The organism is Anabaena sp. UHCC 0399 (assembly GCF_034931465.1).
GTDB lineage: Bacteria > Cyanobacteriota > Cyanobacteriia > Cyanobacteriales > Nostocaceae > Trichormus > Trichormus minutissimus.
The window spans coordinates 1-103,913 of record NZ_JAYGGZ010000010.1 but is presented as its reverse complement, the minus strand read 5'-3'; the positions used below and the strand labels follow the sequence as shown (position 1 = coordinate 103,913).

Annotated in this window: 82 protein-coding genes; 38 read left to right on the top strand and 44 right to left on the bottom strand. The window is 40.2% G+C overall.

The window, feature by feature from the left end; genetic code table 11:
* The 4 genes from VB693_RS07940 to VB693_RS07925 form a co-directional block, all read right to left on the bottom strand.
* The coding region (locus VB693_RS07940; protein WP_323265785.1) for a hypothetical protein at positions 1-207 on the bottom strand (207 nt) is incomplete at its 3' end.
* A gap of 20 nt (positions 208-227) precedes the next feature.
* Complete coding sequence (locus VB693_RS07935; RefSeq protein ID WP_323265784.1) at positions 228-2,873, bottom strand: CHAT domain-containing protein; 2,646 nt, start codon at positions 2,871-2,873, stop codon at positions 228-230.
* Positions 2,874-2,939: 66 nt separating this feature from the next.
* Positions 2,940-5,936, bottom strand: a complete 2,997-nt coding sequence (locus tag VB693_RS07930; RefSeq protein WP_323265783.1) for a filamentous hemagglutinin N-terminal domain-containing protein — start codon at positions 5,934-5,936, stop codon at positions 2,940-2,942.
* 63 nt (positions 5,937-5,999) lie between these two features.
* Positions 6,000-6,605, bottom strand: coding sequence for a PEP-CTERM sorting domain-containing protein (locus VB693_RS07925; protein WP_323265782.1), 606 nt, complete (start codon positions 6,603-6,605; stop codon positions 6,000-6,002).
* Between the two features lie 533 nt (positions 6,606-7,138).
* Between VB693_RS07925 and VB693_RS07920 the strand changes: the two genes are divergently transcribed.
* Together VB693_RS07920 and VB693_RS07915 are read left to right on the top strand one after the other, a co-directional pair.
* The gene (locus tag VB693_RS07920) at positions 7,139-9,571 is read left to right on the top strand and encodes a hypothetical protein (RefSeq protein ID WP_323265781.1); all 2,433 of its coding nucleotides are present in this window, start codon (positions 7,139-7,141) and stop codon (positions 9,569-9,571) included.
* On the top strand, positions 9,568-10,560 hold the full coding sequence (locus VB693_RS07915; protein WP_323265780.1) for a nucleoside hydrolase: 993 nt from the start codon (positions 9,568-9,570) through the stop codon (positions 10,558-10,560). The genes VB693_RS07920 and VB693_RS07915 overlap by 4 nt, the downstream gene beginning before the upstream one ends.
* Positions 10,561-10,728: 168 nt before the next feature.
* Here VB693_RS07915 and VB693_RS07910 read toward each other — a convergent pair whose 3' ends face one another.
* Together VB693_RS07910 and VB693_RS07905 are read right to left on the bottom strand one after the other, a co-directional pair.
* Complete coding sequence (locus VB693_RS07910; RefSeq protein WP_323265779.1) at positions 10,729-14,469, bottom strand: HEAT repeat domain-containing protein; 3,741 nt, start codon at positions 14,467-14,469, stop codon at positions 10,729-10,731.
* A gap of 185 nt (positions 14,470-14,654) precedes the next feature.
* Positions 14,655-14,948, bottom strand: a complete 294-nt coding sequence (locus VB693_RS07905; RefSeq protein WP_323265778.1) for a TIGR03792 family protein — start codon at positions 14,946-14,948, stop codon at positions 14,655-14,657.
* Positions 14,949-15,084: 136 nt separating this feature from the next.
* Here VB693_RS07905 and VB693_RS07900 point away from each other — a divergent pair, with 136 nt between their 5' ends.
* The 3 genes from VB693_RS07900 to VB693_RS07890 all read left to right on the top strand — a co-directional run bounded on the left by VB693_RS07900 (position 15,085) and on the right by VB693_RS07890 (position 16,901).
* Entirely contained in the window at positions 15,085-15,408 is a 324-nt protein-coding gene (locus VB693_RS07900) for a phasin family protein (RefSeq protein WP_190707293.1), read from the top strand.
* Between the two features lie 78 nt (positions 15,409-15,486).
* Positions 15,487-16,011, top strand: coding sequence for an FKBP-type peptidyl-prolyl cis-trans isomerase (locus tag VB693_RS07895; protein WP_323265777.1), 525 nt, complete (start codon positions 15,487-15,489; stop codon positions 16,009-16,011).
* Between the two features lie 164 nt (positions 16,012-16,175).
* Positions 16,176-16,901, top strand: a complete 726-nt coding sequence (locus VB693_RS07890) for a class I SAM-dependent methyltransferase (protein WP_323265776.1) — start codon at positions 16,176-16,178, stop codon at positions 16,899-16,901.
* A gap of 165 nt (positions 16,902-17,066) precedes the next feature.
* On the opposite strand, the gene VB693_RS07885 is transcribed toward VB693_RS07890, so the two are convergent.
* Positions 17,067-17,789: an SDR family oxidoreductase gene (locus VB693_RS07885; protein WP_323265775.1), complete on the bottom strand. Its 723-nt coding sequence runs from the start codon at positions 17,787-17,789 to the stop codon at positions 17,067-17,069.
* 51 nt (positions 17,790-17,840) lie between these two features.
* Complete coding sequence (locus VB693_RS07880) at positions 17,841-18,596, bottom strand: glucose 1-dehydrogenase (protein ID WP_323265774.1); 756 nt, start codon at positions 18,594-18,596, stop codon at positions 17,841-17,843.
* Between the two features lie 90 nt (positions 18,597-18,686).
* Between VB693_RS07880 and VB693_RS07875 the strand changes: the two genes are divergently transcribed.
* Positions 18,687-19,076 carry a helix-turn-helix domain-containing protein gene (locus VB693_RS07875; RefSeq protein WP_323265773.1) on the top strand — a complete coding sequence of 130 codons (390 nt, stop codon included), beginning with the start codon at positions 18,687-18,689 and terminating at the stop codon, positions 19,074-19,076.
* Positions 19,077-19,093: 17 nt separating this feature from the next.
* On the opposite strand, the gene VB693_RS07870 is transcribed toward VB693_RS07875, so the two are convergent.
* Positions 19,094-19,309, bottom strand: coding sequence for a hypothetical protein (locus tag VB693_RS07870; protein ID WP_323265772.1), 216 nt, complete (start codon positions 19,307-19,309; stop codon positions 19,094-19,096).
* A 244-nt stretch (positions 19,310-19,553) separates the two neighbouring features.
* On the opposite strand from VB693_RS07870, the gene VB693_RS07865 reads away from it, so the two are divergent.
* Complete coding sequence (locus tag VB693_RS07865) at positions 19,554-19,787, top strand: hypothetical protein (RefSeq protein ID WP_323265771.1); 234 nt, start codon at positions 19,554-19,556, stop codon at positions 19,785-19,787.
* A gap of 13 nt (positions 19,788-19,800) precedes the next feature.
* Here the strand turns inward: VB693_RS07865 and pbpC are convergent, their stop codons facing one another.
* Complete coding sequence (pbpC, locus tag VB693_RS07860) at positions 19,801-22,098, bottom strand: penicillin-binding protein 1C (protein ID WP_323265770.1); 2,298 nt, start codon at positions 22,096-22,098, stop codon at positions 19,801-19,803.
* A gap of 246 nt (positions 22,099-22,344) precedes the next feature.
* Here pbpC and VB693_RS07855 point away from each other — a divergent pair, with 246 nt between their 5' ends.
* Complete coding sequence (locus VB693_RS07855) at positions 22,345-28,071, top strand: alpha-2-macroglobulin (RefSeq protein ID WP_323265769.1); 5,727 nt, start codon at positions 22,345-22,347, stop codon at positions 28,069-28,071.
* Between the two features lie 32 nt (positions 28,072-28,103).
* Here VB693_RS07855 and VB693_RS07850 read toward each other — a convergent pair whose 3' ends face one another.
* From VB693_RS07850 to gloB, 3 genes are all read right to left on the bottom strand, one after another.
* Positions 28,104-30,746: a replicative DNA helicase gene (locus VB693_RS07850; protein ID WP_323265768.1), complete on the bottom strand. Its 2,643-nt coding sequence runs from the start codon at positions 30,744-30,746 to the stop codon at positions 28,104-28,106.
* Positions 30,747-30,848: 102 nt separating this feature from the next.
* The gene (gene rplI / locus VB693_RS07845; RefSeq protein WP_190704698.1) at positions 30,849-31,307 is read right to left on the bottom strand and encodes a 50S ribosomal protein L9; all 459 of its coding nucleotides are present in this window, start codon (positions 31,305-31,307) and stop codon (positions 30,849-30,851) included.
* Positions 31,308-31,495: 188 nt separating this feature from the next.
* Positions 31,496-32,269, bottom strand: coding sequence for a hydroxyacylglutathione hydrolase (gene gloB / locus VB693_RS07840; protein ID WP_323265767.1), 774 nt, complete (start codon positions 32,267-32,269; stop codon positions 31,496-31,498).
* A 368-nt stretch (positions 32,270-32,637) separates the two neighbouring features.
* On the opposite strand from gloB, the gene VB693_RS07835 reads away from it, so the two are divergent.
* From VB693_RS07835 to VB693_RS07780, 12 genes are all read left to right on the top strand, one after another.
* Entirely contained in the window at positions 32,638-32,868 is a 231-nt protein-coding gene (locus VB693_RS07835; protein ID WP_190704703.1) for a hypothetical protein, read from the top strand.
* A 193-nt stretch (positions 32,869-33,061) separates the two neighbouring features.
* Positions 33,062-34,093, top strand: a complete 1,032-nt coding sequence (locus tag VB693_RS07830) for a glycosyltransferase family 2 protein (protein ID WP_323265766.1) — start codon at positions 33,062-33,064, stop codon at positions 34,091-34,093.
* Between the two features lie 52 nt (positions 34,094-34,145).
* Positions 34,146-35,201, top strand: coding sequence for a glycosyltransferase (locus VB693_RS07825; protein WP_323265765.1), 1,056 nt, complete (start codon positions 34,146-34,148; stop codon positions 35,199-35,201).
* Positions 35,202-35,223: 22 nt separating this feature from the next.
* The gene (locus tag VB693_RS07820; RefSeq protein ID WP_323265764.1) at positions 35,224-36,054 is read left to right on the top strand and encodes a polysaccharide pyruvyl transferase family protein; all 831 of its coding nucleotides are present in this window, start codon (positions 35,224-35,226) and stop codon (positions 36,052-36,054) included.
* A gap of 13 nt (positions 36,055-36,067) precedes the next feature.
* Positions 36,068-36,931, top strand: a complete 864-nt coding sequence (locus tag VB693_RS07815) for a glycosyltransferase (RefSeq protein ID WP_323265763.1) — start codon at positions 36,068-36,070, stop codon at positions 36,929-36,931.
* 5 nt (positions 36,932-36,936) lie between these two features.
* The gene (locus VB693_RS07810; protein WP_323265762.1) at positions 36,937-38,088 is read left to right on the top strand and encodes a glycosyltransferase family 4 protein; all 1,152 of its coding nucleotides are present in this window, start codon (positions 36,937-36,939) and stop codon (positions 38,086-38,088) included.
* Positions 38,089-38,267: 179 nt separating this feature from the next.
* On the top strand, positions 38,268-40,538 hold the full coding sequence (locus VB693_RS07805) for an ABC transporter ATP-binding protein (RefSeq protein WP_323265761.1): 2,271 nt from the start codon (positions 38,268-38,270) through the stop codon (positions 40,536-40,538).
* 14 nt (positions 40,539-40,552) lie between these two features.
* Positions 40,553-41,755: a glycosyltransferase gene (locus VB693_RS07800; RefSeq protein ID WP_323265760.1), complete on the top strand. Its 1,203-nt coding sequence runs from the start codon at positions 40,553-40,555 to the stop codon at positions 41,753-41,755.
* Positions 41,756-41,787: 32 nt separating this feature from the next.
* The gene (locus VB693_RS07795) at positions 41,788-42,747 is read left to right on the top strand and encodes a glycosyltransferase family 10 domain-containing protein (protein ID WP_323265759.1); all 960 of its coding nucleotides are present in this window, start codon (positions 41,788-41,790) and stop codon (positions 42,745-42,747) included.
* Between the two features lie 15 nt (positions 42,748-42,762).
* Positions 42,763-43,758, top strand: a complete 996-nt coding sequence (locus VB693_RS07790; RefSeq protein WP_323265758.1) for an Npun_R2821/Npun_R2822 family protein — start codon at positions 42,763-42,765, stop codon at positions 43,756-43,758.
* 10 nt (positions 43,759-43,768) lie between these two features.
* Positions 43,769-44,695 carry an Npun_R2821/Npun_R2822 family protein gene (locus VB693_RS07785; RefSeq protein WP_323265757.1) on the top strand — a complete coding sequence of 309 codons (927 nt, stop codon included), beginning with the start codon at positions 43,769-43,771 and terminating at the stop codon, positions 44,693-44,695.
* Between the two features lie 290 nt (positions 44,696-44,985).
* A complete protein-coding gene (locus tag VB693_RS07780) occupies positions 44,986-45,756 on the top strand; it encodes a hypothetical protein (protein ID WP_323265756.1) in 771 nt (256 codons plus the stop codon).
* Positions 45,757-45,893: 137 nt separating this feature from the next.
* Here the strand turns inward: VB693_RS07780 and VB693_RS07775 are convergent, their stop codons facing one another.
* Together VB693_RS07775 and VB693_RS07770 are read right to left on the bottom strand one after the other, a co-directional pair.
* On the bottom strand, positions 45,894-46,271 hold the full coding sequence (locus VB693_RS07775; protein WP_190704743.1) for a hypothetical protein: 378 nt from the start codon (positions 46,269-46,271) through the stop codon (positions 45,894-45,896).
* Positions 46,272-46,334: 63 nt separating this feature from the next.
* Complete coding sequence (locus tag VB693_RS07770; protein WP_323265755.1) at positions 46,335-48,059, bottom strand: AarF/ABC1/UbiB kinase family protein; 1,725 nt, start codon at positions 48,057-48,059, stop codon at positions 46,335-46,337.
* A gap of 299 nt (positions 48,060-48,358) precedes the next feature.
* Between VB693_RS07770 and VB693_RS07765 the strand changes: the two genes are divergently transcribed.
* Positions 48,359-49,444 (top strand): hypothetical protein, encoded by a 1,086-nt coding sequence (locus VB693_RS07765; protein WP_323265754.1) that lies wholly within the window; start codon positions 48,359-48,361, stop codon positions 49,442-49,444.
* 225 nt (positions 49,445-49,669) lie between these two features.
* Here VB693_RS07765 and obgE read toward each other — a convergent pair whose 3' ends face one another.
* From obgE to trxA, 9 genes are all read right to left on the bottom strand, one after another.
* Entirely contained in the window at positions 49,670-50,698 is a 1,029-nt protein-coding gene (gene obgE / locus VB693_RS07760; protein ID WP_323265753.1) for a GTPase ObgE, read from the bottom strand.
* Positions 50,699-50,904: 206 nt separating this feature from the next.
* Positions 50,905-51,579 (bottom strand): Mo-dependent nitrogenase C-terminal domain-containing protein, encoded by a 675-nt coding sequence (locus VB693_RS07755; RefSeq protein WP_323265752.1) that lies wholly within the window; start codon positions 51,577-51,579, stop codon positions 50,905-50,907.
* Positions 51,580-51,908: 329 nt separating this feature from the next.
* Positions 51,909-52,436 (bottom strand): orange carotenoid protein N-terminal domain-containing protein, encoded by a 528-nt coding sequence (locus tag VB693_RS07750; RefSeq protein WP_323265751.1) that lies wholly within the window; start codon positions 52,434-52,436, stop codon positions 51,909-51,911.
* A gap of 414 nt (positions 52,437-52,850) precedes the next feature.
* The gene (locus VB693_RS07745; RefSeq protein WP_323265750.1) at positions 52,851-53,342 is read right to left on the bottom strand and encodes an orange carotenoid protein N-terminal domain-containing protein; all 492 of its coding nucleotides are present in this window, start codon (positions 53,340-53,342) and stop codon (positions 52,851-52,853) included.
* 245 nt (positions 53,343-53,587) lie between these two features.
* The gene (locus VB693_RS07740; protein WP_323265749.1) at positions 53,588-54,226 is read right to left on the bottom strand and encodes a hypothetical protein; all 639 of its coding nucleotides are present in this window, start codon (positions 54,224-54,226) and stop codon (positions 53,588-53,590) included.
* Between the two features lie 22 nt (positions 54,227-54,248).
* Entirely contained in the window at positions 54,249-55,925 is a 1,677-nt protein-coding gene (locus VB693_RS07735; RefSeq protein WP_323265748.1) for a hypothetical protein, read from the bottom strand.
* Positions 55,926-56,088: 163 nt separating this feature from the next.
* On the bottom strand, positions 56,089-56,796 hold the full coding sequence (locus VB693_RS07730) for a glutathione binding-like protein (RefSeq protein WP_323265747.1): 708 nt from the start codon (positions 56,794-56,796) through the stop codon (positions 56,089-56,091).
* A gap of 148 nt (positions 56,797-56,944) precedes the next feature.
* Positions 56,945-57,610 (bottom strand): nitroreductase family protein, encoded by a 666-nt coding sequence (locus tag VB693_RS07725; protein WP_323265746.1) that lies wholly within the window; start codon positions 57,608-57,610, stop codon positions 56,945-56,947.
* 217 nt (positions 57,611-57,827) lie between these two features.
* Entirely contained in the window at positions 57,828-58,160 is a 333-nt protein-coding gene (gene trxA, locus VB693_RS07720; protein ID WP_323265745.1) for a thioredoxin, read from the bottom strand.
* 81 nt (positions 58,161-58,241) lie between these two features.
* Between trxA and VB693_RS07715 the strand changes: the two genes are divergently transcribed.
* Positions 58,242-58,559 (top strand): ArsR/SmtB family transcription factor, encoded by a 318-nt coding sequence (locus VB693_RS07715; protein WP_190704776.1) that lies wholly within the window; start codon positions 58,242-58,244, stop codon positions 58,557-58,559.
* Between the two features lie 61 nt (positions 58,560-58,620).
* Here the strand turns inward: VB693_RS07715 and VB693_RS07710 are convergent, their stop codons facing one another.
* The gene (locus VB693_RS07710; RefSeq protein WP_323265744.1) at positions 58,621-59,160 is read right to left on the bottom strand and encodes a hypothetical protein; all 540 of its coding nucleotides are present in this window, start codon (positions 59,158-59,160) and stop codon (positions 58,621-58,623) included.
* Between the two features lie 202 nt (positions 59,161-59,362).
* Positions 59,363-60,712, bottom strand: a complete 1,350-nt coding sequence (locus VB693_RS07705) for an OB-fold nucleic acid binding domain-containing protein (protein ID WP_323265743.1) — start codon at positions 60,710-60,712, stop codon at positions 59,363-59,365.
* 242 nt (positions 60,713-60,954) lie between these two features.
* Between VB693_RS07705 and gatA the strand changes: the two genes are divergently transcribed.
* From gatA to VB693_RS07690, 3 genes are all read left to right on the top strand, one after another.
* Positions 60,955-62,412: an Asp-tRNA(Asn)/Glu-tRNA(Gln) amidotransferase subunit GatA gene (gene gatA / locus VB693_RS07700; RefSeq protein ID WP_323265742.1), complete on the top strand. Its 1,458-nt coding sequence runs from the start codon at positions 60,955-60,957 to the stop codon at positions 62,410-62,412.
* Between the two features lie 609 nt (positions 62,413-63,021).
* On the top strand, positions 63,022-63,255 hold the full coding sequence (locus VB693_RS07695; protein WP_323265741.1) for an EF-hand domain-containing protein: 234 nt from the start codon (positions 63,022-63,024) through the stop codon (positions 63,253-63,255).
* A gap of 224 nt (positions 63,256-63,479) precedes the next feature.
* Positions 63,480-64,106 carry a type I restriction endonuclease subunit R gene (locus VB693_RS07690; protein WP_323265740.1) on the top strand — a complete coding sequence of 209 codons (627 nt, stop codon included), beginning with the start codon at positions 63,480-63,482 and terminating at the stop codon, positions 64,104-64,106.
* Positions 64,107-64,312: 206 nt separating this feature from the next.
* Here the strand turns inward: VB693_RS07690 and VB693_RS07685 are convergent, their stop codons facing one another.
* On the bottom strand, positions 64,313-65,170 hold the full coding sequence (locus tag VB693_RS07685; RefSeq protein ID WP_323265739.1) for a RodZ family helix-turn-helix domain-containing protein: 858 nt from the start codon (positions 65,168-65,170) through the stop codon (positions 64,313-64,315).
* Between the two features lie 200 nt (positions 65,171-65,370).
* Here VB693_RS07685 and VB693_RS07680 point away from each other — a divergent pair, with 200 nt between their 5' ends.
* The 3 genes from VB693_RS07680 (at position 65,371) to VB693_RS07670 (ending at position 68,342) form a co-directional block, all read left to right on the top strand.
* Entirely contained in the window at positions 65,371-66,270 is a 900-nt protein-coding gene (locus VB693_RS07680; protein WP_323265738.1) for an alpha/beta hydrolase, read from the top strand.
* Between the two features lie 187 nt (positions 66,271-66,457).
* The gene (locus VB693_RS07675) at positions 66,458-67,492 is read left to right on the top strand and encodes a helix-turn-helix domain-containing protein (RefSeq protein ID WP_323265737.1); all 1,035 of its coding nucleotides are present in this window, start codon (positions 66,458-66,460) and stop codon (positions 67,490-67,492) included.
* A gap of 115 nt (positions 67,493-67,607) precedes the next feature.
* Positions 67,608-68,342: a phosphoadenylyl-sulfate reductase gene (locus tag VB693_RS07670; protein WP_323265736.1), complete on the top strand. Its 735-nt coding sequence runs from the start codon at positions 67,608-67,610 to the stop codon at positions 68,340-68,342.
* 122 nt (positions 68,343-68,464) lie between these two features.
* On the opposite strand, the gene VB693_RS07665 is transcribed toward VB693_RS07670, so the two are convergent.
* From VB693_RS07665 to VB693_RS07640, 6 genes are all read right to left on the bottom strand, one after another.
* Positions 68,465-68,716 carry a hypothetical protein gene (locus VB693_RS07665; RefSeq protein ID WP_323265735.1) on the bottom strand — a complete coding sequence of 84 codons (252 nt, stop codon included), beginning with the start codon at positions 68,714-68,716 and terminating at the stop codon, positions 68,465-68,467.
* A gap of 20 nt (positions 68,717-68,736) precedes the next feature.
* A complete protein-coding gene (locus VB693_RS07660) occupies positions 68,737-68,964 on the bottom strand; it encodes a DNA-binding protein (RefSeq protein WP_323265734.1) in 228 nt (75 codons plus the stop codon).
* A 19-nt stretch (positions 68,965-68,983) separates the two neighbouring features.
* The gene (locus VB693_RS07655; RefSeq protein WP_323265733.1) at positions 68,984-69,523 is read right to left on the bottom strand and encodes a DOMON-like domain-containing protein; all 540 of its coding nucleotides are present in this window, start codon (positions 69,521-69,523) and stop codon (positions 68,984-68,986) included.
* Complete coding sequence (locus VB693_RS07650; RefSeq protein WP_323265732.1) at positions 69,520-70,638, bottom strand: aminoglycoside phosphotransferase family protein; 1,119 nt, start codon at positions 70,636-70,638, stop codon at positions 69,520-69,522. The genes VB693_RS07655 and VB693_RS07650 overlap by 4 nt, the downstream gene beginning before the upstream one ends.
* Positions 70,639-70,838: 200 nt before the next feature.
* Positions 70,839-72,596: an ATP-binding protein gene (locus tag VB693_RS07645; protein ID WP_323265731.1), complete on the bottom strand. Its 1,758-nt coding sequence runs from the start codon at positions 72,594-72,596 to the stop codon at positions 70,839-70,841.
* Between the two features lie 179 nt (positions 72,597-72,775).
* Entirely contained in the window at positions 72,776-73,012 is a 237-nt protein-coding gene (locus tag VB693_RS07640; RefSeq protein ID WP_190704826.1) for a hypothetical protein, read from the bottom strand.
* 510 nt (positions 73,013-73,522) lie between these two features.
* On the opposite strand from VB693_RS07640, the gene lepA reads away from it, so the two are divergent.
* The 3 genes from lepA (at position 73,523) to VB693_RS07625 (ending at position 77,971) form a co-directional block, all read left to right on the top strand.
* Entirely contained in the window at positions 73,523-75,334 is a 1,812-nt protein-coding gene (lepA, locus tag VB693_RS07635) for a translation elongation factor 4 (RefSeq protein ID WP_323265730.1), read from the top strand.
* A gap of 301 nt (positions 75,335-75,635) precedes the next feature.
* Positions 75,636-76,823, top strand: coding sequence for a glycosyltransferase family 4 protein (locus VB693_RS07630; protein WP_323265729.1), 1,188 nt, complete (start codon positions 75,636-75,638; stop codon positions 76,821-76,823).
* Positions 76,824-76,966: 143 nt separating this feature from the next.
* Positions 76,967-77,971, top strand: coding sequence for a cyanophycinase (locus VB693_RS07625; protein ID WP_323265728.1), 1,005 nt, complete (start codon positions 76,967-76,969; stop codon positions 77,969-77,971).
* A 317-nt stretch (positions 77,972-78,288) separates the two neighbouring features.
* Here the strand turns inward: VB693_RS07625 and VB693_RS07620 are convergent, their stop codons facing one another.
* From VB693_RS07620 to VB693_RS07585, 8 genes are all read right to left on the bottom strand, one after another.
* Positions 78,289-80,394 carry a DUF4157 domain-containing protein gene (locus tag VB693_RS07620; protein ID WP_323265727.1) on the bottom strand — a complete coding sequence of 702 codons (2,106 nt, stop codon included), beginning with the start codon at positions 80,392-80,394 and terminating at the stop codon, positions 78,289-78,291.
* Between the two features lie 95 nt (positions 80,395-80,489).
* Positions 80,490-82,490, bottom strand: a complete 2,001-nt coding sequence (locus tag VB693_RS07615; protein WP_323265726.1) for an ATP-binding protein — start codon at positions 82,488-82,490, stop codon at positions 80,490-80,492.
* Position 82,491: 1 nt separating this feature from the next.
* Positions 82,492-83,658, bottom strand: a complete 1,167-nt coding sequence (locus VB693_RS07610) for an IscS subfamily cysteine desulfurase (protein WP_323265725.1) — start codon at positions 83,656-83,658, stop codon at positions 82,492-82,494.
* Positions 83,659-83,790: 132 nt separating this feature from the next.
* Complete coding sequence (gene bcp, locus VB693_RS07605) at positions 83,791-84,270, bottom strand: thioredoxin-dependent thiol peroxidase (RefSeq protein WP_323265724.1); 480 nt, start codon at positions 84,268-84,270, stop codon at positions 83,791-83,793.
* A 163-nt stretch (positions 84,271-84,433) separates the two neighbouring features.
* Positions 84,434-86,404 (bottom strand): right-handed parallel beta-helix repeat-containing protein, encoded by a 1,971-nt coding sequence (locus tag VB693_RS07600; RefSeq protein ID WP_323265723.1) that lies wholly within the window; start codon positions 86,402-86,404, stop codon positions 84,434-84,436.
* Positions 86,405-86,577: 173 nt separating this feature from the next.
* Entirely contained in the window at positions 86,578-88,971 is a 2,394-nt protein-coding gene (locus tag VB693_RS07595; RefSeq protein ID WP_323265831.1) for a TIM-barrel domain-containing protein, read from the bottom strand.
* Positions 88,972-89,018: 47 nt separating this feature from the next.
* Positions 89,019-89,852 carry a hypothetical protein gene (locus VB693_RS07590; protein ID WP_416233374.1) on the bottom strand — a complete coding sequence of 278 codons (834 nt, stop codon included), beginning with the start codon at positions 89,850-89,852 and terminating at the stop codon, positions 89,019-89,021.
* 245 nt (positions 89,853-90,097) lie between these two features.
* Positions 90,098-91,384 carry a DUF389 domain-containing protein gene (locus VB693_RS07585; protein WP_323265722.1) on the bottom strand — a complete coding sequence of 429 codons (1,287 nt, stop codon included), beginning with the start codon at positions 91,382-91,384 and terminating at the stop codon, positions 90,098-90,100.
* A gap of 271 nt (positions 91,385-91,655) precedes the next feature.
* On the opposite strand from VB693_RS07585, the gene VB693_RS07580 reads away from it, so the two are divergent.
* Positions 91,656-92,687 carry an AI-2E family transporter gene (locus VB693_RS07580; RefSeq protein WP_323265721.1) on the top strand — a complete coding sequence of 344 codons (1,032 nt, stop codon included), beginning with the start codon at positions 91,656-91,658 and terminating at the stop codon, positions 92,685-92,687.
* A 91-nt stretch (positions 92,688-92,778) separates the two neighbouring features.
* Here the strand turns inward: VB693_RS07580 and VB693_RS07575 are convergent, their stop codons facing one another.
* On the bottom strand, positions 92,779-93,444 hold the full coding sequence (locus tag VB693_RS07575) for a general stress protein (RefSeq protein ID WP_323265720.1): 666 nt from the start codon (positions 93,442-93,444) through the stop codon (positions 92,779-92,781).
* Between the two features lie 582 nt (positions 93,445-94,026).
* Between VB693_RS07575 and VB693_RS07570 the strand changes: the two genes are divergently transcribed.
* The 6 genes from VB693_RS07570 (at position 94,027) to VB693_RS07545 (ending at position 101,181) form a co-directional block, all read left to right on the top strand.
* Positions 94,027-94,860 (top strand): FAD-binding domain-containing protein, encoded by an 834-nt coding sequence (locus tag VB693_RS07570; protein ID WP_323265719.1) that lies wholly within the window; start codon positions 94,027-94,029, stop codon positions 94,858-94,860.
* A gap of 49 nt (positions 94,861-94,909) precedes the next feature.
* Entirely contained in the window at positions 94,910-95,323 is a 414-nt protein-coding gene (locus VB693_RS07565; RefSeq protein WP_323265718.1) for a hypothetical protein, read from the top strand.
* A 143-nt stretch (positions 95,324-95,466) separates the two neighbouring features.
* On the top strand, positions 95,467-97,167 hold the full coding sequence (locus VB693_RS07560; RefSeq protein WP_323265717.1) for a hypothetical protein: 1,701 nt from the start codon (positions 95,467-95,469) through the stop codon (positions 97,165-97,167).
* Positions 97,168-97,381: 214 nt separating this feature from the next.
* Positions 97,382-98,776 carry a TldD/PmbA family protein gene (locus tag VB693_RS07555; protein WP_323265716.1) on the top strand — a complete coding sequence of 465 codons (1,395 nt, stop codon included), beginning with the start codon at positions 97,382-97,384 and terminating at the stop codon, positions 98,774-98,776.
* Between the two features lie 183 nt (positions 98,777-98,959).
* Complete coding sequence (locus VB693_RS07550) at positions 98,960-99,784, top strand: M90 family metallopeptidase (protein WP_323265715.1); 825 nt, start codon at positions 98,960-98,962, stop codon at positions 99,782-99,784.
* A gap of 137 nt (positions 99,785-99,921) precedes the next feature.
* Positions 99,922-101,181 carry a cation:proton antiporter gene (locus VB693_RS07545; RefSeq protein WP_323265714.1) on the top strand — a complete coding sequence of 420 codons (1,260 nt, stop codon included), beginning with the start codon at positions 99,922-99,924 and terminating at the stop codon, positions 101,179-101,181.
* A 4-nt stretch (positions 101,182-101,185) separates the two neighbouring features.
* Here the strand turns inward: VB693_RS07545 and VB693_RS07540 are convergent, their stop codons facing one another.
* Positions 101,186-102,784: an Hsp70 family protein gene (locus tag VB693_RS07540; protein ID WP_323265713.1), complete on the bottom strand. Its 1,599-nt coding sequence runs from the start codon at positions 102,782-102,784 to the stop codon at positions 101,186-101,188.
* A 58-nt stretch (positions 102,785-102,842) separates the two neighbouring features.
* On the bottom strand, positions 102,843-103,790 hold the full coding sequence (uvsE, locus tag VB693_RS07535) for a UV DNA damage repair endonuclease UvsE (RefSeq protein ID WP_323265829.1): 948 nt from the start codon (positions 103,788-103,790) through the stop codon (positions 102,843-102,845).
* Between the last annotated feature and the right edge of the window lie 123 nt (positions 103,791-103,913).

Here is a 103,913-nt window from a genome sequence, read left to right as displayed (position 1 = left end):
AAATTGAACTTGGCCGCGAACACCACCACCGACGCTGGTTTTCGGGGCTGGATCTTTGGGGGGTTTAAATTCCAAACTAATGAGAACTTGATTGCTAACAGTAGAATGCTCTTGAGGGAGCAGGCTGGCTAATGTCGTCTTACTTGTTAAAAGTAGTATGTTGCTAACAGTAATAAAGCAAAATATTTGAGCATTAAATTTCATCATTTTCGCATTTTTTGTGAGGTTTACAACCAATTACCGACAAGAACGAAAGAAGACCAAAAATAGGGATGTTTGTATAAAGGATTAGCCATGATTTTTATTTGTGCCTGTTGCAATGCCTCTGCTTTGTTGAGTTTTGGGTTACTCAATTCGGCATAAAATTCTTTCATCAAGGAAGAAGTAGATTCGTCACTGACTGACCACAAACTAGCTATAGTGCTTTTAGCACCAGAACGCAAGGCAAATCCAGCTAAACCTAAAGTTGCACGATTATCACCTACGGCTGTTTGACAAGCACTCATCACCAATAATTCAATCGGTTCTAAATTTTTTTGTCTTCTATTTTTAAATAAATTGTCAAAATCTTGAATGGAAATGCGATCGCCCCAGGTCAACAAGAAGGTTTCTTCTGGGTTAGAACTAAATTGACCGTGAGTAGCTAGGTGAACTATGGGGAAAGATTTATTGGCGATCGCTGCTTTTAAGGTATCGCGGGTAAAATTATTATCTAGCAATACTTGAGAATTAGCTTCTGTTGTGACTTGTTTAATTTCTCCTGTCACTCCTGGTAAGGGATTGAAGCCTTGGCGCGCTTCCGTTAGTCCAGCAGCTAACACGCTCAATTTTTGGCGTTGTAGTCCTTGAGGAAATAGTTTTAAACCAGGACTGAGGGCGACACTATAATTTTCAATTAAATACTTTTTACCATCATACAGAACACCCATTGGTAAGTTTCGCAGCAAACTATCTGGCACAAAAACTAAAGTTTTGATATTACTTTTGGTGAGTGTCGCTTGGGCAGGTGCAACCAGCCAGTTATATACTTCTTGAGAGACTCGCAAACGCTCGTCATTGGGATAACCAGGGGACAGGGAAGAGTAAAGTTGTTTTAAGGTCGTTTCAACTTGCTGCTTTGACAGTAGGGTGCTGTAATGGCGTAGAGGTTGATTAGGAACTGAAAGAATGACTTCGAGGCGATCGCTTAAAATAATTGGATAAAGAACAGCTGCGTGCAAGTCAATTTTCTCTAAAACTACAGGATTGTTATTATCTAAACAAGCATCGCGAAAAAAGTTATCTAGTTCAGCTATTTGCAAAGCTTCCATCACTTGCAGAGCTTGTTTCAGGTTGCTTTGATTATCTTTTTGCAACAACAGACTGACGTAATCTCGATAGATTGGTTCAATAGTTTCTTTAAAATTAAACTGGACATCTCGATTAATCGCCACTAAATCACTACGCAGAGATTGCAAGTTATTAAAAGCAATATCATAAGCAGCGATCGCACTATTATTATCTCCTTGTTGTTGAGCAACTATACCTAACTGTCCCGCCGCACGCGCCACTAAATCAGTAGCATTAATTTCTTGAGCTATTGTTAGTGCTTGTTGTGTCAACATCGCTGCATCTGCCAACTGGTCGTTTTTTTGGTAAAGTTTACCTAGTTGGTTAATAGAATAAGCTTCGGCTCTTGGATCTTTGATGTCTTTGGCTTGTTGAATAGCTGTTGCTAACAATTGAGCAATTTTGATGGTGTTGGTGTCTGAAACTGCTTTTTTGCTTTTCCCAGATGCTTCTAAATTTATCAAACTTTCTGTGAAATTAATCTTGGCGTAAATAGCAGGACGACTCGGAGGAAGTTGAGCAAGATTAGTTTCGATTTCTGGTATTAGTGTTTGTGCTAATTCCCAGTTTTGGAGTTTAACTAATAAGCTCAATTGATTTAATTGTGCTTCTAATTTAATCTGTGGTTCTGGAGATAATTTAATGGCTTCTTGGTAGTATGTCCAAGCAATATCATCTTCTTGTAAGTCTTGGGCTACGTTACCAATACTAAATAAAACTGCACTTATATCAGTTAGTGAGTTGAATTGCTTACTAATTTCCCAACTTTTATCTAGTATTATTTTGGATTGCTTTAAATCACCAACAGTTTGCATAGCAATCCCTAAACTTCTCAATCCTTGAGCTTTCAAGAGATTATCAGGTTGATTTTGCAATTCTTTCACCAATTCTTCTAACAAGGTTTTGGCGCGGTAATATTGTCCCGATGCTTGCAAACCTTGTGCTTGATTAATTTGGCTGATGAGTTTACCTGTTTTATCACCCGTGCGCTCATAGGTTTTTGCTGCTTGCTTCCAAGTATCTATAGCTGTGTCAGTTTGTCCTTGTAGTATTTGGAGCATTCCTTGGGTATTTAATGCTTGTGCTAATAGTAAAGTGCTTTTAGCATCGAGATTTTTTAAGCTTTTGCTGATGTTTATACTTTCAGCGATCGCAGTTTGCGCTTGGGGAATTTTTCCTAAATCTTTATATGCTAAAGCTAAATAATTTAAAACTTGAGCTTGATTAATCAATTCTCTTTTTGATTGATAAATTTTCAGGACATTTTCCCAAATTCTGGAAGATTCTGTGTATTGTCCAGCTTGATAGTATTTTTTTCCTTGTTGTAATAAATCTGAAGGATTTGATAGTTGTTGATTTTCCTTATTTGCATCGGATATTATAGATTGATTCGCAACAGCAGGAATATTATTAATAGTTAATAACAGACTTAATGTAAAGCAAATATAAAAAAGACCAATAGTATTAATTTTGATTTTAAGAAATGACGAAAATTCTTTCTTGTTTAAATATTTATAGCTCTTTCGCCTAGATATTTTTTTCATATTTATATTTAAAAAAAATAATTTATCTGGATATTTTATATATAAAATTTATTAATTTATCAAAGTTTATAAATCTCTACAATTAGGATGTTTTGACGATGAACTCTCTTGAGGTAAAGATGCTACTAATTCTACTTGTCCTTGGGCATTAATTATCCAATTTGTGGCTGCAATAATTTGTTGTCTTGTGGGAGGAATTGCAGAAGAAGTATTTGCTTGATTGCTACTTTGTATAGTTGTAAAATCTCGTGTGTCTGACAAAAGAGCTTGACTACGAATAGTTGCAGTGGGGTCTGTTGGTAACCCTCCCCTACCTGTGATGGTAAAAGAATTACCCCCTGTGGATGTACAACTAGCAGTAACGATTTGATTGTCGCGATCGCTCTGTGGGTTTGATAATTTGATCAAAGCTGAACTCGGAGCAGCGTCTTGTTCATCAATTAATCCAAGACTAGAAACTTCTGGTAGTGGACTAGAAACTTCTGGTAGTGGACTAGAAACTTCTGGTAGTGGACTAGGAACTTCCGGTAGTGGACTAGGCACTTCCGGTAGTGGACTAGGCACTTCTGGTGATGGATTAGGACTTCCTAATTTAATGTTGCTGGTAGTAATATTACTGAATGGGGTAGGTGTATCAGAAAACTCGATTCCTTGAATATCTCTGGCGTTAATATCAATATTGCCACCACTACCAAAAAAAGCATTAGCTGAAATATCACTGTTTTCTTCAGGAACAGCGAAGAGTAAATCTGTTTTGATAGTGATGTTAGCACCGTTTCCACCTGTAGTTTCATTCCCTGCGATCGCCGAAATCCGACTTCTACGGCGTAATGATAACAAATCTGCTATCTGTAAGTTAATATTAGCCCCTTCCGTACTGGCTGTTTTTGTAGAAATTACAGCTTGATTGTCGAGGGTTAATTTATTTGCTTGAATATCTATACCACCACCAATACCACTTCCTTGGCTATCGGTGGAAATAGCAGCACCATCGCTAATCTCAACAAGTTTAGCATTGACGAAGATATTACTACCATTACCAATAGAACTTAAAGTTGTCTTAGAAAATACACCTGTATTCGCACCATATAAAAGAACTTTGTCTTCAGCTTCGATTAATATATTGCCAGCATTTCCTAACCCTTCTATTTGAGAAAATACCTGACTACCATTAGTAGCGGTCAAGGATATAGTATTAATCTCTATATTGCCTGCTTTCCCTGCATCTGCACCTATGCTCTGGCTGCCTATTTTGGATTCATTTAACAAAATTTCATCCGCATTAATCATGACTTCACCAGCATTACCACCATTGCTGATGGTAGATAATTCAGCTTGGTTCGCTTCTAAAGAATTAGCGGTAATGATCAGCTTCCCACCTGTTCCTGTTGCGCCTTGATAAAGATGACTTTTTACATCATTACTCAAGAAAATAAATGGTGCATTTAGGATCACATCACCGCCTTTTCCTGCACCATAAGAAGCACTTTCAATAAATGATTCTCTACGTGGAGCTTGTTCTTGAATAATGGCAGATTGACTCTTAAAAGTAATGTTACCTCCCACTGTCCCAGCAGAAATAATTCGTGATGATGGCGGCATAACTATATCATCATGAGCTAAAAGTGTGATATCTCCACCAGGTTTGGAAAATGCCAATGTAGAAGCATCAATGCCAAAACTCGACATAGATTGAGGGGTAATAATTTTCCCTCGTGAATCAATTACAATATCACCACCTTTGTCACCACTACCAAATATATTAAGTGCCGATTTAACTGTGATATTGCCCGGTAAGGAAGAATTTGGTTGATACTGATTGGTTAGAAAGACCAGTCCGCCTGAGTTGATAATTTGATTGATCGTAATATCTGCACTTGTTGGTCGACCCTCTGTGCTAGGAATAGGTGAAAAAACATTCGTATTTCCTTGAATTCCCGTTGGGTTAAAATTGGTAGTCCCAGCCCTAATATCAACAGTAGGTTGATCGCTGCCATCAATGGAAATTTGTGTTACTCCATCAGAGAGAGTTACTGTTTGCTTAATAAAATTAGTTGTATCTGGACTGTTAATATTAATATTATTAATAGTGACGCTGCCACCTGCAAAAATATGGATGGATGCTCCTGTATAATTATTAAAACTCACATCTCCACTTGAACGAATAATAGGGTCATCAAAGCTCCTTAAATCTCCTCTTTGAGAGTTCATTTGTTCGATGCTAAAATTACCGCCACTAAAAAACTGAGCGTCCCCATCAATCGGATTAGCGGAACGGAATACCATATCTTTTCCAGAAAAGAAGCCACTGGAAGGATGATTTAATGCAGAGATGTCTATTTTATTGCCTTGAGCTAATAGTTTTTGTTCAGCCGAGGCTATGAAAGGGTTATTGAGGCTGTCCCGAACTTTTAGAGTATCGGTAGCTTGCAAAACTAAATTACCACCTGCTCTCAATTGCCCTTGTAAGTCAAGTCTTGTACCAATTAAAGTCAAGTTTTGTCCAACTGATAAGTTACCAGTATTAGAGATCGCACCTTGGGGCGGTAACCAACTCTCTAACCCCGGCTGAAGATTAACCCTTAATAAAGGGGGTGCTTTGGGATCTTGAGTAGTAAATTGATCACCGTTCTGAAACAGAAGAGAGTTGCTGGTGCTAGCAAAAAAAGAACCAGAGATATCCAAACGCGCATTTTTGCCGAAAATTATCCCGTTAGGATTAATCAAGTAGAGGTTGGCATTTCCCAATACTCCCAGTGTACCGAAGATATTAGAAGCGTTGTTTCCTGTAACTCGACTCAGGATATTTTCGACTCCAGCCGGATTAGAAAAATAAATCCGTTGCTGATTACCAACGTTCAAATCTTGAAAACTATGGAATAGGTTACTACCTCGAATCGCTCCCCCATCTATGCGATCAATCTGACCTTTGGGACTTTGGACATTAGGTGTAAAAACAGAGTGTTCGACTCCTAAACTGTCGTCAGGAACTACCTCAGCTACAGCAGTCGTTGACGAACCAAGAATATAGGCGATCGCAACACTCCTTGTTAAAATTTTCATCAGCATGGTAGCCCTATCATCTCCTCTGTTTCAGCAATACCTGCATTTTTGTTCCACTTGAGGTCAATAATCTTGAACTTTGATTAATTTACGCTTGAGTAGATATAGGCATCCCAACCCACTTATAGCTAAAATTCCTATCACTGGACTAGGTTCAGGAACACTTGCGGAAACAACAGACGTTACTAAATTGACATTAATATAAGTATTTGTATCGTATGACAGTCCTTGCAAATTAACACTAATGGTATCAGCCGTAAAACTGATGCGAGAGTCATTAGCATCTAGCCCGACCATATTAGTCTCTAATATAAATCCCGTTAAAATACTACTATCATGAAAGTCTAAACTAGAAAGTCTAAATCCGTTAAATAGGCTAGGGAAAAATCCAGAGTCCTTGGAAAAATTAACGATAAACCCTTCTGTTTCTGGGTTGACCGCAAAAATAACATCAGAAGTACCATCAGTTTGATTAATCAGATCGGCAAGTCCGGGCTGAACCAACCTGGTAGTAGATGCCAATACTGTGCTTGAATCAGGGATTAAGTAATCATACTTAATTGTATCACCAATCAATGAACTTGCTGTGGCTATTTCAACTTTCATTCCCACAGCTATGGTGACACCCGCAGATATCACTATGGTCAGTAATTTATTAATTAAGCCCATTTTTTGCCTAAATTAAAGATTTTTATCTCAAATCTGATTATCCTCTAGTTTAGTTAAAAAAAGCACTATTAATAGAAATTTTACAGGATTCTACTTACTTCTTCATAAAAATTTTAATTTTGTTGCTTTGGTGTTGTGATAGATGTGCCTGAAAACACTGTTTGAACCTAAAATTGCTCCCTTCTTTTAAGACTTGTCATTAACAACATTTTTCACGCTAGTAAGTGATAAAATCTTTGTCTCAGCAAACAACATCTTCACTACAAGTTAAGTTACAATATTTAATTTTATTTGTATCAAATTTAGCAGTACGATTAATTTGGTTTCAAACTTTGGAAAAACTACACATTTAGGGTGTTGATTTGATTTGCTATTGTGACAAATATTCTTCTATCAAGAATAAAATAATTGCAAAAAATATACAGCAGATGATGATAGTTTTGTCAACAACATCAACAAAATAATACAAAGGCACTTACAGAAATATTACAGCTAAACGCTGCAACCAAATCTTTGAAAATTTTATCAGAATTATGAATTTAAATTCCAGTAAATATGTTGAAGAGATTCAATTGCTCCAGGTTGATCGATACCTGCCAGAAAAAGTCAGAACTTACATCGAAGAAAATTACTATGCCAAAGTTAATCAGCAAGCAGAGTTAGATTATGCTGCTAGAAATGAAGATTTTATAGCCAATCCCCTTCAGCACGTTGCACTTTATTCTGATCATGGTGTCGTTCATGTCAGAGATGTTGCTCGCAATATCTTAGTTGTGCTGGAAGCCATTCATGGAGTTCTCATTCCCCAAAGAGAGCCTCTGTGGTTTGATTTTATGAAAGGTTATGGAATCATAATTGTCTATAACCATGATATGGGAATGCTTGATTTTTCGGCATTTGGTCGGGCGATGCACCCAGAATTTGTCACCCAAGAAGTATTCAGCCCAGCTTTTGATCAGGTAATCGATACGATTTGGACTGAAAATTGTGGCAATGTGTCTTGGCGTTTAATTAATTTAGCTGATCAAGGAGCATTGACAGAAGATCCTAAACTTGTGTTACGTGAAATGGTATCAATGGGGGTTGCCCACAGTAAAAGCAAAGTTCCTATTGAGGTATTGAATAATCCGCAACAGCTCAGACAGGTAATGAGACAAATTGCTACGGTTAATTTGCATCACCTTTATCACCAACAACAAGTAACTAAAGCCGAAAATAAATTAGCTCAGGCTAAAAACTCTCTACAAGAACATCTGAAAATCGAGAAATTAGAAATAGCTTTACTGCAAGTTAAATCGACTCAGGCAGAATTTCTCAAACAGGGAACTAGCCCCCGTAACGAACGCATCGATCAATATTACAGTGATTTTGAAAAACAGGCATTTTCCTGGCTGGTTTGCGATCATCCAGAAACACAAGCTTTAATTGTTGATGTGAGTGACACTATCCGTGCTTTGCGAGCCGCCGATGCTTTGCGACAGAGAGGTACAGTTTACAAAACATCAGGAGGTTATCAGATTTTTGTTGACCAAAATACAGCTAAGGCAATTTATGCTTTGCAAAAAGGAAGCGGGGAATTATTTTTATTAGAAGCAGCAAATCCTCTCAATGCTGGAGAAGCAAACATTGCTAGTAGTGAATTAACTGCTAACGGCGATTTAAGAATATCTTTCAATCGAGGTTCTTTTTCTAACCAAGATGCTGCACAACGGGCTGCTTACAATTTAGCTGTTGTAATTGACGACATTCAACGCGATATTATCGACACCTTTAGCCGACCAGCTAACGCCAATGATGTGATTAAGAAGAGTGAAAACATTGAAATTTTATTAGAAAATACTGACGACAACCTAGATTTTGCTGAAGCTGTGCAAACAGAATTAGGGAAAATCGCTTCAGAGATAGGATTGAAGAGCAGAGTTGTCCCCTCACTCAAAAATATTGACCCGGAGGAACGCGATCGCTATTTGATTGCTAAAGAACTAGATTGGTCGCTGGAACAGAAACAAAAAATCCTGCTGAGAGTTTCTCAATCTGGTCATAAAATCCAAAATATTGATCCGCTCAAGGCTTTTACTGATGTGTACTTATCCGTCCTTAAAGAAGGTGAAACATTAATCAAAGCGGGATCGCCTCCCGGTTTTGTTTATATTCCTATGGGTATAGGGCTAGTAAGTAACCCATTAGGTGGGTATCAACCCCAAGGTGTAAAACCTTGGATTCCGTTAGGTAATATTCGCGTTATTCGGGGAGATCAACAGGAAGCAACCATTACAGCCGAACAGCAACTTGAACTCCTGATCATTCCTAAAGAGATTTACCTCAAATATTGGCACAATACCTACAATGCCGAAGAATTTTCGCAGCAAATCTTGCGTATTTACGCCGAAGATAATTTACAAGAGTTAGAGCAGATTTTTAATATTCTCCGCCAAGTTGCCCTAATTGACAAAACTTTGGATGATACCGAAGTTGACTTCATTCAACAACTACTGGAATCTTACCGAATTAACTACTCCACTGAAGAAGTTCGAGAAAAGTTGTTAACTGGTGAAGATAGCGACTTTGTTAGTTTACGGCAAAGCGTACTAGATTATCTCTCATTAGATCCGCCCTATTTTCAAGTAGGGAGACTACGAGATTTGTTAAATCTGTTAGTAAAAGTTGACGAGGAGATTTCAGCAGAAGAATCGCTGATTCTGTCAGAGTTAAATAATTTACTGGACAGTTATTTAGCAGATGAAACGATCCCAAAACAGTTCAAAGTCTTGATTATTCCTACTACTTCTGAGCAAAACCAGGGAATTAGAACAATATTTCCCACCGCCCCAAAAGTTGAAAATCCTTGGGGAAAAGCCTATCTATGCGGTTCTTTCTACTCGAAGGAATACGCCAATATGATTTTGCAAAGATATCGCAATTTAAATTTCTACGCCATTCTGGAAGAAGACGAATATTCAGTATGACAAACTCCCAAAATCAGCCTATTCCAGTGATTATCGATACAGATGGTGGTGTTGATGATGCCTTGGCTCTGATTATGGCATTGAATTCACCACAATTAGACCTGAAAGCAATTACAGTTTTAGCTGGTAATATTCATGTAGATCAAGCAGCTAACAATGTATTGCGGGTACTAAGTATTGTTGAACCCAAAACTTTACCAATTGTTGCTAAAGGTTGTGAAAAACCTCTGATTAAACCGCCCTTGAATGCTGCGGGTATTCATGGTGCAGATGGGCTGGGCGAACTAGATCAATTTAAAGCAGCAGATGGTACAGCCCGCTATCCGCAACTAAACATTGAACCATCTACAGAGAATGCTATTGATGTCATTCTCAAGGTAGCCCAAGAGTACGGCGGTAGTCTGAATATTGTTGCTTTAGGCCCCCTAACAAATCTCGCAACGGCAATTCAAAAAGATGCCGCAACCATGAAACAAATAGGTCGAATTATCATCATGGGTGGGGCTATCACCGTACCTGGAAATATTACGGCCGCGGCTGAATTTAACTTTTTTGTAGATCCTCATGCTGCTCAAATCGTGATGGAGTCAGGAATTCCCTTAACATTGGTGGGTTTAGATGTGGCAATGAAAGCTCCTCTTCCCCGCCAAGTTGTGGAAGATAATTTACAGCGTCGTCCTGCAAAAGTTACCCAGTTTATAGCCGATTGTACTGGAATTTATATGGCTTTCTATCGTGATCATGAAGGCTTTCATGGTTGTTATTTACACGATCCTTTAGCAATGGCAGTTGCTATTGATCCGAGTCTAGTTACGACTGAATCATTCTATATGATGGTTGAAACTGAAGGACGATTTACCACTGGTTTGTCACTAGCAGATCGGCGCGATCGCCGAGATGATAAAACTAATCCACCTAATGTAGAAGCCTGTTTAGATGTTGATACTGAAAGGTTTTTAAAGCTGTTTGATCAACTTATCTCGCCCTGACTACTTAATGTATTTATGGCACTATTGTTGACCAGGACTTACGCAAAAAGTCTCTCAAACCCTTATTTCTCTGTGTTCTCTGCGTCTCTGTGGTGTGCGCTACGCGTTAGCGGAGCTTTCGCTTTAGCGATACGTTATTCCGTAATTTGTGCGTAAGTCCTATTGACCTTACTTTGTTTTCTCATTCAACAAAGCCAATTCTACGAGTTTTTTATGAATAAACTCTCGCACTTGTTCGTCTTGGTCATGTTCTGCTCTGTCGCGTAATAGTGGTAGCGTCTGGGGATGATGAGGATAATGTTCAATAATTATTTCTAGTGCTACTTGTCGGGGGTTATGTTGAAAATTGTACTCACGGGTAAAGGGATCATTAATGGCACAGTGGTAGAAAACCTCAAATATCTCAGGGTGATCTGCAAAACCTTTAGCTAATTCTTGCAATGCGACTTGACGTACATCTGCATATTTGTCTGATGTAGCGCGTTTCGTCAGGATGGAAAGGGTTTCAGGATCATTAGGGAAACCTGCGGCTAATTCTTGTAATGCAGCTTGGCGCACATCTGCATATTTCTCAGATTTAGCACATTTTTTGAGGATGGGGAGAGTATCAGGGTGATTATGAAAACTCCTGGCTAATTCCTGGACGGCTGTCCGTCGTACAGATTCATTATCGTCGGCAATGGCGCGTTGTTTGAGGATACTCAGAGTATCGAGGTCATATTTAAAGCCTCTGGCTAATTCTTGCACGGCAGCGCGACGCACATCTGAATAAGTATCAATAACGACACGTTGTTTGAGGATAAAGAGGGTATCAGGGTCATCTTTGAACACCCTAGCGAGTTCTTGCACGGCGGCGCGGCGCACATATTTATCTTCACTAGTAGTAGCGTGGTGTTTTAGCCAGGGGAGGGTATGGGGGTCATCTTTGAACACCCTGGCTAACTCTTGCACGGCGGTTTGGCGAACATCTGAATATTTGTCTGCGATCGCACTTTGTTTCAAAATACAGAGAGTATCACGCTCATCTTTGAATACCCTGGCTAATTCTTGTACTGCGGCTTGGCGCACATATTCATTCTCGTCAGAGGTGACAGCTTGTTTGAGGATGCTTAAGGTCTCAGGGTCATCTCTAAAACCTCTGGCTAATTCCTGCACGACCGCTTGGCGCACAGTCCAATCTTCATTAGTAGCAGCACATTGTTTCAACCAGGGGAGAACATTAGGGTAATCTTTGAATCCCCTAGCTAACTCTTGGATTGCTACCTGGCGCACAGTTCCATATTGATCCACATTGGCACGTTTTTTCAACCAAAATAAGGTGTTGGGATTATCTTTAAAACCTCTAGCTAATTCCTGGACTGCTACTTGTCTTACATATTCACTATTATCTGCGATCGCGCGTTTTTGGAGAATAGGGAGGGTATCAGGGTCATCTTTGAAACCCCTGACTAATTCTTGCACTGCGGCTTGTCGTACAGTCCAATCACTATCATTTGTGGCGTGTTGTTGCAGCCAAAGGAGAGTATCGGGGTCATCTTTAAACCCTCTTGCTAACTCTTGTAAGGCTGCACGACGGACATAATCTTTATTATCATCGGTAGCTAGTTGTTTGAGCCAGAAGAGAGTATCGGGGTCATCTTTCCAAGTTGTGGCTACACACACAACTGCTTTGGTGCGAATTTCTTGAACTAGTTTCGTTTCTTCTTCGTCTAAATAAGGTTTGTAGTAATAGTTAAGATCGTATTTGGTTAAGGCTTTGATTTTCTCTAGTAATTTAGTAGATACTGACGCTACTAATAAGCGATTTCTGACTTCTGCTAGACATTTAGCTGCTAAAAATAAGTTAATAAATTTTTCTTTTTCACCATCTTGAGCTATTAAATAATCGAGGATTTCGCAAACGAATCTCGATTCAATCATGGCGATAATTAAGCGTAACACTTCATGCCAAGTTTCATCTTGCCAGTGTTTACCAAATACTTCACAATTGAGTCCTTTAATAGAGATAACTTGTATCTCTTTAAACTGCCAGACAAATTCCCAAGCGCAGAAATACTCTAAAAAAGTTCGATGCACAAAAGCATAGTAATCTGCACCTAAAAAACATAACATAAAGTTGCGAGTCCGTAGTTGGTTAATCATCACTCTGGCAACTTTTGTTGGTTGTTCAAATTCGATATTCTTGAGATAGCGAATTAAAATTTTTTCTAAATCATTGGCACTAATTAAATTGCCTACTAAACCCTTAGCACTGGTTTGCATATGATAGGCAACTTGCCGCAACATTGCTTGTTTATCTTTATAATCAATGGTTTTAGGATCTAGACGATAATCTTCTACTAAAGCACGTTCTACATCCCATTGATGTAGTAGTACCCGTGATGCTTGCTCATACAATGTTGCCCTATCTCTGGGTAATTCTTGGTTACGGTTGAGAATTGCCATCATTGTTAGCAAGAGGGGATTTCCAGCTAGTTCAGTAATAGCTTTTGATGTATCAATGGCTCTTTGTAATCGTTCTCTTTTTCGGTGTCTATCTCCCTGATCTTGAAAATTTAATTCATGCCAACGGTTGATAAAATCTTGGATTTGCTCTGGCTCTAAATCTTGAATCATGAAATGCCGAAATTCCGCATCTCTTAATCTTTGGGGTTTATAGCCAATCACGCGAGAAGTTACAATCACCCTGACATCAGGATATTGATTGGTAAAGCGATGAATATCTGTAATTACATCCTCTCGCTTGGCAATATCAAATACTTCATCTAAACCATCAAACATTACTAAAGCATTGCCAGCTTTGAGTTGTTCGTGGAGTTTATTTTGATTGAGATGATGCACTATACCACTACATTTATGAAAAAATTCTAAGAAATTATGGCATTCATGATTTTCTCGTCTGCGGATATAAGTGCGTAACTCAATTAATAATGGAATTGCTGAAGAGACGACATTATTTAGTGGTGTTTCTGCCCAGTTTAAAGCTAAAAATTGTAATAAGGTTGATTTGCCAGAGCCAGGATCGCCTAAGATAACTATATAGTTATAGTTTAGAGTATCATTAATAATATCTAAGACTGAATTTGTTGACTGTTCAAAATAAATTTTTTTGTAGTATTCTAATGCTTCTGGGGTAATTTCTTCATCTAATTGTTTACTTTCTCTTAGTCGTTTGAGGTGTTCTTTGGGGAGTTCATGCACCTGTGCTAATACTTGATGAACTTCCCGCACTTGTTGAGGGATAAACATCCGCCATAACTTTAATTCGTTGTAGGCGTAACCAGTAGTATCTAAACTATCTAGTTTTAAATTACCATATCTCTCGCGCAGTCCTTCTTGGTATTTTTTTAAGTCGAAATCTGGGGTAATACCATTAATTTCTAGCACGGTATTATTTAATGATTCTAGATGCAGAGAATCTAAAATAGGGCGTAATTCATCTGACTCACGAATAATTGCTTTAACTTTTTTCACATAGCGTTTAGCCAATCTTTCCCAATCGAATTGCTGGGGTAGATTGGGTAATTTCATTTCATGCCAGGTATTGGTTAGGACTTTGGCATTTATAAGTTGGCAATTTGGTTGAAAAGGTTCACCGAGAATTAGCTTAATTGATTTATGATTAATGAATTTTTTTAAAGCATAATTATATTGTTGCAGTTCCGTTTCTTCTAGGTCTGCATCTTCTAATTCTTGCTGCATTAATTGCAAAAATTCTTTCAAAGCTTTGCCAGCAGCAATGTCAATATCTTCTGGCTTGAGTTGCTGTAAAATGTTACCAGGAATACCTTTTAATAAGTCTTTCGCCCAGTCTTTAGCAGCGTCTTTCGCTAAGTCTTCAAAAATTGACTTAAAAGCAAACCCGACAGCTTGAGTTATGCCCCAAACAGCTAACCAATCTAATATCATACTCGCGTCTGCTGAAGTGGTGATTTTGAGTATATCTAAGAGTTGAGAAAATCGCTCTAGATTTCAACATAATTGCAGAAATTGGGTTTTACTGGGTAAGTAAGTCTTATCGGGATTTATGCCCAGCGATCGCAATTTCTCTGCTAGTTTTTGGGAGCGTTGTTCTGCTTGTTGAATACGTTTGACTACTGTACTTGATATTCTTTTGACTCGACTAACTCATAGGTATTACCTACCGCTTGGGCAAATTTTTGCTCGATCGCCTGTAAATCTTCTAGGGGTATGGCTTGCCATTGTTCTTTCGTTGCCCAACGAATAATAAATATAATTTCTGTGGAGTCCTGGGGATTAATCCAGACTTCTTTACCTAAGAACCCAGGATACTTAGCCAAAACAGTTGTCCAAATGGCTGTATCCTTTTGCAGATAATCTTCTCGTGTACCGGGGGTAACTTTAAACTTAAGAAATTCTATAACCACACCCTTTCATCCTATGTGTTTGCCAATTTGCCAAAATAGAGTTGTAGGCTAGAATAACGACGCTTCCAGCATAGCTTGATTGCACACACTTAAAAGCAAGGGTCGGCTGGTTTGAAATAAATAACAGGAAGGAAGTATGGACAGCAACAACTGGTTGCAACAACTAATGATGCTTGGTATTGGGACAACTTCTCTCGTAGCGGAAAAACTGAAGGAAGTGAGTGATGAATTGGTAAAGGACGGCAAACTCAATCCTGAGCAAGCAAAGGCGGTGATGGATGATATTGTACAGCAGTTAAAGTCAGAGCAGGGAACGTGGGAAACGCAAATGCAACGGCAAATGCGAAATATGATGCAGGATTTGGGGGTAGCGCGTCAGTCTGAGGTAGATGAATTGCGGGGTAGAATTGACCGATTGGAACGGCAAGTCCGAGATTTAGAAAATAAGCTTTGGCGTTAGTATCTGCTTGTGATTTAAACTAATTTTGTTCTGTTGGTAATTTTCATCGCCAAACTACCCCTGTAGGGAGGACTAATTTTGAAAGCAATTTTACTTAGCGTGGGTATCATGCTGGCCTGTGTTGCGGTTTTAGTGTTGTCACAAATCGGCGGTAAGCAGGAATCTGCCTTCGCTGAAACTGTGACTCCAACCCCACCAGCAACCACCATCGTTACAGAAAACAATACCTTAATAGCGAACAATCATATGTCTGATGCCTCCAAAGTCGTTACTACCCCTTCTGGTTTGAAGTATGAGGAAATAGAAGAGGGAACTGGTGCAACACCTGTCAAGGGACAAACCGTGACAGTGCATTACACCGGTACTTTAGAAAATGGGACTAAATTTGATAGTTCCCGCGATCGCAATCGTCCTTTTAGCTTTACCATCGGTGTCGGTCAGGTAATTCAAGGTTGGGATGAAGGACTTAGCACTATGAAAGTAGGTGGTCGTCGTCAGCTAATTATCCCCGCAGAATTAGGTTATGGTTCTCGCGGTGCTGGTGGCGTGATTCCTCCCAACGCTACCTTATTGTTTGATGTGGAATTATTAGAGGTTAAGTAGAGGTTAGGGGTGTAGGGGCAAACAAATTTCAAAATTTAAAATTATACTCCTGCGGAGAAGCAAGCTACGCGTTAGCGTCACGCAGTGAAGAATTTTTGACTTTTGAGTTTTTCATGCCCTATGCCCTATGCCCAATTCCCTATGTCCAACGCCCAATACCCAAAATGTCTAAAAATTCTTCCTACAATCCTCTATTTTCCCTCAACACTCAACAAGAAAAATGGCAGCAGAGGGTAGCGCAGGTAGCATATCGCTTCAATAAACAGTATCAAAATGAACCATTTGAACTACCTGAAGAAGTACAGTCGATGCCGATATTTCAAGAATGGAAATCGGGACTGTTGACAGGGAGAATTGTTTCGCCTTTCTGGGAAATTGCTAAACCCCAAAAAAATCAGCACTGTTTGGATATTGGTTGCGGTGTCAGCTTTTTGATTTATCCTTGGCGAGATTGGCAAGCCTTATTTTACGGGCAAGAAATTAGTAATGTGGCGCGAGATACTTTAAATTCTCGTGGTTCGCAGTTGAATTCTAAATTATTTAAAGGGGTAGAATTAGGGGCAGCACATCAATTAAATTATGCCCCAGAGCAATTTGATTTAGCGATCGCTACAGGATTTAGCTGCTATTTTCCCCTGGAATATTGGAGTGCTGTGTTAACAGAGGTCAAACGTGTATTGAAACCCGGTGGACTATTTGTATTTGATATCCTCAACCCTGAACACTCTTTAGCAGAAGATTGGGCTGTGCTAGAAACCTATTTAGATGCGGAAGTATTTCTAGAACCTGTAACTGAGTGGGAAAAAACCATCAAAGCTTCTGGAGCGAAAATTATGACACGCCAACCAGGAGAATTATTTGATTTATACAAGATACGTTTTCAAGCCTAGTGGAGACGTAATAATTCGCTTCTGCAACCAAGGATATATTTTAAATTAAATTGTGGAAATGAATGTAGAGAGGTCGCAATGCTATCTCTCTACAGGCGTTATTATTTCGGCAAATTATCTGATCCGAAACATATTGCGTGCCGACTCGCTCTGATTACTGTGGTGCTAAGTTGCAGGCTTTTCATACAAGCGCAGTAGACTACTATTCACCATAGATGCTTCTGACGAAGCCAGCCAAGCTGTAAATTCGCCAATGTCATCGGCACTTATCCAGGTTGGTTGACTGCGCTCTTGACTGCTGCGAGTTGCCACCCAGCTATGAACAATGACTTCATTAATTCGGACAGAACTACCCTTGTTTTCCTGCATCAAAACCTGAGCCAGCATCAGCTGTCCAGCAGCAGTAATGCTGACAGGGCTGACATTGGGAATCGGTACTTCAGCTGCTGCGCCACCAATCAAAGTGTAGCTAGCACCCTGATTTTCTTGCAGAACAGGTAGGAAGGTGCGGGCTGCGATGAAGTGACTGGTTAAATTACTATCTAGATATTGTTGCCATTCGGCGATTGAGACTTCGGTTACAGGTTTGTTACCAAACCACCAACCACCAAGGGAAGCAACCACAGCATCAAGTTTGCCAAATTGTTTCAGCAGTTGATCGCGAATAATCTCGGCACTCTCAACTTGACTAATTTCTCCCACAATCGGCATAAAGCGATCGCCATGAGCAAGTTCACCTAAATAAGTGCGTAGTTCTTCGAGTTTTTCGGCTTGGCGCGACGGTACAACAACGATCGCCCCTGCTTTGAGAAATGCTCTGACAATACCTTCTCCCACATTGCCTGCACCACCAAGAATTAATGTAACTTTGTTCTCTAGTTTGCTCATGATTGCTCCCGCATTAATTTTTTTTTCGCGAACATCCACATAAAGTAGTAATCACGCTGCCAATACCCCGCCATCGACAGCAAGGGTATGACCGTTCACAAAATCAGTAGCATCAGAACACAACCAGATCACAGCATTAGCAATGTCATCGGGTTTACCTAAACGTCCGGCGGGAACAGAACTCTCAAAAGCTTTGGGATTACCACCACTTGCTAGACTAAGCATTTCCGTTTCAATCGGCCCTGGTGCGATCGCGTTTATGCGGATTTTTCGGGACGCATATTCTAGTGCTGCGGCTTTTGTCAGCATCACCACGGCAGTTTTAGAGGCATCGTAAAGCGATAAGCCAGGGGCTAAGGGACGAAAACCATTGATGGAAGAGGTATTGACAATTGCTCCACCATCCCCTTGAGCCAACATCTGGGCAATTTCGTGCTTCATACACAGAAAAACCCCCTTCACATTGACCCCAAAAACCCGGTCATAATTTTGCTCTGTCTGCTCTGCCAGCAAGGCATTTTGACCCAGCAACCCCGCGTTATTAAATGCGATATCAAGCCTACCAAACTTATTGACAACGGCAGCAATAGTTGCTTCTACATCAGTTTCTTGAGATACATCGGCTTTCACAAACAAACCGTCACTTCCTACCTCATGAATCAATCTGACAGTTTCATTCCCTTCTTCTTCGCGCCGTCCGACTACAACAACTTTAGCACCAGCATCAGCAAAGGCGATCGCTGTAGTACGTCCAATCCCAGAAGTACCACCAGTAACGAGGGCAACTTTGTTTTCTAACGGTTTCATCCAAATCTCTCCATTTTCACCGACTAGAGCAGTGTGCCTGATTTGGATTCTTCTTTACAAGAAGGAACTTCCAGGTGATATAGTTACCTCATGGTTCCCAAAAATGACCGAATAGTCCTCAGTGCCGACTGTCCTATACGGCAGATGCTCGATTTGGTAGGAGATAAATGGACACCGCCAATACTGTATCTCCTATCTTCTGGTACTAAGCGATATACTGATTTTCAACGTCAAATTCCCAAAATCTCCAAAAAAATGCTGACACAAACCCTAAGACGGTTGGAGTCAGCTGGTGTTGTTAACCGAACTGTATATCCCATTGTGCCGCCCAAGGTGGAATATAACCTTACTCCCTTTGGTGAAAAACTGATTGAACCGATTGCAGGTTTGGCAGAGTGGGCTTGGCAACACCAAGAAGAATTAAAGCTAGTTTACGAACGTCAAAAGATGTCCTTGAGCAGCCAGAAATTAGAAGTTTGAAGCTTTTCAAAATGAATTCAGGAGCGATGAGGATTTACTTCCTCATCTGGGCGTTGGATGGCTGGGGGATAATCAACATATTCACCTGCTCTAATTGTTTCTGCGTTGGTTAAATCTTCAGGTAGGAGTTCTTCCGGCTCTACCGATTTATCGGCAGCTTCACTTAGCACCCCTTCAGCATTGACGTTGGGTTTATCAGAACTTCCTTTATGACTTGCACGACCACCAGGCATAAATATTTCCTTTTGTTTTAGTTATTAAACATTCCCAATTTAAGCTGTTGATTTTGATAGAAACACTATCAAAAGTCTTAAAATGAAAATTTGGTAATCAAGTCGTAAGTAATAAATTTGAATATTGACAGAAGAATATTCAATTGAGTTTAATCTCTATAAAAAATACACCAATTGTCAGAGGTAAAAACTATCTCTCATATTTTAATTTATGTAAATAGTTAACTTATGCAATTGAGAGGTAATGATGACTGAAAAGCAAGACAAGCTGATTAATTTATCAGTTCATGAATCTTCAGACCCCAATGTGATTAGCTCTAGTCATCATGAAGATATCTCTGGAGATAATAAAAAATCCGATAACTCTCTCCCTGATGAAAAAAATCGTGATATTTCCACTTCCGAATCAGTTGATAATATGGGTGAGCCGAATATTGTGAACAAGCAAATTACAATTGCCAACTTAAGTGCTGGATAATGCCATGAAGATATTATTGGGGATTGGCGATAGAAAAACCCCGACGTGTAGAACGAATATTAGCTAAATCGACTTGAAAACTAACTTTATCTCGCCTTTCCCCGCTTCTTGCTTCTAAAGTCCAGCTACCAGGACGCAAATACCAAAACATAGAATTAACTTGGCTATCTAGCTTTTCTCCATTCAGCCACCACTCCACGGATGTAGATGTATTTCCTGCTAGTTTGAATTCTAATTTTTGCTGTCCCTCTGTACCGGGATATACCAAAAATAAATCACCATTGTGGGGAGAGACAATCCTTAAATTATTAGTAATTAAACTTGACGATGGCTGTTTTGCCAGCCATTCGTCATACTCTGACGGTAAATTAAAATCCTGCTGATTCTCATAGGCAATTTTATCTTCTGGATAGAAATATTCCTGCACCACAGAGTTACATTCTGGTGTCGGTTTTAACCCAGAGATTGCACATATAGGTAGTTTAATTAACCCGCCTGGAGAGGGAAAAGCGGCTGGTTCTTGGTGTTCGTGCAGGTGTAGCATGATGCGATTCCATAAAGGTGCTGCACCCATGACTCCCGACACTTGGCGCATCGGTTCGCCGTTGAAATTTCCCACCCAAGTCGCCACTGTGTAGTTGTTAGTAAAGCCAACCGTCCAAGTATCGCGGAAATTTGAGGAAGTACCAGTCTTGACAGCTGCGGGGAAAGGCAAGTTTAATACTGAGTCTACACCAAAAGCTGTAGCACGGGCATGGTTATCACTCAGCATATCGGTGATGAGTTGCCATGTAGTGGGGACTGGGGAATTGGGTATTGGGAATTGGGTATTGGGAATGGTAGTAACTAAGGGTGTAGTTTTTCCTTGTTGGGCGATGGTGAGGTAACCTTGGGCTAGTTCCCAAAGAGAGACTTCGCCGCTACCGAGAGTTAAACCTAAACCGTAATATTCTGGGGTTTGCTTGAGGTGGTTAAACCCTAGTTGATGCAGACGTACTAAGAAAGATGGTACGCCGACTTTTTCTAAGACGCGCACGGCTGGTATGTTGAGGGAATTCGCTAAAGCTAGGCGTACTCTAACAGGGCCGAGGAAGTTTTGGGTGTAATCTGTGGGACTATACAGCTTGGCACCGGGAATAGCGTAGTGGGTGGGGACATCTGCCAAAATGGTGTTTGGGCGAATAGCACCTTTTTCTAAAGCCAACTGATACACAAATGGCTTAAGGGTAGAACCCGGTTGACGTAAAGCTTGTACGCCATCGTTGCGTCCTAATTTGGCTTCGTTAAAGTAATCAGGTGAACCGACATAAGCTAAAACTTCCCCAGTGTGGTTGTCAATTACCAAAGCCGCCGCATCGTGGACGTTGTTGGCGGCGAGGGTAGAAATTACTTGCTGTACTTGCGCTTCTACAAATCGCTGTAAAGGGCGATTGATGGTGGTGTGGAGAGGGGAAATTATTTCTGTTTCAGATGACTGACTAGCTAACCAAAATAAAAAATGAGGTGCGGCGATAATTCCTCTTTTACGCGACTGGAAAACTACTTTCTCGGTGAGTGTTTTCTCAGCTATTTGGTTAGTAATATACCCATCCTGCACCATGCGGTTAAGGACGTATTTTTGTCGCTGCTGGAGTCTATTCCAATGCTGCAACGGATCAAAATAAGTGGGATTATTAGGAATAGCAGCGAGGAGACTAGCTTGGGCAATATTTAAGTCACTGGCGGGTATGGAAAAATAAGTTCTAGCGGCGGCTTCTACACCATATATATTCCCTCCCATTGGTAGACGATTAACATATGCAGACAGGATTTCGTCTTTGTTCATCCCTGCTGCTAACCGCCAAGCCAACCAAATCTCATTAATTTTCCCAGAAAAGTTGCGGGGGGATGGTGCTAACATCCGCGCCAATTGCATGGTAATTGTGGAAGCACCGGAAACAATTTTTTTGGTATGAATGGCTTGTTGCATGGCGCGGATAATAGCCTGCATATCCAATGCGCCATGCTGATAGAAACTGCCATCCTCCGCCGCTACAATTGCCTGAATAAATTGGGGTGAAACCTGCTTGAGTGGGACGACGGCGGTATGTTCTTGGTCACGAGTGAGGATTGTTCCTAATGGTAGCCCATTGCGATCGCTAAATTCCAACGCCAGTTGATTCTGTGCAATATCTCCAGCACGAATCGGTGCAAAATAAGGCAATAATCGCACACATAGGCACATCAACACCACAGCCAAAATAATTTGAATACTTCTGCTATATCTAAGTTTATGCTTAATTTTCCATCGCCAACTCTTTACCCTTTTCATCACTCAATTAGCTTCAATTTCATCTCAACTAATAAATACACATCACAATTTTCAGGTTAACGTTTTTCACTAAATTAATTTACAAAAATTCATTAAAATCAAATAGTTAAAAATTGTAATGATTTCCAGGAACAGTCAGACAAAATTGGTTATCCATGTAATGTGACATTAGTCTCAACTCTCAACCTCTCCCTCTCTGCGCCTCCGCGTGAGGTAATTCCTATTTTAAATCACATATAAACCAGCATGATTATTAAAACTTTTATGCGCTTCCTACTAACCTTTACACTCATATTAGGAATTGCAGGGTGCAACTTTATCGGCATATCATCAAAACCACAACTCCCAACCGTTACAGCACTCACCCCACCCAACTTACCAGATTGGATTGAACAAATTAGCCCCATCGGTAACGCCAAACCCCTCAACCAAATTCGCATCCGCTTTAAAGAACCATTAATCCCCGTCGAAAAACTAGACAGTCCCGAACAACAAAACCTATTACAAAAATTTGCCCTTTGGCCACCCTTACCTGGACAATTTCGCTTTTTAACACCGCGCATGGTAGGCTTTCAACCAGAACAAGCCTTACCCCAAGCCACAAGATTACAAGTTACCCTCAAAGCAGGTTTAGCAGACTTAAAAAATCATCGTCTAGAAAAAGATTTAGCTTGGACTTTTAATACCAACCCCATTGAATTAACTAACTTACCCGGTGTAAATCCTGTAGAACAAGCAGAAATTCAGCCAGTTGACTTACAGCCAAAACTGCAATTTACCTCTAATACAGAACTTAACTTAGCTTCTGTGCAAGAACATCTCCAGTTAATTTCCGGAGGTAAAAGTAAAGGTGTTAATTTTAAAGTAGCTTTAGCTAAAGCCGAACAGCCAACAGCAAGTGAAGAACCTTTAGAAAAGTTCGACCCTTCAGCACGTAATTGGGTTTATGATTTATTTCCCCAACAAAATTTAGAAAAAGCTACGAGTTATCGTCTAGTATTTTCTCCTGGTATATTACCTGCGGATGGTAACTTACCTACAGATAAAGAAGTTATCAGTAAATTAGCAACTTATTCACCTTTAGCATTTAAACAAATTAACTTTTATGGACAACCAGATGCAGGCGGAACTTATGGGAGATTTGTAAAAGGCAGTCCCCAGCTAGAGTTTAATAATATATTAGTTGCAGATACTGTTAGAGAACATATTAAAATTGACCCTACACCAAAAGATATTTCTAGACTGCTACAAATAGGTGATGAAGATAGATTTGTAACCATAAATCCCTATGCTTTAGCACCAGCTACTAACTATCAAATCACTATTGATAAAAACCTCAAAGATAAGTTTGGACAAACCTTAAATAAACCTGTAACACTTAACTATAATACTGGAGATTTAGCAGGAGATATCTGGACTCCCTCAGATTTGCATATTTTTCCATCCGGGCAAAATTTGCAACTTAATATTAATACGGTTAACCTACCAGAGTCACAATATAAAGCCGCTTATCGGGTAGTACAACCTACAGATTTAGTTTACGCTAGGGGGGCTTATCCCCAAGGTAATGATAATGATTTATTACCAAAGCCCAGTGAGTGGCAAAATTTTAAAGTTTCAGCTAAAAACAATCAGCAAACTAATGTCAACGTAGCACTCCGAGAAAAACTTGGTGCTGCTACAGGAATGTTAGCTTATGGGGTGCAGGCACGCACAAATAAATATCAAGACAACGGTAAAGAATTGTGGCGAGAACCTACGACTTATGGCTTAGTACAGTTAACAAATTTGGGTGTATTTAGTCAATGGTTTCCTGATGCTGGGTTAATTCGCGTTAATCATCTCAGTGATGGTTCATCTGTGAAAGCTGCACCTATCGAAATTTATCAATTAAGATTAGATGCTAAATATCGTGATCCAGTTCAACCTTGTGCTACAGGTAAAACAGATAATGATGGTAATTTAAGACTTCAGCGTCAAGATTTACAGCAATGTTATATCACCAATAAAGATTTCGTCAAATCACCAGAATTATTAGTAATTGCCCGTGAAAATCAAGATTGGGCATTTACAAAAACCGAAGAATATAGCGGTGTTTATGGTTATGGTATTGATGGAGGTTGGGCAGATAATAAACCAGTTTCACGCGGGGTAATATTCTCAGATAGGCAGTTATATCAACCAGGAGAAAAAGCTGCTTTTACTGGTTTTGCTGATTATTTAGAAAATGGTATTATTCAGCAAGATAAAAATGCAGTGTACCAAGTAAGTTTGCTAAATCCTGATGGACAAAAGACAGACTTAGGTAATAAAACCACAAACGAATTTGGGACATTTTCTCTAGAATTACCAATCAATAATAATCAAAAATTAGGGTACTATACAATCCAAGCTAAGGGTAAAGACAACAGAGAAATTTCTGGTGAGTTTCGGGTAGCTGAATTTAAACCGCCGAATTTTAAAGTCGAACTCGATGTAGATAAAGAATTTGCCTTGGTTGGGGATAAGGTGGAGACGAACGCAGCGAGTAATTATTTATTTGGTGCGCCAGTCGAGGGAGGAGAAGCCAAATATTTTGTGACTCGTCGCCAGGAAAATTTTATCCCTAAAAATTGGGAAGAATTTAGTTTTGGTAGACAATGGTTTTGGCCGGAAGAAATTCCTGCTGTTACTAGTGATGTGTTGCAAACTAACGCCAAATTAAATGCAAATGGTAAAACCAGTCAAACAGTAACGGTGGCAAAAGATTTACCCTATCCCATGACTTACCGTGTGGATGTACAAGTTGCAGATGTTTCTAATTTATCTGTGGCTAGTTCCAAATCCTTTACAGCTTTACCAAGTAATCGTTTGATTGGTTTAAAAAGTAATTTTATCGCCAATGCTGATAAACCTTTCCCTGTAGAAGTGATTGTGACTGAACCTACAGGAAAACTCATGACTAATCAACGAGTCCGCGTAGAATTACAACAAATAAAATATAGTAGTGTGACGCAATTAGTAGAAGGTAGTCGCACAGCAAAAAATCAAGTTGAATATAAAACGGTAGCACACGCAGAAATTACATCTGCGGAAAGTCCCCAAATTGTAAATTTCACACCATCTGCATCAGGTTCATATCGCATTCGAGCTAATTTTAGCAATGCTAAAGAAGAATTAACAGCCACAGATAGCCAAATTTGGGTGACAGGAAATAATCCAGTTTATTGGGGTTCAGAAGAACAGAACCGCTTAGAAGTTAAACTGGATAAAAAAGAATATAAACCCGGTGAAATTGCTACCGCTTTAATTCAATCTCCCTACCCAGATGCAGAGTTATATTTCGCCGTTATTAAAGATAAACCTCTGTATCAACAGCTAACTAAAACCAAGGGAGGCGCACCACAAATTCAATTTCAAATCACGCCGGAAATGTTACCCAACGCAGCAGTAGAAGCTGTGTTAGTCAGACAAGGTACGCCTCTAAATCAAGTAGAAGCAGGAAGTTTAGATAAGTTAGTTAAAATTGGGTTTACGCCTTTTAAAGTGAACTTGCAAGATAAATATTTAAAAGTGCAAGTTACACCATTGCAAGCGTCATTAGCACCAGGTGCAGAGGAAACCTTACAACTGGAACTCAAAGATAACCAAAATCAACCCACCCAAGGACAATTAACCGTTATGGTGGTAAATGAAGCGGTGTTACAACTGTCTGGTTATCGTCCGCCAAATTTGGTAGATACAGTTTACGCAGAACAGCCAATATCTACGCGCTTCAGTGATAATCGTCCTGATGTGGTGATACAACCCCAAGATGTAGCGAAACCTAAAGGTTGGGGTTATGGTGGCGGGTTTTCAGCCAATGCAGCTAATACCCGTGTCCGCACAGATTTTCAAGCTTTAGCTTATTACAATGGTTCTATCCTCACCGATGCTGATGGTAAAGCGCAGATATCCTTGAAATTACCAGATGACTTAACTACATGGCGGGTGATGGTTGTCGCTACTGATGGAAATCTCCGCTTTGGTAATGGGGACGCGACGTTTATCACCACCAAACCACTACTCACTAATGCCATCTTGCCACAGTTTGCCCGTCCAGGCGATCGCATCTTAGCCGGTTTATCTGTCACCAATAACACTGGTACTTCAGGAAACTTAACAATAAACGGTGAACTTAACGGTACAGTCAAGTTTGCTGAAAAGAACCCCAGCACTACTAATTTACAAACCAAAACACAATCAGCAACTCAAGCTTATCGCTTCCCAATGGTGGCTGAGAATGTCGGCGTGGCGCAAGTCCGCTTTACTACCCAGCTAAATAATACAGCCGCCGATGCCTTTGCTGTCCCGTTAGAAGTCAAGCCATTGGAGGTGACAGAACAAGTTGTAGAAACTGGGGTGACTGATAAGCAAGTCAAAATTCCTCTCAATGTTGATAAAAATGTCTCCCCGGAAGCTGGCGGTTTAGATATTCAACTAGCGAGTACCTTAATCCCAGAAATCAAAGCCCCAGCGAAACAAGTATTAGCAGATAATGATTTACCCTTCGCTGAACCTGCGGCGAGTCAGTTAATTATTGCGGCTAATCTACAGACTTTAACGCAAAAATATAGTCAAACCTTTGCAGAATTTAATTCACAAAAACAGGCTAATCAAGCCATTACCCAATTACAAAAATTGCAAATCGCCGATGGTGGTTTTGCAGCCTTCCCAGGACAAGAAAAATCAGACCCTTGGATTTCTGCTTACGCTGCTGCATCTCTAAGTCAAGCCAAGGAAGTATTTCCTAATGCGGTAGATGCTGCAATGTTATCTCGCTTAAAGAACTACTTACAAAAAGTCTTAGCGAACCCTGGACAATATGACTTTTGTAAACAGCAGTTATGTAAAACTCAACTACAACTCAATGCTTTAATTGCCCTAGCAGAAATTGGCGAGAAACGCAATAGTTTTTTGAGTGATATTTATCAACAGCGCAATAACTTTGATATCGTCACTCAAATCAAACTAGCACGGTATTTATCTCAATTCCCAGAATGGCAAGATGAATCACAACAAATGTTCAATCAGTTACAAAAGAATATCTACGAAACTGGTAGGACAGCAGTGATTAGCTTACCCAATAGTTGGGGATGGATGAGTTCAAATACCACAGCACAAGCACAGGCTTTAAGATTATTTATCGCCAAACAAAGTAAGCCGGAAGTCATCGATAAATTATTCCAAAGTCTGTTAGCACAACGCAGAAATGGTACATGGCAAACAGATTATAATAATGCTCAAGCTTTAACAGCATTAGTAGAATATAGCCAACTCCAATCAACTCCTCCCAACTTTTTAGCCACAGTACAATTAGCAGGAAAAAAACTCGGAGAAAATCGCTTTAATGGTTATCAAAATCCTAGTTTACAATTAAATGTAGCAATGGATAAATTACCTCGTGGTCGTCATGATTTGAACTTGCAAAAATCTGGTACTGGTAAGTTACATTATTTAGTAGCTTACAATTACCGCTTCCAAGGAAACCAACCGGGGAGATTTAACGGTTTACGAGTTACAAAAGCCATTAGCAAAGTTGGAGAAACTAAGCCTCTGCAAAAAACAGGGATTTATGCTTTTGATAAACCATTAAATGTAGAAAGTGGACAAGTGTTTGATATTGGTTTAGAAATCATTGCTGATCATCCTGTGGATCATATAGTAATTAAAGACCCCTTACCAGCAGGATTAGAAGCCGTAGACCAGAGTTTTCAAACTGCAACAGCCGCATTACAAGCACAGGCGGATAGTTGGCAACTTGGCTATAAGAATATCTACCGCGATCGCATTATCGCCTATGCTGACCACCTCGAACCAGGAGTTTATAGCCTCCACTACTTAGTCCGTTCTGTAACTCCCGGTACATTCCTGTGGCCTGGCGCGGAAGTTCATTTGCAGTATATACCAGAAGAGTTTGGACGTTCAGCCAGTTCTACGCTACAAATTCAATAATCTTCTACAGACGTAGCATTGCTACGTCTGTACTAATAATTACCCTGTCTAGCCAAATTTTTAAACTTGGTAAATTGCGGATCAAATAGTAATTTGACTGTCCCCGTGGGGCCGTTACGGTGTTTGGCAACTATGACTTCTGCAATACCGCGATCGGGACTGTCGGAATTATAATAATCATCTCGATATAACATAATGACTAAATCCGCATCTTGTTCAATAGAATTATGGACAATGATATTATTCGCCACAAAATTATGTAACCCAGGAACAGTAAGGTCAAATACTTCTTCCTCTAGACTAGTTTCAATTGAAACTATTTCATCCCAATAAACATCGCTGTTTGCAAGGGCAAATAATTCACTTGATTGAACAATTTTGGCAACTTTTAAAGCTCTTTTACGACTTAAATTTGCCTTATAAAGTGTAGAGCCACAATAGGACATTTCAAGGTGAGACTGTAATGATCTTGTGGTCACTCCAACAGCTTGCATTGCAAAGAGAACGTGTTTTTTCCAAACGTCTTTGGGGATTATATCTCTGTTGGTATTATGAACACTATTTTCTAAATGTTCCGAAATTTGTTGTAATGAAGCTAGCTTGTATTCTCCTATTGCTCCAACCTTTTGAATAAACAACTCAAGGTCAGGCTTACCAGTAATTGTTACATGATACTGATCTCTACCTTTACCAACTTGCGGAATTGACCTGAGTTTGGCATTAATACCAAACTTTAACAAAAGCGTTTGTACTTCAAAAGCTAGCCTTTCGCTACTACTTGCATAATAAGCAATAGGTCTTGGCTTTTTCCCTGCAACCAACTTCACAGAACCATCTGTACTCCACAGGTGTCTGAGAAAGCAAGCTATTAACTCTTGCGGTTGCGAAAATAATTCTTTAGGTACAAATTTTTCATGAGACCTTAAGCCAAAAACACCAAGAGAGTCTAGCCATTTAGCTATAGGATTTCTTACATCATGAGTTAAGCGTTGTGCGGCTGACAAGTAAACTTGATACCAGTTACGTTCAGGTGAAATTCTAGGAACGATTGCGTCTCCAAAAACTTCTTTCGCTAGAAAAGCAACATTTTCAGCTAAGTCAATCTCCCTCGTAGTGTACTGTATGGCATGACGCGGTAAGGTACAACCGTCGCCAATTAAATGTCCTAATAATGCTACCTCAGCATAGGTCATGGTTTGTTTACCAAAACTAGGTAAATGTCTAGGTAAACACAGATATTGTTGAGGACTTAATTCATCTAATCTGCACCAGCCATTAATTGTTAAAAACTTGTGATTACCAGTGGCGCGAATTTTTCTTCCCAAGCGGGTTTTTAAGGTAAATACAGGCTTGACACCTGTAGAAAAAGCATGGCTAACAATTGCTTTCTCTAACTGCATTGTGGTTTCATTTAACGCCCAAACTGCAAAACCAGATTTACCTACTAATTCCCGAATAGGAACTTGTAGACCGCTATCTACTAACGTCACCAAACTATCACCAGTTAAACAACCAGATTCTCTCAAATCAGATAACATGGGACGCTTATTAGTCCGTGCTTCCACCCCACGACTTAACTGAGATAACGCAATCACCGGTACAGATAATTCCCGCGCCAAACCTTTGAGAGAACGGGTAATTTTCGATAACTCTTGGACACGGTTATCACCCCCTCCTTCCATTAATTGCAGGTAATCTATCACCACTAAACCCAGTTCTACACCCTGTTCGGCTTGCAGTCGTCTAGCTTGACTTCGCATTTGGGTAACGGTAATATTGGGCGTATCATCGATAAAAATCGACATTTCCGACAGCATACCGATCGCACGGCTTAAAGGTTCCCATTGAGTTTGACTCAGTCGTCCACTCCGCAAATAACCACTTTCAATCTGTGCTTCACTCGCTAATAAGCGTTGTACTAATTGCTCTTTTGACATTTCCAAGCTGAACACAGCCACAGGTAATCGCATAGAAGCGGCAATATTGTGAGCCAGGTTGAGGCAAAAGGCGGTTTTTCCCATTGATGGCCTCCCAGCGACAATGATTAAATCAGAACGCTGGAAACCGCTAGTCATAGCATCTAAATCATAAAAGCCGCAGGGAATCCCAGGTAAAGAAATACCTTGATTTCGCTCCTCAATTTCCTGGAAATTATTAATCAGGGTTTCGGCAATGTGAGTTAAACCAGATTGGGGACGTTCTTGAGTAACACCGAAAACCTTTTGTTCGGCTTGGTCTAACACAATTGGCAACTCAGTTTCCGTCTCATAACCGAGATGGACAATTTCATTACCAGCCTTAATTAATTGCCGTCGCAGGTATTTTTCCATCACCAACCCTGCTAAGGCATCAATATTTACGGCTGAGACTGTACGATCTACTAATGTGGCTAGCTTATTTCTGCCACCTATTCGCGCCAGTAAATCGTTGTCAGCCAGCCAACTTGTCACCGCGAGTAAATCCGTAGGTTTACCCTGAGCGTGGAGGCGGAGGGTAGCTTGATAGATATCTTTATGAGCAGTAATATAAAAAGCTTCGGGAATTAGGCGATCGCTAACTCGACTAATTGCCTCTGGATCTAGTAAAATACCCCCCAAAATCGCTTCTTCCACTTCGATGTTTTGGGGTGGGAGGCTATTGCTACCACGCGATTCAAAACTTAATTCTTCAGCCATAATTTATTCATTGGGCAGGGGGAATTGGGCATGGGGCAAGGGTATTGGGGTAAAACCACCCCTCTCCTGTCACCTGTCCCCTGTCCCCTGTCCCTCCCTAGTTTAACTAGCCACCACTTGAATATCAATTTGCGCTGTGACTTCAGAGTGTAGCTTAATGTCTGCTTTGTAAGTACCCAACTTGCCAATATCAGGAATGGTAATACCACGACGGTCTATTTCTTGACCTGTAGCTGCTTGGATAGCATCAACAACATCTTGAGTGGTGACAGTACCAAAAATCGCTTCGTTTTCACCAACTTGCTTGGCAATTTGCAAGCTGCCAACTTTTTCTAAGGCTGCTTGTTGTTCTTGTGCTTGTTGTTTAAGCTCTAATTGGCGTTGCCGTTCTACTTCCCGACGGCGTTCTACTTGTCTAAGAATACCGGGAGTCACATGAGTTGCAAAACTCTGAGGAATCAGATAATTACGAGCATAGCCAGGAGCTACATCTACTAAATCGCCAGATTTTCCTAGCTTGCTGACATCCTTAGTTAAAACTAATTGTATGCGTTTCGCCATTGTTTTCCGTTTTTCCTGTAAAATCTCATTAACTTGGGTGGCAGCAGGATAATCTACGTGAGCGTAGCTGTATCCCAACCAATACTATAATCCCAAAGCTTACAGATCCTAGCGAAAGGCGGGGGGCGATCGCAACTCCTAAATGCCAAAAATTTCAAAATAGAGACAGGAGATTGGGGACAAGTGACTTAAAATATATCCTTCATTCCCCGAATCCTGGCAAATGTTTGCACAGGGTCACTGCTATTCGCTGCTAGTTGTAGTGCTGGTTGCTCCCAACGTAAAAAGGGATTGGTCAGCTTTTCTATTCCCAACATTGAGGGTATAGTAGGTTCTTGGCGACTACGTTGTGCTTTGACTGCATAACTACGTTTTTGCAGTTCTGTATTATTACCGTCTATTGTCAGGGCGAATTGTAAATTTTTTAAGGTGTATTCGTGGGCGCACCAAACACGGGTATTATCTGGTAAAGACCTAAGTTTACTAAGAGATTCCACCATTTGGGCTGGTGTACCTTCAAATAAGCGACCGCAACCACCAGCAAACAAGGTATCACCACTGAATAACTCCCCAGGTTCATTGGCTGTTTGGGGAGGAAAGTAGTAAGCAATATGGGCGCGGGTGTGTCCAGGGATAAATATGACCTCTGCTACTCTATCAGCAAATTGGACGCGATCGCCTTCCTGCAAAAACACCTCCTGTCCTGGTATTCTGCCTTTATCTTCCGCACCACCATAAACTTTCACTTGCGGGAATTTTTGGATTAGCGGCTGATTACCACCTATATGGTCATGATGGTGATGTGTATTAAAAATTGCCACTAATTCCGCTTTCAATCCTGCAAGTTCCTTGAGTACTGGTTCAGCCTCTGCGGGATCAACAACAGCTGCAATATTTTGTTTAGGGTCATGCAGTAGGAATATATAGTTGTCTGAGAGTGCCTCAAGACGAATGACTCGCATTAGCTTTATTTCCTCATAAGTTAGTGCTTGGTATATATTTTCAACTCTTAATTACTAGTAAATCACTAGATATTGCCCCAAGTCTGATCAAACACTTGTATTTTTTAGATTACAGACCCCATTTTTATCTCTTATCGTAATATAACCCTGTACTTACACTTAAATTATACAAAAAAAATATAAAGAATATTTTCATTGATCAGTAAAACTTCTCTAGGAGGAAGTGTTAATGCACAGTTAGATTTAGTGTGTTCTTTTTTTGCTGTCAAATTACTTAAGAAACCGTATGTAGTGGTATTCATATTTACTTTAAAGCAAAGAAGATTTAGTCGTAGTGCTATGACACATCTATTTAAGTAGGATAATTTATGAGTCGTAACCAAAGTTATATCTATAGTAATGTTCAAGACCAATCAGAGATGTCAGCAAAGCAAATTGTAGACAGAATCCTGCGCTCTGGTAAGATGAGTCGCCAAGACCATACCTTGCTTACCTCTACTGTTTTCAATAAAAGAGATGTGCATGAAGGAGAGCGTCGTCAGATTAATCGTGTTTTTAACCATATCCAAACAGGACAGCTGAAACTAGTTAATTGGTAACTCATAGTAATAGTTATACATAGTCAATAATGCTAGGTAAGTGAAACTCTAAGCGAAAACCCATAATCAGGAATTATACTAAAAATCTGTGCTATCTTAAGAACCAAAAGTCTTCAGGGCAAGTGAATACGCCTACTATCTCTGTAATAGTGAGTATTAACTGATAAACATAAGTATGAGGAACACTTAAGAAATGCCTCCACTGGTATCAATTATTATTAATTGCTTTAATCAAGGACACTACCTTGAGCGTTCAGTCACAAGTGTATTGTCACAAACCTACACTGAGCTTGAATGTCTGATTATAGATGATGGTTCTACTGATAACACTCGTCAAGTGTCTGAGCAATTAATGGGTATTGATCAGCGAGTGAAATACTTTTTTAAAGAAAATAGTGGACTACCATCTTCTCGCAATTTTGGGATTCAAAAGGCTCAGGGAGAATGGATTCAATGTCTAGATGCAGATGATTGGATTCATGAAGACAAAATTAGATTTCAACTAAATCATCTAGCACAAGTTAGTTTTTCTGAAAATGTCATATTTTATTCAGATTATGAACGAGTATTTATAGATGCTCAAGAAAATATTGTTAACCGTCAGGAAAATATTATCGGTTCATTAACTACAGAGCAACTAATTCAACGTTTACTCATCCCCGATTTTTTAGCAGCCTCACCCCATCCTTGTCTTCAGCAAGCCATGTTGATGCACAAAAAAATATTGAGTAAAATTCAATTCCCTGAATATCTTAAAGCTCTGGGGGATAGATATTTTGCCATAGATATTCTCAGAGCAGGGGCAAATTTTGTTTATACTCCTATGATTGGGGCTTACTATACAAAGCACCAAACTAATCGCACTAATAACTGGCCTTATATGAGAAATTACTATATTTTATTTTATGAAAATGTAGTACAAAAGCATCCAGACTTGAATAATTTCTGCACAATCGGCATCGAGTATCTTTTGGAGGAAGCTATCCGAGAACAAGATCAATCCATATTTGATCAATTAATTAAAATAGCTCCTACCCCAGTTAGATTATTCGACAAAAAAATAAAGTTAAATAATAAATTTACTATAAAATTAGTAAATAAAATTAGAGCGATAACTCCTAGCTTTTTACTATACGAAAAGTATCGTGGCCCTCGTTCAAAAAAAATCCTAGCTCTTGTATCAGATAAATTAAACTTTGTTAAAAGTACACTCAATTTATCCTGATTAATTAGGATGATTTTATTTATTAAATACCCAAGACTTATATGAAATTACTATGTATTATTTCCCTCTTAAAAAAAAGCTAAAAAAAATCAAAAAAAAAGCTGAAACAATACTTGCTAAACCAGCTTATATCATCCCTTATACTCTCACCTATTGGAAATTCTTGATCAGCAAATTACCGAGTCAGAAAGATACAGCAAATACAATAGAAGAGTATGACCTAGTTTTTGTAGTCTTAGATTTCGCTAGAGGTTGGATACTAGAAGCTATATGTAGAGAAATTGCAACTTACTTTCCCGGTAAATATTGCTTCCATTACTCAAAGTCTTCCTTACCTCCATCAAAAGCTTACTTTTTTGCTCATTACTCTTTTTTACCAATCTGTATAAAACTAAACCCATCTATTTGGGGCAGTAAAATACTAGTTTGGCATACGCATCCTCGTAATGACCTGGGTATAAGTAACGATGAACTAATTTATGTACTTAATCAAGCAAGCAAAGTTATATGTGCTTGTTCACAATTTGCTAGACTCCTGATTTCACAGGGATTGAATTCCCAGAAAGTAACGTATATATTGGGTGCGGCTGATCAAAACCTGTTTCAACCTCATGAGCGTGAAAATGGTGCTGTGGGTTTTTGTACAGCCTTTTATTACCGCAAAGAGCCAGAGCGCATTTTAAATATCATTAAAATGATGCCATCACGTAAATTTATCCTCCTAGGTAAAGGGTGGAAAAATTACGACAGATTTCCAGAAATGGCATCTCTACCCAACTTTTCTTATATTGAAGCTCCCTATTCTGATTATCCCAAATATTATGCTGAAATGGATGTTTTTGTTTCAACCGCCAAGCTAGAAGGAGGGCCAATTCCCTTGGTTGAAGCAATGATGTGCAATGTAGTTCCAGTGGCTAGTAAAACAGGATTTGCCCCTGATTTGATAGTTCATGGAGAAAACGGACTGATTTTTGATGTCGATAGTTCTGTTGAGGAAATATGTAACCTGATTGCACAAGCTTTTCAAATTAAAACAAACGTGAGAAAAACCGTTGAAAATTTAACTTGGGAAAACTTTTCTAGAGAGATACAACACCAATTAAAGTAATTTGTATGAGGGATGTTACTAGATGTTAATAAATATTCATAGAAGAGATAATAATGTCGGGGATATCATGTCTTCTCCCTTACTATATTTCAATTTTCCTCAAGAAACAAAAACAATTGATATTATGGATTTGGATAATCCAGAAACTTTAAATAATGACATTATCATTGGTGGAGGTGGTTTAGTCGCCAGAGATTTTTTTTCAGAAAAGATGAATTACATTGCTGACCACAAAAAAGGGAAATTAATATCTTGGGGTATTGGTCATAACAGTTATGAAGATTTAGGCGGCAATTTGAAATATCCCAATTACATGAGTAAGTTTGATCTACATGGTATTAGGGATTACAATCAGGGCTTTAACTATCTCCCATGTGTCAGTTGCATGAGTCAACTATTTGATAAAAAATATGATGTCAAACATGAATTTGTAATTTATCAACACGCCAATCCTCAATGGAAAATTCCCCCAAATCCCCGAAATTTTCCAGTTATGGTTAATAATAAACTTAATAATAAACAAGGATTAGTTGAAAAAATTTCTAATCTATTATTTACACCCATAGATGATTTTCAATTAAGTTTTAGCAAAATTATTAAATTTTTAGGTGAAGCTGACACTATTTTAACGAATACTTATCATGGAATGTATTGGGGAATTTTATTAAATAAAAAAGTTTTAGCCTTTCCTTTTTCGACTAAATTTTACACTTTAAAATACAAAGTTCCCTTTTGTGAACCCAATAATTGGCAGGAAAAATTGCAGTATGTACAAACTTATCCAGAAGCATTGGAAGAATGCAGAAATGCTAATCAGTTATATTATCAAGAAGTTTTAAAACTTATCAACTAATCGGAGATTTTTAATGAAAGCAGTAGTTACATTGTGTATCGGCAAAGAATACAGTCTTGGTGAATTGACTCATCCACTCTTAGCTGCTTATGCCAAAAAAGTAGACGCAGATTTCATCGTTATTGATAGCGAAAAACTTAATCTTGGTTACTTGCATTATGAGAAGTACCAAATTTATGACCTATTAGAACGTTACGAGCGCATCATTTATTTAGATACGGACGTTATAGTAACTCCAGAATGTCCAAATCTATTTGAGATAGTCCCAGAAGAAAAGTTTGGGGCTTTTCTTGTTAGCAACCATACATACTTTCATGATGGATCTATCAAAGATATTCAAAACGAATTAGGAAACATTAATTGGGAGAGAACATACTTTAATAGCGGTGTGATGGTAGTCTCTCAGGCTCATCGTCAAGTATTTAGTGTAGATAATAATCTTTTAGCATGGGCAAAAACTAAAAGAGCATTTATCGAGCAAACTATATTAAATTATACTATACAAAAATTAGGTATAGAAATTCACGATATTGATTATAAATTTAATCATACAACACACACCAAAAATAGCAATCTCAGATTTGGCAGAAGAATCAATCAATTGCTGACTATGACTAATAGCTTAATCGGTTTAATTTCTCCTGAATACCTGAAAGAGCAGGAGCAGAGAAATAAACCTGATCGCTATATAATTTACTATAAAGGTAAAGAGCCTATTAAACATCGGGTTCAAAGCTATATTATTCATTACACGGGTAAGGGTCATAGACAAAAAGGTAGTAAACTAGAACAAATTCGCAAGGATTTATCTATTATTAATAATAATTTTCTAGCTAGTAGTGTCTCTTTTTTACCATTTATTGAACGGTTTATTTAGAAAGCATGAAGGTTTCATTAATTGTTAGCGACTTATCAGGTGGTGGTAGCGTCCGAGCTTTTTTGCTAGCTCAGATTTTGAAATTTCTGGAACATCAAGTTGAGATTATTGGATTTCTTTACGGAAAGGAATTGTATGCAATTCCTCCTAATGAAATTACAGTTATTCCTATTTCTGGTACTAACTATCCCAATTTTTTCGGTTCTGCCCAAAAACTGTTACAAAAAATAGACGGGGATATTATTTATGCTGTAAAACCTAAACCGACGAGTTTTGGGGTTTCCCTCTTGAAAAAGTTTAGTACCCATCGTCCTTTACTTTTAGATATGGATGACTGGGAACTCAGTTGGCACGGTGGTGATGAATGGCAATATCGTCCCGGCTTTAAGCAATTGTACAGAGATATTTTTAAGCCTAAAGGTGCATTGAGATTTCCAGATCATCCACTGTATCTTCAATGGATAGAAAAGTTAGTACCAAAAGCAGATGCCATCACAGTAGATACTCAGTTTTTACAAAAACGTTTTGGCGGTGTTTATGTACCGAATGGGAAAGATACTGCTATGTTCGATCCTAGTAAGTATGACCCAAAAATCAGTAGAGAGCGTTATGGTCTGTCTGAATATCGAATTTTGATGTTTCCTGGCGCACCACGTCCTCACAAGGGGGTGGAAGATGTTTTAATGGCTCTAGATTTGTTAAATGAGTCAGATTTAAGACTGGTGATTGTCGGTGGTAGTCCTTACGATGACTACGATGAGCAGCTGATTCAAAAATGGGGACGTTGGATTATTAAGTTGCCAAAGTGTCCTGTAGATGTCATGCCAGAAATTGTGGCTGCGGCTCACGTTGTTGTCGTCCCGCAACGAGATACCTTAACATCTCGCGCTCAATTTCCTTTAAAGTTGACAGATGGGATGGCAATGGCTAAACCTGTATTATCAACTCATGTAGGAGATATTACAGAAATTTTAGCGGATACTGGTTATTTAGTTAACCCTGCATCTCCAGAACAAATTGCCGAGAAAATTCAATTGATCTTTCAAGATATAGATTTAGCTAATGAGCGTGGTGAAAAAGCTAGAGAAAGATGTGTAGAGAAATATAGTTTAGAGGCGATGGCTTCTACCCTGCAATCATTAATTGCTCAGTTATGAAGATTAGCTCTAAGTGGTAGATTTTGAATAACGTAAAATTTAGGGGTATATTATCTTGGGTCATAGTAGAAACACGGTTATTCGTATAAGAATTTTCTATTACTCTTGATGAAAAAGTTGGAATATGTAGAAATTACAGAATAATGTTAACAATATCTTAGGTGTGATAATAAAAACAGATGTCTACCAGAAAACTACTACTAAAGTTTGCCAAACCATATCCCGGCTGGATTTTTCTGACAGTATTATTGGGATTTTCTGGAGCTTTATTTAATGGTATTAGCACAACTTTGATTGTGCCGATAGTTTTAAAGATAGTGGGACAAGAGATAGACTTAACTAATGCCCCTTCGCTGCTAAAGTCAATCATGACTCCGTTTGATAATGTCCCAGAGAACTATCGGATATTGGTCATGTCGGGGGCAATTATATTAACGATTTGTTTAAAAAATTTAGCCACTTATACTAGTTCTTTAACATCAAGCTCTTTTACAAGAAAGTTAACTTCAGATATTCGAGAAACTGGATTGAAATTATTGCTAGAGGTTGACCTAGACTACTACACCAAAATGAGAGTTGGTGATTTATTGAATAGTCTAGGAGGAGAAATTGGCCGGGCGGCAGGTTCTATCAGTAATGTCATTAAATTAATTATTAATGTTATTACAATTTTTGTATTTATTGGATTGCTGCTATCGATTTCTTGGCAGTTAACTGTTGCGGCTACTGTGTTGTTATCTTTAGTCACATTAATTAACCAGTATACAATTTCCCGCTCCAAACACTTTGGACAACAGCTTAGTGAAATGTCCAAATTGTATTCAATCACTGTGCTAGAAATATTAAATGGGATTAGGTTAGTTAAAGCTACAGGAAATGAAGACAAAGAATATAAAAAAATCATCACTCTAATTCGCGATCGCGAGCAAGCAGATTTCGATTCTCAAGCAAATTCCCAATTGATTGCTCCACTCAGTGAGGTCATGGGAATTACATCCTTGCTATTGATTGTGTTTTTAAGCAGAGTTTTATTTTCTGATCAAGTTTCAGCTCTATCAGCCGTACTGCTTACATATTTATTGGTACTACTGAGACTGTTACCACTAGTTTCTCAGTTGAATAGTATTCGCAATAGTTTTGCCAATAGTGCGCCTAGCGTGGATATAGTAACTGATTTTTTGCGGCGTGATAATAAACCCTTTATGGGTGAAGGTGATGTTATTTACACCAAATTAGAAAAGGGTATAGGTTTTAACTCCTTGTCTTTTGGCTATCCGGGGCAAGATAAATTGGTATTAAAAGATGTCACTTTATTTTTACCTCGTGGTACAACCTTAGCTTTAGTAGGTAGTTCTGGTGCTGGTAAGTCAACCTTGGCTGACCTCCTACCCAGATTTTATGATCCAACATCCGGTAGTATTACAATTGACAGTAGAGATTTGCGTGATTTTAACGTGAAATCTTTACGCCAAAGGATGGGAATCGTTAGTCAAGATACCTTTTTGTTTAATGAGTCGGTAGGAAAGAATATCGCCTATGGGAAACCAGAGGCTACCAAGGATGAAATTATTACAGCCGCCAAGCGAGCCAATGCCTATGAGTTTATTAGTAAATTACCACAGGAATTTGATACCTTAATTGGCGATCGCGGTGTGATGCTATCTGGAGGACAAAGACAAAGATTAGCGATCGCCCGCGCCTTATTGCAAAATCCAGAAATTTTAATTTTAGATGAAGCTACTAGTGCTTTAGATACAGTTTCCGAACGTTTAGTGCAAGCAGCTCTAGACGAACTTAGTCGCGATCGCACCACCTTAGTCATTGCTCACCGCCTGTCCACAGTCCAGAAAGCTGACCAAATTGCCGTCCTAGATCAAGGACAGGTAATGGAAGTAGGAACTCATGAACAACTCCTACAAAAAGGTGGTTATTACGCACGTCTCTACTCAATGCAGTTTAGTGATATTCCTAAAACTAGCAATCATAGTAATCATAGTAATCAAAGCTTATTGCGAATTTCTTATGAAATGCGGACAAGGCTGAACTCAATGATTGGTGTCTTGCACTTGTTACTTGATGAGATGGCAGACAATACTCAAGAACAGCAAACTCAAGAATACCAAACATTAATTGAAGACTCATACAAATCAACATTCAAAATCCTCAACACCCTGGATATTTTTGAGGATATTGTGCAACAGCAAATCCACCACCTATCTACATCATCACCAGAGAACAATCAAAGCAGCAGTGACCAAAGTGGTTATTTGCATACAATACACGGATTTCATACACAGTTAAACTCGCTATTAAGCTCTCTCCGTTCCCTCTCTGATAATTCTTTAGAATCACCTCAAATTCAATATCAAATACTCAAAGAAAATCTAAATTTAGGCATGAATTTGCTCAATTTCTTAGAAAAATTTGAAGAAAGTATACATAATAATTAGCAGCTAAAATAAACATGAAAAATAAATATATTTTTTTTAGTAGAACAATATCCTTAAAACCAGATACAGCCCACGAAATACATGATGTTCTTTGCGCTAATGCCGCAGCTAATATTGGCTATTCTTCAGTTTTAGTTTATCCAGATTCTCAGCGTGGTTCTGGGAATACCTTAGGGTTACTTTCTCCCTTTAAACTCACACAACCCGATCAAAAGTTTGTAGAATTTTACGATGTCCAAGATAAGTTAAAAATTGCTACTTTACCAATGCCATGGCCGATTGATTGCATTGGTGGCAAGTTAACTAATACTAATACAGTATTAACACGTTACTATTTACCAATTCATCTTTCACCTCATACTAAACTTGTCCATACTAGAGATTGGAACTTTGTCAAAGCCGCAGTAAAGAATCACATTCCCACAATCTATGAGCGTCACTATTTTCAAGAAGAAAAATTTGCTCCAGAAATTGTTAATAGCCCGTTTTTTCAAATTGCTATCACCCAGTCAGAACCAATTAGACAAAGCTTAATTGCACAGGGTATGCCACCAGACAAAGTTGTTTGGTTACATAACGGTTTTGAAAAATCATTTTTACTCAGGCAACCAGAACAAGCCCAAGAATGGCGCAAAGAGCTATTAGGAAATGAACGGCAATATCTTGTAGTCTATTCAGGTGCTTTATATCCTTTCAAAGGGATTAATGTGTTAATTGATGCTGCGAAGGAATTGCCACACATTCAGTTTGTAATCACAGGTGGTAAAGAAGAACAAGTTACAGCTTATCAACAGCTAGCGAGAGAAAAACAAATAGATAATGTGAAATTTTTAGGCTGGATACTACCTCGCCAGCGATTAGTAAGTTTATTTCAAGCTGCGGATATTTTAGCTCACCCTCACTGTTCTGGTAAGTCTGCTAATTTCACAAATCCTGTGAAATTTTTTCAGTACATGGCTTCAGGCACTCCTATCATAATTACGGAGATACCACCTTTAATGTTATTCAAGGATTTGCCTTTATCTGCTGTATGGTGTGAACCTGATCATCCCAAAAAGCTTGCCAAGTCCATAGAACAAGCTTTAGAAATTTACCCTAGAAAAATAGAAGGCTATGTGAATAATATTGAATTAGCTAAACAGTTCTCTTGGGAAAATCGAGCAGATAAGATACTCAGTTATGTTGATGAGTCTTTACGTCCTCCAATGATAGGGTAGGGCGCAAATTAAACAATAAATTATAGATGCAAATGGATATAAAAACTGTCGGGATGATTAGCAGCTATAGCAATATTGATAAAAGAGGAGATTGGCTATGGCAACAAACTCCCAATCACTTCGGCATTTGGGGCAATATTAAAATACAAGCATCAGCACCAAACCCAGATTTTATGCTGATGTATCAATTCGATTTTCCCAAAAAACATCAGCCTCAATCTTGGCTAGATAAGTTACGACGAAAACCACAAAAACCAAAAATCGACGTTGGTTCGCGCCTGCGAGGTGTGCCAAAAGAACGAGTAATATATCTTTTGCGCGAACCACCTTTAGATGAGGTTGTCGAGAAAAATAAACGTTATTATCAAGCAGCAGAAAATTACTGCGGTTATATTTCTGGCCCTGATGATTTTGCCCCCGTCCCTGACTATATGCCTGCAATTTGGTATATTGGCAACTCGTTTCGGGAATTAAATGAGATGCCAATACCCGAAAAAGTTGGCCCTTGTAGTTGGATTACCTCTGGTATCAACCGTACAGCTAATCATCGTCAACGATTACAGTTTTTAGAATCACTACAAAATAATGAAGTTAAGTTTGATTTATATGGGCGTAATTTACCTGCATGGTCAAAATCATCCGGTGAACTGGGCGGTAAATGGCATGGCATGGCCCCATATTATTACAATTTAGCAATTGAAAACTATGCTGATAACAGTTGGTATGTGAGTGAGAAATTATGGGATGCTTTACTGGCTTGGTGCTTACCAATTTACTATGGAGGATCGGCTGCTGATAAATTATTACCACCGGGTAGTTTTTTACGATTGCCTAGTTTAGATGAAAAAGGTATTGCCTACATCCAAGAAGTGACTTCTACTCCTGATGCTTGGTATGCAGCTAAGGATGCGATCGCGGAAGCTAGACAAATTATCTTACACAAACTAAATCTACTCAATTGGTTGTCAGAATTTGTTGCTAAGTCCTCATAGGAAAGGAGTTATTCTATGGATGGTATTTGTACTCTTGCTAATGATAAAGTTTATGACCAACTAATTGCTCTACTCAATAGTATTGAAGCAATTTATGGTCAAACCATGCCTGTTTGTGTCTATCCTTATGATGATCATACAGAGCAAATCGCTGCTGAAATAGCTCGCCGTCCACAGGTGCAACTATATGATGATCAAAATTCAATTCAACAATGGGATGAATTTGTGCGTCGTGTTTGGGATACTCACCCCACCGCTCAAGCCAATTGGCTAAAAGTTAGTGGTGATAAATATCATCGAGTCGGTACTCATCGTCGTTACTGTGCTTTTGATGGGCCTTTTGAGCGATTTGTCTACATGGATGCAGACACATTATTAATGAGTCCATTAGATAAAATTTTTGCCCAGCTAGATAAATATGACTTTGTAGTATATGATTTCCAGTATAAAGATTTATCTCATGTTTATGATATCGCTTCCCCAAAATTAACAGAATTATTCACCCCAGAACAACTGCAAACAGAAATATTTTGCTCTGGATTTTATGCTTCTAAAAAAAGTATATTTACCAGCCAAAATCAAGAAATTGTTTTAGAAAAACTCCGCCAAGGAGAAGCAGAAATCTTGTATGCAATGGCCCCAGATCAAACAGTTCTCAACTATATGGTGATGCGGTTAGGAATTTCTTACTGTAACTTAGCTCACCAACTGCCTAGCCATGAAAGGACAGGCTGTTGTGTAACTTCTAATCATTTTACAACACAAGACAATATCCTGTACGACCACGGTAAGCAGTTAACTTATATTCATTATATCGGACTAAAATCTCGGTTCTTTAAGCAAGTTTCCGAAGGAGAAAATATTGATTTTCCCTACCGCGACACTTTTTTACACTATCGCTATCTTCATGAGCCAGACCAGCAACCAAAACTTACAACTAAGCCCAAAGTTGATAATAAGTTCCCAAGTTTGGGGACAAAAATTTTACGAAAATTAGGATTAACTCTTTGAGGTTGATACAATGAGCCGTGGCATTTATATTATTGCTAATGACAAAGTCATCGATCATGCGATCGCTCTACTCAATAGTATTCGATTGCATGACCAAGACACCCCAATTATGATGATACCCTATGATGACAATTATCATCAAATAGCGGAATTACTCAACAAAAATTATGGTGTGCAACTCTATGAAGACTTAGATTTTATAGAGCGTCTTGCTCATAATTTACACGAAATTTTTGGTAATCAATTTTTTGCCCGTCCCAACCAATTCCGTAAGCAAGCTTGTTGGTTCGGACCCTTTGAGGAATTTTTGTATATTGATACCGATATTGTTGTTTTTGAAAAAATTATTGATAATCTCAATTATCTAGCTGACTCTGACTTTATTTGTTGTGATTATCAACATTTAGGCGGCATCAAAAACGTTTTTACGCCAAAAGTATTTGCAGATAATATCTTTAATGAAACAGAAGTTAAAGATATTTTTAACGGTGGTTTTTGGGGTTCAAAGAAAAACTTAATCTCGAATGAGGATTTATTGGCAACCTTTGCTGAGTGTGCTGCTCATCCAGAGTATTTTGACTTCTCTGAAAAGACTTCTGACCAACCAATTATCAACTATATGTTGCTCAAGCGGATTCACCGCCGATTTAATATTGTTCGCAGACAGGGTAAAGCTCCAGGTAATTGGGCTGGTTCACTGCAATTTAAAACTCAAGACCACATTTTATTTGATCCTAGTGTGAATCAACCCCTGCAATATCTGCATTGGGCAGGTATTCGCATTCAACCAGGTTGTCCCTACTGGGACATTTGGGAATACTACCGTAATCTTAATTCTGCATTATCTCCATCTGATATACCTGCACCTGTCAAACCAAATCAGTGGCAAAAGACACTAAATAATATTAAACAGCAGTTACGGCAACTTAAAAATTAAACTGTTACTGTTCTCCTGCAAGCAATATTAACCTTACCCTCTGGAGTTTCACAACAAGTAGTGAAACTTCAGAGGGTTCTTTAAATTTATATTTAAAATTACCCTAGCATTTAATGCTTCATAATTTAATTATTAAGATTAATAGTATTAACCGTAAAAATACAGTGATTTTAGTCTCTCAAGTGAGTGGGAAGCACAGATATATTGTAATCTAATCTGTAAGGTTGACGGTGAAAACCGTAAAAACACTAGTAATTATATTTCCCAATGGCGATACATAAGGAAAAATTATGAATTCTGAACAACACAATTACTGCTTCTGCACATTAGCTTTAAGAAAAAAATATCGTCTGCTAACTCAACAATTAGCTAGTGATTTAGCAAAATATTCTCCAGGAAAATCTTTTGTAGTTTTAACAGATAAGCCAGCAGATTTTAACAATAGTCCCAACGTTTTAGCCTTTAAGCATAACCAACGCGGAATTCTGCATTGTTATCATGATAAAAGCTTGGTTATGGAATTAGCTTTGTCAAGATTTAATGCAGCAATATATATTGATGCAGATACAACAATACTCTCTTCCTTACCTGACACTTTAACCTGGAAACCAGGCATTACAGCAGGTCATTGTGAGAATCTAGTTGAACACGTTACTAGATATACTCCTGAAAGATTAGCGCACATCCAAAAAGTAGCTTCACATTTAAATATCAAATTGCAAGACTCACCTTATATTGGAGAGTCTTTATTTATTATTGCTAGAGATGAAGGTAGAGAAGTAGAGTATTTAAAATATTGGGCAAAGATTGGTAGATATTTAGAATTGCGGGGTATTCATGCTGGTTCAGGTAATGCAATGGGATTAGCCGCCGCTAAAATTGGCTGGAGTGTGGCTCAGGATGGCTGGGCTGAAGTGAGAAATATTACTAAACATTTAGATGCCTCTTACACTAATAAGCAAAATTCTTGGGATTTATGGAAAAGAAAGCTAGGCTATCACTACCGCTTGAATAAAGCGAGATTAGTAGCTTTGAAAGATTTTGAATTCTTTTATAGATAGATAAGTTTTTAAAACTTAAACTTATCAAATTGCCGACATTCAAGTGATAAAAGCTAACGAAATTTTAGCCAACAGATGAATTTAATTCTGCACTTTGCTAACTACGATTAATTCATCTATTGGCTATTCTTTTATATTTAAAGTAAAGAATCTAAATCAAGAGACTGCATTCCTTTCTGTTTTGCAAAAACCAGCATACTTCCCAACTGAAACCAAATTAATAAACAAGTCAAAATACTAAGCGGTAAACCAACGCCTAAAGCTAAAAGGGAAGGAAAGCCAAATATTTCTAACCCTGAAGATAAAAATAAACAGACTCCTACCGTGATACCGATAAAAGGGACAGACAATAGTTGTTTAAATCCCGAAGTTGATGGAGAATTTTCTGTACTATTGATTTTCCATTCTTGGACAATTAGCTTCAGTGTGCCAGATAAAGCTACACCAGAAGTCACGGACATAAATAAGCCAACAAATAGAATAAAATATGGTGGTTGCAGAGGGTAATAGTACATGAAAACTCCCGATTGATAATAAAAAATGAAGGTTCTAATTAAAACAGCAGAAATCGTTGATTTTTAATTTTTATTTGTTGATTTGGGATTACTAAAAAATTCTAGATTTGTAGATTTTGGTAGGATAGCCGCTACACCTTCTCTAGATAAATCTGTCAATAAAGCGATCGCTACATTGAACAAGCGATTTGGTTGTAAATCATCTTTCACTAGAGACCACAGGCGTTGCACTTCTTCTGTGTGAAGACGATCATCCTCTGTAAGTGCTAGTACCAACTTGCGACGGAGAAATTTGCCTTCATCAGACAACAGGTATTGCAACCCCATCCGTGCTGTCGGTAATACATCAAAATTACTATCAGTACGAGCGATCGCAATTAAATTTTCTAAGCGTTGCCACTGAAATTTACCATCTTTAAACAAAATATTGAGTAATCTCCGCCGTAGTTCAGGCGATTCTCCAGTCAGCAAACGCCTAGCCACGTAGGGATGACTCACCTCAACAATTTTGAAATCCGGATTCAGGCTCAGAGCAATCCCTTCCTGTGTCACCAGAGAACGAATAATCAGCGCAAATTTGGCAGGGACGCGAAATGGATACTCATACATCAGTTCTGAGAACTGATCGGTAACGGTTTTAAAGTTAAAATCTCCGACATTCTTACCAATGGCGTTACCTAGTACCGCCTCTAAAGCTGGCACAATCGGGGCAATATTCGTGTCTGGTGTCAAAAAACCCAAATTGACAAAATCGGCGGCTAAATCGGTGTAGTCTTGATTAACTAGATGCACCACTGCATCAACAAGAGTTTCTTTGGTAGTTTCCTCTAGCTGATCCATCATGCCAAAATCAATGTAAGCCATGCGACCATCCGGCATCGCAAACAGATTACCAGGATGGGGGTCAGCGTGAAAGAAGCCGTATTCTAATAACTGTTGTAAGCCAGAAGTGACACCAATGCGGATAATAGCCTCTGGATCTAAACCAACTTCCTGAATTCTTTTAGTATCCGTAAGCTTGAAGCCGTTAATCCACTCCAAAGTTAAGACACGGCCACTGGTAAACCGCCAGTAAATGCAGGGGACTTTCACTTGTGGATCATTGCGGAAGTTGTTCGCGAATCTTTCGGCGTTACGACCTTCATTCAGGTAATCAATTTCTTCAAATAACTTGATGCCAAACTCATCCACAATCAAAGTCAGATCATGACCAAGATTTAGCGGTAACCAGGGAGAAAGCCAAGCTGCTGCCCAGCGCATTAAATAAAGGTCAAGGGTGAGAACTGGGCGTAAGTTAGGACGTTGTACCTTGACTGCTACTTCTTCCCCACTGAATAAACGTCCTTTGTAGACTTGACCCAAGCTAGCCGCAGCCACTGGATGAGGTGAAAGTTCACTAAAAACTTCTGAGATTGACCGGTCTAACTCAGTTTCGATAATGTGATAAGCGATCGCATTATCAAACGGTGGTAATTGGTCTTGCAGTTTGATCAGTTCGTCTAGAAAATCCTTACGGATTAAGTCAGGTCGTGTCGAGAGAGCTTGACCAACTTTAATAAATGTTGGGCCTAGCTTGGTAAGTAACTCTCGCAACTGAGTAGCACGCTTCTCTCTATTCTGTTCGACCCGATTTTGCCACTCATCCCATTTGAGACTGAAAACAAATACTGCAAAAGACCAACTAATTTTGAGTAACCGCCCCCAAACTAACCAAGGGCGGTAGCGATAGTAACGAGCGATCGTGTCTGAATTGTAGCGTTTTAGCTGACCAGGTTGATACTGACCCACGCCTTTGTTTGCCTCTTCTACTACTGGAAAATTGACAACTTTGTTTGTTTTCTGAACCTCAAGCTGGTAAACAGCTAATGAACTCAGTAGTTGTTGATACAAATAAAAATATAGTCATACAACAACAGTAAACTGACCAGTTTGATCTGCCTTTGCTGCCGCAATTTGTGTATCTTTCCTCTTAATTATACTTTATAAAAGTACAGAAATCTCCTGTTTTTGTTCTTCACAGGCAATCAACAGGAACTGTATGATGACAGACTTCGTTCCCTCTATGTAAAGATTACGGACTAGTTTTCATGAAATTTGTTTCAATTTTAACTAAACACAGGTGGCGATTACGTTTCTTTGTCGTCTTAACCAGTCTTGTGGCTACACTTGTCATTACTCAGGCAGTAACCCCTAGAGAACCTCTGACGCGAGATAAATTTCTCTGGCCATTTTCATCCACATCAATTTGGAATATGCCTATTGGCTCAGGCGCACGCTACAAAAGAGCAAATATCGAGAAGGCTTACTGGGCAGGGGCAGATACAATTCATCTATACAAACTCAAAGCTAGCGATCCTTTGCGTCCTGTTTATCGTCCTGGTTCTTGGGAAGTGAGATGCTCCAAAACTAACAAGACTACTATTTCTGTTTTACCTATCCCAGATAATTTGATCATACCCGATACAGTAGGAACTTCTACACCCAACAACAGCTCCGCCTTTTTGATGCCCGATGGTAAAACTTTACAACAACTAAACCCTTTGGCACGTTGTATTCCAGGTGGAGCAGTATATGGATACGCTTACACTCCCCCGGTTGATATTTATAGTGACGGCATTGGGGGATCACATGGTGGTTCTGGTCTTTCAGCAATTGGAGGAACTATTCGTAAAGGTGAATTAACCAGTAGTCAACCAATTCGCCATGTATTAAAGGTTCTGCTTCATGGTAGAAAATATTACTACTACTCTCGATCTATCCCTGGATATCGCTGGCCAGCAGATCGAGCTGATAAGACAGCCCCAAGCACATATGGAGGAAAGAACCCTTCTTTAGTGATGGGTTCTTTGTTAGCAATACCATCTTGGGTGACAGAAGCTAGCTTAAACTTGCAAACACCAGCCGCGAAGAAGCTATTTCATGCACTCCAAGATTACGGTGCTTATACAGTTGATGGTTCAGCGTGGGATTGTCACTACATAGCAGTCGAAAAAGGAGTAAATGAAGAGTTTAAAAAGAACTATGGCTACAGCTTGGTAGGAAAAGATGGACAGTTTTATGATGAGTTTATGCGCCTATTCCAAGCACTCCACATTGTCGATAACAATAGCCCTCATAGCATAGGGGGCGGTGGGATTCTGCGTGCGCCTTTAGCTCCACCAATTGCGAATTAACTTTCGTTTCTGGTCTGGAAAAGCTATCTATTGTTCAAGATTTCTTTAAACAATAATACCCTCTTTGGTAATCAGGCTGGCGAGAAGTAAATTTTTCTTTTCTTGAATTAGTAGCCAGCCTTCTTTCATGGTTTTTTTCAGCCATGTGCCTGATTTTTTCATCAACCGCATTACTTTAAACACCAGAGAGATAGCTAAAACCCTGACTACAAATTTTATCTTGACTTAAATCAACACCTCTGCTGCTTCAATGGCATTAATTTGGTCGAGAACACTCCAAAGTTCTTGTAACATTGGCTCTAAACCATTGCGAGTTACCGCAGAAATCAAGAAAACTCTAGCGTGAGAAAGATGATTTAATTGCGTTGCTAGTGCTTCTAAATCTACAGTTTCTCTATCCACGGCATCAATTTTATTTAATGCCAAAATTTGCATTCTTTGTTCTAAACCGCGTCCGTAGGCTGCTAATTCTTGCTGAATTGTGTTGTAGTCTCCGATAACATTATCACTAGTAGCATCAATTAAATGCAGGAGTACCCGTGTACGTTCGATGTGGCGTAAAAAATCATGTCCCAAACCTGCTCCTCCTGCTGCACCTTCAATTAGTCCAGGAATATCAGCAAAGACTGTACCATCACCAGTAGGTTTTCTGACCACACCTAAATTTGGTATCAGGGTGGTAAATGGATAATCGGCAATTTTAGGACGTGCAGCTGATAAAGATGATATCAAAGTTGATTTACCAGCATTGGGTAAACCAATAATTCCTACTTCTGCCAAAAGTTTTAATTCCAAACGTAGCAGTTTTCTTTCGCCTGGTAGTCCTGGGAGAGAGTATTCTGGGGCGCGGTTACGGTTACTTAAGAAATACTGATTTCCCAGACCACCTTTACCACCTTGGGCAATAATTAGCCTCTGGTTAGGTTTAGTTAAATCTCCTATCAAATCGCCTGTTTCCGCATCATAAATTGCTGTTCCACAGGGAATTTCGATAATTAAATCTTTCCCTGATGCACCAGTGCAGTTGTTGGGGCCGCCACGTCCGCCATTGTCTGCTTTAAAGATATGGTTATATCGGAAATCTAAAAGGGTTTGCAGGTTTTCCACTGCGATGAAAATTACTGAACCACCCCTTCCACCGTTCCCACCAGAAGGGCCACCAGCCGGTACATACTTTTCCCGCCGAAAGGCGACAATACCATCGCCACCTTTTCCGGCTTCTACTTCAATTTTTGCTTGATCGATAAATTGCATTACTGCTAAATCCTGAATGAGTTGTGAGTGCTGAGTTCTGTTAGCGGTAGCGCGGCGTTTAGCCGATGCTGAGTTGTGAGCTATCAATTATAAGTTTTTAATTGGCTCTTTATCCGTCATTACTTGATTTTTAATTCCTAACTTTATTACTTCCTACTCCCCACTCATTACTCATTACTCATTACTCATTACTCATTACTCAGCACTCAAATATATGGTGTCACATCTTCTTGACATTCATCTGCCAAATAGGAAAGGGCGCGGAAGCGTAAACCTACGAGTTGCTCATATATTGGGTTAATTTTACACAATGGCGGAATGTGGACTATTTTCCGTCCAAATAAGGTGACATCTCGCTCAAAGGGACATTGGGAAGGAATCATTTTACACAAAAACCGGGCGACTCTGGGGTCTTTGACTTCTAACCCATCGAGCCAGTCTCGTAGAGGGTTAAGTACATCAGGGGAGGGGGCTGTGAGTGATGCTGCTAGGAGAGGATTTATTTGTTCTTCGTCTGCTAGGGTATAGCGTAGGGCTTCTAAAATGTCGTCCGGTTCGCCTAGGGCTTGGCAAAATTGATGTAGGACTTGATCTTCGCTAGAAGAATATGTACCATCTGCGATCGCTACCATCACAGCTGTACGCAAAAAAGTTTCCGCAGCTGGTGTATTTTTACCTAAAACAGCAGCTAATTCTTCTGGTGTAATTACTTCTAGTGAATCCCAATCAAGACAAGGGGCTAATTCATCTTTGGTAATAATGCCAATTGATTGCTGTTCTTGTTCGTCAAAGTTACCGTCAGCCCAAGCTATTGTTAGCAGTCCACGCAACCAAGCGGTTATCTGTTCACTAGTGTAGGGAGATTGAACAACACTTGTCATAAACTTACGCCTTGTGGTTTCCTCAGTCCATAATAAGCTACTGTTATTGAGGGTAAACTGTTACAAGGCTAACTAAGCAGCTTTTAAGATTTGTTTTGTCTTTACTCTTGAGGTTGGGGTAATTCAAAAGTTACATCTTCTCCTCGCTTGCTCTTAGGGGGTTGGGTGTGGGGTTCTTTTACCTCACTCAACCGAGAAACGCTATATTCTCTGTGTTCGCTAGTTTACTTGAATATCTGACCTTCTCTAGCAAACTTTGCGGTTCTAGAAAAAAAGGGGGACACAAGGCAAAATTACCCGTTCCCCCGTCTTCAGCAACACTGAATTCTTTATGCTTTGACTCTGGTTTGCAGCACTTGTTTCAAGAAAGACACTAAATCATTAGTATTTAATGATTGTAGATTGTTCAAAACTGCCGTAGCTTGCTCTGTGGGGGTATAGTTGCTCGGTATGTTGATAATGGTGCTGCCTAATCTTTGCCCTAAAAAATACCAAAAAGCTAATTTACCCTCAGCATTGAGTTTGCCATACTCTCCAGTCGGAATTTTTGTACCACCTTGAGCTAGTTCAACCATTGCTTTACTTGGATGGGGATCTAGCATGGTTTCATTTTGATCATTTCTCGAAGCTGGTAGCAAATCGCGCAAAGCATAAAGTTGTTCTTCTGGCGAAAGTTGCTGAATTTGTGCTACTAACTCAGCAGCTTTTTGTGTTGGTAATTTGTCTATATCACTGGTGGAGATTGTATCAGCAACATTGCTAAATAATGAACCAAATACTACCAGGCGATCGTCTATATCTAACTGCTTAAAATCAGCTACAGCTTGTTCTACAGGATTAACGTTTGTAGAAGTCATGAAAACCTCTCTAATTATTGTTCTTTATTTTCAAAATTAAATGTTTTTTTTGACTGTGTATGAGCAAGCAGTTTTATTTCGATAAAGTGATAAAATCTACTTTGTCATCAAGTGTATAGCGATTAACTATACTTTCGTTTAAGTTAAAAAAATAGCCTGTTTTAAAACACTATAAAAAGATAGACGTTATGACAACAACTAATAAATTTAAACCCGTCGTAAGACAGAGGCAATATTTTATTAATTAACGTAAATTATGAAATACGAAGCAAAGGGCGTTACGATTTTTGGGTGCATCTAACCCAAAGAGCAACCTAGTAAACACAGAGGCAGAATTATGATTTCTACTCTGTGTTTATTTACTACTCAGATTTATTGAAATGCGAAATTAGGCTAACGCATCTCTACACTTATTTAAATCTCAGCACCAGGTTTTGGTTCAGCACCCATTGGGGAAACATAATCACGGAAAACAGTAATCTGCTTTTCAAATGACAATGTTTTGATTTTATCCAATAATCGTTTAGCTTGAGAACCAAGTTCGTATTCAGGCGGCATAGGCACAATAGTAGTATTTTCCATACCTTGGGCTAAACGATACCAAAATAGTAATTTTGTGGTATCACTTAATGAGCCATATTGACGACTAATTTGGTTATCAACACGGTTAATCAGGTCACGTTGTAACTGTAATTGTTGTTCATGCTTTAAGTCTTTGACTTGATTAAATAAGCCCTCGGCAATTTCTGGAGAAACAGTGCTGGCGTTAGGGGCGGCTGGTGTAACAGCATCTCCCATTTCTGTGTAAATAAACCAAAACAAAGCAAGCTGTTCGTCTGTATCCAATTTCTGCCACGCTTGGACATTTTCGCGAATAGTTGGATCGCTGGTTTGTGTAGAAGCCATAATGATTGCGGTTGTAATTAATTTCATTAGCAACCGTAACAAGGATACATAAGGTTTTGAACCATACCAGAGATATAAGTATTACAATCAAAAAGTAGAATAATACAGCAGAATTCAGCAGTAAAACAGACTGTATATTCAGACTATTTACGCAATATTCAGAAATATTTTTAATGGTGAATTAGTACCACAGAAACGCATATTATCCTTAACAGGATAGATGAATCTAGGCTGACGAGTAATTGCTATTGATGTGATGTGCGTGGTACAAATGCGTCAGCAGAAAAGTCAGGGAAGAGGATAGGCATTCGTTCTCGGAATTGGCGCACCTCAGAATTCTTCTGGGTATCGGCACAGAGGCTTAACTGCCAATATAAGTAACCGCGAGATGTAATGAGGCGATCAATATATTCTAGAAAAGAATAACCTGTTGCACACAGATTTTCACCAAAGTAATGAAAATAGACTGCATCTTGTGGAGCAGCATCCGGTTCTTGGTAGAATGCAGCACAAGCTTCTGATTGGAAAAGGTCAAAAGGTTTCACCGCCTTAAATCGGTCTCCTCCTTCAAAGTCATCAAACCAAGTCACATCCTTCCAACTACCAAATATTCGTTCTATCGGTAGCAAATGAATTGCTCCGCTATCTGGGGTTTGGTTATCAGGTACTTCACCCACATATTCCCATTCCAAACGCAAGCCGTTCATCTGTTGATAGAATTCCTCTACTCCTGCTGGCAGTCGATATGCAGCATAATTGCGAGCAGTAGCAATAGCTGCATCTGTTGCAGGTGGGGCAATTTCTGCATTACACACCGTTAGATTCGGCATCGCTTCTAAAGAGCGAATCAGTTCCTGTATCTTATTGAGGTAGGTGCTTGTCATTTTATGCTGACTCTATCTGTGATTATTTTGTCTTGGATTTGATTGTTACCTTTTTCTTTCTACGGGGCTTCTTGACCTCACCGGAGGTTTTATTCTTGTCCTCCTTCTTAGGCTTAAATATTGGTTTTTTAGCACGCTTAGAGCGACCCTGCATATACTCTAATGCTTTCGCCTCTAGGTTTGTTTCGATTTTATACTCATCTTTGTATTGAGTATCCAAATTCGTTTTACTACTGATGAAATCAAACTTCTGCTGTGATGAGCCACCTTTTCCTGCCTCATTTGCACAAAGGCCAAATAATTGCTTTCTTTTTAGCTTATTGGTCAGGTTACTGAGGAACGTATTGATTTGATTATTCTGCTCTAATTGGCTAAGTAAGTTGGCTTTAGCCGCATTTGGAAGATAGTTAAATATTGTCCAATCGGTCTTGGCAAAGCTCTCGGCGATCGCACCCAGATGTTGGAGTAGATCCCATTTGTATGCTATGATGACCTTCCTTTGTTCCGTTTGATTTAGCAGGGTTGAAAACAGAGTTTGTGCTTTTATGCTCTCTGATACTGCTACCAACGGTAAGATGATCTCCTGTACAAAGAGTTCAGAACTAGTGATAACCTTCAGACCATTCTTCATAAAGTCATCTAGCACCGTATTAGGCATCGCTTTGATGATCGCGCCCTTGGTCTTCTCTTCCATACCCAGGTATATCTGTGGGAAATTGTGGATAATTGACCACTTCAGTTGATCATACTGCACTAGGTCGAAAGCTTGAGCGCGGATCTGATCTGTTATACCTGTTTGATTTAGCTTATTTACTAAGTCAGCAGCCTGATTTTGAGGCCAATCTTTGTAATCCTGTGCTGCTTGTCCCTGGAGTGGTGCAACTGGCAATTGGATATCAGTACCCCAAGTTCCTGAAGCTGTGTTACCCATCACCCCCCACGCCATATCTATCCGATTGGGAACGACGGATGTGAAATCGTTGGCATTAGTTGAGTTGTTCAAGTAGGAAACATTAGTTTTCAACCAAATCGATTCACCTGCTTCGACCAGATTTTTAGCACTCGTCTCCGGCCCTGCTGACATCATGCTATTAACCTTAGCCGGGCCTGGTGCTAAGTTCCATGACTCATTACCTGGACCTCCTAGGCGACCGTTCCACAGGTGCATACGTACTGCATTATAGTGGGAGTTATTGCTACCAGTATTGGCCAAAGTATGTCCCGCAGCGTGCAGTTCTGTCCAACCGAATGGATTACCCGCAGCTGTAGGTGAGTTTGCTGCTGCTCCTAATGGTGTTCCCTGAATATTTTGGACATATACCTCTTTCGCTCTGTGGTCTTGTTTGGGTGTTACATCAGTTTGTGAACATAACTCATAAGCTCTTTGTAAGACTTCGCCTCCAGTCTGGGAAACCGTGAAGGAGTTGACATGATTTGCCGCTTGTTCATTCTGCTCTCCTGGCTGATTCACGATCTGCATTTGAATTGGTGGCGGCGATGACGGATCAGGTTTATACGTAAACCTGGAGATATCAGGAAAACTACTAGCAACTGGCTTGGCCTGTACTTCAGAACTTTGTAAATCTGGTGCGGCTGCTTCAACTAAAGGCTGAACAACCATGCGGGGTGGTGCGAAGGGATTGGTTGTGGATGAATCAGCAGTAGATTTTTTAAATGTTTTATTTGGTCTGGAATACATAAAATCTCAGTTTAAATTAGGCATATACATTAATATATGGCGTAATAACCGAGTTATTTGTATTAGAGAAAAGTCTGATATTTTAATCCTAAATCATTCGTAATAACCAAGAAACCCAGCTTCTCGAAAAAACTGGGGTTCTGAATCTTCAAAAAGTTAATAATTATTTAGCAGTCATATTCACTGTATTAGCTGACTGGTTAAACAACACATTCCTCGACTTTTCGATATCTAATGCTTGATTTTTAAAAGCTTCTGCCTTCTCATAGGCGCGAATCACTGCTGGACGTGCCTTAATTGCTTCAAACCAACGCTTCAAGTTGGGGAAATTATCCAGGTTTTGGCTTTGGCGTTCATAGGGTACTATCCAGGGATAGGCAGCAATATCTGCAATTGAATAGTCACCAGCTACAAATTTTCTGTCTGCTAATCGCTTATCTAGCACTGCATACAAACGTGCTGTTTCATTAACATAGCGATTAATAGCATACTCAATTTTTTCAGGTGCATATTGGCTAAAGTGGTGATTTTGTCCAGCCATTGGCCCTAAGCCCCCCATTTGCCAGAATAACCATTGTAAGACTTCTACTCGCTCCCTGATATTTGGCGAGATCAATTTCCCGGTTTTTTCCGCCAAGTACAACAAAATAGCACCAGATTCAAATATAGAAATCGCTTCACCCCCTCCGGCTGGTTCATGGTCAACAATTGCCGGGATGCGATTATTGGGCGAAATATTCAGAAATTCTGGCTTAAATTGGTCTCCAGCACCAATATTCACAGGAATGATGTTGTAAGGTAAGCCAACTTCTTCTAGAAAGACGGTAATTTTGTGACCGTTCGGAGTTGTCCAATAATATAGATCAATCATGCTGATGTCTCCTGGTTAGAGAGGGAATATGCGCCTCTATCAGTTTTTCTTTGGCTTTGGCTACATTACCTTTTAGGGGTATCCAATCGAAATGAGCGATCGCAATTTTCCCCCCAATTTTGAGAATCCGCGCTAACGCTTACACAACTCACCCTTGATAGGGGGTATCAATTTTGTCTACAAAGACGTTGTAGGATAATGGCAAACGACCGGGATCTAGACGGGGTTCGGCGGCATAACCTACAGGAACTAAAACTGCGATCGCTAAATCAGACTCGTCCGCCGCACCAATTACTTCTTTGACTTTCTCTTCAATCCAACCATTCATAAAACAGGTAGATAGCCCCAAACTTTCTGCTGCTAAAACTAAATGAGTAGCAGCAATAATAGCGTCTTTAATAGCATATTCCCGGCGTTTGTCTCCCAATCCTGCCTGGAATTGGGGAATAGCCGTTTTAAAATAATTTACTGTACCTTCATTCCATGCTCCAGTTTGCAAGGCTTTTTCATACACTGCGGTTAAATCGTCTTCCCCAGCATTAGGATCGGCTGCAAACACAAAGGTCACTGGTGCTTCAATAATTTGTTTTTGATTCCAAGATGCAGCTGATAAAGCCGCCTTTTGGGTTTCGTCTTGAACTAAGACAATCCGCCAGCCTTGCATATTAAAGCTACTGGGTGCAGCTACGGTCAACTCTACTAGTTGCTTCAGCAGTTCTGGTGCTATGGGGTCTGTTTTAAAAGCTTTGATTGAGCGACGCTGAACAATAGCCTTGGGTACGTCTAGAGGTTGAGTTTTAGTGATTGTACTCATGAGATTCTCCTCTGATTTAATTAGGATTACGCTTTGAAAGAGTGCTGAGTGCTGAGTAGTGAGTGGTGAGTGGTGAGTGGTGTTAGCGCGGCATTTAGCCGGTGCTGTTAGCAGAAGCGGGGCGGTTCAGCCTGTGCTGAGTAAAAAACACCTGTCACCTGTCACCTGTCATCTGTCACCTGTCACCTGTCACCTGTCACCTGTCACCTGTCACCTATTACCCTTGCTGAATATGCTCGGTTAAGGTCTTAGTCAAACTAGTTTTAGCAACAGCTCCTACAACTGTATCGACTTGTCGCCCTCCTTTAAATACCATCAGAGTAGGAATACTACGAATTCCGTAATGGCTGGCAACGGTGGGATTTTGATCTGTGTTTAATTTTACCACTTTTACCTGCCCTACGTATTCGGTAGCAACTTCATCGACAACTGGGGCTACCATCCGACAAGGGCCACACCAAGGAGCCCAAAAATCCACTAACACTGGAACTTCACTATCGAGTACCTCTTGTTTAAATGTGGCTTCTGTAACATTTATGACGGATGACATAGTTGCCTCCCTGATTTAATTCTGTAGTTCGATATTATCGAATAATAAAAATATAAGCCAATTTAAGAGATAATGCAAGTTATGAAATTTTTATATCATCCAGACCGAAAAGATATTACGTTACCCGGAGTGTTGTATGCGTTAGGCGATCCTGTACGGCTAGAGATGGTGCGTTTGCTAGCAACCAAGGGTGAGCAGTGCTGTGGAGACTTTGATTTTGCGATCGCCAAGTCTACCATGTCGAATCACTTTAAGATTCTGCGCGAGTCAGGAGTAGTATTGAGTCGCAAAGAAGGAACACAACACATCAACATATTGCGGCGAGAAGATTTAGAAGTGCTGTTTCCTGGTTTACTTGATGCAGTGTTGCGATCGGCTAAGTCAGTTGTTAATAGTTAATAATCAATTAACATTGGGCATAGGGTATTGAATTTACCTCCTTACACCTCTACACCCAATATTAGTGAATTCTCTTATAATTTCTTCGCCATTTTTCGAGATTATCTATAGATATAGATTTAGTCACAACATTAACACAATCGCCTCGCCAATCAACCTCAGAATCTGTAGTAAAAACTCCACATTCCAACTGTTCAGGATGAATATCCCAATATTGGCTAAATCTGCCTTTTAAAGTAATTACTTGTTCAAATACTTTATTTCTATGCTTATTTCTGCGTTTTCTTTCTGTTGCTCCTGTTGCTTCTGTATCGATAAATTTTGTCTCAACTAAAAACAAATTACCTTGAAATGTGAGATAGACAAAATCACACTTTCCTAAGTCTGTATAGTCTGCGATCGGAGACTTTTCAAACAACAATAACTCATAGCAAGAAGGAAACAAAGTACGGATATTCAAAAATAGATAAGCTTGCAAAAGTAGTTCCTTGTCGTAGGGAAATACAATCACCCCTTCAAAAAATTGTTTAATTTCTTCTTGGTTTTGGGGTTGAATTTTTTTGCAGTAACACACAAACTTACTTAAATCATTAGCAATCATTAAGTTTTAGCTCCTTCCCCTACCTCTTGCCGAAGTTGTCATGGCATAAAAAGATACTACTTACTACAGGAAATCATCATCCGCATAACTAACTAAAAAAAGTATTAATTCTAATGACTACTACGGTAATATACTGGGCATTGGGCATTCTATTTTTCTCCTACAGCACCCTGCGGATTCCGCGAAGCGGTACTGTTTCTTCTTAACCACCAATCAAAGGTCTCAGGTGTGCTGGGAATCTGGCATTTTGTAAAGCTTGAACGGTGATACGTGCATCTTGTACGCAAAATTGCCACCCTAAGCGGACTAATTTACGAGAATGTTCAGTTTGTATAATTCCTATTACGGGCATTTTTGACTTTTCTTTATCGCCTGACTGTTCCTGTATAATTGTTTTCAAGCGATGTAGTTCTTCAATATTTGCTGCTTGTTGAGGATTTAATTCCACCATTACCATTTGTACTGTTTCTACAGGTTCTGCATCTTCAACTATTAATTGAATTTGTTCATCACGGCGGTCTAGTTTTCCCCAAATAATTAATCTGACATCAACTTGTAACAGAAAACTGATTCGTTCATAAGTTTTAGGAAAGACTACAGCTTCAGTTTGAGATGTTAAATCTTCTATTTGCAAAATTGCCATTGGATCGCCTTTTTTTGTCATCACTTTTTTCACACCGTTAAGCATGACAACCACACAGAGTTTTGTGTCTTCTCTTTGTTCACCAAGTTGTGATAGATTAATTGGTGTCAAAAGTGATGCCACTTGCCTTAAGGCTTTCAGTGGATGATCGGAGACGTAAAAACCTAATAATTCCTTTTCCAGACGCAATTTTTCCTGGGGCGGATAATCATTTACAGGTTTAGCTTTTGGTGCAGTTTCAAAGGCATTATTAGTTTTTTTATCATGATTAGAAGAGAGTCCACCTAATAAATCAAATAAATTGCCCTGACCTGATGCCTTATCTCTAGCACGGGATTGCGCCCATTCGTAAACTAATTCTAAATCTTGAATTAATTGGTGACGATTTGATTCAATTTTGTCAAAAGCTCCACAGTAAATCATCGATTCTAAAGTCCGACGGTTGACAGTGCGAAGATCCACGCGATCGCAAAAATCAGCCAGAGATTTAAACGCGCCTCCCTCGTTACGTGCTTCGAGAGTCGCCGCGATCGCATTTTGCCCGACGTTCCGCACAGCCGAAAACCCAAATAAAATCTTTCCACCCACTGGTGTAAAATCTACCCCAGAGCGATTAATGTCTGGTGGTTCTATTTGAATATTCATACTCATACAGGTGGAGATATATTTCTGCACCTTGTCTGTATCACCACTGTTAGCCGTCAGCAGTGCAGCCATATATTCCAGTGGGTAATTAGCTTTCAGATATGCTGTTTGGTAAGTAACATAGGCATAGGCAGTTGAGTGTGATTTATTGAAACAATTAGAAGCAATTAACCCATTTTTGATCACAAAATTGTGATCACGCTCAACTCCTATATCGTAGACATTTTCTTTACCTACATACTTACGAGTAATAATTTTAACCATATTCTTTAACCCTGATGTGAGAATCTATAAGTTTATGTGATACAAAGAATTTTAGACTAGGCAGACAGACAAGGAAGAATACCAATATAAGATATTTCCCCAATCGTCAATCCCCAGCTTTTCAATGAGTGGATTTTAGATTATTCAATCCAAAATCTAAAATCTAAAATCTAAAATCTAAAATTCCCAGTCCCCATCAATATGTACTAAAATCAATGACTTGAGTCACTAAGAGAGCAATCATGGCATCCATCCGCGAACTGCACGAACAACTAGTAAAAAAAGAACGTTCTGCCGTTGAAATCACCCAAGAGGCTTTAGACCGTATTCAAGCTTTAGAGCCAAAATTGCACAGTTTCTTACACGTAACGGCACAAAAAGCGTTAGAGCAAGCTAGTGCTGTGGATGCCAAAATTGCTGCTGGCGAAGAAATTGGGCTGCTGGCGGGGATTCCCCTGGGTCTAAAAGACAATATGTGTACTAAAGGGATTCCCACTACTTGCGCCTCACGGATTTTAGAAAATTTTGTACCGCCTTATGAATCAACGGTGTCACAAAAATTGATTGATGCGGGGTCGGTGATTGTTGGCAAAACCAACTTAGATGAGTTTGCAATGGGTAGTTCCACCGAAAATTCTGCTTATCAAGTCACAGCGAACCCTTGGGATTTGTCTAGAGTTCCGGGTGGTTCTTCTGGAGGTTCAGCCGCAGCCGTAGCCGCCGATGAATGCGTTGTTGCGCTGGGTTCTGATACTGGAGGTTCAATTCGCCAACCTGCGTCTTTTTGTGGCGTGGTGGGACTAAAGCCAACCTATGGGTTGGTTTCCCGTTATGGTTTAGTGGCTTACGCTTCATCTTTGGATCAAATTGGCCCCTTTGGACGTTCAGTAGAAGATACCGCGATATTATTAAATGCGATCGCAGGTTATGACCCGAAAGATTCCACCAGCCTGAAAGTTGAAATTCCCGATTATGCAGCCAGTTTAAAACCAGACCTGAAAGCTAGAGGTAAACTACGAATTGGCATCATCAAAGAAACCTTTGGCGAAGGTTTAGATGCTGTCGTCGAACAAGCTGTTACCAAAGCCATTGACCAACTACAGCATTTAGGTGCAGAAATTCATGTAGTTTCCTGTCCTAACTTCCGTTATGGCTTACCTAGTTATTACATCATCGCCCCTTCAGAAGCATCAGCCAACCTAGCCCGATACGATGGCGTGAAATATGGCTGGCGTGCGCCGGATGCGGACAACCTTCTGTCTATGTACAAGACTACCCGTGCTACTGGATTTGGTACAGAAGTTAAACGCCGCATCATGATTGGGACATACGCCCTTTCTGCTGGCTATTATGATGCCTACTACCTGAAAGCGCAAAAAGTCCGTACCCTGATTAAACAAGACTTTGAAAGAGCCTTTGAAACCGTTGATATATTGGTAACTCCTACTGCGCCTACCACAGCATTTAAAGCCGGGGAAAAAACTACTGACCCCTTAAGTATGTATTTGAATGATCTGATGACTATTCCTGTAAACCTTGCTGGTTTACCAGGAATCAGCGTTCCCTGTGGTTTTGATGACCAAGGATTACCCATCGGCTTGCAACTCATCGGCAAAGTCCTGCGAGAAGACCAACTACTACAAGTAGCCTATGCTTATGAGCAATCGACTGCTTGGCATTTACGTCAGCCGACAATTTAGAGTGCTGAGTGGGGAGTGGGGAGTGCTGTTAGCGGTAGCGGGGCGTTGAGCAGCGTGCTGAGTGGGGCAGGGCGGCCGCATCATGTCAATAAGTAAAGTCTATTCTCAATAGAGTGAAAAATAATGTCACTAACTCCTGCTTATTGCGAAGGTTTTAGGCGATGGTCTACGACCGACGGTCGGTCATCGCTTTGAGGCTTGAAAAATAATCAAACGCGAAATCCTGACTTTTTCGTTGGTTCTTAACCTTCGTTGTGATCAAGAGTAATTTAGATGCGTTTGCTCTGGGGTAAGTATAGACATTACCTGTTGTCCAAAGACGATAGAAAATACGGGCTAACTTATGTGCGGAGTAGGTCAATCAATTTTGGATTTTAGATTTGCGATTTTAGATTGACTGTACCCACAAGGGGCGGGGCTTGTACCAAAGAAATAATCCAAAATTTAAAATCTAAAATTCGGAGAGTCAACAATCGTGAAACCAGGGCAAGACACCGTTCGTACCATTTCGCTAATCTCAGCCCCAGTGATATCTATTTCTATGTCTAAAGATATAAGTTTATTTAATTTTGAAATATTAAAGTGAAAGATTAATTCAGATAGAAACTTATGTCAACCGAGCAAGAGCTTCAATCTCTTTTTAATACCTTAGATCGCGATCAAGACGGCAAAATCTCCATTCATGAGCTTTTTTTAAGTCCTGGCTTAAGTGCAGTCATCTCATCAGAAACAAATACCAGTAGCCCCCAGGATTTACTAGCACAGTATGATGCAGATGAAGACGGTAGTATTACCTTTGAAGAGTTAAAGCAAGCAGTTGAGAAAGCAAGTAATTTAACGTAGCACTCAAAAAACCCCATACCAAATCCCCAATACTCAAAATCCCTCTTAGCGTTGGCTAGAGAGGGATTTGCAATTTCTAGCTCAACTTATCAAGAATTATCAGACGTGACTATTTCGGAGAAGCTGACTCTTGTGGCAATGGCGCAAGTACCCACGCCCTAATGATCGCCCAAAAGTAATCCCTGCTATATAATACGGATGTATCCCTTATTCCCTAATTAATTATGGTACAAACAATCCAAACGCGGGATATAAGTCTTTACGAACTAGAGGAAAATTTTGGATTAGAGTTAGTTACCAATAGTAATTTTTTCCCAGAATGGATAGAAAATTTACCGTTACTAACGGATATAGAAAAATCATCTTTAGAACGAGTAAAAAGCAATTATTTAAATTTAACTAAACGCCGCCCCATGTCTGAAGAAGTAGTGAAGATGGTTGTGTTGTCTCCACTACTTGATTTAGCTGGTTTTTATCAACCAAATTTCGAGATTGAAACAGAAACTTCCACTGAAATTTCTGCTGTAGATGAAAGTGTTATTGTTAAAGGTAGTATTGATGTTTTAGTCGTAAATAGAAGACTTTGGATACTTGTTATTGAATCTAAAAGCACTAAATTTGATGTGATATCTGCACTACCTCAAGCACTTGCTTACATACTCGACACTTCCAATGCTGAACGACCAACTTTTGGTTTGCTTGTCAATGGTAGAGAGTTTGTTTTTGTCAAGCTAGTTCAGTCACAAAAGCCAAAATATGCCCGTTCCGATGCTTTATCAATAGAAAAACCAAATGAAATTCAGCAAGTTTTAAGTGTACTAAAAAGATTTAGTGAATTAATTCTGTTGTAGTATTTTTGACTGAAAAAGAAGAAGATACAAGCCTGTATAGGGTGCTTCAGCGAGAGAAAACCTAGAAATACCAAACATAATTCAATTAACTAATTGATAGGTACAGTGGGGAGTGCTGTTAGCGGTAGCGGGGCTTTGAGCAGCGTGCTGAGTGGGGATAGTGACTCATACCCAAAGCCCGATACCCCATAACCATTACCTATAGACTATTGACCTCTGAACTCCGATGTATAAGTTACTTGTTTAACTTCTCCTTGTCCCCCTAAAGGTTGTGAAGGTTGATTATCAACAGCCACCAACACAGCACCAGCATTACCAGAACGCACAGTCAACTCTTTCTGTGCTACCCAAGTTCTTCGTTCTCCCTTGGTTAAATTACCGACAAACTCTGTCTTACCGTCTGCTGAGACTTGTAACCACGAATCGCCTTGCAGTTCTAAGGTGATTGTCAGATTGGAATTATCTGTGCTGTTAGGTAAAGCTGATGATTCTGTTGTTACAGGTAATGAAGTGGCTACTGGCGGTGTTTCTTGGGGAATAGAATTTTGTTGATTAGCTAGACTTTCATCTGTGGGAGAAGAGACTGCTTGTGAGGGGGTAGTTTGTTCAACTTGACTGGATACAGAGTCTTTTTTGTTGGTTAAAGATTCAGTTATGAGTTTAGGATTGAGGACATAAATTAGTCCAGTGCAAGCGATACCTAATAACAAAATATAGGTTACAACAAGAGGTATGCGAATTTGAGACTTTTTGTCTGAATTTCCCTTTTCATGCTTGGAATTTATATGAGAGTTTGGAGGTAAAGCATTAACCGTAAAGGAATTGGCAACAGCCGTACCATCTAACCCCACAATATCTGCATAACGACGGAGGAATCCTTGAACATAAACCAGTTCTGGTAATTCTTCAAACTCTCCTGCATCTAGAGCTTTTAAGAACGATAATCGAATATGTGTTTTAGCAGATACTTCTTCTATACGTATAGATTTTTCTTCTCTGGCTTGTCGTAAATATCTACTTATCTCCAGCAATTGTTCTTTTTGCGTCGCATTTAATAGTGTCACGGTCTGCTCCTAGTTTTAGCTAATGTTTACTATTCACCAGTGAGACTACTTAAGTAAGGTAAATATTATTACTATTTCATGCAATGATGAAATTTTTTGCCGATTTTAATTTTAATTAGAAATTCTAATTGAAAGATATTAACCTTTTTTGGGCATTAAAAAATTATTGTCTTTATCAATATTTGTTAAATCATCACATTATGCCGATAATCATCAAAAAATTGCCTCTTGTGTTACAAATATGTTGCAAGTGGCTACCGTTAGTAACGACAGTTGTCGCGATCGCGTATCTGACTCTGTGTATATTAGTCTCACGCCAACAAACTCGCTTGATATTTTTTCCCTCTACTGTCATTGAATTTACACCAGAGTATTTTAGTATCCCCTATGAGGATGTTTGGCTACCAGTTACAGCCGAGTCTGGTGAAGTAGAACGTCTCCACGCTTGGTGGATGCCTAGCAAAAAACCGAATGCTAAGGTGTTATTGTATTTACACGGGAACGGTAAGAACATTAGTGCAAATGTGAGTCATGCTCACAGATTTTACCAGCTAGGATTTTCTGTGTTGCTAATTGACTACCGAGGGTACGGCCGCAGCGAGGGTTCGTTTCCCAATGAAATGAATGTTTATCAAGATGCTGAAACCGCCTGGAATTACTTAGTACAGCAAAGACAAATTCCCCCTAAGCAGATTTTTCTCTACGGTCATTCGTTAGGGGGGGCTGTAGCTATTGATTTAGCACTAAAACAACCAAAAGCCGCAGGATTAATTGTCGAAGGTACTTTTACATCTGTGCGGGATGTTATAGATTATCGCAATATGTTTCGGTTATTTCCGGTTAATTTACTTTTGACACAGCGATTTGAATCTATTGAAAAAATACCTCAATTAAAAATGCCCATTTTATTCATTCATGGTACTGCTGATTCTACAATACCCGCCTTTATGAGCCAGAAATTGTATGCTGTTGCCCCTGAACCTAAAAAACTCATTTTGGTTCAAGGTGCAGATCATAACGACGTAGGAAAAGTAGCAGGGATGCAATATCTACAATGGGTAGAGGCTTTTGTGCAGAAGTCAATGGTTAATAGTCAATAGTCATTATTTAAGGGGCATTGGGCATTAGGCATTGTGCATCTAGCGAAGGATAGATTGCCATTATCAATTAAATTGGTATGAGTTAATAAGTTAGTAAAATTCATCCCAAACCTTCCTGATTTATGTATGAATAGCGGGATAAATTATACAGAATGGTCTGGGTTGTTTAGTCAAATATACTTTAATTATGTCTACCGCATCTGTGTATTTATTAAATATGCCAGGAAAGTCGGCAGTTACCCTTTCTCAAGATGAATTGCGATCGCTCTTGGGTCAGATTGAGGCTGAACTTCATAGTAGTGAAATTTATCGCCGGATTGTAGCTAGGTTACAAATATTATTAGGTGATGCTGGTGAACAAGCCAAAGTGTTGTGTAAAGCTGTAGGTAGAGAAGCGATTGGTTTGGCATTCCAGCAATTTGCACAACAAGATTCAGAAGAAGATAATACTGAGATTGCAGCGAATATTAAACCAGAAAATTCTAGTGCTTTATTTAATTGCCAGACACAAGTAGCGTTAACCTCAGAGACAACCAGCATCAATACAGGTGTAAGCATTGCTACAGATAGAGAAAGTACAACAAACACTCACAACAACCCAGTAACCAGACTCAGCCAGTGGTTGCACCCAAACAACAAGTCTTCCAAAGCTGAGTTAGCCAAACAAATGGCAGAACAACACCGTTTAGAAACCATGCGCCAAATAGGTTGGCAATTAAAGCAAGCCCGTGAGTCTCAATATTTGAGTGTAGAGCAACTGCAAGTCTATACTCACATCTCAGTCCCACAGATGGAAGCAGTGGAAAATGCCAATTTTGAGTTTTTGCCAGAAGATGTATGTTTGCGGGGTTTTATCCGCGTCATGGGCAATGCTTTAGGAATCAATGGCACAATTTTGGCAGCTTCTCTACCCACACCTGGCACAGTCAAATCAATTTTGCCCTCGTTGTATCAGCCTCAGAAAGATGCTTTAAACTTGAGATTAGAAATACGTCCACTACATTTATATCTAGGTTATACAGCCCTTATTGCTGGCGCAGTCGGAGGATTATCACATCTATCTCAGCCATCAACCACTAACAGTTTAGTAAATTCACCAGTTCCATCAGTTTCCCAGTCACTACAGCACCAAGCTGATGTCACTACTAAACCAGGAATCAAATCTAGTGCGGATGGTAGTATCAGTGTGGGCAATGATATCGCACCACCGGAAGCTCTTTAACTAAATTTTTCCTGTGATTTTCTTGGCACTATGATAAGTCTATTTTGCCAGGATTGTCATAACGGCATCTTAAACTTGGTAAAATTCAGGGTGCGACAGAGGAGAACATTTAGATATGCTAGCCACCCATACGGATTTAAATATAGCTGCCTTAGAAGCAGAATATAGTCAAAAATCACCAAGGGAAATTCTCAAATTTGCCCTAGAAACCTTTAACAACCTAGCAATTTCTTTCAGTGGTGCTGAGGATGTTGTGCTAATTGATATTGCTTCCAAGATTACCAAAAACTTCCGCGTGTTTACACTTGATACCGGCAGGTTACACCCAGAAACATATCAATTCTTAGATAAAGTTAGAGAACATTATGGGATCAAATTAGAAGTAATGTTCCCTGATGCTGCGGAAGTTCAGGCTTTGGTAGAAGAGAAGGGATTGTATAGTTTCTATCAAGATGGTCACAAAGAATGCTGTGGAGTTCGCAAAGTCAGACCACTGCGGCGCAAACTCAACACTCTGGATGCTTGGGTGACAGGACAGCGCAAAGACCAAAGTCCCAGCACTCGCAACCATATTCCTGTAATTGAAGTTGATAGTGCCTTTTCCACTGAAGACCATCAATTGATTAAGTTCAACCCCTTAGCAAATTGGTCTTCTGGTGAAGTGTGGGAATATATCCGCGCTTTAGATGTGCCTTACAACAAATTACACGAACGCGGTTTTGTGAGTATTGGTTGCGAACCCTGCACTAGACCTGTGTTACCGAGTCAGCATGAACGTGAAGGACGCTGGTGGTGGGAAGAGTCTACTGCTAAGGAGTGTGGTTTGCACGCGGGTAACTTGCAGAAATAGTCAGTCATTCCACCAGACGTAGAGACGTAGCAATGGTACGTCTCTACAAACCAATTTGTGTACGAAAAAGCGATCAGACCCTCATTAATCAATCGCTGTCTTTACTCAGTATTCAGCACTATTCACCTATAAATGTGCATAAATAAGGAATAACCGCTAGCTGCCAAAATGAATAAGATGGTTGCAGTAAATATTACTATATCTCTGATTATAAATAAAATCCAATCTTTTCTGAGTTCTTGTCTAAACTTGAGTTCTCGCAGCTTGCGCTCAAGTTTTGCATCTTCTTCTGGCTGTTTGTTTACTGTTAATATAATTAGTGGATTTTTACCTTTGGAGGCAATTACTTGAGATAAATCTTTTACATCTGTCATGCTGTTAGATGCCAATAATTTTAGATGCCAATAATTTCAGTTTCCAGATTTTGTTTATCGTCTGTAATCCAGAGATGTTTGCCTTTTAGCTTGGCTTCTACTACTACTTCCAAGAGTGCAATCGCTTTGAGAAATACTTCAGTGTTATCTCCATTAATTTGTTGTACTAGATTGTTTATTGTTTCATATAATTCTGGCGATAAATCTAAATTGATTTGAATTCTTTGGGGTCTATTCTGTGTAGTCATATCTATTTAAATTTCTAAATCACAACTCAATAATAAAACTTTCTCGGAGGTGAAAGTCAGCCTCTGCGCCTGTATGTGCTAATGCCCAGTAAGTTACATAACCATTTTGTTGTTTAATTACAGTAGTTATTGCAACATCAATAGCTTGGTTTTCTGAAATAATTTTAGCTAAATTGAACTTTAATGAAAGCAATAAACTATCTGATTGATTCTGAATACTAAAAGGAAGTTCAGCAAAAGCTGTTTCCTCTTGCATACCTTGGCGATAGTTATCAAAGCGATATATATTCCAATGTCCAGCAGGGGAAAGATTAAATTCCCAATAATGTTGAGAATTCTTGACACCAATAAAGAACTCAAAGCAGGTATTTTCCCATAGTTTATGCTGGCGGGTTGGTGTGTCTACAGGTGTGGGAATAACAACTTCTTCTAAGTCACCTGTTAGTTGGTAGTTAATGTCGAGATGATTACTATGATGGCTAATATTACCTGTAATTTTTAGATTAGGTAAAGAGTCATCGGTGAGGAATGGTTGTAAAGAAAATGTTTGATGGTTCATTTCAAGTCTTGAATTATTTGGCGAATCTGGGTTGCTTGAGATTCAATACTTTCAGTTAGCTTAAACTGGACGATCGCTCTTGCTAAGTTATGTTCTGGATGCTTTACTTTAAAGTAGACATTCCCAGCTAAATAATCAGCAAAAAATCGCAGTCCCAACTCAAAGGCGATGAGGCGAATAGCATCGTATATATACGCGTAATCGTTTTCAGTCAAAAATGCTTTAGCAACGGAGAGATAACCCTGTAATATTCCTTGACACAAATCCGTATCAAAATAAACGCTGTCCCAATCTGCGGTTTCTTCACCAACAGGATTGCAACCAGAACGCAAGCAGTCACCAATGTCATAATGTACTAATCCCGGCTTCACGGTATCCAGGTCAATCACACTCACTGCTTTTTGAGTAGCAGTATCAAACATGACATTGTTAATTTTAGGATCGCCGTGCATCAGGCGCAGAGGTAACTTACCCTCAGCTTTGGCATTTTCTAGGATATATGCAAAGGTAGTGCGATCGCTCACAAATTGTAGGCAATAATTTACTTCTGGGGATATTTGCGGCGTAGTCCTCGCCAGCACTTCTTGATAATGGCGCAGATAAAGCGGCGTAATATGAAAACCTTCGAGGGTGTCAGCTAGTTTTTGTGGTGGTAAGTCGCTGATCAGGTTGTGAAACATCCCTAAAGCATAGCCAATTTCTTGAGCCTGTGCGAGATTTTGCATTGTGTCGAAAGATTGCGACTGTTCGATAAAGCTAATCGCTCGCCAGAATGAACCTTCGGCATCAATATAATAGTCTTGAGCTTCTTGAGTTGATAGTACGCGCGGCATTTCCCAACGACGATCTAAAGGGGTATGTTGTAGTTTTTGGCAAATATGATCAGTAAAAGTACGCAGATTCTGCATAATCAGTTGGGGTTGGCGAAACACCTGCGTATTGATGCGTTGCAGGATAAAATGCTTGTCCCCAGGAGAATCAATATTTACTAAGAAAGTATCATTAATATTGCCACTGCCAAACGCTTGAACATCCACAATTTGTCCCTGAAGCGTGAATCGTTCAGCAATTGCCACCAGATTTTCTACGCCATGCGTCCTGATAACTGTTGTCATATTCGTTTTTCCTACTCCCCACACTTAAATTGCACGAAGGCAATAGGAAACTATAGTAGCGTAAGTTTCACGTTAGGTCTGTATATAAGTGTTGCAAATATTGCGATCGCCTCCCCACTCCCCACTCAGCACTCCCCACTCCCCACTCACAACTCAGCACTCAGCACTCAGCACTCAGCACGGGCTAACGCCCCGCTCCGCTAACAGCACTCCCCACTCACATTGTCAGTGGAAGACAGCATGACTGGTTGTTGATACAGGGGGACAGTGAAGGTGACAGTAGAACCAAGTCCTTCACCGAGACTGTAAAAATGTACTTCCCCACCCATGGCCTCTACTAGTTTCTGAGATATTGCCAATCCCAAACCAGTCCCACCGTACTGGCGGGTACGCGAACCATCCACCTGTGAGAATAGTTGAAATAGTTTGTCTTGTTGGTCTAGGGAAACACCAATACCTGTGTCTGCTACCCTGACTCTCACCATGCCAGGAAATTGCTGTTCTGGAAATTTCCCTTTGTGAACTACTATATCAGCACTAACAGTAATACCACCTTCGTGGGTGAATTTGATGGCATTACCTGTTAAATTCAGCATGACTTGCAACAACCTTTGGTAATTACCTTGGACAATGATGTCATCGGAAGTGGGAGGTAATTGCATCCTGAAGCTGAGGTTTTTTACTGCTGCTTGGGGACACATGAAGTTTTCAACATCAGCAAATAGCTCATCTAGCTTGACAGGAGCGCAAACTAACTCCATTTTGCCTGCTTCGATTTTTGCTATATCTAAGATGTCGTTAATGACAGTTAGCAGATGTAAAGATAGTTCGTGGGCTTCTTCTAAAAACTGATTGGTTTCATCTACATCATCTACCATACCGTCTAAAATCAGCTTTAAGAAGCCAATCATCCCGTTGAGGGGGGTACGAATTTCATGGGAGACGTTAGCGAGAAACTCACTTTTGAGGCGGGAGGCTTCTTCGGCTTTTTGTCTGGCTGCTTCTAGTTCTTTATATAAGGTAGCGTGAGCGATCGCAGTTCCTAACTGATCTGCTACTTCTGTAGCTAGTTCTAATTCCCCATCTGTTAATGGGTGACATTCATCTGGCAGATTAATCGCAATTAAAGCATTGGCTTGGTCTTGATAGCAGGTAGCCACCACTAAAATTTTTTGTTGTGGGCAGAGATTATACCCTGGAACTTCCATGACGACGGGTTCTAAGGTTGCCAAGGCTTGAGCAAAGGCTGGTTCAGTATTGACATCAATTTCTAACCCCAGCATGGAAGGCCGTTCTGGTTGATGATACTCTGCTATCACCCGCACTTTGGAGCTGGTGGGTTGATAAGGGCAAATAATACACCGTTCTAGCTGCAATGCCTTGCCTAAACTATCAACTGTTTGCTGCCAGATTACATCTAAATCTAATGTCCGTCGGATATTTCTGGTAATTTTGTTGACTAGTTTTTGGTGTTTTTGCGATCGCAATTCTAAATCTATCTGGTGCTGTGGATTAATTGCTACATTTACTTCTTGAGTATTAACTTTAACTTGTAATAACCTACCCGTTACTAAGACTGTAGTCGCGTTAGTTCCCAGGGGCGGAATCATCGGACAAATTGCCAACTCCAACTCGAATAAATTGCGATCGCACTTAAACCAGCATTGACACCTTTCGGGAACTAAACTAGTTAAAATTCGATGCACTCTTTCCAAATAGGCAGCCTGATCTACTGGGATAAAGACTTCCTCCGCATTGCATTCAGTAGCTATGCGTTCCGGGTTAAAACCCAAAAGGTCAGTCTTCTGCCAATAAAAAGACAGGTAACGCCCTGTTCCATCCTGCGTATATACCAACTCAGCACCAAGGGTTGGTAACAAGCGATCAGCTTTAGAGTTGATCGATTCCAGATTTTGGGGAAATATGTTTGGCAATTGGGAGTTGGCAGTAATAGTCATTACATCGAGTTGGATAGAAGAATGGCAACTCAAAACAGTTTTACTTAAACTAGGCAAAGCTTGGCATAAAAATTTACAGCTTTTACACACTGAGTATTGCGTATTTTAGCTGTTCTGGAATCTAGATTGACCAACTTTACATTTTTCGGCTTGATTCTTTACAGCCTATTTATGAAATCTCAATCATTCCATTCCCCCCTCGGTGGAACGGGGATGCGATGAGGGGTGCGTGTCAGTTCATCATCTCTAAGAATCTCACCCCGCAACCATTGGCGAATCGCTACTTCAATCACCTTACTCGGATCATCAGTGAGATGCTGGATTTGCTCCAGTAAATCCGAGTCCAGGCGGACAGCGATTTCTACCTTATCGGCTGAGATGGACTCCGCATCGGTAGCTCTTTCTTTCATATTCATAGGTTTATATACTCAGGAACGGTCTTCTCACCAGCTTTGTAAAGCAGTTGTATCTACTGTTCGGGTTGTTTACTGACAAAATGTTAAAAGTTTATAGTTACATAGTTCCCCGAAATTTAATCAAACTAACAGCATCAGGTAGCAAGTTGCTATTTTCATAGCGGCTTCCAGACAATCGGCGGAAGTTTTGTCAGTAACTTAGAATATCAGGGCAATTACAGGCAGCAATTGACCATCATCTCTACACTATGTACTTACATATATTTATTGTACGCTTCAGGTTGATGAATACTAGCAGCGAAAAATGGACTTTATAGAGATTCTTAAAAAGTCTGTTGGGAATCTTTAAAAATGGGGACTGGGGAATAAAAAGTAAAAATAATTTACTTTATGCCCAATGCCCAATGATTATTGACTATATAACTAGCAGCGTCTTGGCGAAGAAAGCATTAAAATACATGAAGTAAATAGCTTTTTAACCTTGGTTGCTGCTTCAGCAAAGATTAGTATATGACTGACGTTCCCGCAGTTCGCATTCGCAATTTCTGTATTATTGCCCACATTGACCACGGGAAATCAACCCTTGCCGATCGCCTTCTGCAAGCCACTGGCACAGTTGAGAATCGGCAGATGAAGGAACAGTTTCTCGACAACATGGATCTGGAACGGGAGCGCGGCATTACAATTAAGCTGCAAGCTGCCCGGATGAACTATCAAGCTAAGGATGGTCAGCAGTATGTGCTGAACTTAATTGATACTCCAGGTCATGTGGATTTCTCTTATGAAGTGTCACGCAGTTTGGCGGCGTGTGAGGGGGCGTTGTTGGTGGTGGATGCGTCCCAAGGTGTAGAGGCGCAAACTCTCGCCAATGTTTATTTAGCCCTGGAACATAATCTAGAGATTATCCCCGTTCTCAATAAAATTGACTTACCTGGGGCAGATCCAAACCGGGTAATCGGTGAAATTGAGGAAATTATTGGTCTAGATTGCAGTGGGGCAATTTTAGCCTCAGCCAAAGAGGGAATTGGGATTGATGAAATTCTCGAAACCATTGTAGAACGTGTGCCACCAGCACCTGATAACGTCAATGAACGCTTACGGGCGTTAATCTTTGATAGCTACTATGATGCCTATAGAGGTGTCATAGTATACTTCCGGGTGATGGATGGGAGAGTGAAAAAAGGCGATCGCGTCTATCTAATGGCCTCCGAGAAAGAATACGAAATCGACGAGTTAGGTATTCTCTGTCCCACCCAGAAACAAGTCGATGAACTCCACGCCGGGGAAGTGGGTTACTTCGCCGCCGCCATTAAAGCTGTAGCTGATGCACGGGTGGGTGATACCATTACCCTCGCTAATGCCAAAGCCGCAGAAGCTTTACCTGGATACACAGAAGCCAACCCAATGGTTTTTTGTGGGATGTTCCCCATTGATGCTGACCAATTTGAAGATTTACGGGAGGCTTTAGAAAAGCTGCGGCTGAATGATGCGGCGTTAAAGTACGAACCAGAAACTTCTAGTGCGATGGGGTTTGGTTTCCGGTGTGGTTTCTTGGGTTTGCTGCACATGGAAATCGTTCAAGAACGCCTAGAAAGAGAATACAACCTGGATTTAATTATTACAGCCCCATCTGTGGTTTATAAGGTGATCACGATCAAGGGTGAAGAACTGTACATTGATAATCCTAGCCATTTACCCGCTCCCAACGATCGCGAACGCATTGAAGAACCCTATGTCAAAGTAGAAATGATTACACCAGAAACCTACGTTGGCACTTTGATGGAGTTGTCGCAAAATCGCCGGGGTGTGTTCAAAGATATGAAATACCTCACCCAAGGACGCACCACCCTGACGTATGAGTTACCTTTGGCGGAAGTTGTCACCGACTTTTTTGACCAAATGAAATCGCGATCGCGCGGTTATGCCAGCATGGAATATCATGTGATTGGCTACCGCGAAAATCCTTTGGTGAAGTTGGACATTATGATCAATGGTGATCCTGTGGATTCCTTGGCCATGATTGTCCACCGCGACAAAGCCTATAACATGGGACGATCAATGGCGGAAAAACTCAAAGAACTGATTCCCCGCCACCAATTCAAAGTACCCATTCAAGCCTCCATTGGTAGTAAAGTAATTGCCAGTGAACACATCCCCGCCTTGCGGAAAGATGTCCTCGCCAAATGTTACGGCGGTGATATCAGCCGGAAGAAGAAACTCCTCCAGAAACAGGCTAAAGGTAAAAAGCGGATGAAATCTGTGGGAACAGTAGATGTACCCCAGGAAGCTTTTATGGCTGTGCTGCGTTTAGATCAAACTTGAAGAAGGGGACAGGTTACAGGTTACAGGTGACAGTTTAGTTTTAGATAGGGAACAGGAGATAGGAAACAGGACATATTCTGTTCCCTGTCTCCTGTTCTCTGTTCCCTATAGTGAGGGGTAAGATACTTCATTTCACTTGCACAGGGATCAGCTAATCTAAGAAGTTTCATCAGGATTGATAATTTTTGATCGCTTTTGCCCACATAACTGGGAAAAAATCAGAAAATTTTAGTACATTTACTTACTACAGTTGCCACTCTCATACTTTTAAATCTTTATAAAGCATTGGGGAGTCTCGTTCATGAAGATACTGGTACTAAGTTGGGAGTTTCCACCGAGGATAGTTGGCGGTATTGCGCGTCATGTGGCTGAGTTGTACCCCGAACTAGTCAAACTAGGCCATGAAATCCACTTAATCACAGTAGAGATTGGTCATGCTTCAATGTATGAAGTAATAGAAGGCATTCATGTACATCGAGTCCCAGTTTCCCATAGTAATGACTTTTTTCACTGGGTGGTTAACCTCAATCAAAGTATGGGACATCATGGTGGCAAGTTAATTTTAGAGGAAGGCAAGTTTGATTTAATCCATGCTCATGATTGGCTAGTTGGAGATGCAGCGATCGCTCTCAAGCATACCTTTAAAATTCCCCTGATTGCTACCATTCACGCCACTGAATACGGACGCTACAACGGCATCCACAACGATGTCCAAAACTATATTCATAGCAAAGAGAACCTACTAGCTTACAATGCTTGGCGAATTATCGTCTGTACTGATTATATGCGCCAAGAGGTAGCGCGAGCCTTAGCCAGTCCTGGCGATAAAGTCGATGTGATTTATAACGGTATCCGCCCAGAAAAGAAAAAACATCACGAAGATTTTCACGCCCAAGATTTTCGTCGTCAATTTGCTGAAGACCATGAAAAAATTGTCTACTACGTAGGACGCATGACCTACGAAAAAGGCGTATCAGTTTTAATCAATGCAGCCCCCAAGGTGTTGTGGGAAATGGGGGGTTACGTCAAGTTTGTCATTGTTGGGGGAGGTAACACCGACAATCTCAAACGCCAAGCTTGGGACTTGGGAATTTGGGACAAATTCTATTTTACTGGCTTTCTTTCCGATGAATATTTAGATAAATTCCAAACGGTAGCTGATTGTGCTGTTTTTCCCAGCTTTTACGAACCCTTTGGGATTGTAGCTTTAGAAAGCTTTGCCTCACGAGTTCCTGTAGTGGTGTCAGACACAGGCGGATTCCCAGAGGTAGTGCAACATACCAAAACTGGGGTTGTTACCTGGGTAAATAATTCCGATTCTCTAGCGTGGGGAATTTTGGAAGTGTTGCGAAATCCCGGTTATAGCCAATGGCTAGTCGATAATGCTTATGAGGATTTAGAACGCCGTTTTAGCTGGCCGAAATTAGCCCAACAAACTGATGCTGTTTATCGCCGAGTAGTAGAGGAGCGATCGCAAATTGATTGGTAACAAAATGCAGCATCAGCCAAAGCATTAATGTTTATTTTCAACTATTTTGAGCTAAAAAACAACACCAGCCCTGTACGGTGGGAATTTTGCCCTTGGAAGTGCGAAATTAAGCAATAGTTGCACTTTGCTCTAGAAGGTTTAGTATGACAAGGGCATTCCCAAGTATAGCAAGGTTCTTGAAAGCCGTAGGAACTATGTTGTTAAGGGTGATAACCCGTCTTACAGCATACCTGAGATTCGATTTTGATAGCAACACGGCTGAGATTCTGCCCCCATTAGCTGGCCCTGTGTTTAACTTGGGTGGCGGTGGGCCTGATGTAGAAGCAGCTATCCAGTGGATGATCAACCAAGTTAGAGGTGGTGCTAACTCTGTCCAGAAAATTAATGTTGTTGTTATCCGCACCTATGGTAGTCATGACTACAATCGCCTAATTTCTGCCATGAAAGGCGTGAACTCTGTGGACACACTGATAGTCAGCAATCGTCAAGACGCAAATAGAGGTGACATTGTCCAAAAAATCAGAAATGCTGGGGTAATTTTCTTTGCTGGCGGTGATCAATGCCAATACATCCGCAGCTGGAAAAATACCAAGCTTGAAGCTGCCGTTCGTTCAGTTTATCAAAGAGGTGGTGGTATTGGTGGTACTAGTGCCGGGTCAATGATTTTAAGTGATTTCATTTACGATGCTTGTGCTTGCGAAGACCCGATTGAAACTAAGAATGCTCTCGAAGATCCTTACGAGAATATTACCTTTACCTACAACTTTTTCCGATGGCATCATTTGCAGGGAACAATCATTGAGACTCACTTCAATAGTCGTAAACGCATGGGGCGCATTATGGCGTTTATTGCACGACAAATTCAAGATGGTGTGTCTAGTAGTGCGTTAGGTATCGCTGTAAGTGAGGAGACATCGGTAGTTGTAGATAAATATGGTAAAGCAAAAGTAATGGGGAGGAATGCGGCGTATTTTGTGTTAGGAGATCACCCCCCAGAGATATGCAAACCCCGAACACCATTGACATATTACGACTATAAAATTTGGCGTGTTTCTAATGGTGATACCTTTGATTTAAATAATCCACCTAGTAGGGGTTATTATTTTCGGAGTGTGAAACGGGGTAGGTTTGATTCAGATCCGTATTAAATCAGAACGTTTTTTAGAAAGAGATAGGAGGGTAGTAACGCGGCGAACCTGAAATAGTGCATAAATTATATAGGACTCATATTTGATTTCTGAAAAAAACTTCGGAGACTTTAGAAGTATTTTTCCTACTCCCTACTGTCAGCCTACGCAGATAATTTCAAAAATCAAAGCAGATTCCTATAATCCTTATGGTGTGGGCTTATAGCCTACACCCGATAGGCTAGAAGTCTATCCCAAGAGGAAACTATAGTGAGGATGAACAGAGCTTAGGCAAAACCATTCAGGCATCACCTAATGTACAACAATACAATGGATGATTACACTTTGTCCCAAATATCGGGATTGTCTACATCCTCTGGAATATTTGGTTTCCCACCAGGTGCAAAGGATTCTCCTTGATTGGCTTCCTCAATTACTTTAAAGACTTCTTTGACTTTTTCAGTCCAATCAGTTAAATTAACATCTTGTTGAATGGCGAACATATCTTTCATACCACGCAACTCAAAAATCGGTGCTTCTTTAGGTGACTGAGAAATCGGTTTAGACACTTCCTCATCTTCGTTAACTTCTTTATCCAGATCCAACTTGTCCACTGCTTTAGAAACTGCTTTTTCTGTTACATCTTCGATTTCTTCTGGCATCACTTGGATATCTGTTGAATCTCCATATGATCCCATCCCTTCAAAACGTTTATCTGTTGCTTTACTAATTAAATCTCCCTTTAACATACCCTTGAGCCATTCGATTCGCTTGATTTTAAGCTTGTAAGATTGCTGATCGTCATCTGAGTCTTCTGGCAATAATTCCATGCCCATCAGCACTTGATTGATAATTGGTTCTTCTGCTAATTCTTCTGCGGTTTTATTCACATACACATCTTTTTTCAGTACCAGTTCTTTTATGACTTTCTTGGTAACTTTTTTCTTGCCAAATACTGAAGTCATCAATTCAAACATTCTGTCTTCTTCAACTTCAACATTTTCCTCTACGTTGACTGTAAACGTTTCTTGTTCTTTTTTCTTGCTAAAACCAAGGCTAGCGGCAATTTCTAAGATTAAACCCGCCCATTTATTGATGTTGCTCTCTTGACTAAAGAATGAATACTCTGGAACAAGACTAAACATTTTATCAAAAGAAGTTCTGGCCATAAGTTTGAACGCGGATTTTGGATAACTAAGTGTTCCTTTACTTGATCCTTGTTCGATATAGTCTAAGATTAGTGTTGCAAAACCAATTAATTCTGGGCTGGCATCTTGACCATCCAAGTATTTATCTTTTAAATCCTTATTTTGTAGCTTGGTTGTCACTGTTGCTCCTAGACCTTTCCCACCACCACCTTTGGCAGACTGAATTGAATACAAGTTTGCCAACTTATCAAGGGCAATAGCAGCCGAGGCTTGGATTTTACCAGATGTACCATGCGGCTCAACAAAAACATCTGCCTTGCCACCATATTTGTTTGCTAAATGGCCTGCTTTCTCTCCGTCTTTAAACATTGACTGCATTTTGCCTTGAGCTTCGGTGACGGATTCTAAGGCTTCTTGTTGTGTTGTATATGGCTTTGTGACTACTTCAACGGCAGATACTTGAGCATCGTATGTATCTTCTCCTTCAATTTTGTATCCGTTTCCCGAAATGATTTCCTCACCTTTGTTTAAGCGACTTTTTTTGTCATCGTTTTTATAGGATTTCCATTCTCCAAATTCAAATTCAAATCCAACAGCCCGTTGAATTAACTGCCGATTCACAGTGTGATGATTCTGCTGCACCACATGAGTTAATTCATGAGCAATCAACTCTTGTCCTCCTTGAGTGCTTGGCTGATATGCTCCTTGCCGAAAAAAGATATCCTGCCCAGTTGTAAATGCTTTTGCCTGAAGGGACTGGTTTAATTGATCAGATTGTGAATCTGTGTGAACTTTCACCAAACTAAAATCTGTGCCAAATGCCTGTTCCATTGGCTGTTGGATGTGTTCTGCTAGTGGTTGTCCAGTACCGCGTGACTTTTGAATTGCAGATTCAAGTTTTGGACTGGCGGTCATACCTCCTTGGCTTAAATGCAACTGAAGCGTGGGTTGCATTTGCAGTCTTGGTTTTTTTTGGAGTTCTTGTTCTTCTTCTGGCATCTCTTGTGGTTGAAGTGCAAGAGACTGGGGAGCATTCATCTGTTGCACTACTTGTTTGGCCATGCGATCAGCTTCCTGCTCATACTTATCTCCCGGTGCGCCGATCGCTAATTTTGGTTGCACAGGTGCTTGATCGCCTGCTGGATTAAAAATAGCGAACTCTGGAATCTGGCTGGCGTATCCCTGCATTCCTGGCAACTCCGTACTTTCCTCTGGTTTTGCCTGCACAGCAAAGGGGCGAGATACCAAGGAATTAGAAGCCAAAGATTGCTTTTGTGATGCTTTATGAGTCCGCATAGCCACACTCCAAATCGCAGCCAAATAATACTCTATCTTCTCACTTTTCTCAGTAACATCAATTAGACTTTTAGATGATTGTTATTCAGCAAAAATCATGATATCCACCCCTTAACTTCTACATCTGTTAAGGGTCGTTCCATCTTGATATACTCACTTTTCGCCGATTGGAGGATATGCTTCATCCCCACAGGTTCATCAGCATCGGCTGCCACAAATGCGGCATTGAGGGCAATATTACGAATATTACCACCAGCGACACTCAGCTTGGCTAATTTCTCAAAATCTAAATCTGCGGTTGGGGTTTGGCTGGGAAACACCCGCCGCCAAATCTCGGCTCGCTGTTTGGCATCGGGAAAGGGAAACTGCACAATAAAGCGAATGCGGCGCAGAAATGCCTGATCTAAGGAGGCTTTTAAATTGGTGGTGAGAATTGCTAAACCTCGGTAGGATTCCATGCGTTGCAGGAGATAGCTTACTTCAATATTGGCATGGCGATCGTGGGAATCTTTCACCTCTGTGCGTTTGCCAAATAGGGCATCGGCTTCATCAAAGAGTAAGATGACTCCTCCCCCTTCGGCAGCATCGAATACCCGCCGCAAATTCTTTTCTGTCTCGCCAATATACTTACTCACCACGGCACTCAAATCAATCCGGTAGACATCCAAATGTAGGGTATTGGCTAAAACTTCCGCCGCCAGGGTTTTGCCTGTACCACTTGCGCCCGCAAACATGGCACTGATTCCCAAACCCCGCCCTCCCTTAGCAGCAAACCCCCACTGCTCATACACTTTAGAACGCTGTCGTAAATGGGCGGCAATATCTTTTAACACTCCCAACTCATTGGGCGGTAATACCAAATCCTCCCACTGGGCTGTTGCTTCTATGCGTTGCGCTAATTCATCCAAGCGGGGACGGGCTTGGCTACGACAGGCATCCCAGAGGGAACGGAAGGCTTGGGCGGTGTCGTCAGCAGGGTTGTGTTGAGTTTTAAATTGCCAACTGGTGGCTGTAATTGTCGCTGTATTGAGGTTGAAGTGGGAAACGAGGCGATCAATGTGTCCATTCCAATCGGAGGATGTTTCACTCAGAGCAGTTTGCCAGACTTGACGCTGTTCGGCTGGACTGGGTTGATGCACGTCCAAGGTGAGCAGAGGACGCTGGATGGCACGACGACGTTCTAGACTGGAGATGATTAAGGGGGCATCTAGGGTGTCGAGTAGCTGAGTTATGTTATTTTCTCTTTCCCCTTCGGAAGATTCGGTTGTGTTCCCGCCATCCAGTACCATGACTCGCCGATACAATCGCCATTCCCTCTCCCACAAACACCGGACAAGATGTAGTTGATGATTCTCACGGGGCAAGTTCTGGGCAGTTACAGCATACCCTGTTAATCCTAAAATCTGACAGGTATGAGCTGCGATCGCTTTTTTGCTGGTTGCATCTGTGCCACATAGTTGCAATATCGGTAACACTCGCTGTTCTTGAGAAGCTTGCACCCAAGAGTTTGCCATCTGTTCTGCCAAGGCTGTATGGGATGGGACTAAGTTTTCCATCTGTAATGGGGATGCTCCCAATTGCGCCAATCGCTCATCCAAGGGGCGCAATCCTGCCAAGTAATGGGTAATCTGCTCGTCTAATCGTAAAGGCGAAATAGTCAAGGCTGGGGCTGATCCCATTTCAATTAATCGCCAGCGTCGCAAAGGTGCATCCTGGGTAAGTGCGCCCCAATAGGGGGAGGATGTGATGGATAAGGCCAAACTGAATGTGGGATACTCCCACTGTGGCTGTCCCTGGGCTTTGGCACATAGTCTACCCCAGTTGCGGTCAAATTCCATCCCCGCACACAACATCACAATCTGCCGCTCAAGTGGGGAGAGGTTAAAGATTTGACACAGTTGTTCTAAGGCGGGAGGTGCTTGAGCAAAGGCAGGCTCTTTTTCTATATCTACGAATATGCCAGTCTTCCAGTCCTCATTTCCCTGTTCCTGCTGTTCAATTAGCCGCTCTAAAACTTGACGGGTTTGGGCAATTACTCCCATCAAGTAACGGTGATTTGCGGGATACCAATCATCTGCAACAGGTTTGGACGGCATTTTATACTAGAGTTTTTTGTTTACGTAAACTTTCAATGGTAGCGATCGCGTGCTTCGCTACTATATCAATTTCTGTTGGCGTGTTGAACCTGCCTATCCCAAAGCGGATGGAAGCATAAGCTAATTGTTCGGTGTGTCCCAAAGCGGTGAGAACATGGGAAGGTGTAGTTTTCGTCGATGAACAAGCTGAACCAGAGGATACGGCCATGACTGGCTGTAACCCTAGGGAAAGTGCTGCACCATCGACTCCCTCAACGCTAATATTTAAGTTTCCTGGTAATCGCTGGGTGGGATGTCCGTTCAGATGAATCCCTTCTAACTGTGAAAGCTGATTCCACAAGCTTTGTCTTAACTGTGTGAGGCGTTGACTTTCTGTCTCTTGTTCGGCTAAGGCTATTTCTACAGCTTTGCCAAAACCGACAATTTGCGGTGTGTATAAAGTCCCAGAACGCATTCCTCGTTCATGTCCTCCCCCGTGCTGTTGGGGTGCGAGTTGGACTCTGGGGTTACGTCTGCGGACATATAATGCACCGATACCCTTTGGCCCGTAGACTTTATGGGCTGTCAGAGACATCAAATCTATGTGCATGGATTGCACATCTAAGGGAATTTTACCAATAGCTTGGGCTGCATCTGTATGGAAAATAATCTGGCGTTCATGACACATTTCCCCAATTTTAGCTAATGGTTGCAACACACCAATTTCGTTATTAGCCGCCATCACCGATACTAAAATTGTCTCAGGACGCAACGCTTTTTCTAAGTCAGCTAAATCAATTAATCCATTGGCTTGCACTGGTAGGATAGTAATATCAAAACCAAGGGTTTTTAAATATTCACAAGGGTCAAGGACTGCGTTATGTTCAGTTGCCAAAGTAATAATATGCTGACCTTTTTGAAAATAAGCTTCTGCTACACCTTTAATGGCTAAATTATTTGCTTCCGTTGCACCGCTAGTAAACACAATTTCTTCTGGTGTAGCGTTAATTGCTGCGGCTAATATTTCCCGCGCTTGTTTGACAGCCGCTTCTGTTTCCCAGCCATAAATATGATTAATACTAGCTGGATTGCCAAATTTTTCTGTAAAGTAGGGTAGCATTGCTACTAACACCCGTTCGTCTACAGGTGTGGTAGCCTGACAATCGAGATATATAGGACGATTAGACATAGTTAGCTTAATATTTGACTTATTTTTTTAAATATAACTAGAACTTTCTACAATTCATCTTACTGAGTGCTGAATGCTGAGTAATCTTCATTTTACTCAGCAATTTTTATTTCTTACTTTTAATTACTACATTCAATTAGCCGCTAATTCTTGCAACTTATTTAACACTGCTTGGGCGTGACCTTTGGCTTTAACATTTGGCCAAGTATAGGCAATTATGTGATCAGGTGAAATTAGGAAAGTGGAACGTGCTACACCCATATATTCTTTGCCCATAAACTTCTTTAAACGCCAACCACCATAAGCTTCTATTAATTGATGTTCTGGATCACTTAATAGGGTAATAGACAAGTTATGTTTATCAATAAATTTGCAATGAGCTTTACCTGAATCTGGACTTACCCCTAAAATTTTTGCTCCAAGTTTGCTAAATTCCTGATGCAATGCTGTGAAATCGGTGGCTTCTGTAGTGCATCCAGGAGTATCATCTTTGGGGTAGAAATAAATCACAATCCACTGACTATTTAAATCATTAAGACTGACAAGATTGCCATTGTGGTCTGGGCTAGAAAAATCAGGTGCTGGTTGTCCAATTTGAGGAATGTCGCTCACAAAAATACTACTGTAATACGGCAATAGTAATTATAACTAAGAATTACTATTGCCTGCGGTATAGCTGCACTTAGAGCGTAGCGGGGGGGAGCATCGTTACGTAAAGCCTGCGGCATAGCTACGCTTAGAGCGGAGCGGGACGTTAGTCCATTACGAATTAATATTATTCCTGATTACCACTGCGTTGTGCTTGAGAAGTTTCATCAATTTCAAATGTCCCTCGCACATTACCTGTTAAATCAGAGTTTTCAACTGTACCTACACCTTGATTATGGATATATATAGCATATTCTTGATTCCGATTAATTTTGCAATCTCTAATTACAATATTGCTACCATTTCTAATTTCTACACCAGATAAAGTATTGTTGAATATATTACATTCTTTAATTGTTCCTCGACCCTGATTATCTACTAAGACACCGCCACCTTTACCATCCCGAATTTCACATTTTTCGACAGAAGGATTGCCATTTTTACGAATTTCTATACCTGCACCTAGTGTAGTGCTAAAAATTTCGCAATTGCTGATATTTCCTCGACCATCTTTATCGATGAGAATACCACCATCGCGGATTCTGCAACGCTGAACTGTAGGATTTCCACCTTCTTGGATAGTGACACCTGATAAAGTAGAATTAAAAATATAACAATCTTCTATTGTTCCTTGACCGCTATCATAAACAAACACACCACTAGCTTTACTGTCATGAATTTCACAGTTACGAATAATAGGGTTAGCAGTGGAATTATGAATGGCTACACAAGCCAAAGAATCAGAACTAATATTGCAATTTTCTAAAACTAGTTCTCCTTGAGGAATATCCACAGCGTAGAATTTTTTGTTATTCTTACCAGCCGTACAGCGCAGCGTCAAACCACTAACCTTAGCATGGTCAGATTTCATAATAATGCAATCTGAATTTTGACTTTCAATTACAATATCTGCCGTAGACCCATCACCAATAATTTCTAGTGGTTTGTTAATCACCACACCTTCTAAATATAATCCTGGTTGTACAACAATACGCGTGTTTGGTTGAGCATTTTCAATGGCTTCAGCAATAGTTTTATAGTCACTGCCTGCTAACTTAGAAACAGTAATAGTTGATTTATTTTTAGGAAATACTGTATATAAAAGTGCTGAACCTACTAATCCAATTCCACCAAAGCCAAACACCTTTACTAAACGCCGCCTAGGGATTTTTGGGGGTTCAAAAATCACAGGTGGGTGTAAAGATTTTTCAATTTCTGCCAACTTTTGCAAAATTAGCTGAGTATTTTGAGGGCGTTGATTGGGTAAACGCGCCATCATTTGGTCTAGTAAATCTGCAAACTGCGGCAAGATAGTTGTATGTTCACGCCAGCGTAATTCATCGCTGTAACCGTCATAAATTAGTGAGTCAGTTGGTTCTTTTCCAGTTAGCAAATAAACAAAAGTCCGACCTAAAGCAAAAAAATCCGACTGCTGCACAGCCTGACCATTAATTTGCTCTGAGGGGGTGTAACCTGCGGAAACTACGCCTGTAACTTGTCCGATAGATTGCTTGGCGATGTAGGTTTGGGTAATTGACCTAGCTGTACCAAAGTCAATTAATGCTAGACGACCATCTGCCCGTAGCATAATGTTAGATGGTTTAATATCTCGGTGAAATAAACCCTGTTGATGAACTTGCTGAAGAATTGTGACTGCTTCTTTGAGCCATTGGAGGGCTAATTTCTGGTCAATGGGTCGATATTCTCTTTGGGTTAAGTATGCGCCTAAATCTAATCCTTCGATTTTCTCCATTACTAGGCAGTGTAATGGCTCTTGGCTATTCCTAGAAAAATAGATAAAGTAGCCATTCGCCTCAACTTTAGGAATACCAGGATGATTGAGGTGAGTTAAAACCTGTGCTTCCCTTTGAAATAGCTCGATCGCTTTCGGGTGATTATTGGTTAAAATCTTGAGGACTTTAGTTGTTTGAGTGCGTGCGTCATAGACTACAAAAGTCTTACCAAAGCCACCACCGCCCAGAAAACTCACTACTCGATAATATCCTTCTAGGAGCAACTCTGAACCACAAGCTTGACAAAATAGGATATTGTCAGGATTCTCTGGATTGGTGCATCGGGGGTTTATGCAGAGGCTCATGGCTTCGGCAGGTAACGTTTTTATCTGATTAGTTTAGCTTTTATGACGTACTTCACAGATAAAGTTTGTATTAAAAGTCAAAAGTTACATTTCTATAGGAATCCGATTTTATTTTTGTTGGCGTAGCTTGCGCTTAAAAATCTCAGTATGTGTAGAGTGGTGATGCCAAGTAATTAATCCTCTGCAAGAAGTTGGTAGCTAATTTGCTGAAATTGTTCAAGTTCCAAACGATTGTTTTGACAAGGAACTTCTTGAGTATCTACCCAAACTTTCTGCACGTTTGAACCGTGAAAGTAGAGTTGAACTTTTTGATCAGGGAAAGGGTAATTTCCTTGCTTTCTCCAGGTAAGTTGTAAACTATTATCGTGCCGTTGCAGATAAAATTCATCTAATCGCCAAGCACCATAGCCATCACCAGCGTCACTATATACTCTACCCCCACCAACTCCAGTTACAGGGGGATAAATATGCAGGACGAGTTGTTGATTTTCTGCCATTGGTAACACACTACCCGCCTTGATAAATACAGGGATTTGTTCTATGGGTGCGGCGATGTCAATTTGATTTCCCCCTGCTAATAAGGCATCATCCCAAAAATGATACCAATGTCCTTGAGGTAAAATGATTGAGCGTGAAGTTGCACCTTCCTCGACAATGGGAGCAACTAACAGCGCATTACCCAAGTAAAAAGCATCTTCCACATCCCAAAGTTGGGGGTTATTGCTGTCAGACCAAAATAAGGGACGCACCAGGGGATGACCGGTTTGGTTGGTTTCCCAAGTTAAGGTATAAAGATAGGGTATGAGGCGATCGCGCAACCATAAAAAATCTCTGGCTATACTCAGCGTTGGTTCGCCAAAACTCCAAGGTGTACGGGGTTTGACGTTATTGGCACTATGGGTACGAAAAAATGGTAAAAAACATGACATCTGAAACCAACGCAAGTATAGTTCTGCGCTAGGATCGCCCTTAAATCCTCCTATATCAGCACCACTGTAAGGAATACCTGATAGTCCTAAATTTAAAACTGTGGCAATTGTTACACGTAGTCCTGACCAACTGGTTTCTATATCTCCTGTCCAAGTCCAGGCGTAACGTTGTAAACCTGCCCAACCTGCACGGGAGACAATGAAAGGACGATGTTCTGGTTTGTACTCTTTTAAAGCCTCATAGGCAGCCTCAGCTTGCAGTAACCCATATACATTATGCGCCTCCAAATGATTGCCGCCTCTACCTTCCAGAAAATGCCGGGTAGAATGTGGCGGTAAGGAAGGGTCTCCCCAGAGGACAAATATCCCCGGTTCATTCATGTCATGCCAAAAACCAGTAAAGCCTAAATCGAGGAGATATTCATACTGACGACTCCACCAGTGACGCGCTTGGGGGTTGGTAAAATCGGGAAAAGCACACAATCCAGGCCAGACAGGGGCAATGATTAGTTTACCATTGGTTGATTTACAAAATACTTCTTGCGATCGCCCTTCTTCAAATAATTCACTTCTACGGTCAGCTTTCACGCCAGGATTAATGATCGCAATTAAATGCACTCCCCGCTCTACTAATTCTTGGTTAAAATCAGTTAACTTGGGAAAGCGATCAGGATCAATGGTAAAGGCGCGAAATCCTTCTTGGCAGTCAATATCTAAATGAATAGCAGTGAGGGGTAAATTATGTGTCTTAAATCCCTCAGCAACTTCTCGGACTGCTTGTTCTGTTTCGTAACCCCAGCGTGATTGATGATAGCCCAATACCCAACGGGGTGGTAAAGCCGGACGACCAGTTAATTGTGTGTAGCGGTCTAATAGTTGCGCTGGCGAACCGATACTAAAGTAATACCGCAATGCTCCCCCTTCAAAGTCGGCGGCGGCGAAACCGTTGAAGCTAAATGTCGCTTTATAACTATTTTCGTAGAAAATCAAGTAACTACCAAACTCATGTAAACCTATGTAGAGGGGAATGCACAGATATAGGGGGTCTGTGCCTATTCCATATCTACCCCCAGCATCATAGTTCCACATCAGGTAGCTTTGGGGTGTACGCAGGTTGAGGGGTGCAGCGCGTTCACCTAATCCATAGATATGTTCTTCAGAACGAAGTTTGGCTTGATGTAACCAACCAGCAGTTTTAAGTTGGGGAGGTAGTTCTTCGCGGATTATTTCGCTTTGGTGATTTTGCCAGGTAAGGCTACCATCGATGTTAACAATGGCTCGTAATGCTGGACTAGTTATAATCCAGCGATCGCTCATTGACTGAAATTCTACCTTGATTTCCGGCCAATCTTGACCAGCCATAGCATAAGGAATTGGTTCTACTCCAGGTTGCCAATTCACACGCACAAAGTCAGCAGCCAAAAAGCAGATTTCTAGTTCTACCTTTTCAAAATAAAATTTTGCCCCTCCCGGTATAGTTTCAGCCTTAAAGATATTACCAATTTCTGCAAACACCTGTTGGGAAAGGAGAAACTGCCTCTCTAATAAGTCCCGTTTCATCGGATAGAATAGCGACCCCAAAAAGCGGCGCAGTTTAATCGGGCGGAAGTTCAGTAGAAGTTTTTTCCAGAATTCCATATCTTTCTTGCCACCTGTCACCCGTGTTTCTTGAAAGATTTTTACCTTTATTGTGGAATCGCGGAGGGATAAACTTCCGTCGCCACTAATACAGGTTTGTTACGGTACTCGGCTTCTAGCTGTTTGCGTAAATCCAAGTCCCAAGTGAGGTTATATTCCCTCTCTAATTCAGCAACGATAAAGGGACGTAGCACACCTGTGACAGCTACCTTTTCACCTTCATTAACCGTTGGTGTTGGCTTTGCGTTTAATACCAACAAATCTTGGCTACCTAACAACTTATCTTCATCTAAGGTAAATGAAGTTTGATTTCTGATATTTTCCACTTCCCCTGTTACTGCTATTTCTTTGCCATAGTACGGAGTGGGGTTAGTAGTTATATCACCTGGTTGGGGTGCTAGTGCTAAGGATTGGGCAATAATTACAGGTCGATTTTCGTAATCTCCATACAAATCTGACTGTAAGTCTAATTTGTAATCGCGATTAATATCTGACAGAGCAAATCGGCGAACTTGTCCCGTGACTTGAATTGGGATATTCTGCACTTCTGGCAGATTAAAAGCTTCACCTGTGGCATTAACAACTAGAATAGTTTGACTGCCAAATAATTCGGGATCTGTAACTGTAAAGCTTGTGGGACTAATTAATCTAAGCGGTTGACTTCTAATAGTCACAGTTTGACCAATTAGTTGGTCAGTTCTCTCTTTGACTTCCTCACTCACAACATTTCCTGGTGGAATGGGAGCGGTTACTTGTGGTGTTTCATAGGTGCAAGCAGAAAGTAATACAGCCATGATTGTTGAAGCGATCGCCATGCGCCTTTGGTGTTTCTGTTGAGTAATTTGACCATAGTATCTAGTGTTATTTATCTCAAAATTCACTATGGATTGTCTCCTAACTTGTTTGAACAATGCAGAAAAAATTAATTAAAAATTAAGTAGATTAATAAATATGCAATAGTTATGCTAAGTATTCTAATAAAAAATGCTTGTATTTTCTTCTACCTTTTGATAAATTAATTGGGTCTAATCATGTATATATTTATAGGTAACTAAATATATACAAAGATAGATATCACCTCTAAATCCTCATGTGGAGACTACTATTTACAAAAAGTAATTACGAATTACGAATTACTTTCTGGTTGCTCTAGCACAATCACATCTACTAGAGGCGTGAAGTTAAAGTCTTCTTGAAGTAATCTTTTTTGAATAGCTTGGGTAAGTCGAGAACGAATAGCCGCAGCAGGTTCTGTAACTCCTTGTCTACGTTGCACATAAACAACGCAAAGTAATGTATCTTGACCTTTGATATTAGGGCGAGTGAAGCGAACATTAGATTCAACTAATTGAGCTACATTTATCTGCTTGACTACTTCTTGCAGTTCAGAATTAGCTCTTTGAGCAATAGTAGAGCGTTGCAAACTGGGAGAATTAATAAACTGTACAGTCAAAAGAACACAAAGCGCAATAATAGTGACTATTAAACCACTACGAAATATATTTTTGTTGCCACGTTGGTAGCGGCTTCCTTGAGTAGACAACCCAAACATTCTAAATAACAGAGAAGCTGATAAATTAATGCCACATAGTTGCAGAAATAACAAAAACATGGAATCAGTCACCATGTCCCAGCGACCAATCGCACTAGCCATACCCACAATTCCTGTTGGTGGCGCGAGGGAAGCAGCAACTAACATACCTGTTGCCGCCCCTGATACCAAGCTATTTTGCTCAGACTGTACCAAGTTCAACGCTCCGGCTGCACCAGCTGCTAATGGTAGAAATACAGCCACGGCTGAAAGCTGACTACGTTCAATCATCAGACTAGTCGCAATTTCTTGTTGCAGAATTAGGCTAAGTAACCAAGTAGTCAAAATGGTGACGGCTAAGGCGGAAAAATAACGCACAAGACTACGCCAGAGTAATTGCCAATCACCCCGCGCGGTAGCAATAGCTGTATTCATGGCGGGGCCAGCAAACGGAGCAATCAGCATGGCGGCTACCAGCAAGAACACTGTATTGGTATACAAGCCAATCCAAACTACTATCCCGGCTACTACTGCATAACCGAGAAAACCCTGCCAAGAGCCAACACTTTGTAAACCAGCTAGAAAAACTTCTATGGAGCTGCGTGCTTCTACATCTTTGACTTGTTGGGGTGCTTCTGATGCAGGTGGACGCAGAGGCATCACTCCAGAAGGAAGGAGCGTAATATGTACTTTAGGAAGGTTTTGCAACTTAGCAAACAGCTCATCTACTCGGCGATTGGAAACATGAACCATCACCACATCAATGGGTTCTTCACTGTTATTGCCTGCAAATTGTGCGAGGTTCTGTCCCTCCAGAGATTGAGCAATGTCCAGAACATCACCACCAAATCCCCGTGGCACTTGGATAATTAGTTGTCGCATATATCCTCCTGTACCTAACGCTCTCACATTGTTTGTGCGATCGCTCTCTAGCTAGGGAAGTATTTTTTATTAAATTAGCCAATGAATTTCAATTGACTTTATATGGTTACAGTAGAAAAAATTACTTTCGCAATTATTCCTAAAGGTGAATACTTTTGTCCTAAAAATCTCTCTTGGTGAAGCTTTTTCATAAAGCAATAAACAGTAATATTTAACTGCTCAAGTCAGCACAATCGCTTAGTTTATTACATTAGATTAGGGAGACGTAATTGTGCATTTTGGTCAATGGATTGGAATATTTCTATTCATTATATCTTTTTATATCATTTGGCAAATTCGCCAAATACTTTTAATAGTATTTGCTTCTATAGTTTTAGCAACAATTTTAAATAATTTTGTTACCTTTTTACAAAGACTCCGGGTAAAAAGGAGTATTGCTATATTCATAACAATTAGTCTTTTATTATTTATCATATTTGGCTTTTTTATTATCATCGTACCTCAGATTATTGAGCAATTACAACAATTGAGCAACCTGATACCAATGGCATTAGATAGAATCAGGTTGTGGAATAATTGGTTAATCAAAGTCATTCCCAATGATGTATTAGAGAATATTCGTAATTTGAGATATCTGACTCAAAATTTACAGCTTTGGTTAAATCGGCTATTTAATAACTTTTTCTTTTTAATCAGTAGTTCCCTGACTATTATTTTAGGATTGCTGCTGTTACTTGCATTAACTGTCATGCTAATGGCACATCCTAAGCATTATCGTAGAGGTTTTATATTATTATTTCCTGCATTTTATCGTCAGCGAATTAATATTATTTTAAATAAATGTGCAACATCTTTAACTGGTTGGATAAAAGGCACATTATTGACTATGTTGCTAATTAGTATTTTGAGCTATATTGGATTGTCAATTTTGGGTGTACCACTAGCATTAATTAATGCTATTTTGGCAGGATTATTAGAGTTTATCCCCAATGTTGGCCCTACATTGAGTGTGTTTCCGCCTGCTTTGCTAGCTTTAGCTGATTCTCCTTGGAAAGCCGTTGCAGTAGTAGTTTTATATTTTATTATTCAGCAAGTTGAAAGTCTGATTATAGTGCCTTGGGTAATGAAAACTCAAGTATCACTCCTACCCGCAGTTACTTTATTATCTGTAGTTATTTTTGGGACATTTTTCGGCTTTTTAGGTGTATTTTTGGCTGTGCCGTTGGTGATTGTTTTACAAATTTGGATACAGGAAGTTTTAGTGAAAGATATACTAAATAATTGGAAAAATCATAGTAGCTAGAACTTCTACGCGGAAGTTGAAAGTCATTTTATTTTTAAAACCCCGGTTTCTCCAAGAAACCGGGGTTTGTAGCTACTTTTGGCAATTGAAATTATCTTAAACGATCGCGCTTATCAATAATTTCCACTGCATCGCTGTCGGGTACTGTTCCAGGATATGTGTCTATATCTCGCTGAGTAGCTGTAGGTGCTACTTCGGTGCTATAACCACGAGTATCGCTGATGTTGTGTACTTGCCAATTGCGAATACCGCGATCTCTTAAAATTCTCTCAGCGTGTTCAACTTCTGCTTCTGTACCTTCGATAATGACTAAGTATTCACCTTGAGAAACGCGATCGCTATAATTTCTTGCGTCTTCTTCCGGGATACCCATGCCAGTCAATGCTCCCACAATACCACCGGCGGCTGCACCAATACCAGCACCAGCTAAGGTAGTGGCGATTGTCCCGGCGGCGAGAAACGGCCCTACTCCTGGGATTAATAAAGCTTCCAAACCAACGAGTAATCCACCAAGTCCACCCAAGACCGCTCCTGTCGTTGCACCAATACCAGCACCTTCTTGAGCCTCTGTATCACCACGATCTCTGACTTCAGCACCAGCTATTTGCTCGTTGCGATCGGTATTTTTTGCCAGGATAGAAACCCGATCCATTGAAAAACCAGAGTTTTTTAATTCGTGTAACGCTCGTTCCGCTTCTTGTTTGTTTCTAAATGTGCCAATTGCACGTTGATATTGTCGAGATTGTTGAGATACCATTTTGCTACTTGATATTAATTCTACTCTCCAGTCTCGCTGTTGCTACTCATCTCTTCATCAATCTATGGGTTTAGCTAACACTATATCTTTGGTTAAAAAAATTGCTTGTTCAGAGGAGGTTTAAAAAGTTTTTAGTGATGTATCAAATACTTCCAGATCCCCAAAAAGGGGGACTTTGAATCTATTCCCCCCTTTGGGGGTTAGGGGGTATCGATAAATACTTAAAATCACAGCCAACCACTTTCCAAACAACTTATCAACAAAAAATTGTAGCGTGGGTAGAACGATACTTGCAGCGGGTTGCGTCTACGCGACACCAAACACCAAGATAAATGTTGGGTTACGCTTTGCTTCACCAAACTACATCTACATCTGACAGCGAATTCAAATAAGAATTAACATAGCCAAGTCAGGAATTAACATTGCCGTCACGGCATCAACATAGCTGAGTGAGGAATTAACATTACCATCGTGGGATTAACATAGCCGAGTGAGGAATTAAGATTACCGTCGTGGTATTAATATAGCCAAGTGAGGAATTAAGATTACCATCACGGCATTAACATTGTAAATGAGTAACTTATGCAGCGTGAATTTGCTAGTCGAGATGAATTAATAACTTATCTACGGGAACAATTCCCCCAAGCCGCAGAACGTGATGATCATGTTAGCAACACGTTGGGAGGAAGGAAAGCAGCCGAACAAGCCTTACAAAAAATCACCCCAGCATCCTACGCCAAAACACGCAATTTTTTAACAGGCGATGTAACCAAACTTTCGCCCTACATTCGTTATGGCGTTTTAAGCCTGCGAGAAATTCGTGATTATGTACTTAATAACATCCAACACCGTGATGATGCAACCAAACTGATTAACGAGTTGGGTTGGCGAGACTATTGGCAAAGATTATATGTCAAGCTAGGAAATAACATTTGGCAAGACCAAGAAGAATACAAAACCGGCTACACCATAGCCGAATACGCAGTAGAGTTACCCCAAAATATCAAAGAAGGTACTACAGGCTTAGTTTGCATAGACAACTTCAGCCAAGAACTACGAGAGACTGGCTACCTACATAACCATATGCGGATGTGGTTAGCAGCTTACGTTGTCCATTGGCGGCGCATTCGTTGGCAAGCAGGTGCAAAATGGTTTCTAGAACACCTATTAGACGGTGATCCTGCTAGTAATAATATGTCTTGGCAGTGGGTAGTTAGCACCTTCAGTCATAAACCTTATTTTTTCAACCGTGAAAACTTAGAACGCTACACCAAAGGAGTGTATTGTCAAAAATGTCCCCTCTACGGTCATTGTGATTTTGAAGGTAGCTATGAAGAATTAGAACAGCGACTTTTTCCCAAAGGCGAATTTACCAAAAAACCCAATAGTCAAAGTTGGCAAAAGGGCAGGAAGTAGGGAATAGGTGACAGGTGACAGGTGACAGGTGACAGAAAAATAATAACTAATGACTAAAATTATTTGGATACATGGTGACTGTTTAAGTCCTGAAAACCCTGCTTTACAAGCATACCCGGATGCGCCGGCTATTTGGGTTTGGGATGATGCTTTAATAGAAGAATGGCAACTCAGCCTCAAACGGCTGACTTTTATTTATGAATGCTTGCTAGAGTTACCTGTTAAAATTCGTCGCGGTAATGTGGCGCAAGAAATTTTAGCTTTTGCTCAAGAACATAATGCTGAATTGGTAGCGACAACCGATAGCCCTAGTCCTCGGTTTAATGATATCTGCGATGAAATTGAGCGTTCTTTAAACCTAGAGGTGTTTGAAGTTGAACCATTCTTTGATTACGATGGGCATATTGACCTCAAGCGATTCTCCCGCTATTGGAAGGTAGCGGAAAAGTATGTTTTTGAATAAGCAACAACTTTCTGTAATTGATTTCTTAGTCAGGACTACCCTACGGGAACGCTGCGCGAATAGCCATTTTTTGTATATGATGCTTGCTTACCGGAAGACAGGACTAAAGTTCTTACTACAAACCTTTAATTATATGATTAATAATGCTTTTAATGTATCTGCATAAGTTTTTCACCGCACCAATTAATCCTGCTTCTACTTCTGGTGATAAATGCCATTGGAGATTGATTTTATTGCCTTTAACTCTGAGTTTAGGATTTTCTTTATTTTATGGCATTTTGGGACTACAAAGAGCCTTCAAAACTGAGTATGTTGCTCAAGATGATGCACGAGAATATGTATTTTGGATGCAACAGTTTGTAGATCCAGAATTATTTCACAATGATTTGATCGCAGATTATTTTCAATCGATTACACCATTAGGATATGCCACTTTATATAAACTGATGGCTAATTTAGGCATCAATCCACTTTTGCTAAGTAAAATTCTACCCATCTTTTTGGGCTTGATTGTTACTATGTATTGTTTTTATTTATCTCTAAAAATTTTTCCAGTACCAGGGGCTGCATTTATTACTACCTTATTGCTCAACCAAAGTCTCTGGTTTCAATCTGACTTAGTTTCTGCCACACCTAGGTCTTTTGTATATCCGTTGCTTTTGGCATTTTTCTATTATCTAATTAGGAGTTCTTGGTTAATTATTTGCCTGATTATTATGCTGTCTGGATTATTTTATCCTCCCCTATTATTTATTTGTCTAGGCATTTTATTTATTCGGTTACGACATAATTATTTTTTGCTAGTTGCTATTGCGGTATTAGCATTTCTAGTGATGTTACCCTATATTTTAGCTTCATCTGAGTTTAGCCCCGTTGTCACTGCTACTCAAGCTTGGATGATGCCAGAACTGTGGACAGAAGGACGACATCCTTTTTTTGACTATAATTCTGCGAAATTTTGGTTGATTGGACAACATAGTGGAATCTTGCCCCCATTAATGCCTCCTCTGATTTGGATGGGGTTGTTCTTTCCAATGGTGCAACGAAAACTTGACAAGTTTCCTCTCGTCAGAATTGTTAATACTGAAGTCAAAATATTGCTACAGATTATTATCGTATCGTTGATATTGTTTTTTGCTGCCCATGCTTTCCTGCTCAAGTTGTTTTTTCCTACTCGCTACACAGTGCATACTTTGCGAATAGTGATGGCTATTGCCGCAGGTATTACCTTAACTGTTATCTTTGATTGGTTATTCCAGACTTATCGGAAAAAACGCCAACTTTGGCAACCGGCATTAGCCGTGACTTTAGTAATTGTTCTGTTGTTGTACCCTAACTTTTCGGGACGCTTTCCTACTAGCGATTATAGGCAATCTACAGCATCAGTATTGTACAAATTTTTACAACAGCAACCCAAAGATAGTCTAGTTGCTACTCTTGCAGATGAGGCAGATAACATTCCAACTTTTGCTCAAAGACCTATTTTGGTGGGTAGAGAATATGCTTTGCCTTTCCATTTAGGTTACTACTCTCAGATTCGCCAACGCACTATTGATTTGATTCATGCCCAATATAGCCAGAATTTAACACCAGCAAAACAACTAATTCAAAAATATGGAGTCGATTTCTGGCTGGTAGAAAGTACATCCTTTAAAGTTGAGTATCTCACGAGTAAAACTTGGTTGAAAAGTTTTCAGCCAGTCTTTACTGAGGCTGTTAGCAATTTGTCTAAGAATACTACTCCAGCGTTAGCAAGATTAACAAAGTATTGTTCTGCTTTAGAGACGGGAAATTTTACGCTGTTAAAGGCAGACTGTATTATTGATACCAAGTTGCAATCATAGCTAGTATTTCTACTTTGTTGTATTCTTTATCAGTGTAGGGGTGTAAGGGTTGATGAAACTATGATTCGTCCGTTAGTTTTACAGTCATCACTGATTACTTTATTAAAAACCTACACTGCCAAAACTAAAATTTTTGAATGCAATTAGGTATGAATAGCAAATATCACCCAAATAATTGCAGAATAAATGCAGTTTGTCTGGTGACTACCGAGAAATGTTGACTACACTTGCTGACGCACAAAATTTACTTTTTGACCTCATCGCCCGCTACTCATCCCGTGTAGATTATTTGATGATTCGCTTAGAAGAATCAGAAGGGACAGATATCTTGTTACGTGGCGACAAGGTGGAAACCCTTAGTGAAGGAATCTCTAGTGGTGGACATATCCGCGCTTGTTATAAAGGTGGCTGGGGGTTAAGCAGTTTTAATCAGCTTTCTACTATTAAGGAACGCATTGAGGAAGCAGTGGCTGCTGCACGGATGGTAGGTGATGAAGAAACTTTACTTGCTTCTATTGACCCGGTGCAAGCAGTATGCACTCTACCATTGACAGGGAAAGATCCGCGTCAAGTAACCCTCTCGCAGAAAAAGGCATTGTGCGATCGCTATACTGAACTATTAAAGGCTGAAGATTATCGCATCACTACTACCTCGGTTCGTTATAGCGATAGTTCCCAAAGAATTATCCTTGCTACCTCAGAAGGGACTCTCATCAATCAATCTTGGGTAGACATGGAAATGCGCTTTGCAGCCACCGCCAGAAATGGCGAAACTGTCCAAACTGGGAGGGAAACTACAGGTTCTCGCAAAGCTTACGAAGATTTAATGAATCTGGATGAACAGGTAAAAAGTGCGTCACAAAGGGCTGTTGCTGCCTTATCTTTACCGACAGTCAAGGGAAATACCTACACTGTAGTGATTGACCCTATTCTGACGGGCTTATTTGTTCACGAAGCTTTTGGGCATCTTTCGGAAGCTGATATGGCTTACGAAAACCCCGATTTACTGGAAGTCATGACCATCGGACGGCAATTTGGCCCGGAAGAACTACAAATTTTTGATGGTGCAGCCCCAGAAGGTCATCGCGGTAGCTATTTTTATGATGATGAAGGGACACCAGCCACTACTACTCAACTGATTAAAGATGGTATTTTAGTTGGTCGTTTACATTCCCGTGAAACCGCAGGCAAGTTAGAGGAAAGCCCAACAGGTAACGCTCGCTGTCTCAATTATCACTATAACCCGATTGTCCGCATGACTAATACTTGGATTGAACGGGGTAAAACCCCAGTTGCAGATTTATTTACGGGTATTAAAGAAGGAGTATACGCCCGCAATTGGCTGGGTGGAATGACGAATGGAGAAATGTTCACCTTTAGCGCGGGGGAGGCATGGATGATTAGAAATGGTGAGATTGCTGAACCAGTCAAAGATGTGACGCTTTCGGGTAATGTTTTTCAAACTTTGGCAGATATTGAAGCTATTGGCGATGATTTCTACTGGGATGAATCCGGCGGTTGTGGCAAAGGTGGGCAAAATGGTTTACCTGTAGGTTGTGGTGGCCCTAGTTTACGAATTCGAGATGTAGTAGTGGGGGGAGATATTTAATTCGTAATTCGTAATGGACTGCGTCCCGCTACGCTCTAAGCGCAGCTATGCCGCAGGCTTTACGTAATTCGTAATTACAGTAATTTTTGGTGGGCTTTGCCCACCAAGACCTAGATGTAGTTCCTATGTGTATTCCAAAAAATCTGATTTTTATAGATAGATAGTAATCAGCACTAACAAGCAATGTTTAAAGCAATTATTATTTTTCTAATTATTGGGTTGATTATTGCTGTCATTTTTCTCAGTCCCGTTTTGAAGAGAAAACGCAGAAGCCGTATGCAAAAGCGGATGTTTCCTGCTTTGTGGAATGCGATCGCTGAAAATAATTTACCTATTTATCTACGCCTCTCTCCGGCAGAACGGCGACGACTTCAGGGACATATGCAAGTTTTCTTAGCAGAAAAAGAATTCATTGGTTGTGGAGGATTACAGGTAACGGAAGAGATGAAAATCACTATTGCTGCTGTTGCCTGTTTACTACTACTGAATGAGCGCGGTGAATACTTTCCTAAATTGCGTTCAATTTTGATTTATCCTGGTACATATTTTGTTAATCAAACTGTTGCTATTGATAATTATATTGTTGAAGAAAGACGTGATGCCAGATTAGGTGAATCATGGACTAAAGACCAATTGATATTATCTTGGCAGCAGGTACAAGGAGATATTCACAACTGGAGAGATGGACATAATGTTGTGCTGCATGAATTTGCTCATCAGTTAGATCAAGAAGATGGTAAAGCTGAAGGTGTGCCAATTTTGTCAGGTCAGTTAGATTATGGGATTTGGTCTAGGGTAATGACGGCAGAATATCAACAACTTTGTCATGATGTGCAGCAAGGTGTTGAGACTGTCATTGATAGTTATGGCGCAACAAATCCCGCAGAGTTTTTTGCGGTGTCAACTGAGACTTTCTTTGAAAAGCCACAGCAATTATTGCAACTACATCCAGCACTTTATGAGCTACTGAAAAAATACTACCAACTAGACCCTATGCAATGGATTTAAATATTAGGTTATATCTATTGCCATATTTGCATTTTCCAAGTTTTCTCCTCAAGATGGATGTAATTCAGAATGGCGATCGCTTAAAAATATTCTCTAGTAGTAAAAAACCTTAATCCATCAGCATTTGGTGACTGAAATTGGATGAACTTAATATTGTAGTTACAGCCATTGGTGCGATCGTTCTATTTCTGGGACTGTTATCTGACTATTTCCGCCGAAATTGGTGGACTAGCGACCCTTTAACAGCTCTCCTATTGGGATTATTGCTGGGGCCTATCGGTTTGGGATTAGTGAATCCCAATGGTTGGGGAATAGCACAAGAAAAACTGTTAGAGGAAGCTGCCCGTTTTACGCTAGCGATTGGCTTGATGGGGGTAGCCCTGCGACTGCCTAAAAATTATGTTTTCCGTAATTGGCAACCTTTGGCAATCCTTTTAGGATTGGTCATGCCCATGATGTGGGTAATCAGTGGTTTAATCGTCTATTGGATTTTAAAAATACCTTTTTGGGAGGCGATGTTAGTTGGGGCGACAATTACACCAACTGACCCCATTGTCTCAACTTCTATTGTTACAGGTGTTGTAGCTGAAGATAACCTTCCTGGACGTTTGCGACACATCATTTCGGCTGAGTCAGGTGCTAATGATGGCTTGGCTTATCCTTTTGTATTGTTGTGTATCCTGATGCTAAAGCCTTCTTCCGGTGATGTGCTATCTGACTGGTTGATTCATGTCGTTTTATGGGAAGTTGGGATGGCTGTTCTGTTTGGCATAGTGTTTGGTTACATCGCTGGTTATCTCTTAGAATGGGCTGAACGTAAAGGAACAATTGAACGGCAATCTTTTTTGAGTTACACAATTGCTCTGAGTTTGACAGTATTAGGTGCTGCCAAGTTACTAGGCTCAGATGGAATTCTGGCTGTATTTGTTTCTGGTTTGGCTTTTAGTCATGTTGTTAGCGGTAAAGAGAGAGCAGAGGAAGACAACATTCAAGAAGCAATTAACCGCTTTTTTACTTTACCGATTTTTATTTTGTTGGGCTTAACTATCCCTTGGCGGGAATGGTTAGCTTTGGGATGGTGGAATTTAGTTTTATTGGTAGTAGCCATATTGCTTTTACGAAGAATACCAGCAATTTTATTGCTCCATCGCTACATTCGTCCTATTCATAATCTTCAAGAAGATCTGTTTGTTGGCTGGTTTGGCCCTATTGGTGTGGCTGCTATTTTTTACGCTGGTTATTCTGTACAGCAAGTTAGAGTATACGAGGTTTGGTTAGTTTGCAGCCTGATGATTTGTGCTTCTATTCTTGCTCAAGGCTTAAGTGCGACTCCCTTAACCAAGCTCTATGGTGAATACATAAATCGAAAGCACCAGTCTCAAACTACCAATCAGTAACTACTTAACTTAACTGAGCTACGAGTTGATTTTCTAACAGCGTGTCATTGGTTAATAAATCCTCAACGGTGATTCTTAAAAACCTTTGTGTATCAACTTGAAACATAATCTTAATACGATCGCTCCCTGGAAAACCTGCGGGTGTGAGTTGAGCAATGGTTCTTGCGCCTGCTTGATCATTCAAGGGTTTGACGCTGGTGACACCACTATCCAGGCGGCGAGTAATTAAGCGATCGCCATCAAAATACACTTCTGTACCCCCTGTTTCCGCCCCTAGTTCCCCAATAATCAACTCTATGCTGGGTTGATTCTCTAGGGAAGCACCTAAGAATAACTCTACTGGCTGACTCATGGGGTAGCCTTGTCCAGCTTTAATAATGGGATGCCAACTATGGCGTTGGTTACGGCGATCCCAATAGCGTACACCATAACTATGGTAGAGAAAATCTTTGATTTCTACGCCTTGGGATAGTTGTAATGCGCCTTGGGCGATCGCTTCAAAGGGACGTTCGGAACGAATCTTTTCGGGTGCAAAATACTGCCTCACCCATGTCTGCACTGCTGGTAACTGCACAGTCCCACCCACTAACAAAACGGCGTTAATATCCGAGAGTTCAATTCCTTGGCGACGTGCTTGCTGCAATAGATTGGTCATTGACTCATCTAATTGCTCAAAAAAGGCGTGTTCTTTGAGGATATTTTCCAGGGTGTCGCGGTTTAATTCCAGTTCGTAGCTTTCAAAGGTTTCATCATCAAAATACACCTCGCTAGCTTGGTTTTGGCTGGATAGCTGAATTTTGACTTTCTCCGCTAGTCGCATGGTGAGGGGACTGACGGCTAATCCTTGGGTTTTGGCAAAATAATCTACTAACCAATTATCAATATCTGTACCGCCTAAATTCTGCCCAGCTTTAGCTAATACACGGGCGGTTTTGACTTTTTGTTTGGAGTCTTCCGCTAGGGATTTATTACCCCATTTGAGGAGAAAGCCTACGGGTTTGGTGTTGGCTTGGCTACTTTTATTTAATTGGACGAGGGATAAATCTAAAGTCCCGCCACCGAAATCAATGACTAAGAGATTTTCTTCTTCGGCTAAACCGTAGCCTAAAGCGGCGGCTGTGGGTTCGTCTAGCATCCGCACTTGTTCGACGGGGAGGGCTTGGCAAACTTTACCTAGCCAATAGCGATAGGCTTCAAAGCTATCTACTGGGACGGTTAAGACTAGGGAATCTAAGCCGCCTTCTTGGGGTGCGAGTTGTTGAATGACTTGGGTGAGAAACCATTGTCCTACTTGTTCAAAGGTGACGGTTTGTCCGTCTAGTTCTGGGAGGAAACCTTGGATATCTGAACCGATTCCTCGTTTGAAGCTGCGGAAAAATCGGGTGTCGCTTTTGAGGTCAAGACCGCGATCGCGTACTTGTTGCCCTACAATGATTTTACCTTGGTTGGCATCTTCAACGTACACTAGGCTGGGAATTAATGGGGGGTTGAGGCTTTGTTGAATTGATAAGCCTGAGAGGGTAAGGGTTTCGGGCTGTTGGGTGACGGGATTCCAACGAGCAATGACTGTGTTACTTGTACCAAAATCGATTGCGATCGCCATAGTCTTATGATTTTCTCACGCAGAGGCGCAGAGGCGCAGAGAGTGTTTGAGGTTGAAACTATTGTCCCATAAGCCACCATGAGCGCAAATGTGAAATTGCTACTTCTTTTTGTTTGGCTTCGATTTCTATCCAGGGGGCTTGGTGGTAAATGTTGGGCATGGCGGTGATTAAATCGCTGTGTTTTCTGTCGTTGAATGCTTGTTCACCGTTGGAAATGTGTACTAGTTGCCAGTCTGGTTGTGTCCAGGTTTCTCTAGCTGCGTCAAACATGGCATCTACACTGGGATGATTGTAGCTGTCTAGTTTTTCGTGGCAAATATGATGATGGGCATCAAATACCATCGGGATGTTAGCTTGTTGGCATACTGCTAAAATTTCGTCGGCACTGTAGGCATATTCGTCGTTTTCTAGTGTTAAACGGTTTTTGATGTTGGCTGGTAATTCGGAGATGACTTTGATTAGTTGTTCGCTACGTTGGGATTTGCCACCATGAATATTCATCAATGACCAAGGTGAACGAGGTAAGCCTAATAAATCTAGGGTTTGGGCGTGTCTGGCTAAGATTTTGATGCTGTTTTGGACTATTTCGGGAGAATCAGAACTCAGCACTACATATTGATCTGGGTGTAGTACCATTCTGATGTGCAAGGATTGGGCTTTTTGACCGATTTTCTCTAAATCAGCACTCATTGCTTCTAAAATATTTGCCCCAATTTCGTCTTCCATATCATTGAGGGGAAACAAGGCTGAAGACATTCGATATAGGCGAATCTTGTTCTCTTCACAAAAGGAAAGGGCATCATGCAACCGTTGCAAGTTATGTTGATAGATTTCTTTCAACGCAGTTTCACGCTGACTCAGGGATAGTTGTAAGTAGCGTGTGCGTGTCATTGTCCGAAAGCGAACTTTTTTATCCGCAGTAATACAAACTAGTCCTAATTCTGGCGTAGCATTTTTGTTTAACTTTGCTGTGTTAGGCAAATTATTTAACTGGGTTACAGGCATTGATTTATCTGTTATTTTTACCATCTTTTTATTTAACTGAATTTGTCTTGTCAGTGTGGAGTATCTCCAGCCTGATTTTGTCGGAATTTTGACAGTGTGAATTGACATCCTCCCCCGTTTTCT

Coding starts and splice junctions, on each gene's coding strand:
- VB693_RS07935 (WP_323265784.1), bottom strand. CDS start 2,873: ATGAAAAAAATATCTAGGCGAAAGAGCTATAAATATTTAAACAAGAAA.
- VB693_RS07930 (WP_323265783.1), bottom strand. CDS start 5,936: ATGAAAATTTTAACAAGGAGTGTTGCGATCGCCTATATTCTTGGTTCG.
- VB693_RS07925 (WP_323265782.1), bottom strand. CDS start 6,605: ATGGGCTTAATTAATAAATTACTGACCATAGTGATATCTGCGGGTGTC.
- VB693_RS07920 (WP_323265781.1), top strand. CDS start 7,139: ATGAATTTAAATTCCAGTAAATATGTTGAAGAGATTCAATTGCTCCAG.
- VB693_RS07915 (WP_323265780.1), top strand. CDS start 9,568: ATGACAAACTCCCAAAATCAGCCTATTCCAGTGATTATCGATACAGAT.
- VB693_RS07910 (WP_323265779.1), bottom strand. CDS start 14,469: ATGATATTAGATTGGTTAGCTGTTTGGGGCATAACTCAAGCTGTCGGG.
- VB693_RS07900 (WP_190707293.1), top strand. CDS start 15,085: ATGGACAGCAACAACTGGTTGCAACAACTAATGATGCTTGGTATTGGG.
- VB693_RS07890 (WP_323265776.1), top strand. CDS start 16,176: ATGTCTAAAAATTCTTCCTACAATCCTCTATTTTCCCTCAACACTCAA.
- VB693_RS07885 (WP_323265775.1), bottom strand. CDS start 17,789: ATGAGCAAACTAGAGAACAAAGTTACATTAATTCTTGGTGGTGCAGGC.
- VB693_RS07880 (WP_323265774.1), bottom strand. CDS start 18,596: ATGAAACCGTTAGAAAACAAAGTTGCCCTCGTTACTGGTGGTACTTCT.
- VB693_RS07875 (WP_323265773.1), top strand. CDS start 18,687: ATGGTTCCCAAAAATGACCGAATAGTCCTCAGTGCCGACTGTCCTATA.
- VB693_RS07870 (WP_323265772.1), bottom strand. CDS start 19,309: ATGCCTGGTGGTCGTGCAAGTCATAAAGGAAGTTCTGATAAACCCAAC.
- VB693_RS07865 (WP_323265771.1), top strand. CDS start 19,554: ATGATGACTGAAAAGCAAGACAAGCTGATTAATTTATCAGTTCATGAA.
- pbpC (WP_323265770.1), bottom strand. CDS start 22,098: ATGAAAAGGGTAAAGAGTTGGCGATGGAAAATTAAGCATAAACTTAGA.
- VB693_RS07855 (WP_323265769.1), top strand. CDS start 22,345: ATGATTATTAAAACTTTTATGCGCTTCCTACTAACCTTTACACTCATA.
- VB693_RS07850 (WP_323265768.1), bottom strand. CDS start 30,746: ATGGCTGAAGAATTAAGTTTTGAATCGCGTGGTAGCAATAGCCTCCCA.
- rplI (WP_190704698.1), bottom strand. CDS start 31,307: ATGGCGAAACGCATACAATTAGTTTTAACTAAGGATGTCAGCAAGCTA.
- gloB (WP_323265767.1), bottom strand. CDS start 32,269: ATGCGAGTCATTCGTCTTGAGGCACTCTCAGACAACTATATATTCCTA.
- VB693_RS07835 (WP_190704703.1), top strand. CDS start 32,638: ATGAGTCGTAACCAAAGTTATATCTATAGTAATGTTCAAGACCAATCA.
- VB693_RS07830 (WP_323265766.1), top strand. CDS start 33,062: ATGCCTCCACTGGTATCAATTATTATTAATTGCTTTAATCAAGGACAC.
- VB693_RS07825 (WP_323265765.1), top strand. CDS start 34,146: ATGTATTATTTCCCTCTTAAAAAAAAGCTAAAAAAAATCAAAAAAAAA.
- VB693_RS07820 (WP_323265764.1), top strand. CDS start 35,224: ATGTTAATAAATATTCATAGAAGAGATAATAATGTCGGGGATATCATG.
- VB693_RS07815 (WP_323265763.1), top strand. CDS start 36,068: ATGAAAGCAGTAGTTACATTGTGTATCGGCAAAGAATACAGTCTTGGT.
- VB693_RS07810 (WP_323265762.1), top strand. CDS start 36,937: ATGAAGGTTTCATTAATTGTTAGCGACTTATCAGGTGGTGGTAGCGTC.
- VB693_RS07805 (WP_323265761.1), top strand. CDS start 38,268: ATGTCTACCAGAAAACTACTACTAAAGTTTGCCAAACCATATCCCGGC.
- VB693_RS07800 (WP_323265760.1), top strand. CDS start 40,553: ATGAAAAATAAATATATTTTTTTTAGTAGAACAATATCCTTAAAACCA.
- VB693_RS07795 (WP_323265759.1), top strand. CDS start 41,788: ATGGATATAAAAACTGTCGGGATGATTAGCAGCTATAGCAATATTGAT.
- VB693_RS07790 (WP_323265758.1), top strand. CDS start 42,763: ATGGATGGTATTTGTACTCTTGCTAATGATAAAGTTTATGACCAACTA.
- VB693_RS07785 (WP_323265757.1), top strand. CDS start 43,769: ATGAGCCGTGGCATTTATATTATTGCTAATGACAAAGTCATCGATCAT.
- VB693_RS07780 (WP_323265756.1), top strand. CDS start 44,986: ATGAATTCTGAACAACACAATTACTGCTTCTGCACATTAGCTTTAAGA.
- VB693_RS07775 (WP_190704743.1), bottom strand. CDS start 46,271: ATGTACTATTACCCTCTGCAACCACCATATTTTATTCTATTTGTTGGC.
- VB693_RS07765 (WP_323265754.1), top strand. CDS start 48,359: ATGAAATTTGTTTCAATTTTAACTAAACACAGGTGGCGATTACGTTTC.
- obgE (WP_323265753.1), bottom strand. CDS start 50,698: ATGCAATTTATCGATCAAGCAAAAATTGAAGTAGAAGCCGGAAAAGGT.
- VB693_RS07755 (WP_323265752.1), bottom strand. CDS start 51,579: ATGACAAGTGTTGTTCAATCTCCCTACACTAGTGAACAGATAACCGCT.
- VB693_RS07750 (WP_323265751.1), bottom strand. CDS start 52,436: ATGACTTCTACAAACGTTAATCCTGTAGAACAAGCTGTAGCTGATTTT.
- VB693_RS07745 (WP_323265750.1), bottom strand. CDS start 53,342: ATGGCTTCTACACAAACCAGCGATCCAACTATTCGCGAAAATGTCCAA.
- VB693_RS07740 (WP_323265749.1), bottom strand. CDS start 54,226: ATGACAAGCACCTACCTCAATAAGATACAGGAACTGATTCGCTCTTTA.
- VB693_RS07735 (WP_323265748.1), bottom strand. CDS start 55,925: ATGTATTCCAGACCAAATAAAACATTTAAAAAATCTACTGCTGATTCA.
- VB693_RS07730 (WP_323265747.1), bottom strand. CDS start 56,796: ATGATTGATCTATATTATTGGACAACTCCGAACGGTCACAAAATTACC.
- VB693_RS07725 (WP_323265746.1), bottom strand. CDS start 57,610: ATGAGTACAATCACTAAAACTCAACCTCTAGACGTACCCAAGGCTATT.
- trxA (WP_323265745.1), bottom strand. CDS start 58,160: ATGTCATCCGTCATAAATGTTACAGAAGCCACATTTAAACAAGAGGTA.
- VB693_RS07715 (WP_190704776.1), top strand. CDS start 58,242: ATGAAATTTTTATATCATCCAGACCGAAAAGATATTACGTTACCCGGA.
- VB693_RS07710 (WP_323265744.1), bottom strand. CDS start 59,160: ATGATTGCTAATGATTTAAGTAAGTTTGTGTGTTACTGCAAAAAAATT.
- VB693_RS07705 (WP_323265743.1), bottom strand. CDS start 60,712: ATGGTTAAAATTATTACTCGTAAGTATGTAGGTAAAGAAAATGTCTAC.
- gatA (WP_323265742.1), top strand. CDS start 60,955: ATGGCATCCATCCGCGAACTGCACGAACAACTAGTAAAAAAAGAACGT.
- VB693_RS07695 (WP_323265741.1), top strand. CDS start 63,022: ATGTCAACCGAGCAAGAGCTTCAATCTCTTTTTAATACCTTAGATCGC.
- VB693_RS07690 (WP_323265740.1), top strand. CDS start 63,480: ATGGTACAAACAATCCAAACGCGGGATATAAGTCTTTACGAACTAGAG.
- VB693_RS07680 (WP_323265738.1), top strand. CDS start 65,371: ATGCCGATAATCATCAAAAAATTGCCTCTTGTGTTACAAATATGTTGC.
- VB693_RS07675 (WP_323265737.1), top strand. CDS start 66,458: ATGTCTACCGCATCTGTGTATTTATTAAATATGCCAGGAAAGTCGGCA.
- VB693_RS07670 (WP_323265736.1), top strand. CDS start 67,608: ATGCTAGCCACCCATACGGATTTAAATATAGCTGCCTTAGAAGCAGAA.
- VB693_RS07665 (WP_323265735.1), bottom strand. CDS start 68,716: ATGACAGATGTAAAAGATTTATCTCAAGTAATTGCCTCCAAAGGTAAA.
- VB693_RS07660 (WP_323265734.1), bottom strand. CDS start 68,964: ATGACTACACAGAATAGACCCCAAAGAATTCAAATCAATTTAGATTTA.
- VB693_RS07655 (WP_323265733.1), bottom strand. CDS start 69,523: ATGAACCATCAAACATTTTCTTTACAACCATTCCTCACCGATGACTCT.
- VB693_RS07650 (WP_323265732.1), bottom strand. CDS start 70,638: ATGACAACAGTTATCAGGACGCATGGCGTAGAAAATCTGGTGGCAATT.
- VB693_RS07645 (WP_323265731.1), bottom strand. CDS start 72,596: ATGACTATTACTGCCAACTCCCAATTGCCAAACATATTTCCCCAAAAT.
- VB693_RS07640 (WP_190704826.1), bottom strand. CDS start 73,012: ATGAATATGAAAGAAAGAGCTACCGATGCGGAGTCCATCTCAGCCGAT.
- lepA (WP_323265730.1), top strand. CDS start 73,523: ATGACTGACGTTCCCGCAGTTCGCATTCGCAATTTCTGTATTATTGCC.
- VB693_RS07630 (WP_323265729.1), top strand. CDS start 75,636: ATGAAGATACTGGTACTAAGTTGGGAGTTTCCACCGAGGATAGTTGGC.
- VB693_RS07625 (WP_323265728.1), top strand. CDS start 76,967: ATGACAAGGGCATTCCCAAGTATAGCAAGGTTCTTGAAAGCCGTAGGA.
- VB693_RS07620 (WP_323265727.1), bottom strand. CDS start 80,394: ATGCGGACTCATAAAGCATCACAAAAGCAATCTTTGGCTTCTAATTCC.
- VB693_RS07615 (WP_323265726.1), bottom strand. CDS start 82,490: ATGCCGTCCAAACCTGTTGCAGATGATTGGTATCCCGCAAATCACCGT.
- VB693_RS07610 (WP_323265725.1), bottom strand. CDS start 83,658: ATGTCTAATCGTCCTATATATCTCGATTGTCAGGCTACCACACCTGTA.
- VB693_RS07600 (WP_323265723.1), bottom strand. CDS start 86,404: ATGAGCCTCTGCATAAACCCCCGATGCACCAATCCAGAGAATCCTGAC.
- VB693_RS07595 (WP_323265831.1), bottom strand. CDS start 88,971: ATGGAATTCTGGAAAAAACTTCTACTGAACTTCCGCCCGATTAAACTG.
- VB693_RS07585 (WP_323265722.1), bottom strand. CDS start 91,384: ATGCGACAACTAATTATCCAAGTGCCACGGGGATTTGGTGGTGATGTT.
- VB693_RS07575 (WP_323265720.1), bottom strand. CDS start 93,444: ATGGTATCTCAACAATCTCGACAATATCAACGTGCAATTGGCACATTT.
- VB693_RS07570 (WP_323265719.1), top strand. CDS start 94,027: ATGCAGCGTGAATTTGCTAGTCGAGATGAATTAATAACTTATCTACGG.
- VB693_RS07565 (WP_323265718.1), top strand. CDS start 94,910: ATGACTAAAATTATTTGGATACATGGTGACTGTTTAAGTCCTGAAAAC.
- VB693_RS07560 (WP_323265717.1), top strand. CDS start 95,467: ATGCTTTTAATGTATCTGCATAAGTTTTTCACCGCACCAATTAATCCT.
- VB693_RS07555 (WP_323265716.1), top strand. CDS start 97,382: ATGTTGACTACACTTGCTGACGCACAAAATTTACTTTTTGACCTCATC.
- VB693_RS07550 (WP_323265715.1), top strand. CDS start 98,960: ATGTTTAAAGCAATTATTATTTTTCTAATTATTGGGTTGATTATTGCT.
- VB693_RS07540 (WP_323265713.1), bottom strand. CDS start 102,784: ATGGCGATCGCAATCGATTTTGGTACAAGTAACACAGTCATTGCTCGT.
- uvsE (WP_323265829.1), bottom strand. CDS start 103,790: ATGCCTGTAACCCAGTTAAATAATTTGCCTAACACAGCAAAGTTAAAC.